The organism is Streptomyces bacillaris (assembly GCF_003268675.1).
Taxonomy (GTDB): Bacteria; Actinomycetota; Actinomycetes; order Streptomycetales; family Streptomycetaceae; genus Streptomyces; species Streptomyces bacillaris.
This window is the reverse complement of record NZ_CP029378.1, coordinates 7,682,165-7,793,925: the sequence shown is the minus strand read 5'-3', so window position 1 is coordinate 7,793,925 and position 111,761 is coordinate 7,682,165. Positions and strand designations below refer to the sequence as shown.

Below are 111,761 nucleotides of genomic sequence, written 5' to 3'. Positions count from 1 at the left end.
GACTGAAGCGACCGTATAACGAACACGACTCGCGAATATTGCGAGGCGTCCGGCGGCTGCCGCGACCACACCGTCAAGGCCCTCGCCACCGTGCTGGTTGACCTCACCACCTGCGCCACCACCCCCGAGAGCGCCGCACCCTCACCGACCGCGCCAGGTGGGGCTCCGTCGCCCGCAAACCCCGACCCGCATGCCATAACTACCGCGCCGCGCCCGCCTCTTCGAGGTGCGCGGCGCGGCCTGCCTCCCGGGGCTTGCACCATGGGCACCTCACGCACCGCCGAGCCCACCGGGGTCGCGGCGTCCACGGTCGCCACCACCCCCAGCAGCACTCGGCCTGCCAGCTCCGCCCGCGGCCGGGCACCGTTCTTGCTCTGGCTCCCGGCCCCGCCTCGGGCGGTGACCGTATGCCGCTGGTCGCCCAGGCGGCTGTCACCCTCCGTGCTCCCGGCCCCGGGCCGGACGCTCCCGTACGCGTGGGGAGGGTCTCGGTCCTGCCGTGCGGGGGTCTCGACACCGAGGCGGCCCGCACCTGGGCGACTGTGTCCTCGACAGGCTCGATACCCACCTGAGGATCGCGCTCGCCTGCTGACTGCGCCACCACGCCCATATCGCCCCCGCCGCGAACGAACTTCACGTCCACCGCACCACGCTGACCCTGTGGCTGGCCCAGGCCGCCGACCAGCTCGGGGGCCTGCACCTCGACGACGCCACCACCCGTGCCGAACTCCACCTCGCCCTGGAGGCCACCGCCCCCGACGGCGGCGACGACCCCGCACGGCTCCCCCGACGCGGCGGACGCACCTACCGGCAGCCATAGCCAGCCGACCGTACGGGCCTGGGTGGTGACCAGCTGGTCGTGGCACAGCCGCAGGCCCGCACCGATCGTGATCGGTGCGGGCCTGCCGGGTTCAGCGTGCGGGGGCGAAGCCCCAGCCGGGGTCCGGCTCTTGACGGTATGCGGGAAACGCTGCTGTAGGTGTCATGGGCCGGAGCGTACGCCCGCCGAACCACCGCGAACAGCCCCGGACCACGGCTCGGATACTCGATCGGGTACGCGAGCCCGACGCCCTGCGCCTGCGGCCCTTGCTGGAACGCCCAGACCCGTGCGTCGACTCAGGGCTTGGTCGCGACATAGTAGATGTTGAACGGGTCGCCCTCCACGGTCTTGATGTCGATGCTCTCGAAGCCGGCGTCCCGGAGCATCCCCTCCGCCGTCTCCTGGCCCCAGGCCGTACCCAGGCCCGCACCGCCGGTACTGAGCGAGGTCGTCATGCAGTAGAAGACGGAGAACGTGTAAAGCGCGGGACCGAAGGGGTGCCCGATGTTCTCCTCCAGCCTGCTGGAGGCGGCGAAGTCGCCCATGAGGAAGGTGCCGCCCGGGCGCAGGGCCTTCGCAATCGCCGTCAGGGTCTCGGCCGGCCGCGCCAGGTCGTGGATCACATCGAACGCGGTGATGACGTCATACTCCCCGGTGATCTGGGTCGAATCAGCGAGCATGTAGCGGAGGTTGTCCAGCCCGGCGCGGGCCGCCTCGGCGCGTGCGGTCTCGATGGCGGGTTCCGACTGGTCCAGGCCGTTGAAGCGGCTGGCGGGAAACGCCCGCGCCAGGACGAGCGGAGCGTGCCCTTGCCCGGTGCCCACGTCCAGGACGTCGATGCCTTCCCGTAGCCGCTCCGTGATCCCCGGCACCAGCGGCACGATCGTGTCCACGAGCGCCAGGTCGTACACCCGGGCGCTCTCCTCGGCCTGGAGCCTCTGGAAACGGGGATAGGCCGAGTACGGCACGCCGCCGCCCTCGCGGAAGCAGCGCACCACCTGTTGCTCAACCTCACCCATGAGCCCGATGTACTGCATCATCCCCGCCAGGTTGTCGGGGCCGGCCGCGGTCGTGAGGCAGGCGGCGTGTTCCGGAGGCAGGACGTACGTGTGCCGCTCCGGGTCGTACCCCACGAATCCGCCGACGACCATGCCGCCCAGCCACTCGCGCACGTACCTCTCGTTCAGGGCCGCCGCCTCGGCGATCTCGGCGCTGGTCGACGGCGGGAGGGCGGCCAGCGTGTCGAAAAGGCCGCACTGGTGACCGGCGCTGGTCAGCAGTGCGAGTGCGCTCTTGTTCAGGACGTCGAGGACTTCACCCGCGAACGCCTCCTGCTTAGCGGTGTCCAGAGGCGGATGCGGTGTTGCGGGAGTGGACATGGCCATTCCTTCCACCAAGTGTCAATGCGCGCACCGAGAGCGATACCTATTGTCATAATACGTCTGGAAAGTGGAATCGATCCTGGCGGCCCGATCGCTACCAGTCAGGCCGTATGCGCTCACCTCGCCCTGGAGGCCACCGCCCCGGACGGTGGCGACGATCCCGCCCGGCTCCCCCGGCGCGGCGGGCGTACCTACCGGCAGCCTTAACCCCCGGGGCCCGACCGTACGGGCCTGGGTGGGGACCAGCTGGTCGTAGGCGAGGACGGTCCGGCCCTCGGTGACCTTGCGGAGCCGGGGAAGCACCTTCGCGAACGGGCGGGCGTCGGTGACCATCTCGTCGGTGATGCCGTGCACCCAGCGGGCCCCGTCGCTGATCGGAGCATCCGGGTTGACCAGGGTGCCCATCAGCTTCCTGCCGGTGGCCGCGTCGATGACGGCGATCTCGACGGTGCGCCCGTCCAGGGCGGTGGTCTCGGTGTCGAGGATCACCGCCCGGCCGGGCTCCAGCAGTGCCCGCGCCTCCCGGGTGATCTCGCCCCAGGCCGGGCACAGGGTGATCTCCGAGGCGTAGGCGCCAGCCTCAGCGTCGTCGGCCAGTTCCCGGCGCACGGTGGCCACGCTGGGCAGGTCCTCGATCCGCTCCCAGTCCAGCTCCCAGCAGCCGGAGTACGGCGAACTCCAGGCCCAGACGGTCACGCCGTGCCGGTCGGCCAGGGACTGAGCGAAACCACGGACGGCCGCCGCGCGGGTCGGGGCGAGACGGGCGTACTCGCGCAGCGGGGACGGTGCCCCCTTGGGCAGGCCCCGTACGGACTCCCAGTCGACGCCGGGCAGCTCCAGCAGCGCGCGGACGTCACCGAGCCGGTACAGCGCGACGGTGACCGTACGGTAGCGGCCGACCTCCTTCTCGTACGTCTCCGCCGGGCGGATCCACCCGGCGGCCTCCACGTACTTCCAGTCGCTCGCCCGGATCTCCAGCACGCCCGTGGCCGCGGACTGCGCGGTGACGTGCTGCTCGCCGTCGGCCTCCTGCGCCATCGCGTCCAGGTCGGTGACCAGGTACCGGCCGCCGCGCCCGGTGGTGATCCGGCCCGCCTCGCCCATGCGCACCAGATCGCTCCAGTGCCAGCCGATCCGGGCGGCGGCCGCGTCCCGGGGCAGGCTCGCCGCCTCCCACGCCACCCGCTCCCCCACGACGGCGCGCACCAGACCGGCATCGAGGTCACGCGCGGCGGCCGTGGAGTACATCGGCCAGCCCTTGTAGTGGTCGACCACCTCCAGGTGCTCCTGGGCGACGAGTTCGGTGACGTCCTCGGCGGTGACCAGCTCGCCGGTGTGCTCGGCAAGCAGGAGGGCGATCCGGGTCGCCCCGAGGGCCTCGGGAACGTACGGCTCCTGCGCCGGGACCACCACGGTGGCCTCAGCCGTCTCGGTCTCGATGGTCGTGTCCGTCACGGCCGGTCTCCTTCTCTACGGGGCGGTGCTCTCGGCAGGTGCGTCGCGTACGCGGTCGATGTCCGCTCTCTCCTCCCTCGCCATCACATGAGAAATCAGCATCTAACGGTCACCACTAGGAGCAAATGGCCTATTATGGAAGCTATTTGACTTATAATAACTGATTTGCTCTGATTAGTTCAGGTTCTTACTGGTCTGTCGGGTCCGAGGCCCCGGCCAGCCACCCAGATCTCCGGATCGGCGGACGCCTCGGTACTGCGACAGCACCCGCGCCCGAGGAAGGAGCGCCCGGCGCCGAGCCCGACCCCATGACGACTGCCGAGGGGCAGGCGGCGGCAGACGAGGAGAGCCAGCTCGGTCTCTTCCCCAACGAGACTCCGGACGCCCCCGCTCCTCACCGCCCGGCTCGCCGGCGCGGAACCAAGAAGACCGAACCCGCAACTGCGCCAGGTACCGAGGGGGCGGAAGCCGGTCGGCTGGGCGTATACGGACACGCCGACCACGGGGAGTGCGAGCGCTGCAGAACCGCCGACACCGACCGGTACACCGTGGTGTGGCATTGGTTCGCCCCCGGCCAGGGCGAGATGGCTGCCGAGTGCGCACCCTGCGTCGAGCTGACCACCGGTCTCTCCCGCACCGAGATCACCCGGCATGCCGATGCCGCCGAAGCCCAGCGTGGCGGCCTTCGTGTCCAGCCCCGCCCCCTCCACCAGGACGAGGACCGCACCACGATCCGCCGCACGGCGGACAACGAGTGGACGACCGTCCACCTGCCGACCGGGATGCGTTTTCGCAGTGCGAGGGAAGCGGAGAGCGGCTACCGCGGGTACGTGACCCCGCGACCTGAACGGTGTCTCCCACGGCGCCACCGGGGTTAGCCCCTGGAGGGCGTCACCCGTGTGGGTGAGTCCTGGGCCGTACGGCTGCGGTGGACCGTCACCCGGCGGCCGAGGGCGCCGGCCCGATACGCCTCCGTCGGGGAAGCGCCTTGGGCGAGCCGGTCGGCCTCGATCCGGTCCGCGTACGGGTGGCGGCCGCGCTCGCCGAACAGGTTCCGCAGCTGCGCCTCGGTGACCTCCTCATCCGGCGCGAGACCGAGCGCGGCCAGGCCCCGGCCCATCCAGCGCCCTACCGGGACACCGGCTTGCTCCTGGGCGGCACGCAACGGCGTACGGGCCGGACGGCGGCCGTCACCGACGACGGTCTCCCGCAGGTAATAGCGGTACATCTGCCCGGCCCGAACGATCCTGATATCGACTGCCATGCAGACCACGCCACACGGCTCTGACCTGCAAGAAAAGGCCGATCAGCCCGGCGTCCCGCCAGGCGGGAGCAACGGCCCGACTTTCTTCTCGGGCGCCCGCCGGACGGGAAGCGGCTTTGGGCCGGACGCGAATGTCATCGCTGTCCGGCAGCAAGCACAGAACGACCCGAACGACACCAGCAAGCACCGCTGAGCATCACCAAGCGCCAAGGACGAGTACCGCCAAGGAAGCACCGCCTACCCAGCCCCCGGCACCCGCCGGGGGCTGGGTCGTGCTGTCCGGAGGAGACACCGTGCCCACCTTCGAGACCTGCCCCCGCTTCACCGCCGACCTCCAGCACCTCACCCCCGCCCAGCGCCGGCGCTTCCACCGCGTCGTCCTGGACGCCTTCGTGCCGGACCTGTGCGCCGGCCGCCGCTTCCGCCCCGGCTTACGGGAAGCCGGCAGGCTCCTCGGTGCCGGCTCGGTGGGCGTGTGACGTGTGCGGCCCCCTGACCTGTTTCGGTCAGGGGGCCGCAGAGGTGTGGTTGGCGGGGGATCAGCTGGGCTGGTCGCCGGTGTAGCGGAAGATCTCACCACCGGCGTTGATGTGCCAGACGGTGCCGTCGGCGCCGGCGGCGATGTCGACGGCAGTGCCGGGAATCTTGATCCAGGGGTTGGTGCCGCTGGCGTCGTTGTTGGTGTACCGGTAGATGCTGCCGGCCGGGTCGATGCCCCACACGTTGGTCCGGGAGCCCACCGCGATCCGCTTCAGGCTGCCGTTGACGTCCGCCCACGGGTCGGAGGGGTCCTGGTCCCCGGTGTACCGGTAGACCCGGTTGCTGCTGTTGACGCCCCAGACGGTGCCGTCCGCCCCGGCGCCGATGTCACTGAGCGAGCCGGGGATCTTGAGCCACGGGTTGGAGTCGTGGTTGGTGTACCGGTAGATGCTGCCGGCGGAGTCGACGCCCCACACGTTGGTCCGGGAGCCCGCGTCGATGCGGACCAGGCTGCCGTTGATGCCCACCCAGTTCGTCGTGCTCTGGTCTCCGGTGTACCGGTAGATCTGGTTGCCGCTGTTGACGCCCCAGACGATGCCGTCCGCCCCGGCGCCGATGTCACTCAAGCCTCCCGGGATGTTGATCCAGGGGTTTCCGTCGTAGTTCGTGTAGTGGTAGATCGCGCTCGCCGCGTTCACACCCCACACCGTCGTCCTGGACCCCGCCGAGATGGCCGAGAGACCTCCCGCGACCTTCACCCAGTCCGCCATGATGCAATCACCCTTCGTTGACAGGCATTTGTCACCATCCTGAGCGAACTGGGCACGCTTAAGGAGGGCGTGACTGCTTGTCCTGATGCAGGACCTGCCGGAAAGAGTCGGTTTCAATTTCTGCCCGCCTTGCAGTCCAGCGGGGGAGGCGCCTCGGTTGCGGAGATTGCGACCGGAAGAGCTGTCACTCCCGTCGGGGATGGACACGAGATGCGGTTCGTGCATTTCGTCGAGATGGCGCCGCCGGACAGTCTTCGGCACCAGCGGGGCGTCACGGCCGCGTTCCCGAGCGCACGTCTTCTCCGGCCTGGAGGTCGTCACTCCGGCCGGGTTACGGCCGGGCTGACGTGCGTGTGGGGTGCGCGGGGGCAGGCCCCTGCCGCGCGAGGGCCGACTGGAGGCCTACCGGCGTGTTCCCACTGGCCCGGCCACGGCGTTGGTGCGGTGTCCGGTGTGCTGCCGTTATCCGGCGAGGCTGAAGGCTCCGCCTCCGGCGATCAGCGAGACGCTGCTGAGGCCGGGCGGTCCCAGCATCCCGCCCGTACGGGTGATAGCCGATCACCGCGCGGCGCACAGAGCGGCCAAGCACGGCTGAGCGTGAAGTGACGCGACCTCACGAAGGTCTGTGAGCTGGGATCATGAGCCCGCATCAGCCCCGATTCGTTGGAAGCTGCGCCGCCTCGGCTCCTTGTGCACCGCCGTGCTCACCGCCGCTGCCCTGACCGCCTGCTCGGCCGAGACGGTGGAGGCCGACGACGCCAAGCCCACCGCCACCACGTCCGGGAGCACCAATCCGTCCGGTGCGCCCGGCGGTGCACCGGAGGAGGCGGGGCTCCCCCTGGTCGAAGTCATCGGGTCGATTCCCGTCGCCGAGGAGCAGCGGACCGGGTACGAGCGGGACAGCTTCAAGCACTGGGTCGATGAGGACGGCGACTCCTGCTCGACCCGGGCGGAAGTCCTGCTCGCTGAGGCGGTCACCGCGCCGGAGCAGGGCGCCCGGTGTTCGCTGAGCGGGGGAAGCTGGCTCTCGTACTACGACGAGGTCGAGGTCACCGACGCGCGGAAGTTGGACATCGACCACATGGTCCCCTTGGCCGAGGCGTGGGACAGCGGCGCTCACGCTTGGACGCCGGAGCGCCGTGAGGCATACGCCAACGACCTCGGCGCGGACAGGAGCCTGGTCGGGTCACCGCGAAAACCAACAGGTCCAAAGCCGACCGGGACCCGGCCCAGTGGATGCCGCCCGCCGAGTCCGCCACGTGCACGTACCTCGTCGACTGGACCGCCACCAAGCTCCGCTGGGCCCTGGCCATGGATGAAGCCGAGAAGACCGCACTCCTCAACCTCGCCGAACCGTGCACCGACTCCGTCGTCCAGTACGAGCCAGCCTCGTAGCTCCTTTCACCGAGGGGGCGAACTTCACCCCCTCGGTGAAAGCGGATTCGTCTCTGGACCGTGCGGGGTGACCGCAGCTTCAGGAGCAGGCACGAAGGAAATCGATGAGCAACACCTCGTCGAGTCGGGCCTGGTGGTGCTCGACATCACCGTGGACGACGACGAGACCGCGCACCGGGTCGTCGTCGCGTCGGGCCAGCACGGGGGAAACTAGTCGGCTGCGGCGACACCCGCGTGCCTGGCCTCCATCGCGGCGATCACCCGTTGCCGGGCCAGCCGTCGGGCCTGCCTGAGCTTCGATTCGGCCAGCAGGAGGGGTGCGAACCAGATCCAGCCCCACACGCTGTAGGAAACGACCCCGCTCAGCACCAGGGCCTTGTTGGTGGCGAAGACCAGCGCAAAAGCCGTGACGTACGCGGCCGCCCGGTGACGGATCACGAGCCGCAGCGGGGCCCGCCACGGACCGGCCAGCAGCTCCAGAGCAGCCGCGACCTCAGCGGCCCGCACGTCTTCCGGGTCGGCTGATACCTGGGCGCCCTGCTCCAGCGCTTCAGCAACATCAGCACTATGGGACGTCAGGGCTGCTCGATCTCTCCTGGCAGCCGCCGTCCTCTCCCGTACGTCCTGCCAGTAGCCTCGCCCTGCCCAGCCGAGCGCGTCCTCCACCCGTGCCGCCTCAGGCGACCCCGCCGGTGCAAGGACCGCGATCCGCTCCTTGAGCCGTTCCACCCGGGCAGCGCGTCCGGGGTACGTCCACGTGTCAGCACGCAGGCACAGTTCCAGGTAGGAGACAAGGAGTCCGAGGTCGTCCGGCCACTGCGCAAGGCCGGCCTCGTAGGCCTTCTCCGCTTCGGCATCGTGGTCGTCCTCGTCCTCCGCCACGTGCGCGAGACCGAGCCACCGGTATAGCACCGGATCGGGCCCGAACTCCTCCAGACCGGACTCCGCCGCCCTCCGAGCTTCACAGAATCCACCCACCGCGAAGAGCTCCTCGCAACGGTCGGCGTATTCGTCACGCGTCATGCATCCCACCCCAGTCAATCAGGAGCTCCACTCTCAGCTGCACAAACGCTCTGGTCAAGGCGACTTCCACAGGGGCCAACGCTTTAGACAGAAGCGCGACGGCGAGGTTCCATGCCTTTCGGCTCAGATCTTCAACAAGGCGGCACGGTACCCCAATGTACTGGGGCCGCGGCCTCGAGAACTTGTTGGCTGTGCGCCGCCTACACCTGCTCCCACCCCGCGGCGTGCCCGGCTCGGCCAAAGCCGGACCCACCCGCTTCGTCGCGGCCCCAGCCCCCGAAGGCACGCGAGGCGAGAGGTTGACCGCAGGAACGCTTCCCCTAGCCGGCCGCTCCCCCAGGCATCGGAACGTGGACCGGTCACCTGCTGTCGGCACCAGGGTGGAGATGCGGGCTCCCCTGCCCCGCGTGAGGATCAGGAGTACGACGTGGCAGCCCGAGCGCCTCAGCTGGGCGGCTCCCTCGCCGAGCAGCGGCGCAGGGTCCTGGAGGTGGAAGAGATGCCGCGACCGTTGTGGGCCGGTGCCATCAGCTTCGGGCTGGTCACGATCCCCGTGAAGATCGTGTCCGCGACCGAGGACCACGACGTCCACTTCCACCGGGTGCATCTCGCGGACATGGGGCGGGTGCGGACGCGGAAGGTCTGCGAGCTCGACGATCAGGTGGTGTCGCAGGACGAGATCGGCAAGGGCTACGAGATCGCGAAGGACCAGACGGTCCCGGTGACGGACGAAGAGCTGGAGCAGATGCCGCTGCCGACGGCGAAAGCGATCGAGATCGCCGCGTTCGTCGACGCCGACACGATCGACCCCGTCCGCATCAGCGACTCCTACTACCTCGCCGCCGACGGACAGGTAGCCGCGAAACCCTACACGCTGCTGCGCAAAGCGCTGGAGCGGTCCTCGAAGGTCGCGGTGGCGAAGTTCGCGTGGCACGGCCGTGAGCGCTTGGGTCTGCTGCGCATCCGCGAGGGTGCGATCGTGCTGCACTCGATGAAGTGGCCCGACGAGGTCCGCAACCCGGACGAGCTGGCCCCGCGCGAGGTCGAGGTAGGCGAGGAGGAGATCGAGCAGGCACTCCAGCTGGCCGAGCGGATGACGATCGAGGACCTGTCCGGGTTCCATGACGAATACCGCGAGGCCCTGGAAGACATCATCGCCGCGAAGGCGGAGGGCCAGCCCCTGCCCGCCCCGGCCGAGGACGAGGGTAGGGAGAAGGGCGAGGTCGTGGACCTGATGGCCGCCCTGAACGCCTCCGTCAAGGCCGCGAAGGAGTCCCGCGGGGAGGATGGCGAGGACGCCACCGTGCACGAGATGCGGCCGTCGAAGAAGTCCCCCAGGAAGAAGACACCGGCGAAGAAGACGGCGAAGAAGACGGCCGCGAAGAAGCGCAGTGCCTCCTGACCCTCCCCGTGCTGCTGGTGCCGTGCTGCCGAGGATCGAGCCGATGCTCGCAACGCCCGGCCCGCTGCCGTCGGCGGGGGTGGAGGACCGGTGGGCGTTCGAGGTGAAGCAGGACGGCCAGCGGGCCATGGTTTACCTGCCGGGCGACGGCACCATCCTCCTGCGCGCTCGTTCAGGTACGGACATCACCGCCGCCTACCCCGAACTCCTCCCCCTCGCCGGGGCACTCGGCGCACGCAGCACCGTGCTGGACGGGGAGATCGTCGCACTCGACGATCAGGGCCGCAGCGACTTCGAACGCCTCCAGCAGCGGATGGGCCTCGCCAGCGCCCCCGCAAAGGCCGCGCGGATGGCGAGCCGGGTGCCCGCCCACCTGATGCTCTTCGACGCCGTGCACCTCGACGGCCGGCTCCTGACCGGGCTGCCGTACGCGGAGCGGCGGGAACTGCTGGAAGGTCTCGGGCTCGCCGGGCCCTCCTGGTCAACACCCGCGGCGATCACCGGGCACGGGACCGAGGCATGGGAGATGGCCAAGGACGCCGGGCTGGAGGGGCTGATCGCGAAGCAACTCACCTCCCGGTACGAGCCCGGGGCACACTCGAAGACCTGGGTGAAGATCAAGGTCCACCGCCTCGCCGATGTCGTGATCGGCGGGTGGGTCCCCGGACGCGGGCGGCTGACCGGCCTGCCCGGGGCCGTTCTGGTCGGCGAACGACGCGACGGATCTCTGCATTACGCGGGCAGCGTCGGCACCGGCTGGAGCCAGGCCGAACGCACCCGCCTCGCCGCCCTCCTCCAGGCCGCGGCCAGCGACATCTGCCCGTTCACGCAGCCGCCCCCGGCGGCCGGTGCCCGGTGGGTACTCCCCCTGCTCACCGGCGAGGTCCGCTACACCTCCCGCACCCGCGCCGGCCGCCTGCGCCACCCCTCCTGGCACCGGCTACGCCCCGACCTCACCCACGACAACCTGGCCTGAAAGCGCGCCGGGCGGGCGGTTGAGGCGGGGTGGAAGCAGCAGGACGCTCTGTGCTCCCGCCTGGCCACCCGGCAAGCGTCCGGCTGGTACATCGCGGCTCGTCGGGCTCAGCTGAACATGTCGAGGTAGTGCTGTGTGTGGACCGGGTGGTAGTCGCTGAAGTCGACGGATGCCGGGTCGCCGCCGGTCTCGGCGGCGACGAGCCGGTCGAGGTAGTAGTCCCAGCCGGGACCCACTCCGCCCGCCATCGCCGGGTCGTCGCCGACGGACTGCGTGAAGGTGAGGGCCGTGGCGCCCTCGTGCTCGGCGAGCGTGAGCGTCATGTGCCAGACGGTTTCCTCACCGGGCACCTGCGAGATGAGGACCAGACGGCGAGGGGCTTGGCACTCCTGGATGGTGAAGACCTCGGCCTGGTGCTCGTCGCCCTCGTAGAGCATCCGGAAGTCGACCGAGCCGGTCGACGGGTCGCCGGTCCATTCGCCGATCCACCGGGCCAGACGGTCCGACTCGGTGACCGCCGCCCAGACGTCCTCGATGCCGGCCCGGAAGGTGCGGTCGAAGGCGATGCTGTCCCGGCCGTCGACGGTCACGCGACGGCCGGTGGGGGTGCTGGTCATGCGGATTCCTCCTGAGGTCTTCCGGTACCGGGAGCGGCGTCTTTGCCGGCCCGGCGGTCGTGGACGGTCCTGCGGACTTCCAGGTCGAGGGCGTCGAAGGCACTCTCGGGGATCGGGGGACGGCGCCCGCTGAGCTCGTCGAGCAGGGCGCGGACCGGGGCGAGACCCGGGCGGGCGAGCGCGTAATGGCGCTCGCGACCGCGGTCCTCGGCCGTGACCAGCCCTGCCTCGGTGAGTAGCCGCAGATGCTTGCTCACCGCGGGCCGACTGATCGGATGCCGTGCCGCAAGGTCCACCACCCGGGCCGGGCCCGAGGCAAGGGCGCGCAGCAGATCACGGCGTACGGGGTCGGCCAGGGCGACGAACGGGTCCATCACTCATTGGTAATCCATAGGTTACCAATAAGCAAGTCCATGCGCGCCACTGTGACTGAGCACGGCAGATGGCGCGGATGGACAACTCCGATGCACAGCTCCGCCCCCCGGCCGGTCAGGTAGCCCATGGAAGCCGTACGGCTTCGAGGTCCCCGTCGTTGAGGAGGGCTTCGATCAGCGCGGTCGGGCCGGCCACCTTGGTGGCCCAGAGGTCGTAGTCCGTGCACAGCACCCAGGACTGGTCCCACGGCCAGAGGTTGGACGGGCTCCAGCCGTCCTCCTCAGGGTGGTCGTACAGCACGTGGGCGTCCGCGAGCGTGCCGGTGCGGATGTGCAGGTTGTCGAAGTCATCGGCTCCATGCAGCAGCGGGCTGTAGTAGGCCAGGCAGGGGGTGTCGGGGCCCTGCGGGCTGCGCTCGGTGAGGATCGTGATCAGGCGATTCCAGGCGGCCCGGTCCATGCCGCCTTCGGACGGGACCTGGATCCCGACCGGCCAGGGGCGCGGCGCGATCGAGGGGAAAGAGCTGTTGCACGGCAGGCGTCCCTCAGGCACGGTCGGGTCACCGATCCGGCGCGCGAGCTCCGTCCATCGCAGTCGGCGCCAATGAGGTCCGGGGTGCTCACCGGGGACCGCGTCCATCACGTCTGCCGGGTCCAGACCTGGGACGATCTCAGGCCCGCCGCCCAGGAGCACGCGCCGCTCGTACTCGACGTAGGACATGCCCGTCGGTCCGAGCTCGTGCTCGTACATGGAGTGAAGCACCCAGACCGCGTCGGGCAGCGCTGGCGGCATGAACCCCGTCAGTCCGTCATCGGAGGTCAGGTCCCGCAACCAGTCGGCTTCCCGGCCCGCGGTGAGGGGCCACTGAGCGGTCGCCAGAGCTGCAGCTGTCTCGTGCATCCGCCCAGAGTCGCACCCGGCGTGAAGGGCCTCCCCGGCGGGGCCCAGACTGCCCGGCACACCCCACTCAGGGTGCTCCCGCGCCAACCATCGCGCTCAGTCGCATCCACCCTGTGGCCGAGATTCACCTGCATCGAACTGTCGGGTGGCCCGGGGGAATCGCACCCCCGGGCTCCCACAGAACCGTGCGTAACGGTCTCCCGTTACACGGCTCTTGTCATCTTGATCACCAGAACGTCGGGGTCCATGCCCACTGGGCAAAGAGCCTCGGGTGTTGGCGGGTGATACGTAGCCAGCACGCGTGGGCGCTTCTGAACGCCCGGAGCCGTCGGTACTTCTTGCGGATCCAGCGCAGCAGGTAGGTGTTGATGCGCTGGAGGAGGGGGTGCAGCAAGGTGCGGTAGTGCGCCCCGTAATACTGCATCCAGCCACGCACGATGGGGTTGATCCACCGGGCGAGCTCGTGAAACGTCATGTGCATCCGCATGTGAAGTCGCCAGGAGCGGACTTCTCTGCTGATCTTCTTCAGGGCGTCCTTGCTGATCCCGGGCAGGAAGCTGGTGAAGTTCACCTGGAGCTTCCTGTTCCGGGCCGAGCGGGCTTGGAACGTGTAGCCGAGGAAGGTGAACGACGTGTGCTCATGAGAGCCGCGCCGTTTACCGTCCTTGCAGTACACGATCCGGGTCTTGTCGGGGTGCAGTCGCAGCCCGACCTCTTCCATCCTGTTTTCCAGAGCCTCGAGGACCTCGTGGGCCTGGTGCTCGGAAACGCAGTGCACAACTGCGTCATCCGCGTACCGTTCGAACTGGATCCCCGGGTAAGTCCGGTTCAGCCAGCGGTCGAAGGCGTAGTGCATGAACAGGTTTGCCAACACGGGTGAGACCGCGGACCCTTGCGGGGTTCCCCGGTCACGCTTCTGCAAGGTGCCGTCGGGCAGTTGAAGCGGGGCGCGGAGCCATCGCTCAACGTATAACTTCACCCATACGGCATCCGTGTGCGCCTCCACAGCCTTGACAACGAGGTCCCATCGGACGCTGTCGAAGAACTTCTGGATGTCGAGATCGATCACCCAGTCGCGCTTCCAGCAGCGCTGCCGGCAGGTCTCGATAGCGTGCAGTGCCGACTTGCGGGGCCGATACCCGTATGAGTCCTCGTGGAATACAGGCTCCACTCGAATTCCCAGGTGCCGAGCCACGACGGTCTGCGCGACCCTGTCCGAGACGGTTGGGATGCCAAGCATCCTTGTGCCGCCATGCTGTTTCGGAATTTCCACGGCGCGTACCGCTGGCGGAAAATACGTCCCCGAGGACATTCGGTTCCAGATCTTGTAAAGGTTCCCCTTGAGATCCTTCTCGAAGTCCTCGATGGACTGATCGTCCACCCCCGGAGCTCCCTGATTCCTCTTGACGTCCCGGTAAGCCTCCAGAACTTCCCACTTCGAGATATCAAACGGCTTGTTTGGTGATTTCAGCTTGTCCATAGGCTCCTCCCGGAGAACGTCCGGTTGACCAATACACATAGCTACAGATGACCCGGCCCCTTCGCTCCACCTCCGTTACAGAGGCTTCAGCACTACTACGGGCCGGTCCGCCAGCCCGCCTCGCTTCGGTACTCAGCACCTCGCGGTTCATCCGCTCAGCGCGCTCCCTCTCGCCCACAAGGGACAGTGTCGAGGCGGGCCTTCCCACGTTCCATGCAAGAGCAGCAGATTAAGCTCGCGCCACCTACGTGCCGGACACCACCTGGCCAGTAAACGGGTTTCCGCCAGACTCATCCCGGGGGACACACGACACCCGCCGGTTTTGATGCCACTTAAAATCGATAACGACACTTCAGCAGTGGTTCACTTGCGTTCGCCTTCTTAATCCCTACCTGACGCCTCACGGACGCCTTTTTCCACATCGCTAACCACGGTCGCGTTACCACTTCCGCAGCATGTGGCGGTTTGGAACCTCCCCCGCAGGGCGATTCCGAAGGGCCTTCCTTCATCTCTTGCACAGCACCGTTTTCGAGAGCTACCTACATAAAGCCCCTTTCAACGTTCGTGGCGCACCGCGTGTTCGAATTAATGTTCGATACAGTCGATGGAGAAGAGTTCGATTAGTAACGCTTTGGGGGTTAGGGGCGGAGGGTGCCATGCGGGAAAGCGTCCCTCACCTGCATGTCTGTAGTGGGTTTTCGGCCCGCTACGGTGCCTCGCACCCCCATGACCTCGTCGCGCGGGCGTCCGAGCGCGGGATCGGTGCGCTGGCGCTGACCGACCGCGACACGGTCGTCGGCACGGTGCGCTTCGCGAAGGCCGCCACAGCCGCCGGGGTGAAGCCGCTGTTCGGCGTCGACCTCGGCATCGCCCCTCATGTGCCCGCGGTCGAGGCCCGCCGGCGTTCCCCGGTGCGGGGCGGTGCGCACGTAGCCGAGGCAACGTTCCGGGCCACGCTCCTCGCCCGGAACGGTGCCGGGTGGGCGCGGCTGTGCCGGATGGTGTCTGCCATGCACGCGGAGGCCTTCGCCGCGGGGGCGCCGCCGGCGGCTTCGTGGGAGGTGCTCGGCCGGTACGGGGGGGAGGGGCTGGTGGTGCTGCTCGGTCCGGCGTCGGAGCCGCTGCGGGCGCTGGCCGGTGGCCGCCCGGACATGGCCGAGCAGCTCCTCGCCCCGTGGCGGCAGGTGGCCGGTGGCGGGCTGGGGCTGGAGATCGTGTGCTGGGGCCTGTCCGGCACGGGCTCGGGGTCGGTCCGTCTGGCCGCGCACACCCTGGCGCTCGCCGACCGGCTCGGTGTCCCGGCCGTGCTGACCAACGCCGTACGGTACGCCGACCGGTCCCAGCACCGGGTCGCGGACGTGCTGGACGCGGCCCGCCTCCTGCGGCCCGTCGACCGGCGGCGGCTCGACTGCGGAGAACGCTGGCTCAAGGGCGGGCCTGCAATGACGGAGATTGCCGAGCGGGTGGCGGCCGCGCACGGGGGCGGCCGGGCGCGTGCCGTGCGGCTGCTCGCCGACACCGTGGCCGTCGCGGAGGCGTGCGAGGTCGATCCTGTTAGGGATCTGGGGCTCGGGGTCCCGCATTTCCCCGAGCCGTCCGTGGTCGGGGCCGAGGCTGGGGCGGGTGGGGCGATGCGGCTGCTGCGGCAGCGGTGCGAGAGCGGCATGGCCGCCCGCGGCCTCGACCGGGACCGCCGTTCGATGGACCAGCTCGACTACGAGCTCGGCGTCATCGGCCGGCTCCACTACGAGCCGTACTTCCTGGCCGTGGCCCAGGTCGTCGCCGACGTACGGGACATGGGCATCCGGGTCGCCGCCCGCGGCTCCGGAGCCGGCTCCATGGTCAACCACAGCCTGTTCGTCGCCACCGCGAACCCGCTGGAGCACAACCTGCTCTTCGAACGGTTCCTGTCCGAGCGACGCGCCTCGCTGCCGGACATCGACATAGACGTGGAGTCCGCGCGCCGACTGGAGGTCTACGACAAGATCATCGACCGGTTCGGGCGGGATCGGGTCGCGGTCACCGGGATGCCCGAGACCTACCGGGCCCGGCACGCCCTGCGGGACACCGGCCTCGCGCTCGGGATCACCCCGGCCACGGTGGACCGGATCGCGAAGTCGTTCCCGCACATCCGGGCGTGCGACATCCGCTCCGCGCTCTCTGAGCTGCCCGAGCTGCGGGAGCTCGCCGCGGAGGCAGGGCGGTACGGGCCGCTGTGGGAGCTCGCCGAGAGCCTGGACGCGCTGCCGCGCGGGATCGCGATGCACCCCTGCGGCGTGATCCTCTCCAACACCAGCCTCCTGGACCGGCTGCCCGTACAGCCCACCCCCGGCGGCGAGTACCCGATGCTCCAGGCCGACAAGGACGACGTCGAGGACCTGGGCCTGCTCAAGCTCGACGTGCTGGGGGTGCGGATGCAGTCGGCGATGGCGCACGCCATCACCGAGATCCGCCGCACCACCGGCCGGGTCATCGACCTCGACAACCCCGACCACGTCCCCCTCGACGACCGATTTGCCTTCGCTCTCATCCAGGCCTCGGACACGGTGGCGATGTTCCAGCTGGAGTCCCCCGGCCAGCAGGACCTCGTCGGCCGGCTCCAGCCACGCGGCCCGCAGGACGTCATCGCCGACATCAGCCTCTTCCGCCCCGGCCCCGTCCAGGGCGGGATGCCCGCCCTCTACATCGCCGCCCGCCACGGCGCCACCCCCACTTACCCGCACCCGGACCTGGAACCGGTCCTGCGCGATACGTACGGGGTGACGATCTGGCACGAGCAGATCATCGACATCCTCGCCGTCATGACCGGCTGCGACCGCGCCCTCGGAGAGGTAGCCCGCCGCGCCCTCAGCGACAAGGAGCGGCTGCCCAGGGTCGAGGCGTGGTTCCGGCAGCAGGCCGGCGCCCGCGGGTACGGCCCCGGCGTCCTGGACGAAGTCTGGTCGATCGTCGCGTCGTTCGGGGCGTACGGGTTCTGCCGGGCCCACGCCGTCGCGTTCGCCGTGCCCGCGCTGCAGTCCGCCTGGCTCAAGGCCCACCACCCCGCCGCTCTGTACGCCGGACTACTGGAGCACGACCCCGGCATGTGGCCGGCCCGCGTCATCGTCGCCGACGCCCGCCGCCACAACGTCCCCGTCCTGCCCGTCGACATCAACGCCTCCCAGCCGCAGTACACGGTCGAGCGGACGGAGAAGGGGTGGGGGGTGCGGATCTCCCTGTCCACGGTCCACGGCATCTCCGAGGAGGAGGTCGCCCGGATCGCCGCAGGCCAGCCCTACACCTCCCTCCAGGACTTCTACGCCCGCGCCCACCCCAAGCTCCCCACCGTCGAGCGCCTCATCAGCATCGGCGCCCTCGACCAGCTCAAGGGCGAAGCAACACGGCGAGACCTGCTGCTCCAGGCGACCGAACTCCACCGCCAGGCCCGCACCCGCCCCGGGCCCGGGCAGCTGCCGCTCACCACCACCCCGCACACGGCCGGGGCGTCCGGGCTGCGGGAGATGACCGCCCGCGAACGCCTCGACGCCGAGCTCGGCGTCCTCAAGATCGACGTCTCCCGGCACCTCATGGAAGACCACCACCGGCTCCTGCGGGAGATCGGCGCCACCGACGCCAAACACCTGCGGGCGATGCACCCCGGGCACCGCGTCCTGGTCGCCGGCGTCCGCGCCTCCACCCAGACCCCGCCCATCGCCTCAGGCAAACGCATCATCTTCGTCACCCTCGAAGACGGCTCCGGCCTCGTCGACCTCGCCTTCTTCGAGGACTCCCACGAACGGTGCGCGCACACTGTCTTCCACCACGGGGTGCTCCTCGTACGCGGCACCGTCGAAGCCCGCGGCCCCCGGCGCACCGTCGTCGGCGAGATGGCCTGGGACCTCGACGAACTCGCCACCGCCCGCGCGACCCATGGACCCCAGGCCGTCCTTGACCTCCTCGGTCAAGCCCCGGCGCCGACGCCCGCCGAGCCCGCGGCGGGGCGAACCATTCCCGACGGCACTGCGGGAGCCCGCCTGCACCCCTGGAGCGACCTCCAGCCCGCCGGAACCCGCTCGGCCGACCTCACCCGCTTCGGGCACAGGAGCCAGGGGAGCGCCGGATGAACACCACCAGGTCGCGGCCGCGCGCGATCCTGCGCCTCCACTTCCACCCCGCCGAACGGAGCGAAGAGCTGTACGGGCAGCTGCTCACGGTCGTCGACGGCATCAGCTCCCGCGTCGAGCCCCTGCCCGCCGACTGGTCCGCGTACGCCGACCTCACCGGCGCCCTCACGTACTGGGGCCGCGACGCCGAGGGCCTGGTCGCCGTACTCCGGCTGCGCCTGCTCGCCCTCCACGGCGTTGCGTGCTCCGCCGGCGCCGGACCCACCCGCTCGATCGCAGCCATAGCCGCCGACACCACCCCGCCGGGGGCAGCCACCGTGGTACGGGACGACCCGTACGAGGTCGCCGCGTTCCTGCGCACGAAGCCGGCCTCCGCCCTGCCCGGCATCGGGCCCAAGACCGCCCGCACCCTGGCCCGCTACGGGATCAACACCGTTGGCGACATCGCCGACACCCAGCTCCCCACCCTCCAGCGCGTCCTCGGGACCACCGCGGCCCGTCTGGCCCACGACCGCGCCCGCGGTATCGACGAGCGCCCCGTCGTCCCCGGTGCCGCGCCCAGGTCGATGAGCGCGAGCCGCCGTTTCGACCGCGACGAGCTCGACCCCGACCAGCATCACCGCGCGGTTCTCGGCCTGGTTCAGGACCTCGGCGGTCGGCTCCGTACAAGCGGGGAGATCGCCCAGGCGCTCACGCTCACCGTCACCTACGCCGACGGCACCCAGACCGCCCGCAGCCGCAGCCTCGCCGAACCCACTGCGCACACCCCCGCGTTGGCGGCCGCCGCCCGCGCCCTCCTCACTGGCTTCGGACTCCAGCGCGCCCGCGTCCGCACCATCGCCCTGCGCGCAGAACGCCTCCGGCCCGCCGAGGACACCGTCCACCAGCTCACCCTCGACGCCCAAGACGACAAGCTCCGCCGCCTCGAAACCGCTCTCGATAAAGCCGCGACCCGCTACGGAACCGGTGTCGCCGGAGCCGCCTCGACATTCCCCCGGGCCGGGTAGGGATCCGGCACGCCGAGCATCCCAAGGCCGGGGCTACAGGTGCGCGTCTGAGCACCCACCGGGCACCCGGGGTAGTGAACGAGCCCAACGGAGGAACGCGCCGGGCCGTACCTGGTCAACTTGAGCATTGATCCGGATCCACGGCAGGCCGACTCATCACCGATTGGCAACCTTTGGGCAGCAACGGAGCAATGCTCGGAACCTGTGGATCGGCTCCGGGAGGAACGCGGAGGGCGTACCTTCCCGAATGATCCTTTGATGGTCTCCGAGTAGGCCCGCGTTGCAGCGCGGGTCGGGAAGGCACGCCCGTGCTCAGCGTAGTGACCGACGACGGCTCCACACAGTCCGGCTCCCTGATCGACGAGATCGTGCGGGAAGGTGCCCGCCGGATGCTGGCCGCCGCCCTGGAGGCGGAAGTCTACCAATACATAGCCGAGTTGGCGGCCGAGACCGACGAGCACGGGCGGCGCTTGGTCGTCCGCAACGGCCACCACCGGCCCCGCACCGTAGTCACCGCGGCCGGCCCGGTCGCGGTCACCGCGCCGCGCGTCAACGACCGTCGCGTCGACGAGGTCACCGGCGAGCGCAAGCGGTTCTCCTCCAAGATCCTGGCTCCTTGGTGCCGCAAGTCGCCGAAGATCTCGGAGGTGCTGCCGCTGCTCTACCTGCACGGGTTGTCGTCCGGGGACTTCGTGCCGGCGCTGGAGCAGTTCCTCGGCGGCACGGCCGGCCTGTCGCCCGCGACCGTGACCCGGCTGACGAAGCAGTGGACTGACGACCACGCCGCCTTCCAAGACCGGGACCTGTCCGACCGCGACTTCGTCTACGTGTGGGCCGACGGCGTGCACCCGAAGGTGCGGCTCGGTCAGGCGCACTCGTGCGTCCTGGTCCTGCTCGGTGTCCGTCTGGACGGCACCAAGGAACTGGTCGCCCTGGCCGAGGGACTGCGGGAGTCCACTGAGTCCTGGGCAGACTTGCTGCGGGACTGCCGCAGGCGCGGAATGCGCGACCCGGAGCTGGTCGTCGGCGATGGCGCCATGGGCCTTTGGCGGGCTCTCGCCGAGGTGTTCCCGGCCGCGAGGCAGCAGAGATGCTGGGTTCACAAATCCCGCAACGTCACCAACTGCCTGCCCAAGTCCACGCAGCCGGGTGCGACGAAGGCGATGCAGGAGATCTACAACGCAGAGGACCGCGCCCACGCGGAGAAGGCAATCGAGGGGTTCGCCCGCACCTACGGCACGAAGTGGCCCAAGGCCATTGCGAAGATCACCGACGACCGGGACGAGCTACTGGCGTTCTATGACTTCCCGGCCGAGCACTGGGTCCACCTGCGGACCACGAATCCCATCGAGTCGACGTTCTCCACGGTCAAGCTGCGGACGAAGGTCACTCGTGGCGCCGGCAGCCCGGCCGCGGCCCTGGCCATGGTGTTCAAGCTCGTCGAGTCCGCGCAGGCCCGCTGGCGCGCGATCACCGGAGCCCATCTGGTCCCGCTCGTTCGAGCCGGAGCCCGCTTCGAGAACGGCCTGCTGGTCGAACGCACCGAGACCCGCGCGGCATGAGGAGAATGTCCAGATGACCGGCTTCGACACCACGTACGGCACGAACTCCTACACGGCCAAGGAGTTGTCAGACCTGATCGCCGACCGACTCGCCGCGACCTTCACCAAACGCGAGAGCGACTACCTCGGCGTCTACTTCCTCGGCACCCTCGCCGACACGACCCGTCTCCAGGTCCAGCCGAACGCCATTCCCGGAGACGATGGGAAAGACGATCTCTACGAGGACGAATACCCCGACGTGTCCGTACTCGTGCTCGTCACCTCGGCGGCCGCCGACGAGGCCCTCAGCGACGAACTCTCGGCGATCGAAGGACTTACCCGACTCCGATCACTTCGAAGCTGAGCAACCGCTGATCCACAGGTATTGACGATTGCTCCCGACTGCCTCCCGTCGAATCCGAGACTGCCTGACCGGATCGGCCCTCTAGGCCGCATGACTCAACCTGTGACCCGAACCTGCATCCGACTGGTCGGGCTTCCGTCTCGGATACCGTGTTCCTCTATGGGGTGCCATAACGGATGTGACGCCCCCCACCGGAGGTAATCAGCGTATGAGTTCAAAGCGCAGCAAGAATCCAGCCCTGCCCGTACTCGACGACGCATTCCGACTCGCGTCGGTCAAGGACGCCGAAGAGTCCACCCGTGACTTGGCCGCACGGCTGGCCACCACCGAGCTGCGCCGCGCTTCCCACCCGGGCCGGGTCACCTGGGAACCCACCGATCAGGCCGAGCCCGTTCCGGTCCCGCCGACTGTGGTCGACGGTGACGGGGACCTGTGGCTGCGGGACCGGGGCACCGGCACCTGGACCATGCCCGAGTTCAACCCGAAGGAGTTCCCGGCCCGCTGTGGCGAGGTTCTAACGTGGAACGAGCTTGCCTGCGAGTTCGGCCCCCTTACCGCACTGGCCGACGACCGCCGCATCGGCCGCGGCCGGCGTCGCTGACCACGCATTCTTCGCGCGGATCGTAGGGCCGAACAGGACTCTGGATCGCCGTCGGGTCCGGTGTTCGCAGCTAGCAGCGAGGCGGCTTGGCTGCCGAGGACAGCGACCACGTAGGTCGTCCCCACCGTGCGCGGACCTCGATCAGTTTGCCCACAGCGTCGTCGATGCGGTTCGCGGCCTCCTCGTTTTGGAGGAACAACCCGAGCCGGTCGGCGAGGAACATCCAGACGGGCGCCACACGGCCGGCCTGGTCGAGGGTGAGGGGGTGTGCCGGATGGAGGCACGCTGCAGACGCGGGTGAGGGGGCGTCGCCGACGAGCACCAAGGCGCGGCACGCAGGCTCACCATGCGGTGGTCAGCTCCTTCGCGGTGGGGCGGTCGGCGGGGTCAGGGGCGACGGCGCGGGCGGTGCCGGTGAGCAGCAGGGACGGTCTGGTCGACGTACGTGTCAGGTGCCCCGTAGACCGACCGCGAGCATCAGTTCGAGGGCCCGGTGCGGCGATGTGAGGTCCGGGAACAGCTCCCGCAGCTGCGACATCCGGTACCGGACCGTCTGGGGATGGACGAACAGCGCCGCCGCCACCTCCTCCCGCCTGCCTTGGTGCAGCAGCCACGCCCGCAGCGTGTCCTCCAGCCGCCGTGCGGTCGCGACCGGCAGCGACCGCAGCGGTGCGAGGGCTCGGGCCCGCAGGTCCGCGAGCGCGTCCATGTCGGCGCTCAGTACCAGCTCGGGCAGGTGCTCCTCGGTGTCGCGGATGCCGGGGTGAAGGGAGCGCGCGCGTGCGGCTCGTGCGTACGAGGCGGACGCGCGAGCCCAGGGCCGCGCCGGGCCGACCACGGCGGTGCGGTCGGTGAGCTGCCGCAGGAGGTGCGACCGGTCGGCATCGGGGACGAGCAGCACACCGGTGGCGTCCGGCAGGTCGTCGAGGACGAGGGTGCTCGGATCGAGCGTGCGGTAGGCAGGCCGGGCCTGCGCGGCGGGCAGGAGGACCGCGGTGAGCGAGACCGGGGTCTGCCACTCGGCCCGTTGCGCAGAGGCCAGCAGCACGTCCGGGCTCACGCTGGCGAGGAGCTCGCGGGCCAGGTGTTCCAGGTGGCGCTCGTGGGCCCGGCCCTGGGCGGCAAGCTCGTCAGCGTGGCCCGCGGCGCTCGCGGCGGAGAGCTCGTCGATGTAGGCGAAGGTCAGCTCGGCGAACTTGGCGACCTCGGCGGCGGGCAGACCTGCGGAGACGGCACCCGCCGCCAGGCATCGCCAGGCCACGCGGGCGCCGACGCGATAGGCGCTGAGCAGGGCGTCCATCGAACGGCCGTCGCGGACCTCGCCGCGGCCCAGCTCGTAGGCTGCGTCACCGCCGTCGCCGCCGGTGGCGTTCCCGCTCGCGAGGTCCAGGTAGTACCCCAGGGCGGTGCGGACGGCTCGGCGGATGGTGGCGCCCATACGGCCCGAGAGGGCATTGGCGTAGGAAGGGACCTCGTCGATGATCGCCTGGACGACCTCGTCCGCGGTGGTCTTCAGCGCGGCCCGAAGCGCGGTGACCGTCGTCTCGTCGAGGGCCAGTTCACTGGCCCTTCGCATGGCATGGCTCACGTTTTGTTTCCTGCGAACAATTCAGCCGATCAAATTCACATCTTTCGGTCAGGACCTTACCCCCTGAGGGGCAGCAAGCTGGAGGCATGACGAGAGCAGCCCTCCGCGGCAGGGCGTGGAAACTGTTGGAGATGGTCACGACGCCGCTGCTGCCGTCGGACTACCTCGACCTGATCAGCCCGCTGCGGGCGGGTGCCGACCTGCGCGGGCGCATCGAGGCCGTGCACCCCGAGACCGATGACGCCGCGACTGTCGTGATCAGGCCCGGACGGGGCTGGCGCGGCCACACGGCTGGCCAGTACGTGCGGATCGGGGTCGACGTCGACGGAGTGCGCCTGTGGCGTGCCTACTCCCTCACCTCGCCGGCGAACCGCGTGGACGGCCGCGTCACGATCACCGTGAAGGCGATCCCGGGCGGCAAGGTCAGCAATCACCTGGTCCGCAGGGCGGGACCGGGCACGCTGATCCAGCTCGACCAGCCGACCGGTGACTTCGTGCTGCCGCGGGCCGAGCCCGCCAAGGTGCTGTTCCTGACGGCTGGCAGCGGCATCACTCCCATCATGGGCATGCTGCGCGACACCGACTTCGACGACGTCGTCATGGTCCACTGCGCGCCGCGGCCGCAGGACGTGATCTTCCGCGGAGAACTGCACGACCTGGTCGCGGCCGGGAAGCTTCGGCTCACCGAGGTGCACACCGACGCGGACGGCATGCTCGACATCGCCCGGTTCGACGAACTCGTGCCCGACTGGGCCGAGCGCGAGACCTGGGCTTGCGGGCCCGCGGGCCTGCTCGACGCCGCCGAAGAGCACTGGACCGAGCACGGCGTACCAGAGCACCTGCACACCGAACGCTTCCGCCCCAGCGTCGTCGTCGCCGGCGACGGCGGCGAGGTCACGTTCAGCGCCACCGGCAAGACCATCGACGCTGACGGCGCCACGCCATTGCTGGACATCGGCGAGGAGGCCGGCGTGCTCATGCCCTCCGGGTGCCGCATGGGCATCTGCTTCGGCTGCGTCACGCCGCTCAAGGCCGGCGCCGTCCGCGACCTGCGCACCGGTGAGATCACCGAGGCCGAGCCGGGCGTCCTCATCCAGACCTGCGTGTCCGCCGCGGCGGGCCCCTGCGACATCGAACGGTAGGAGCACCTTGACCGCCATCGACCCCACCGCCCACCTGACCGCGGACCAGATCGAGGAGCTCGGCCGCGAACTGGACGCGATCCGCGACGAGGTGATCGCCGGCCGCGGCGAGAAGGACGCCGCCTACATCCGCCGGGTCATCTCGGCGCAGCGCAAGCTGGAGCTGGTCAGCAGGGGGGTGCTGCTGTTCTCGATCTTCCCGCCCGCGTGGCTGATCGGCACCGCCGGGCTGTCCGTGGCGAAGATCATGGACAACATGGAGATCGGCCACAACGTCCTGCACGGCCAGTGGGACTGGATGCGGGACCCGAAGATCCACTCCACCACCTGGGAATGGGATCACGTCTCGCCCTCCGATCAGTGGAAGCACTCGCACAACGAGCTGCACCACACGTACACCAACGTGATCGGCAAGGACAACGACCTCGGCTACGGCATCATGCGCGTCGACGAGGACCAGAAGTGGCACCCCTTCCACCTCGGCCAGCCGCTGTGGAACTTCATCAACGCTTGCTTCTTCGAGTACGGCATCGCCGCGTACGACCTGGAGCTCGGCAGGAGCCTGAACAAGCGCCGCCGCAAGAACCCGGAGTTCCGTGCGCGGGCCAAGGCCGTGGGTCGCAAGATCCGCAAGCAGGTGCTGAAGGACTACGTGATCCACCCGCTGCTGTCGGGCCCGTCGTTCCTCCCCACGCTGGCCGCCACGTTCACCGCGAACCTGGTCCGCAACCTCTGGTCCCACTCGGTGATCATGTGCGGGCACTTCCCCGAGGGCGTACAGGTCTTCGAGCGCCGGTCGATCAAGGGCGAGACGCGCGGCCAGTGGTACCTGCGCCAGATGATGGGCTCGGCGAACATCAGCGGCAGTAAGGCCATGCACTTCATGACCGGCAACCTGTCGCACCAGATCGAACACCACCTGTTCCCTGACCTGCCGAGCAACCGGTACGCCGAGGTCGCGGTGAAGGTGCGCGCGCTGTTCGAGAAGTACGAGCTGGAGTACGTCACCGGACCGCTGCCCCGGCAGGTGTTCTCCGCGTGGCGCAAGGTCTTCCGGCTCTCGCTGCCGAACAGGAAGCCCAAGGTCGACACGCCGGACCGCCGCGAGCAGGAGCTCGTCGCGGCCTGACTCCCGGTATTGGTTCAGATCTTTCGTCCGGACCAGCGGCACCGCCGGTCCGGTCCGCTGCGATGGAACAGGTCACCCCGTGTTGCACCCCTCCGGCGGGTCAGCCCGAGCGGTCGTGGCGTCCGGGTCGGCCTGGGCGAGGCGCCCGGCGGACTTGAGGTCGCCGTCGACCGGGGTGCCGGTGCGGGCGAGAACAGCGATGCACGGGCGCGGCGCGGACGGGTACGGGAACGGGGACGGGCAGCAGGGCGACGACGGCCGCGTGGTGGTCGCTGTTCTCGTCCGGGAGGTCAGATGGTCGCACGCCCCGGCGGCTGACACCAAGGGCCTCCTTCGCGCCCCGGTTCCCCTGCCGGAACCGGCGGCCAGGGACGACCCGGCCCGCGCACGAACGGGAACTCGTGAAACGCGCTGTCACCTCACGCGGATGATCAGCGATTTCACGTGTGTACCGGCCGCGGTCGGTGAGGCCGCATCCCGAGCCACGCCATCGGATGACATGGCTCGGCCAGACGAGTGATAGCGGCCGCCGCGGGCCGCTGCCGGACGGGCCGGTGTCCCAAGATCGGTGCCGCCGCCGTCTCAGGCGACATCTACTCTCCGCCGCGTCTGTGCCGTGCGATCGGATCGACCACGGCTGTTCGAGGAGTCCCACCCATGCGTTCACGCGTCATCGCCCTCACGGCCGCCGGGCTGGCGGCCACCGCGGCACTCGCGCAACCCGCCCACGCCGCCCCGCTCGTCGACGGGGTCTACCGGTTCGCGGCTCTCACGGACGGCAAGTGTCTGGTCTGGCCCAAGACACACGCGAGCATCGGCGTGGTGTCGCTGGGCGACTGCGCGGAGACCGCATCCACGTCGGCAAACTGGCACGTGCTGCAACGCCCCGACGGAATGATGGAGATCTCCCCGGCAGGCTCGGACTCGCGCACCTGCATGAGAGTAACGTCGCAGCACACCGTATCGGTCAGCAGCTGCGGTGACAGGTACGCCGAGTGGACCGTCTCCTACGGCTCCGCCGGGCCCGGCAGCGTGGTGTGGGCAGACATCGAGCACACGCCCGGCGACTTCTCCCCCTCATACGGAAAGATCGTGGACGATCCCGGCGTCAACGGCCGGATCGTGGTGAGGCACGCCCCCGTCGAACCGCACTACTGGGCACTCCAGCCGGCCGGATAGCAGTCGTCGGGCCGATCACGGTCTCGGATGCCCCTTGCCGCCTCGTGCCGCAGGCGTGCCCTCCTGGCCCTGGTCGATGCCGGGAGACCCGCTCGGCGAGCGCGGCCGGCCTTTTCTTGCCGTACACCGACGGCGGCCAGAGCCAGGCTCGCTCGCGCACCAGTCCGGCCTCCTTCAGGCGGGCCAGCACGAGGTCGAGAAGACGGTCGGCACGGCCATCCTCGGCGAGACGATCGCGGAAGTCGGCCAGCACACTGTGGTGGAAGCCTGGATCGTCCAGTTCCATGGCCATCGCGTACTTGAAGTCGATGCGGCAGCGGACCGCCTCGTCGGCCTGCCGGTCCGACAGGCCGAGAAGGAACTGCAGTACGCAGACGGTGGCCAGTTGAGCGGGCGAGAAACCCGGCCGTCCGTCCCTGGGATACCAGTCGGCGAAGTCCTCGTCGCGCCACATCCCGTCCAGCCGGTCACGCACCCATATCGCCTTCCGCGCCGCCCGGGTTGCTTGCCCGCGCGATCTGCGCGGTCAGAGGCGGAACGTGCTCACCGGAACGGGGGCGCAGGGACAACGAGCACCTCGACAGCTGCAACGGTCGGCAGAACTACCCGAGCATGCCCGTTGACCATGCTGCCGCACCGGGAAACGCCAAGATCGCCGACAGAGTCAAGCTGAGAGCCGTTCAGCCGGAAGCGCGCGTGTCTGTCCGTCCGCCCGATCCAGTGTGGCTCTGATGACAGCTCAGTTGATGGTGAGGGTGGCGACGCTGTCGATTCGGGAGACCGTTCCCAGGCCGAGGGTGCAGGCGAGGACGTCGGTGGAGGGGGCGACGAGCTGGTAGAGGACGGTGTCTCCGGTGAAGAGGCCGGAGGTGACGGTGCCTGTGACCGTGGTGGTGAGTACGGCGGCGGCGAGGTTGACGGTCCTGGTGCCGGTGACGACGGTGGTGGCGCCGGTGTTCCAGGTGAAGCTGATGGTGGTGGGGGCGGTGTTCAGGAGGGTGAGGCAGGAGTAGGACGGGATGGTCACCTGGCTCACGGTGACGGGTGCCGAGTTGATGGCGGGCACGCTCAGCGAGGTGCAGGTGTTGAGATCCCGGGTGATGGTCACGGTGGTGCTGGCAGGTGTCAGGCTCAGGGGCGGTGAGTAGCTGGAGGAGTCGTTGCTGGGCGTCGTGCACAGGATGTCGCCCACTGCCGCATGGGCCGGTGACCCAGCCGCTACTACCGAGGCCGCGGCCAGCGCCAGCGCGCTGAACAAGCCGATGGCAGAATTTCGCTTCATCGAGGAGCCCCCCTTCCTAGGGACTCGACGGTCCCACGGGCAGGTCATCGCAGCTAGCGGCAATCCGGCCACCGTCTCGGTGGCCCGGAAGGCCCACCGAGACGGGCTTCGGCGCAGGCCGGTATGCAGCGATCTCGGTCAGGTGGTGACGCTTGGTGCCATAGGCGGGGAGGGCGCAGTTGTGGGTGGACGCGCAGGCAACGGCATGCCAGCCGGTAGCCCGGACGGACGCGACGGGACAGTGGCGACGGTGACCGTCGTAGCCTCAAGGGCCTGGGGAGGCATTCGTATCACGCCGCGCCTGATGAGGAACGTCTCCACCCCGCGGCTCGGCTACGCACCGCCCCCGAGGAGGACGGGAGCCTGCGGACGGACTCGGCAGCAAGTCCGCAGTTCGCCTGAACCAGCAGGGCCGAGCTCCTCGAAGCTCGCCCCAGGAGCCCCAGGAACAGCTCCCCAGCTCACCACCCTTGTCCTGAAATGGGGCTGTGCGTGACGAGTGTCTCGCTGTCACGCTGCACAGGTACTCACCCTCCCGTCAGGGCGTGACGTCGTTTCGATGACACCCCTGTGTCCTGCGGTGCGTGGGGAGAGTTCCTGGAAACGACTGAGGGAAATCCATGTCCGTAAGCAGACGTATTCGTGCTCTTCTCGGTGTTGGCGCGCTGACCGCCGCAGCGGTTCTGCTCCCCGTGCAGCCGGCCGGCGCGGCCGAGCAGGTCATCCCCTACCAGGTGGTGTGCGGAGGCAGTCAGACCACGACGTATAACCCTGGGCTCACCAACACACCCCAGTCGCTGACACGGTCGGGGCAGAACATCCACGCACCCTGCCTTGCGACGGTGAGCCCTTTCACCTTCACGGGCTCGACGGGGTTCACCTCCAACACCACTCTGTCCTGCCTCAGCCTGACGGAGGCCAACACCGGAGTCGACCTGATCTCGTGGTCGACAGGAGCCACCAGTACCTTCTCCTACAACCGGACGGTGTCCATCGTTCAGGGCCAGACCGTGGTGACGCTGACCGGCGAGATCACCAGTGGCTGGTTCCAGGGAGCCACCGCGGTGGAGACCATCACGAGTGTGGCCCTGGACCTGGGCGCGTGTGCGACAGCTGAGGGCATCACGTCAACGTACGGGGTCTCGGAGCTGACGATCACCGGCAGTTGACCGTCAGTTCGACAACAGCTCCACAGGCTCACACATGATCCGTCGAGGCTGTCACTCCTTGGGCCCGACTGTGGCCGCGTCGGCGCCACACGATCCGTCGGACCCCGGGCGGGGTGTCGCCGCCTCGGGGGTGCCGGCGGGCCGCTGGCATCCGTCGGCGGATGCCAGCCCGCGGACACGGCCACGGCCGGACCCGAAGCCTCGGACCGCTGCCAGTACCTGTCCCGGCTGATCCGTGGCCAGCCCATGCAGAATGCCCCGTCGACCGCACCGCCTGACATCCGAGTTCACCATGACCAAGCACTACTAGGTGAACGGACAAGTACGTCGGGCCCGTCGCGTTCGTAGCGGCGCTTGTTCGGGCCGGTGGTCCGGTCCAGGTGCGTGAGCCGCGCCAGGCCGAAACGGGCCACGGTTGGTGGACGGTCGAGGGCACCGTGCCCAGCAGGTGGGCGAGGCCGACCAAGCTTCGATGAGACGAAACAAGAAGCCTCGTCGCTGGGAATACCTGGACGCGAGAACCCGCCCCGGGACGTTACCCGGAGCGGGTTCATAGCGGGTGTGTGCTACGCCCAGAGAGCAGCTACTTGTCTGTCGCCCTGCGGACGATCCGTAGGACAGCTCCTGCGGCCATGAGCGCCAGCCCTATCAAGAGGACGGGGAGTCCGGGGCCCGGGAGGACGTACATCAGGGCTCCCGCCGCAGTGGCGACAGCACCGACGGACATCAGCACGACGCCCATGGAGGAATTGTTCACGTGTCTCCCGACTGGTGCTGAGGCGATTCTGCCGACGGCTGCCCGGACATACGCGCCGGGCAGCCTGGGCCGGTCAGTACCCCCAGTAGATCTTCGATGAGTAAACGTAGGTTCTGCGATGCGTCGTCGTCCACCACGAGGTTTCACTGAACCTGAAGTTGGTGGACGTCTTACGGTAGGTGATCCTGTCCTGGTACTGAGTTGTGTAGACCGACACCCATTCAGCCAAAACCTTCTCGCTGCGCCAGGACAACAGGGTGCAGCGGACACCGCGCTGGGTGCGCCGGCGAGGGCGGTGGATGACCGGCTGATCGACGAGCTGGTCTCGCGGGCTCAGGCCGAGGGTCTGCAGCTGACCGGCGAGGGCGGGCTGCTCCAGCAGCTGACGAAGCGGCTGCTGGAGTCCGCCCTGGAAGGCGAGATCACCGATCACCTCGGCTATGACAAGCACGATCCGGCCGGCAGGAACGGCGGTAACTGCCGCAACGGCAACCGCGCGAAGACCGTCCTGACGGACGTCGGACCGGTGGAGATATCCGTGCCCCGCGACCGTGACGGCTCGTTCGAACCGAAGATCGTCAAGAAGCGACAGAAGCGCCTCACCGGCGTGGACGAGATGGTCATCTCCCTGTCCGCGAAGGGCCTGACGACCGGCGAGGTCCAGGCCCACCTCGCGGAGGTCTATGGCGCCGAGGTCTCCCGCCAGACGATCTCCACGATCACCGACAAGGTCCTCGACGGCATGGCCGAATGGCAGAACCGGCCGCTGGACGCCGTCTATCCGGTCGTCTTCATAGACGCAATCCACGTGAAGATCCGCGACGGTGCCGTCGCGAACCGGCCCATCTATGTGGCCCTGGCCGTCAGCACCGAAGGCCGACGCGAGATTCTCGGGCTGTGGGCCGGCGACGGCGGCGAGGGCGCCAAGCACTGGATGCACATCCTCACCGAGATCAAGAACCGTGGCGTGAACGACGTCCTCATGCTCGTCTGCGATGGTCTGAAGGGCCTGCCCGACGCGGTCGAGACCGTCTGGCCCCGCACCACTGGCCAGACCTGCGTGGTCCACCTGCTGCGGAACTCCTTCCGCTATGCGGCCCGCCAGGACTGGGACAAGATCGCCAAACTCCTCAAGCCCGTCTGCACCGCGGCGACTGAAGAGGCTGCCCTGGAGCGGCTCGCCGAGTTCGTCGACGCCTGGGGCCGCAAGTATCCGGCGATCGTGAGGCTCTGGGAGAACGCCTGGGAAGAGTTCACCCCGTTCCTTCGGTTCGACACCGAGATCCGCCGCATCGTCTGCACCACGAACGCGATCGAGTCCGTGAACGCCCGCATCCGACGTGCGGTCAAGGCCCGCGGACACTTCCCCAACGAGACCGCCGCCCTGAAGTGCGTCTACATGGCCATCATGTCCCTCGACCCCACCGGCAAGGGACAAACCCGCTGGACCATGCGCTGGAAGACCGCCCTGAACGCCTTCGACATCACCTTCGACGGCCGCCTCTCCGCAGCACGCCAATAGCCCCAACCACCCCTGTTACACCGTTCGATTGACAGACCCGGTGAGTGGCTCGACTCCGCGAGCCTGAGCTGACCTTCCCGTACGCCTGGGGGCCCGGGCTCGCAGTCCCGCTCCCCCTCACTCGCTCCTGGACAGCAAGCCCCTGGGCCACGGGGCCGGCCGGGGTGTGCACGATGAGGTGGCCGGTGCCGTCCGCGGTCTTGGAGGTGATCTCCCCGGTGATAGCGGTGAGCCGGGGGGCGGGGATCGTGCGGGCCTCCGACTCGGTCTTCTCCAGGAGCCCATCGAACGGCTGGGGTGGGCATGGCGAGCCATTCACGCTTGTACCTACGGTCGGCCATGCACTGGTAGAAGGCTTCCTGCCGGCAGGTACGAAGCCGTGGCCAGGGCATCGCTGTACCCCCCCTCAAGGGCTGCGCGGACGGCAGTGATCGGTGCGTGGCTGGTCGCACTCTGCGCTTCGGCGATGGTCTCGGAGTGTGAGGGGATGGCCAGTCGGACCTCAAGGACGTTCCGTATCCAAGGTATCGCAGCCAATCGGGTTCTCTACCCCGAGAACTCCGCGTGCCGCGTGTGCCGCCGATGGGTCGGCTGGCCAAGGTGGCTTCGCAGGCATACGCCGCTAACTCGAAGGAGAGCGTTCATGATTCGTCGTATCGCGATCACCCTGGCAGCTGTCGCCGCGGCCGGATTCGTCGCCGCGGCCCCGGCTTCCGCAAACGGCTGGGACGGCCCCGCCGGCGGCGGCCACGCGGGCATCGAGGGCGGCTGGGCCATCGGCGAGTACCAGAACCTGGGTGGCCCGTACGGAATCACCACCATCAAGGGACAGGCAGCCTACTTCGACGCGGAGCGCGGCTGGATCGTCCGCTGACTTCGGGAGCCGGGCGCACGCGACCGCGTAGTTCCGGATGAGAGTGAGGGGCCTGTGCCGTCGTGACACGGGCCCCTCGCTCATGCCGTCACCAACAGGTCAGCGCCCCCGGCGTTCAAGGAACACCGGGCGATGCGCGGGGAGTTGCCCGGGCGTCTGTCCTGTCCTGCGCGAGCGCCGAGGTCCCACCGGCCCGGCCCCGGGTGACCGCCCGGTACTCCGTACAGATGGCGGGCACCTCGGTACGACGTGGGCAGAACCGTCCGCCGCGAGACGTCGGACAAGGGTGCCCGTCCCGGCTCGGACCCCACGGTGCAGTTCGTCATCGGCGTTCATCCGGGCGGGTGCGGCTGCGGGGGCGTATGTCCTCTCTCCGATGCGGTTCAGAGCTCCAGGTCGACGGCTAGACCGACGTTCTGGCCCCGCAGCCAGAAGTCGAGGGCCAGGACCAGTTCGGTCCCGGTGCGGTAGCCGGGCTGCGGGTCCTCGGCGGTGGCGGCGGCGAGCGCGGACTCGTCCAGCAGTTCGCGTACCGGGGCGTCCGGGCCCTCGGTAGCACGCTTGAGTGCGGTCCGCAGGCCCTCGAGGTAGCGTCGGTCCCGGCTGGTCGGGTACGGGGCCTTCACCCGGTCGGCGATCTCCGCGGGGAGCAGGTCGCGGGTGGCGGCGCGCAGGAGACTCTTCTCGCGGCCGTCGAACGACTTCATCGCCCACGGGGTGTTGAAGACGTAACTCACCAGCCGGTGGTCGCAGAACGGCACACGGACCTCCAGGCCGACGGCCATGCTGGCCCGGTCCTTGCGGTCCAGCATCCAGGGCAGGAACCGGGTGAGGTGGAGATAGCCGATCTCGCGCATCCGCCGGTCGGTGGCGGACTCCCCGGCCAGGCGCGGGACTTCGGCGAGCGCCTCGTGGTAGCGCTGGGCCCGGTAGCCCGGGAGGTCGATCTTGGCCAGCAGGGCGGGGTCGATCAGGGATTCGCCGGGTCCGCTGCCGGGGCCGGAGATGCCGGTGCCGAACGGTGGCGCCAGCCAGGGGAAGGTGTCGGCGGTGACGGTGTCGGGGTGGTTGAACCAGCGGTAGCCGCCGAACACCTCGTCGGCCGCCTCGCCGGACAGCGCGACCGTGCAGTCCCGCCGGACCTCCTGGAAGAGCAGGTAGAGCGAGGTGTCGCCGTCTCCGAGGTCGAAGGGCAGGTCGCGGGCGCGCATGATGGGCTCCCGGGCCTCCGGGGCAAGGAGCTGTCCGGGGGAAAGGGTGACGGTCCGGTGGTCGGAGCCGACGTGCCGGGCGAGCAGTTCAGCGAAGGGCGCGTCGGGGGTGCCGCGCCAGTCGTCGGCCCGGAAGCCGTCGCCGTGGCCGTCGAAGTCGAGGGCGAAGGACCGGATCGGCGGGGCTCCCTGGGCGGCCCGGTGGCGGGCGGCGAGGGCGGTGATGATGCTGGAGTCCAGTCCGCCGGAGAGCAGCGTGCCCACCGGGACGTCGGCCACCAGCTGCCGGGCGACGATGTCCTCCAGCAGCTCACGGACCCGGCCGATGGTCGTGTCCAGGTCGTCGGTGTGCTCGTGGGACTCCACCGCCCAGTAGCGGCGCAGGGTATGGCCGCCGCGCCCGACGCGCAGGGTATGGCCGGGGCGCAGCTCGTACATGCCCTTGTAGACGGCGTGGCCGGGGGTCTTGGTGAAGCCGAGCAGTTCAGCGAAACCTTCGGTGTCGATCGCGGGCCGTACCGAGGGATGGGCCAGGATCGCCTTGGGCTCGGAGCCGAACAGCACGCCGCCGCCGGGGAGCGGGTGGTAGTAGAGCGGCTTGATGCCCAAGCGGTCGCGGACCAGCAGGAGTTCCTCGGTGCGGGCGTCCCACAGCGCGAAGGCGTACATGCCGTTGAGGTGCTCGGTGAAGTCCTCGCCCCACTCCAGGTAGGCGTGCAGGACGACCTCGGTGTCGCTCCCGGTACGGAAGCCGTGCCCGCGGACCTGCAACTGCCGTCGCAGCTCGCGATAGTTGAAGACCTCGCCGGTGTAGCTGATGGCGACGGCCGGCGTGCCGTTCTCCTCGAAGACCATCGGCTGGCTGCCACCCGCCGGGTCGATGACGGAGAGCCGGCGGTGGCCGAGGGCGACGGTCCGGCCGAGCCAGAGGCCGTGCGCGTCCGGCCCCCGGCAGGCCATGGTCGCGGTCATCGCGTCGGCCACCGGGGCCGTGACGGGGGCTTCCGGGTCGAAGGAGACCCATCCTGCTGTTCCGCACATGTTGATGTGGCCTCTCTCGACGTGGTGGGACGGGGGTCAGCCCTGTGCGGCGGACCGCTTGGCCGGAGGCGGGCTGAAACGCTTGAACGTCCAGGTCGTCCACATCACGACGAGGACGAGCAGGAAACTCGCGGCGGTCGCCCAGGCCATCGCGAGGGACCAGTCGGCCGTGGTGGGCCGGTTGCCCGCCACCGTGAAGAACAGCGCGCCGATCGCCGCGACTCCGGCCGCGCTGGCGAACTGCTGGGTGGTGGTGAGGATGCCGGAGGCCGTCCCGGCGTCCTGCGGAGGGACGTTGATGAGCGCGGCGCCGAACAGGGCGGGCAGCACGACACCGTTGCCCGCGCCGACCAGGCAGAGGCAGAACACCACCCACGGCAGGCCGACCGGGGAGTCCGAAACGGCCAGCGGCACGGCCAGCAGCGCCAGTCCGAGCGCGGTCACCCCTCCGGAGACCACCAGGGCGTTCATGCCCCAGCGTGCCGTCAGCCGGCCGCCGATCATCGAGGTGGCGGTGAACAGCACGCCCATCGGGGAGAACATCAGTCCGGCCTCGAACGGGTCCAGCTTCAGCCCGGACTGCAGGAGCAGCGTCAGGGTGAACATGAAGCTGCCGAAGTAGAGCATGAACGCCGCGCCCGCGATCACCCCGCCGCGGAAGGAGTCGCTGCGGAACAGGGAGAGCACGAGCACCGGATTGCCGCCGCGGGCCTCCAGCGCCCGCTCCCACCGCAGCGTCGCCACCATGACGGGAACGGCCAGGGCCATGCTGACCCAGGTCCAGGCCGGCCAGCCGGAGACATGGCCCATGGTCAGCGGAACCAGCAGCAGGGCGAGCGCGAACGAGACGCCGACCGCGCCGACCGGGTCGAGGCCCGCCCGGATCCGGCTGACGTGTGCGGGGAGCACCCGAAGAGCGGCGAACGCGATGACCAGGCAGAACGGTACGTTGATCAGGAAGATGGTGCGCCAGCCGAGTCCGGCGAAGTCGGCCGAGATCAGCGCGCCGCCGAGCACCTGGCCGGCGATGGACCCCAGGCCGGCGGCGGCGCCGTACCAGGCCATCGCCTTCCCCTTCTTCTCGTTGGGGAAGTACGCGGTGATGACGGCCAGCACGGGCGGCACCATGACCGCCCCGGCGAGTCCCTGGGCCAGGCGGGCGGCGATCAGCTGCCCGGGGGTGACGGCCAGTCCGCACAGCAGCGAGGTGAACCCGAAGGCGAGCGTGCCGATGATGAACAGCAGCCGGTGCCCGTAGCGGTCGCCCAGCCGCCCGGCGGTGATCATCCCTCCCGCGTACGCGAACGCGTAGCCCCCGACGATGAGTTCCAGCGCGGCCGGATCGGCGTTGATGCTGCTCTCCAGGGAGGGAGCGGCCACGTTCACCACGAAAAAGTCGAACTGGGCGAAGAACATCGCCGACAGCAGGACGAGCAGCACCGGCCCGGTGCGCCGCAGGAGGGGAGGAGCGGCCGTGTCCGGCTCGTTCGGGTCGTGAAGCGTGGTCATGGCACTCCTCGGGGCCTGTGTGGCCCGGCGGCTGTGACGGACGGGGAGAAGGGGAATCTGTCGCTCGGGGCGGGGAGGAGGCTTGTGCGGGGGCGGGTGCGTTTACGGGGGTGGGGGGGCGTTCTCGTACGGGAGCGGGGGCCGGGCGTCATCGGCCAGCGCGGTGGGTCAGCAGCGCTTGCGCCTCCCGTGGATCGCACACGTGATCCGTGCGGTGCAGACCCGGCGGCCCGCCTCGTCGGTGATCACGACCTCGTAGCTGGCGGTGCTCGCGCCCAGGTGCAGGGCTGTCGCCACTCCGGTCACGGTGCCCGAGCGGACGGGCAGGTGGTGGGTGGCGTTGATGTCCACCCCGACGGCGATCCGGCCCTCCCCCGCGTGCAGCGCCGCGCCCAGCGAGCCCAGCGACTCGGCCAGGACGGCGGAGGCGCCGCCGTGCAGCATCCGCTGCAACTGGGTGTTGCCGGTGACCGGCATGGTCGCCACCACCCGCCGGGGGGCCGCCTCCAGGAAGGTCAGGCCCATCCGGCCGGCCAGGGTGTCGGAGCCGGCCTCGTTCACCCAGGCGGCAACGACCTCCGGGCCCGCCTCGGGGGCGGGCGGCGCGGCGAAGGTGGTCATGCCAGGGCCTCCGTCGTACCGTGGCCCACCGCCGCCGTGACGGCCACCGCCTTGGGGTCGGCGGGGCGGTACTCCTCCAACGCGGCGTACTTCTCGCGCAGTCGGCGCTTCAGTACCTTGCCGGTCGGGCCGAGCGGAATCGCTTCGGGTGTCGGCGCTATCTCCAGCAGGGCCAGTCGCGGCTGACCGGCCCGGTCCAGGGCGGCGTTGGCCCGCCGCAGCAGGTCCTCGGCCGTGGTCTCCCGGCGCAGCGTCACGATCGCCGCCGGGACGGTCCGGCCGCGGTCCTGGGCCGCGACGACCGAGCAGTCCGCCAGCTCCTCGACGGCGAGCAGGAGTTCCTCCTCCATCAGCGCCGAGTAGCCGTCGCCCGCCTCGGTCCGGATGCGGTCGACCGCCCGGTCCACGTGGAAGAACTCGCCGTCGGCCGAGCGGCGCACCAGGTCGCCGGAGAGCCAGTAGCCCGCGAGCATCGTGCGGTACGTGGTGTCGGAGTCGTTCCAGTAGCCGTGCGCGAGCGCCTCGCTGCGGACCCCGAGCAGGCCCACCTCGTCGGCCGCCGCCTCGGTGCCGTCCTCGCGCAGGACCGCGACCTCGCCGATCGGCACCCGGGTACCCAGATGCCGGGCCCTGGGCGGGGTGTCGGCGGTGAGGACGCGGCGCAGCGCTGCCCAGCCCAGCTCGGAGGAGCCCAGACCGTCGTCGATGATCGAGCCCGGTGTGCGGGTGCCGTCGGGGGCGGTGGTGTGCCCCAGCCGCATCAGCCGGCGCATGTGCGCGTCGTGGCCGCAGTCACCGAGGTTCACCCACACCGCGACGGAGTCGAAGTCGGCCGGCTCCGGCTCGTGGGTGGCCAGGTGCGACAGTGCCTCGTTGAAAGCGAGCACGACGTTCGGCCGGTGGGTGGCGCAGCCGCGTGCGATGCCCGGTCCGGTCGGGTCGGACCAGCCGATGGTGGGCACCCCGGCCAGTAGCGAGTAGAAGGTGAACGCGATGGCGCTGGAGTGCGACTGCGGGGCTCCGGCCAGTACGAGGGTGCCTTCCTGCTCCGGGTGGTTGACCAGCCGGAAGCGGGCCCCGGCGACGCTCTGCCGGTGCGCCCAGACGACCGGCTTGGGGTTGCCGGTGGTGCCGGAGGAGTGACAGATGACGACAGGGTCGTCGTCCCCGTGCCGGTACAGCTGGGAGGGCTTCGGGGCGCGGACGCCGAGGGTGCCCACCTCCTCGTCCAGGGCGGTCCAGCGCAGTTCCGGCAGCTCGCGCTCCTTCCCGGCGAGCAGGGCGAGCCGTTCCCTGTCGGTGAACAGCCCCACCGATCCGGTGCGCCGGACCAGCCCGAGGGCGAGGCCGGGCCGCATCCGCCCGTTGATCAGGACCCCGATCGCACCGATGCGGGCAAGCGCGGTCAGGTGGACCTGGTACGCGAAGGTGTCCTCCAGATAGATCGACACCCGGTCGCGCGGCCCCACTCCCCGGTCCAGGTACCAGGCCGACCAGGCGTCCGCCAGGGCGTCCAGCTCGCGCAGGCTGAACTCCCGTCGAAGGGTGCCGTCCGGTCCCGTCAGCGGCCGGTCGGCGAGCAGCACCGGCAGGTCGGCCGCGGGGTTCGTCTCCGCGGCGATCCGCCAGGCGTTGCCGCCCCCGAGACCGGGGAGCTCCGCGAGCCGGAGACGTGCTTCGGGGGACAGCAGCGGTGTGGACGTGAGCGGCATCGATTCCCCTGGTCTCGGTCGGGCGGGCTTTCTGGTGTCGGCGGCGCGACCCTCCGCGTAACGCGTGCCGGCCGACGCGACGGACCTGTGGGGCGTCGGTCCGCGGCGGCAGCGCGTGCAGAAGTTACAAGTGGCTTCTCCGCCATGGCCATCGCCCGGCGAAAGTGCGTCAGGTCGGCGCGGCCGCGAGGGTGTGGCGCCGGAAATGCCGTATATGCCACGCCCTGAAGCCCCGATGGGCCTGTGGAAGGGCCGAAAGGTGTCTGTACGCGGCTGGATCGGACTTGACGAACTCAGTGCAGGGTCGCTGACGGGCCGATGCACGCCCGGCTACGTTCCTGCCGAATTCCACCGGAGCCGACCGCAAGCCGTGGCTGCCGGCCCTCGTGCAGCCCGACAAGGAGCGCGTCGCGTGTCGTCTGAACGGATATCCGATGCCGTGGAGCGGCTGCGCCACATCGTTGCATCCGTCCTCGAACTGGACCTCGCGGAGGTGACGGCCGAGGCTTCCTTCCAGCACGACCTGAAGATGGATTCGCTGGAGAAGGTCGAGTTCGCGGCCCGGGTCGAGTGGGCCTTCGGTGTTGCGCTGAGCGACGAGGAGGCGAGCGGGATCGACAGCGCTCACGGCGCCGCCGTACTGCTGGACGCCCGGCTCCCGCTTGCCGCTGGGGCGAGTGCCGGGGTCTCGGTTCCGGAAGCCCGGGTCGCGGTTCCGGAGGCCGCACGGTCCACCGTGGGGCCGTCCGCCGGGGTCCGGACCGCGCCGCCCCCGGCCGTTCCCGGGCCGTCCCCGCTGTCCTCGTCACGGCCCGCGCCGCCCTCACCGCGCCCGGCCCAGCGCCCTGCGGTGCCGTACGCGGGGCCCGGCGTCTCCGCGTCGGCCGACCGCCCGGGCAGGGCGCCCGTCTCCACCGGGATCGACCCGGCCGCCGGGATCGACCTGGTGGACAGACTCGTCGGCCGTCATCTCGCGGCCGGTCACGGTGACCGTACCGCCTATCTCGACCCCGGCCTCGGCGCGGTCTCCTACCGGGCGCTGTACGAGGCGGCGCGTGGCTACGCCGGTGCGCTGCTCGCCCACGGTGTCGCACCCGGCGCCCGTGCCCTCGTCGTGGCCGAGGACTCCGTGGCCACCGTCGCCGCCGTCCTCGGCCTGTGGTGGCACGGCTCTGTGCCCGTCCCGGTCAGCCCGATGCTCGGCGAGGCCGGCCTCGCTCCCGTCGCCGCCGACTGCGCGGCCGAGGTCGTCCACCTCGACGCCGCACCGGCCGTCCCGCCCGCAGCGGCGGTGCTGCTCACGGGTGACGCCGTACGCGCCGGCATCCGTACCGGCGGCCCCAACGCGGCGAACCGCCCCGACCTCGCCCGGCCCTCCACCGGACACCGTCCCGGCCGGACCGCCCTGATCCAGTACACCTCCGGCAGCACCGGCCGCCCCAAGGGCCTACGGCACGCCGCCTCCGCGATCACCGCGATGCTGGACGGCTTCGGCGGCCTGCTCGCCCTGGACGCCGACGACATCGTGCTCTCCACCGCCCGGATGTCCTTCGGCTACGGCTTCGGCAGCTCCGTCCTGTGCGCGCTCGACGCCGGGGCCACCACCGCGCTGATCGGCGGCGCCGTCGACCTCCACAGCGTCCGGGCCGCGCTGCGCCGCCACCGTCCCACCGTGCTCTGCTCCGTCCCCCGCCTCTACGCGGCCCTCCTCGGCACCCTCCGCCCGGGGGACGAGGCGGTGGCCGCGCTGCGCCTGTGCCTGACCGCCGGTGAGAACTGCCCGGCCGACCTCAACCAGCGTATCCAGGACGTCTTCGGCGCCCCGGTGATGAACTGCCTCGGTGCCACCGAGGTCATGCACGTCGTCGTCGCCACCCCGCCGGACCGGCCGATGCCCGGGCGCGCCGGGCTGGCGGTGCCCGGCACCACCGCCACCGTCCGCGACGAGCACGGCAGGCCGGTGCCCGACGGCACCGAGGGCCGCCTGCACATCGCGGGACCGACCGTCGCGCTCGGCTACCTCGACCGCCCCGACGACGACCGGACCACCTTCACCGACGGCGGCGCCTACACGGGCGACCTGGTCCGCCGTGAGGCCGACGGCACCCTGACCCATCTGTGCCGGGCCGACGACATCCTCAACCTCGGCGGCTACAAGGTGCCGCCCGCGGAGATCGAGGCGGTGCTCCGTACGGTCCCCGGTCTCCGCGACTGCGCCGTGGTCGGCGGTCTCGACGCCGACGGCCTGGAGTGTGCCGTCGCCTTCGTGGTCCCGGAGACGGGGGCCGACGAGGAAACGATTCGCCGCGCCCTCCGGGCAACGGTCCGCGCCGACCTCGCCCTCTACAAACGCCCGGCCCGGGTCGAGTTCGTCGACGCACTGCCATCCACGGCCACCGGCAAGGTGGCCGCCTACAGATTGCGTGAGCAGGCATCATGACGTGGGACATCACAGGGATGGGGGCGGTCGCCTGCAACGGCACCACCCCGTCGGAGGTCTTCGACGCGCTCTGCGCGGGCCGCGACGGCCGCGGACCGTTGCAGGTCTTCGACCACGAGAAGTACCGCGCCCGGAACGCCTACGAGATCACCGACCGCGCCCTCCCGGGCGTCGACGAACCGGGCCGCGCCACCCGCTGGCTGGTCGACGCGATCGACCAGGCCCTCACCGACGCGGGCCACCCGCGCGATCTCACCGATGTGCCGGTCCTGGTCGGCACCACCCTCCAGGAGCAGCGCAGCGCCGAACTCTGGTGGCGCCACGGCGCCGCCCTCGACCCCGCCGACCTGCACTTCGGCACCGCGCTGCGGGAGGAGTACGGAGCGGCCCGCACCTATACCTTCGCCAACGCCTGTGCGGCCGGTCTGTACGCGCTGGCCATGGCCACCGACCTGATCGAACTCGGTGAGGCGGACACCGTCGTGGTGGCGGGCACCGACGCGATCGGCGAGAGCGCCTTCGGGACCCTGGACCGGGTCCAGAACGACGTGCCCGACGCACTGCGCCCCTTCGACCGCTCCCATCGCGGGATGCTGATGGGCGAGGGCGCCGTCGCCGTGGTACTCACCCGCGCTGCCGCCCCCGGCCGCCCGGTGCACGCCCGGCTGCGCGGCGTCGGCGTCAACTGCGACGCCCAGCACTCCACCGCCCCCGACCCCGAGGGCATCACCCGCGTCCTGCGCGACGCCTACCGGCTGGCCGGGGCCGCCCCCGAGGAGATCGACCTCGTCATGCTGCACGGCAGCGGCACCCCGAAGAACGACTCCACCGAGGCCACCGTGCTCTCCCGGATCTTCCCGCCCGGGAGCGGGCCGCTCATGACCGCGGTCAAGTCGATGACCGGCCACACACTCGGCGGCTCCGGTCTGCTCAGCCTGACGACGGCGGTACTCGCCCTCCAGCGGGGCCAGGTACCGCCCGTGCTCGGCCTCACCGACCCGATCGAGGAGGCGGCGGGGCTGCGGCTGGTCCGTGAACACGCGGCCACCGCACCGGAACTGACGCTGGCCCAGGTCGACGCGTTCGGCTTCGGCGGGATCAACGCCGCCGCGATCCTGGAGGCAGCCCGATGAGCACAGCGCACCCCGCCGCATCCTCGGCTCGCGTGGCGGTCGTCACCGGGGCGGGACTCGCCGTCCCCGGCCTGACCCTGCCCGACGAACTCCTCGGCACCGTCCGCGAGGGCGGCTTCGACCCCGCCACCGGCCTGGTCGGGCGGGACCTGCGGCACAAGGACCGCGCTTCCCGGCTCGCCCTCCGCGCCACCGCCCCCGCCCTGCGGGCCGCCGGTCTGTTCGACGGCGACCGCTACACCGGCTCCGGTGACACCACCGCCGTGGTGGTCAGCACCAACGTCGGCATCCTGGAGAACGTCTGCTCCTTCGCGGACACCATCGCCCGCGACACCGTCCTCGGCCTCAGCCCGCTCGGGCTGCCGCAGACCTCCAGCAACGTCATCGCCGGATCGGTCGCCATGGCCCACGGCCTGCGCGGCCCCAACGTCACCCTGTGCAACGGTCCCACCAGCGGCCTCGACGCCCTCTACTGGGCCCGCGCCCTGATCGTCACGGGGCGGGCCGACACCGCCGTCGTCATCGGCGTGGAGCCGGCCGGCGACATCGTGACCAAGCTGCTCGGCACCCCGGCCCTGGACGGCGCCGTCGCCCTCGTCCTGGAGTCGGCCGACCGCGCCACCGAGCGCGGCGCCGAGATCCGCGCCACCGTGGCCGGCTGCGCCCGGGAGGCGGACCTCGCCGGTGCCGTCGCCCGCGCCGGGGGCCTCACCCCCGACCTGTGGCTGACCGAGGCTGCGGACGACCCGGCCGGGCCGCCCGCAGGCTCCGTCCTGGACCCCGCCGCCGGGCTCGGCGCCGCCTCCGGCGCGCTCGGCGTGCTCCAGGCGGCCGCCGCCGTCGCCCACCTCGACACGCACGGCGGGCACACCGTCCTGGCCACCTGCGGCGGACCCGAGGGCGACGGCGTCGCCGCGGTGTTCCTGACCGGCCCCGATCACACCCCCTGAGAACCCGCCCCCGAAGAAGAGGAGTGCCCCATGACCGCCCGCACCGACCAGGCGTTCGACGCCGAGGAACTGCGTACCGTCGTCGCCGAGGCGCTGGAACTGCCCCTGGACGAGGTCACCGACGACGCCCGGTTCAAGGAGGACCTGGAGGTGGACTCGCTGATCTCGCTGGAGATCGCCGTCCGGGTCGAGGAGCGCTACGGCGTGAAGATCGACGAGTCGCGGCTGGCCGAGATCGGCAGCTTCCGGCTGGTACGGGAGCTGATCGAGGCCGAGCTGAACGGCGCGTCCGCCACGTGACCGGCACCGGAACCACGGGCGGGGATGCCTCGACGCGCCCGGTGGCCCTGGTCACCGGCGGCTCGCGCGGTATCGGGCGCGCCGTCGTCGCCCGCCTCGCCGAGGACGGGTACGACATCGCTTTCTGCTACCGCTCCGACGCGGAGGCCGCCGCGGAGGCGGCCCTGATCGCGGAGAAGGCCGGGGCCCGGGTCCTCCACCGGCCGGTCGATGTGGCCGACGCCGAGCAGGTGAGGGAGTTCGTCTCCGCGGCCGAGGAGGAACTCGGGCCGCTGTCGGCCGTCGTCACCTCGGCCGGGATCACGCGGGACCGTCCGCTCGCCCTGATGGCCGAGGACGAATGGCGTTCGGTCATGGACACCAATCTCCACGGCACGTACAACGTCTGCCGGGCCGCCGTGTACCCGCTGATGCGCCGTCGGCGTGGAGCCGTCGTCACGCTCTCCTCCATCGCCGGCGTGCACGGCAGTGCGGGCCAGACCAACTACGCGGCTTCCAAGGCCGGGATCATCGGCTTCACCCGCTCCCTGGCCAAGGAGTGCGGCCGCTACGGCATCCGCGCCAATGTCGTCGCGCCCGGCCTGATCTCCACCGACATGACAGCCTCCCTCCCCGCCGACGTGGCCGAACGGCACCTCAAGAACATCCCGCTCGCCCGCGCCGGCACGCCGCAGGAGGTCGCCGACCTGGTCTCCTTCCTGGTCTCGGACCGCGCCGCCTACATCACCGGCCAGGTCGTCGAGATCAACGGCGGCCTACCGAGCTGACCGCTACAGGGCCCGGCACCGGACCAGTGCCTGTCCGGCCCTTCCCGTCCCTGTCCTGAGGACGGCCGTGCGGCGTCCGGGTGGGTGCTCCCGCCGTACCGGCCCCGGACCCTCGTACGCTAAGTACTCGGGTCCGGGGCCGGTGCGGCGAGCGTGCGTGCGGATCGGCCCCCGCTCCGATCCGGAGTCACCTGAACCTCATCCGATTCCCGCTTCGGGAACCAACCCGTATCGACGCCACAGCGTCTGACTCCACGACGGACAACCGGCCGGTCATCAGGGAGAGCACGTGGCGCGCAAGGACAGGACGATGGACGCGGCAGCGGAGAAGGACCGCGAAAAGTGGATGGCTCGTTTCCAGGTGCGGCTGGCCATGCAGCCGGGCGTGGACCGGGCGGTCGTGCTCCAGGCGGTCAAGGAGGTCACGGCGCACTGCGCGGAGACGGGAGAGCACCCGCGGACCCACTTCGGTGATCCGGACGCCTACGCCGTCGAGGCCGCGGCGCGGCTGGTGCCGGCCGACCGGGCGGCCCGCGCGAAGCGGCACAACGGCGTGCTGAAGACCGTCGAGTCCGTCGTCAAGAAGATCAGGGACGTCCCCGGTCTGTGACCGGTCGGAGCGTACGGGGCCTGGCACAGCTTCCGGCACAGCTCCGTCCGCCGGGCTGCTCGGCAGCCCGGACGACCGGCCGAGCACCTGAGCCGGGTGACAGCGGCACTGCTCGATCCGTCAGCCCGTATTGCTGGCGCGCCACTCGAGCGCTTGCGGGGTTTCGCTGAACTCCACCAGGTGCTCTCCCGCGAAGCGTTCCAGTGCGGTGCGTACCTCGGCGGGGGTGACGTAGAAGAACTCCTTCCTGCTGTTGACGCGGTTGACGCGCCGGTCCGCGAATTCCTGGTGGAGGCGGGTTTCCAGGCCGACGGCGTCCTTGCTGAAGATCAGGGCGTGGACGTCGAAGCGGAAGGGGACGGCGGCGCCGCTGAGTTCGTAGACGCGGTCGAGGGGTTCGAGGCGGCGGGTCATGCCGATCTTGACGATGCTGTCCCCGAAGGCGCCGATGTTGGAGACGACGTAGACATAGCCGGTGCGGACGTTCGCGGCGCGGGCGTCGACGTCCTGGAGTGCCTGCTGGATCTCGGCGAGTTTGGCTTCCATGTCGCGTACTGCGTCGTGGTCGCCCTGAGCACGCATGCGTTCGATGGCGGCCTCGTAATGGTTGAGTTCCTTGTTCAGCTTGTCCCGTTCGCGGTCGAGTTCGCGCTGGGCGGCCGCCTCCTCGCGTTCGCGGGCCCTGGCCTCGCGCTGGGCTTCTTTCTCCTCGTCCTTCTTCTGCAGGAAGTCGGCGGTCAGCTGCAGTTCGCGGACGCGGGCGTCGTGGTAGGCGTCGGAGATGCGGATGTGCATGGTGGCGCCGAGCTTGGCGATGGTCTCCCGGCTCTTGTAGAGGCGGTCGATCAATGAGGTGAGGCGGTGGGGGCGCATGGTGCGGACGGCGTATTCGGCCTCCGCGTTGTAGGCGCGGAGCATCAGTTTGGAGAAGTCCCGGATCATCTTCCGGCCTTCGCGGGCGGAGCCGTTGACGGTCCAGTCGGTGGCGGCGAGAACCGCCTGGTTGTTGCGCGCGAGGTTCTTGATCTCGGCCTTGAGGGAGTCCAGGCGCGTGCGGTAGGCGACCGCGTCGTGGAGCTGGTGGTGGTAGGCGTAGATGCCTGCCTGCTGCAGGAGAACGGTCTCGTCGGTGATGACGAGCTGCGCACGCAGCGCGGTCAGGCGGCTTTCGGCCTGATAGATCTCACCGCGGTGCCGCTCCGCTTCCCTGCGGGTCTTCTCCGCGTCCTTGGCGACCTGCTTGGCCTCGCTCTTGACGTCTCTGACGGCTTGGCGGGCTTCCTCGACGATCGCCTCGGCCTGTTCCCGGGCCTGTGTCAGCAGCACGGCCGCCTCCTGGCGTGTGCGCCGCACCAGTCCGGCGACCTGGGCGGCGTCCGCGCCGTAGGCCTGGGCGATCCAGGCCCTCAGCTCTTCGAGCTCGCTCGTCCCATCGTGTCGCCGACGGCCGAACCAGCCCCGCTTCCGGCCGGCGGGAGCCGCGGGCGGAGGCGCGTACTGGTGGGGGACGGCAGCGGTCACCGAAGCGGCTTCGGGAGGGTCGGCCAGCCACAACTGCCAGCCCGGCGGAGGCGGTGGCCACGACGGGTCGGGCTGCCAGCCCTCCGAGGGAACCCAGCCCTCGGGCAACAGCCAGTTCGGCGGTGGATTGAACCGGAAACCGCTCGCGCTCACTCGTACGCTCCCCCACCCGGCCACCGTTCGGTGACCCGCCCTCAGCAACTCTCGCGATCATGCCGCGCAGCCTGCCGGGAGGACGGCCGATCACGGAGAACGGCGCAAAAGGCACCCTGGCAGGTCCACTTCGGACGCGTACGGCCCGTCGGCAGGCCCCGGGTGTTGCCGTCCAGTCTGCCAACGTTGCACGAGCACAACTGGCAACACGGTGCCGCCGGACGCCGCTGACCTGGGCGAACGACCGTGCACCGCTTCGCCGCGGCCGTGCGGCCCCGTTGCCACCACCGCGATCACGTAACGCAACGGCCGCGTCACACCTCATGCTGTGTCTCACCCCCCTGGCGGTCTGTCGGGCGGGGATGTCTCCCGGCCCTGCGGGGGCGGGACGGATGGAGAGGGGGAGGCCGTGGAACGGCCCTTACTGCCGCTGAGATCGGCCCTGGTGTTCCTCATGGCGGTGATCAGCGGCATGACGGCGGGGTGCCTGTGCTGGATCGCGGGGGAAGGCGTCGCGCGCGGTGTGCTCGCCGGGCTCGCCGTCGTCGGGCTGTCGGTCCCGTTCTTCGACCGCCTGATCGCCCCCGAAGCCGCCGGGGATCCCCGCGGGGAGGTTCGGGAGCATGGGTGAGCTGCGCCCTCTCGGAGAGGATCTGACGCAGGAGTCGCGGGCGCTCGCCCAGGCGTTGCGGGAGTTGTTCGAGGGTCTGGACGTGTCGGTACGCCGTTACGCGGCCAGGCACCGCCGCGACCCGGGCACGTTCTCCCGGTACCTCAACGGAACCCGTCTGCCTCCCTGGGAGGTGATCATGGGCATCATGACGGACCTCGCCGAGCACCGCGGCACGACCGTCACCCCGGAGGCCATCGAGTTCATCCGCGGCCTCCACGGGTCGGCCTTCGACTCCAGCTCCTCCCCCAAGCACGCGGTGGAGATCATCGAACAGCAGCTGGCCGACGCCGACCACGTCTCACGCCGTTCCAGCGTCCGCGGCGACATCCTGGGCGATGCCCTGCTGGAGCGCCAGAACCGCATCGCCAACCTGGAAGTGCGCCTCAGCCAGATGGAGGCGGCCCTCACCGCCGAGCGTGAGCGCGCCGGTCAGCTGGCGTCGGCTCACCCCGACGTATCGGAGCTGCGGGGGGAGCGCGACGTGCTGCGGCAGGAGGTGACGCGGCTGGGCAACGAGCTCCAGGCCGCCCACGAGCAGCGGGACGCCGCCGAGGCGCGCTGCGACCTGCTGGAGCGGCAGCTCGCCGCCGTCGAGCACCCGGCCGCCCTGCCGGCGGCGCCTCCGCTGCGGATGCCCAAGGTGCTCGTCGTGGACGACCAGCCCGACAACCTGCTGGCCATGACCGCCGTGCTGGAGACGCTGGACCAGGAGCTCGTCACCGTCTCCTCCGGCCGCGACGCCCTCAAGGCGCTGCTCCACCACGACGACTTCGCCGTCATCATCATGGACGTGCAGATGCCGGAGATGGACGGCTACGAGACCGCCGCCCACATCAAGCGCCGGCCACGGAACCGGGATGTGCCGATCATCTTCCTCACCGCGATGGGCGTCGACCCCGAGCACACCGCCCGCGGGTACGCGGCAGGCGCGGTGGACTACATCAGCAAGCCCTTCGACCCCTGGGCCCTGCGCGCCAAGGTCGCGGTCTTCACCGAGATCCACCTCGAACGCCGGATCGGCCCGTCGGAGGGAACCGCCTCCCGGCCGTCGTCGACGTAGGTACGGGTCACCGCTCGGCACGGTCGAGCCACGCGGCGGTGCCCTTACGGACGCCGACCTCGACGGCACCGTAGGAGGTCTCCAACCGGACGTCTCCCCGGGCCACTTCGGAAACGAGGAGAGCGCCGTGCGCCGCCGTGGCGGTGACCGATCCCCCCGGCGCGCGTACTCCCCGTCCGGCGGGGCAGCCGACCTTCATGACTGTTCTGCGCAAAGTCGCCCGGCCCCTGCTGGCCTCGATGTTCGTCAGCGGCGGATTCAACGCGGTGCGTGATCCCCAGCGCCTGGTCCCCGCCGCCGCGCCCGTGACCGATGTCCTCTCCTCGGCCGTCGCGCCGCGGACCTCCCTGCTGCCGGAGGATCCCGAGCGTCTCGTACGCCTCAACGGCGCCGTACAGCTCGGCGCCGGCCTCCTCCTGGCGCTGGGGCGGGCGCCTCGGCTCGCCTCGGCGGCCCTTGCCGCGACCCTCGTCCCGACGACCCTGGCGGCCCACCGGTACTGGACGATAGAGGACCCGGAGGAGCGGGCCGCCCAGCGGATCCATTTCCTCAAGAACGCGTCCCTGTTCGGCGGGCTCCTCATCGCCGCCGCCGACACCCACGGCAAGCCCTCGCTCGCTTACCGCACCCGCCGCGCCGCCGCTCACGCCTCCGACGCCGTCACCCACCAGGCGCATACGGCCGTCGACCGCGTCGGCGGCGCCACAGGTGGCGCGGTGGACAGCGTCGCGGGCGCCGTCGAAGCGGCTCGCAGGCGTCTGCCGTGAGCCCGGACCGTCGGCCGCCATCCCGCCCCTCCCGGCCGGACCGCCTCTGCGCCACCGCCGGTACCGCCCGGTCATGGGGTCACTCGGTCACCTTGGCGATGAAGGCGGACAGGTTCGCCACCGTCCGCCGGATCTTCTCCTCCAGGGTGAGCGACTCGTGCAGCCGCGCGCCGATCCCTGCGTCCTTCTTGCCCCGTACGTAGAGCGAGCAGGCCAGATCGCTGCACATGTAGGCGCCGACCGAGTTGCCCTGCTGGCCGGCCTTCCCGGACCGCGGGGCCACCAGCAGGGAGACGCCTCCGGTGTGGGTGGTCACGCACATCGAGCACATGCTGCGGCGCGTCTGCCAGGAACCCGCGTCCGAGGAACGCAGCTGGACACCGACCGGGCGGCCGTCCCAGGCCGCCACGAGATACGCCCGGCCGGGGGCCTGCGGGTCGCGCCAGCCCAGGAAGTCCAGGTCGTCCCAGGGCCGTTCGGCCAGGTCACGGGGGACGTGCAGACGCTTGGCCTCGCCCTTGGTGCAGTTCACGAACGCGGTACGGATCTCTTGCTCGGTCAGCGGTCTCATAACAGTCACGCTAGTTTGCCTAATAGGGTTAGGCAAACGTATATTTCCTTAGGTAATCATGGGGAAGTATTCGGATGGTGGTGGCATGGCGAAGGCAGGACCGGCCGCGGAGCGCGTGGTGAGGGCGGGGGCCGAGCTGGCGGACGAGATCGGGTTCGAGCAGGTGACCCCCTCCGCGCTGGCCCGGCAGCTGGGCGTCAGGACCGCGAGCCTGTACTCGCACGTCAAGAACGCCCACGACCTCAAGACGAAGATCGCGCTGCTCGCCCTGGAGGAGCTTGCCGACCGGGCCTCCGCCGCCCTCGCGGGACGGGCCGGCAAGGACGCCCTCAGCGCCTTCGCCGACGCCTACCGCGACTACGCCTTCCAGCACCCGGGGCGCTTCGCGGCAGCCCAGTTCCGGCTCGACGCCGACGCGGCCGCCGCCAGTGCCGGCGTACGGCATTCGCAGATGATGCGGGCCATCCTGCGCAGCTACGACCTGACGGAGGCGCAGCAGACACATGCCGTACGGCTGCTGGGCAGCGTCTTCAGCGGTTACGTCGGCCTGGAGGCGGCCGGCGGCTTCAGCCACAGCGCCCCCGCCTCCCAGGAGAGCTGGACCGAGATCCTCGGTGCGCTCGACGCCCTGCTGCGCAACTGGCCCTCTGCCGCCTGACCTCTCCGCCCTCGACCTCTCCGGAGCCCGGGCCTCTCCGAAGCCTCAGCTTCTCCCAAGCCTGGCCTCCGATTCCTGGCCTCCCAACCCTGCCTCCGGCCGGACGAACCCTCGCGAGGAGAACGCGACGATGAACACCCCGCACGAGTGGATCACCACCCCCATCGGCCCCGGCATCCTGCGCGGCGCCCTCGACCTGGAGCGCACCGACCGCGGCGTACTGCCCCACCGGCTGCCCGCCCACGCCCGGGCCCAGATACCCGACGGGCAACTGGCCATGGCCGAGGCGCAGCCCTCCGGGGTCCGGATGGCCTTCCGCAGCCGGGCCACCACCGTCGAGCTGGACGTGATCGCCACCAAACGCGTCTACCCCGGGGCGCCGCGCCGTCCCGACGGTGTGTACGAACTCCTCGTCGACGGCCGGCACGCGGGCCGGGCCAGTGCGCGCGACGGCGACACCCTCACCATCGACCTGGCCTCGGGCGCCTCGCACACCCGCCCGGGGCCCGTGGAAACCCTCCGCTTCGGCGGCCTGCCCGACGCCGAGAAGGGCATCGAGATCTGGTTGCCGCACGACGAGACCACCCAACTGGTCGCCCTGCGCACCGACGCACCCGTCCACACCCAGCAGCCCGGCGGCCGGCCGGTCTGGCTGCACCACGGCAGCTCCATCAGCCACGGCTCCAACGCCGCCACCCCCACCGGCACCTGGCCCGCCCTGGCCGCCGCTCACAGTGGAGCCGAACTGATCAACCTCGGGTTCAGCGGCAGTGCTCTGCTCGACCCCTTCACCGCCCGCACCCTCCGAAACACTCCCGCCGACCTCATCAGCATCAAGATCGGCATCAACCTGGTGAACACCGACCTCATGCGGCTGCGTGCCTTCGGCCCGGCCGTCCACGGCTTCCTCGACACCATCCGCGAAGGCCACCCCACCACGCCCCTGCTGGTCATCTCACCGATCCACTGCCCCATCCACGAACACACCCCCGGCCCCAGCGCCTACGACCTCGGCGCGATGAGCGAGGGACGGCTGCGGTTCACCGCCACCGGGGATCCGGCCGAGACCGCCGCCGGGAAGCTGACCCTCACCGTCATACGGGACGAACTCGCCCGGCTCGTCGACCGGCGGACCGCCACCGACCCCCACCTCCACCACCTCGACGGCCTCGACCTCTACGGCGAGGACGACCACGCCGACCTGCCGCTCCCCGACGACCTCCACCCCGACCCCGCCACCCACCGCCTCATCGCCGAACGCTTCGCCCGGCTCGCCTTCGGCCGCGGCGGCCCCTTCGCCGGCCGGAACCGCTGACTACGACGGCCCGGTCCCCACGGGGCAAGCCGGAGCCCGGCCCGCCACTCCCCCATCAGCCGCCGTCCCGCCCGTCACCGCCCCGCGAACCGACGCTCCGCCAGCAGGAGACCACCACCAGGAAGGGCCACAAAGCCTGAACGAACGTCACCACCCGCTCGGCCACGCCCGGCGCCCCCGCACTCTGCAACTCCGCCAGGAACCACAGCACCGTCACTCCCATCAGCGCACTCGCCCCCAGCGCCACATCCAGCCGCAGCCCCCACGGCACCGGCCCCCTCCCCCCGGGCAGCCGCCAGCGGAGGCCACACCGCCAGCAGCACGAGGCCCAGGGCAGCCACGGCCCCGTGCTCCAGCGCCCCGCCGCTGCTCGGCGCCGGCACCACCGTCAACGCCAGGGCGCACAGTCCGCCGCCGGCCAGAGCCACCCGCCCGGCCGGGGCCGCCTCCCGGAGCGCGTGTGCCGTGACCACGTAACAGGTGCCGAGCACCAGCAACATGCCCGTCATCAGCCAGTAGCTGGTGGCCCCGTAGGCCGCCAGCACGCTCGGGGTCTCCTTCGCGGGGTCGTACTCCGGGCCCTGCCGCTGCTGCGCGATCATCCAGGAACCGACCAGCAGCACCGGGGCACACCCGGAGGAGAGCAGGGCCCACCAAGGAGCAGATCGCATCAAAGCAACATAGATCACTCACGATTGTCTGTCGTCGATCCCTTCGCGGGCGGTCGGCGCGAGCCGGTACGGCCGGCGGTGCGATCTCGTAGTCCTTGGCGCGCACGTGCGTGACGACCGCGCCGATGAAGTACAGGACGACGCCGACGGCCGCGGCGGCTCCGATCACCGGCACACCGAGGCCGACCAGGAGCCCCGGGGCGCCCGCCGCCTTCAGCGAGGCGAGCCACGGGAACCAGGAGTCGGGGACACCGACCTTGCCCATCGAGGCCGTGATGGCCTCGTTGCGCGCGAACGTCAGGACGGCCGAGGCGCCGAGGGCGAGGAGGACGCCTGGAGCCGCATGCGCGGACTCCGCGCCCCCTCACCCCGTACCGGTCAGTCGGCGGACAGGGCCACCGCCCCCACCGGGCAGGCCCGTACGGCCTCCCCCACCAAGGGATGCCCTCCAGCGGTCTCCGCGCGGCCCGGGAGCACCTCGCTGAGGCCGTCGTCGTCCTGCGTGAACACGTCCGGCGCGGTCAGCGCGCACATGCCCGCCCCCACGCAGCGTTCCCTGTCGACCTGGACGCCCATGCCGCTCACCAGGCCACGGGCAGTTCGAGCATGCCCTGGATCGTGTCCCCCGGTTTATGGGGGATCTCCTGCGCGGGTACGGCGAGCCGGAGGCCCGGCAGCCGCTCGAAGAGCGTGCGCATCGCGATGTCGAGTTCCGCGCGGGCCAGGTTCTGCCCCAGGCACTGGTGTACGCCGAAGCCGAAGGCCAGATGGTGACGGGCCGGGCGGTCCCAGTCCAGCGTTTCGGGCTGCGGGAACACGCCGTCGTCGCGGTTGATGAGCGAGGTCGAGAAGACCACGCCTTCGCCCTTGCGGATCGTCACCCCGGCGTCCGGCACCTCGATGTCCTCGGTCGCCAGTCGCTGCAGGCCGTCGGCGATGGAGAGGAACCGCAGCAGTTCCTCGACCGCCACGGCCGTCGTCGTCCCGCCGGCCCGCAGCGCCGCGAGCTGTTCGGGGTGGCGCAGCAGGGTGAAGGTGCCGAGCGAGATCATGTTCGCCGTCGTCTCGTGCCCCGCGATGAGCAGGATCACGGCGAACGAGACCAGTTCCTCGCGGTCGACCGGTCCGCCGGGGTGGTCGCGGTGGATCAGCTCGTCGAGGAGGCCGTCGCCCGGTTCCGTACGCTTGCGGTCGATCAGCGCGCCGAGGTACTCCTCGAGTTCGTCGAGGGCCCTGTCCACGTCGGCCGCGCCGGGGCCGCGCAGGAGCCGCCGCGAGCGCTCCTCGAAGAACTCGTGGTCGGCGTACGGCACTCCGAGCAGGGAGCAGATCACCATCGACGGCACCGGCAGGGCGAACGCGCTCACCAGCTCGGCCGGTGGCCCCTGGCGCTCCATCGCGTCGAGCAGCCGGTCCACGGTCTCCTGGATGCGGGGGCGGAGAGCGTTGATCCGCTTCACGGAGAAGGCCGGGATGAGCATTCTGCGCTGGGTGTTGTGCTCGGGGTCGTCGACGCCGAGCAGGGCCACGCGGCGCCGGTTGGCGTTGGCGAAGCGCGGGGCCGGGGCGGGGAAGTCCGGGTGGGTGCGGTCGGTGGAGAGCCGTGGATCGGCCAGCAGCCGGCGGGCCAGGGCGTGTCCGGTGACCGCCCAGACCGGGCGCCCGTCGAAGAGGGCGACCCTGCTGAGCGGTCGGCCCTCACGCAGCGGCGCGTACCCGGCGGGCGGGTGGTACGGGCAACCGCGGTCCTGCGGGAAGGGTGTCGCGAGGGTCGGGTCGATGGCGGTCGCGGTGGCAGCGGCGGGGGCGGTGGAGTCGAGGGCCTGGCGGGTCGTCGGGTCTGTCGTGGATTCCGTCATGGGGTCGGGTCGCCTCGCAGTGCTCGGTCGTGTGCGCGGAGCCGATCGTTCCGCGCCTCGACACCATTGGATGCCTCAGGCACCTATCTGGTCGACAGGTAGACCGGCCAGCTCAGCAGGGCCGTTGGACTGGCCGGTGTCTTTCGTACACGTTCGAACCGCGTCGCATCCGCTCAGTTCCGGGCGTGCCCATGGTCCGCCGCCGGGCAGGAGACCGGGGCGCCCGCGGCCTGAACCGTGCGCGAACACGGGGCCGGAATCATGCCGTCTCGGCTGCTGCCGCGCACTCCCGTGGTTCGGGGTGGCATCGGGCCCGGCGAGGGGGCGCGCCGCACGGTCGGCCGTTCCGTGCGGGGTGCGTACGCAGGTCCACAGCCACTCCCCTGCCCGCCTCGGGGCGCTCCCGGGACCCGTGCTTGGATACCGCCCATGGACGACCTCACCCGTATGTGGATCAGCACCATCCCGGCCCTCGACCCGCAGAGCCGGGAAGTGATCCTCGACCTCGACCAGGCGTCGGCCGATCCGGCCGAGCGCATGGCCTGCCTGCTGCTGAACCGGGGGCACGAGGGGGAGGACGGGGTCTTCTACCTGCTGCCCGACGATCTGGCCGCACGGTACGAACGCACCGGTGACCGGCTCACCGTCATCGTCTCGGCGCACCGGGACGTCCTCGCTCACGATCTCGCTGCGCACGGGCAGGAGTTGCTCGGCGCCCTGGACAACCTGCCTCTCGTTGCTTCCGACGGTGGCGAGCATGTCGTTCTTCTGCGGCGGGAGATCAGCACCGGCTTCGTGCCCGCCGAGCAGGACGGTGAGCCGCAGCCCGTCCTGCTCGTCGACCACGTCGGCGGGCCGGTCGGTCCGGCCGAACTGTCCCGCCTGTTCGAGAGCGGCGAGGCGAGCATCGCGGTCGTCAACGCCACCTGGAGCCCGCGGGGGGCCGCGCAGCGCACGAGTTCCTGACGCGGTTCCTCCCTGGTGACGGCGCCTCCCGGTCGTCCGCTCCCCCGCGTTGCGACGGGAGCGTGGTCGACACGTACCGTACGCAGGTGAACGAACTGCCCGACGCCATGACCGGACCCGCCGTGGACGAGCGTGAACAGGCCGCCACGATCCGCGTGTTCCTGGCGCTCGCCCCGCCCGACGATGCCAAGGACGAGCTGGAGCGGGCCCTGCGTCCCGCCTATGCGGCCCACCCCCGCCTGCGGTGGAACCGGATCGAGGACTGGCACATCACCCTGGCGTTCCTCGGTGAACTTCCCCTGGCCGCCGTCCCGCCCCTGATGTCCCCGCTCTCCGGGCTGGCTGCGCGACGTCGGCCCCTGCGGCTGGCGCTACGCGGCGGTGGGCACTTCGACGAGCGGGTCCTGTGGAGCGGGATCGACGGGGACCTGGAAGGGCTGCACCGGCTCGCCACCGACGTACGTGAGCTGGTCCGGGCCTGCGGTGTCTCCTTCCCCGAGCGGCCGCTGCGGCCTCATCTGACGCTGGCCCGCTCCCGCCGGGGTGACCGGGGCGGGGCGGTGGAGATCGCCGCGGGGCTCGCCTCGTTCTCGGGCCGGGCCTGGGAGGCCGAGCGGCTGCATCTGGTGGGCAGCAACATCGGCCGGGGTCCGGGGCCGATCCACTATCGAGACATCGAGGCCTGGCGTTTCGGTCACGCGGCCTGACGATCGGTGCCCCGCCTGGCAAGACACCGCGTGTCGCCGCGCGTTGAGCGTGTCCGGGCCGGTACATGTAGGCGAGCACCCGCGAATCGATCATGGTTTTCGCGGGTGCGCACACCGTCGCGGGGTGCGGCCCTCGCCGTCCTTCCGTGCGCGAACCGCCCCCGCCACCACACGCGGTTCACGGCCGCACGCGAGGAGAAGGACATGCGCTACGGAAGCGCGCTGCGCGAGCAGATCCACCTGCCCGGGACCACCCCGCTCGTCGGTATCTACGACATGTACTCGGCGTCGGTCGCCGCCCGGCACTACGACGGGTTCTTCGTCTCCGGTTTCGGTTTCGCCGCCTCCCACTACGGGCTGCCGGACATCGGCTTCATCGCCTGGCCGGACATGGTCGCCTTCGTCGAGCGGCTCCGGCTCGCCTTCTCCTCGCACCATCTGCTGGTCGACATCGACGACGGGTACGTCGACCAGGAGGTGGCGTGCCATGTGGTGCAGCGGCTGGAGCGGACCGGGGCCTCCGCCGTCATCCTGGAGGACCAGCGGCGGCCGCGCCGGTGCGGCCACGCGGACGGCAAGACGGTACTGCCGCTGGAGGAGTACCTCGACAAGCTGAACCTCGTTCTGGAGACCCGGCAGGACCTGGTCGTCGTGGCCCGCACCGACGCCACCGAGGAGGCGGACATCCTGCGCCGGGCCCAGGCCCTCGCGGAGACCGACGCGGATGTGGTGCTGGTCGACGGTGTGCGGGACGTCGAGTGGATCCGCCGTATTCGCAAGGTCATCGACGACAAGCCTCTGCCCTTCAACCAGATGGCGGGCGGCAAGTCGCCACGGCTCTCGCTCTCCGAACTCACCGATCTGGAATGCCAGCTGGCGATCTACAGCACCCCCTGTCTCTTTGCTGCGCATGCCGCCATCGACAGCGCGCTCAGTGAACTGAAGGAGGCCGACGGGCGGTTGCCGGACTTCACGCCCGGCACGTCGATCGGTGTACGGGCGTCGACCGCTCTGCTGGAGCGGAACATCAGCCGGCACCACCTGCCCGGCCCCCGGGCCACCCCCGCCGCCCGGAGCGGTGAAGGCGTCAGCGCCGGTGGGACACCGCCAGCTCGATGAGGTACCGCTTGGTGACCGTGCCGCCGTAACCTCCCTCGATCAGCGCTTCGACGCATCCCAGCAGCCCGTTCCTGGCGGCGTCCGGGAGGGCTCGGTGGCCGGAGAAGGTCCGCAGCAGCTCCAGATAGCCGGAGGTGGTGAAGGTGAGGTCCTGCTCGTAGCGGCGCAGGGCCGTGGGGCCGAACCGGCCGCTGTCCGCGACCTCCCGCAGGTGGTCCGATCCGTCGACGTCGGCCGCCGCCGGGGGTCTCAGCCCGGGTGGGGTCCGTGGGTCGAAGCGCTCGTAGCAGCGCTGGACCTCGACGAAGAACTCCTCGGTGCCGCCCCGCACATGCTGGCCGCGCACCACGGCGAGCGCCCCGCCCGGACGCAGTGCGTCGGCGGCCCTGGCCATCCGTACCGCCGGGTCGATCCAGTGGAAGGCCGTCGCCGAGACCAGCACGTCGTACGGTTCGCCCGGCAGTGGCCAGTCCTCGAAGCGCGCCGTCACCACCTCCGCCTCCGCCGGGCCGAAGCCGGCCCCGGCCAGGTTGCGGCGGGCGATCGCGGCCATGCGGGGGCCCGCGTCGACGGCGGTGACACGGCAGCCTCGTGCGGCCAGCGGCACCGTCGCCCGGCCGGTCCCGCAGCCCACCTCCAGGACGCGACTGCCGGGCCCGGCACCGGCCAGCCGCCCGAGATCCTCGTACAGCTCCGGCGGATATCCGGGCCTGGCCCGGTCGTACAGCTCCGCGTCCTCGTCGAAGGTGCGGGCCAGATGCTCCCGCCGGGGCTCCTCCGGGTGGTCGTCGCGCCGGGGCGGGGGCCCGCCGGTCATGCGGGGTCCTGCCGCGCCGGACGGGCATGGGCCAGGAGGAACTCGGTCGCCCGCGCGATGGCCTCGGCCGATGTGCCGTACGCGGCCTCGGACTCCTCCTCCCGCCGGTCCGCCGCCGTGGCCGTGTACCACCAGGCATCCGCGCCCGGGTCGTGGTGGATGACAGCGGAACCGCCCGCGTAGTCGAGCGGGATGGACTCGTCGGCGGGCCTCTTCACCACCGCGTGCGGCCATTTGAGGCGGGCGGACTGGCGTTTGATGCCGCCCCAGGCCGCGCCCAGCTGCGTGTAGCTCGCCCCGCCGCGCCCGGCCGCGGTGGCCGCGCTCTCGGCCAGCCGGTCGACGGAGCGCCTGGCCTCGTACAGCGAACGCAGCAGCGCCAGTTGCAGGTCGGGGGCGGCCATGAGCGCGGCATCGAAAGGCTCACCGGCGGTGCGGTAGGCGTGGGCACGCGTCGATATCCGCTCGGCCAGGGCGCGGGCCGCGTCGAGCACCTTCCCGTCCATCTCGAACGTGTCGTCGTCGCCGGGCTCGCTCCATGCGGGCTCCACCGGTGCCATGACCACGGACCAGAAGTTCTCGTCGTGGCGGGCCGGGGTGGGGATGACCGTCGCTTCATCCATGCGACAAGCTTAACTGTCATCCATGGGTAATGACAAGAGAAACTGTCAGACTTTCGGAGATTCGGCCGGAGCGTCGGCCGCCTCCCCCAGGGCGGCCGTGAGGCGGCCGAGCGTCTCCTGCAGCGCGAGCACCTCCCCGACCGACAGGCCGGTCGCCGCGAGCACGCCCCGGGGGATCGACAGCGCGCGCTCGCGCAGCCGCACTCCGTCGTCCGTCAGTTCGACGACCACGGAACGCTCGTCCTGGCGGCTGCGCTCGCGCCGGACCAGTCCCGCCGCCTCCAGCCGCTTCAGCAGGGGCGAGAGGGTCCCGGAATCCAGGTGGAGGCGCTCGCCGATCGCCTTGACGGGCCGGGGGTCGTCCTCCCACAGGACCAGCATGACCAGGTACTGGGGGTAGGTGAGGCCGAGATCCTTGAGCGCCTGCCGGTAGAAGCCGCCGAACGCGCGCGACGCGGCATGCAGCGAGAAGCAGACCTGGTGGTCCAGTCGCAGCAGCTCCGCGTCGGGCACGGCGGCGAGGTCGGGCGAGGGGGCAGGGGCAGGAGCGGATGTCGGCGTCATGGGTCCAGCGTACCGCCGACCACACCATTAAGTTGTGCACAACTTAATGGTGTGCAACTATTTCTTCCGTGACCGCGGGCGATCCGTTCGCGGTACCGACGAAGGAGGGTCACCCCATGGACGCGCTGTACACCGCCGCCGCCACCGCCAACGGCCGCGAGGGCCGGGCCGTCAGCTCGGACGGTCAGCTCGATCTGCCGCTCGCCCTGCCCCCGGCCCTCGGCGGCAACGGCAAGGGCACCAACCCCGAGCAGCTCTTCGCGGCCGGGTACGCGGCCTGTTTCGCCAGTGCGATGGCGGCGGTCGCCCGCGAGATGAAGGTCGACACCAAGGACGTCTCCGTGACCTCGGAGGTCTCCATCGGCAAGGACGGCGACGGCTTCGGCCTCGCGGTCGTGATGCGCGTGGAGCTGCCGGACTCCCTCACCGGTGAGGTCGGGCAGCGGCTGGTCGAGGCCACCCACGCCTACTGCCCCTACTCCAAGGCCACCCGGGGAACATCGACGTCGAGCTGGTCATCGAGTAATCGGGCCGCCGCGCTCCAGGCGCGCCAGTACCGCCGTGACCGCGCGGTGCACGGCCTCGCGGGACTCGGCCGTCCGGTCGAGGGTCTCGAAGCCGTGGCGGCCGGCCGGTACGTCGACCACCTCGACGTCGGCCCCGCCGCGTGCGGCCGCGGTCAGGAACTCCTCGACGGTCGCGGCGATCTCGGGCATCTCGCGCCCCGCCCGGACCAGCACGATCGGGAGTCTCCCCGCGTGAGCGATCGCCCGTACCGGCCGGAACCGGGCGTCGGTCACTCCCCAGCTCGGCAGCGGGGCGAGAACGGGGTAGTTGAGGGCCAGGCAGCGCAGCCAGGGCGGGGGCGCGGCCAGCCAGTCGGCGGTGAGCGGGCCGCCGCCGGAGAAGAACCACAGGGCCACCCGGTCGCCGTCCACCCGCGGATCGGCCCGCACCCGTTCCACCGCGTCGGCCACGTCCTCGGCGGCCCGCCCGTAGTCGGTCACGGCGTGCAGGCGGTGGTCGAGTACGGCGCTCACGGCCCCGCGCCCGGCGACGTACCGCGCGTACCCCGTCAGGGTCGGCCAGTCCCGGGGCGTCGGCCGTGCGCCGGCGGGTACGGGGCCGCCGTGGACGAACACCACGGCCGGGTGCGGTCCCGGTCCTTCGGGCAGGTACAGGTCGGTGTTCCCGGTCCGTTCGCGGGGCCGTTCGGGGACGTCGAGGAGGAACGGCCGCAGATGCGGGGGCGGGCCGTCGGTGCCGGGGGCCTTCAGCCGGTGGCCTCCGCCTGCGGCCGCCTCGGTCAGGACACCGGCCAGCTCGGCGGGGCAGGAGAGCATCGGCCAGTGGCCCGTGGGGAGTTCGAAGAAGGTCACCCGGGGGTCGGCCAGGGCCTGGAGGGCGGGTTCGCCCATGTCCACCATCAGCTGGACCAGTTCGATGCCCGGTCCGTTGCCGGTGCACAGCACCCCGGTCACGGGCACGTCCGCCACCGCGCCGGTGAGCCGCAGCGGCTGGAGCAGGGTGCCCAGCGGCTGCGGGGCGGCGAGGGCGGTGAGTCCGTCCAGCGCCGCTTCGGAGAGCCCTGCCGTACTCCCCCACCGGGACCAGCCGTCCCGCGCGGGCGGCGGCAGTTCACCGGCGGTCCGCCCTCCCCCGGCGAGTTCCTCGCGCAGACGCTGATCCGGTACGGCGGCCAGGGCGGGTACGCCGTCCCTCGGCATCCCCGAGTCCAGGTGGACGATCCGGGCGACCACCTCCGCCCGGCGGTCGGCCGCGCCCAGCACCGGGTGGATGCCGTAGTCATGGCCGACCAGCACGACGTCGCCCCTGCCCTGGGCCGCCACCTGGTCAATCACCGCGAGGACGTCCGCGATATGGGTCTCCAGGTCGACGGCCTCCACCGGACCGCCCGTGCCCTTGCCGAGTCCGGTGAGCGCCACCGTACGGACGTCCGCGCCTCCCGCCACCAGATACGCGGCCGTGTCCCGCCATACGTGCGGTCCGGTGAACGCCCCGGCCACCAGGATGAATACGGTCATGGTTCCTCCTCGTCAGGCACTTCCGTGCGCGCACCGGCCCGGCTGGTCCGGCAGCGCTCGCCGGTACCGTAGGAACTCCTCTTGGGGGAGGTTCAAGTGTTCTCGTCGCGCGACGGTCTCTGCACGATCGGTGAGCTGGCCGGGTACGCGGGGGTCAGCGTCAAGACCGTCCGCTTCTACTCGGACGGCGGGCTGCTGCCGGAGGCGTCCCGCAGTGCGGGCGGGCACCGCAGATACGGGCCGGAGGCCGTGGAGCGGCTGGCCCTGATCCGGTCGCTGCGGGGGCTCGGCCTGCCGGTGGCGGAAGTGCGCCGGATCCTCGACGAGCAGGACGCCGGGGGTCCGGGGGATGTGCTGGAGGGTGCCGTCGCCGGGCGGCTGCGGACGCTCGGCGCGGAGCTGAGGGCGCTGCGCTGGCGTGAGGCGGCGCTCATGCTCGTACGGGACTGTCCGCCGGCCGAACGCGCCGCCCGGCTGCGGCTGGTCGGGGCGGTGGCCGAGGCGCCGAGCACCGCCCCGCTGGTCCGGTTCTGGCGTGCCTGGCTGCCCGCGCGGATGCCCGCCCGGTCCGTCGGGGCGTTCCTGGAGGTGGCGGTAACGCAGCCGCCGGAGGACCCCCGGCCCGCGCAGGTGCTCGCCTTCGCCCGGCTGAACGCCTTCGTGTCCCGGTCGTGCGACGGCAGGGGTGGCCCCTGTCAGCCCGGCGCGCACGAGGCGGCGGGGGCGCGCGAGTCGGCCGTGCTGTACGCGGGGCTCGCCACGGCGTACGACCTGGCGGGCGAGGAGCTGCGGCGGGGTGGGGTGCCCCGTCCCGGGGAGGCGCTGGACGGCTTCGTGGACGCGTACGCGAGTACGTACGGCATCCGCGATACTCCGTCGTTCCGCCGCCGGCTCGTCGGGCAGCTCGCGGTCGATCCGCGTATCGACCGGTACTGGGAGCTGACCGCCGAGGTGCTCGGAGCCCCGGACGGGCCTCCGGAGCCGACGCCCGGGTCGGCCCACGACTGGCTCCTGGAAGCGCTCGGCGCGCAGGTGTCGGCCGTGTTCGGGGAAGCCGCCGCGCCCGGGGCGCGCTGAGGTCGGCGTGATGCCAGGTCGGAGGACTCCGCGCCGCGAGGAGGGTCGCGGCGCGGAGGTGGCTCAGGTGTCGGGCGGGCGCCAGTTGGCCGCTAGAACGCGGTCCAGGTGAAGGCGACCTTGTCCCCGGCGTTCAGCTTGAACTGGCAGCCCCCGACCGGGATCGACGTGCCGTTGACGGCGATGTTCCAGTAGGCGACGCCACCGCCGCTGACGTTCTTTATGGTGTCGACCGAGTAGTCGTCGAACGAGGCGTACCAGGTGCCGTCCCAGGTGAAGTGTCTTTTCTTGGCGGCGTCGTCCAGGGCCGCGGTGGGCGTGGGAACGGCGCTCGGGTTCGCGCCGCCGTTGGTGCCGTCGCAGCGGTGCGTGCCGCCGGTGGCGGTGGTGACGTCATGCCCCTTGGTCTTGATCTTTCCCTTGAAGAGGAGCCCGTCCGGCCCCTTCACGGTGACCGTCACCTTCACCGGGGCGTTCGTGGAGGCCGTGGCCTGCGGCTGGGCCACGGCGGGGGCGGAGGCGAGAGCGAGGCCGAGGGCGGCCGTGACGACGAGGGTGCGGCGGGCGGATGTCAGATGCACGGGCGTGCCTTCCGGTACGGGGCGGCCTGCCGTGCCGCGCCGTGGACTGCCGTCCACGGCGCGTCCCGTCCGTGCGTCGCACGGCGTACGCGCAGCGGGGCGCCGCCGCGGGGCTTCGCACTGCAGACCATGACAGGGGAAGCGGTACGCGTCACGCGCCGGGCTGTCCGACTCGCGGCCCGAGCGGCCGCACACGGTTGCAGGTCAGCGCCGGATTCCCACCGGCTTCCCCCAGTCACGCACGCATTCAGTTGTCGCTCCGGATCACCGAAGCCCTCGCATGCTACGGCCAGTTAACCGTGCGCGGCCGGGGAATGCCCCAATACGCCGGTGGGCGGCGACCCTCTTCCCGTGCCCCTGCCCGTCAGCGGAGGGAAGGGGGGCCGAAGCACTCGGGGGCCAGGGTGGCGAGGAGGGAGGTGACCACCAGGTCCGTCGAGGCGGCCATGTCCACGGAGTCGGGTGACAGCAGCCACTGGACCTGGAGGCCGTCCATGACCGCGATGATGGCGTTGGCCGCGTCCCGGGTGGTGCCCGCCCGGTCGGCGGGGAGGTCGCATGCCTCGTGCAGGGCGTCGGCCACGAAGGCCCGCAGGCCGTCATAGCGGTCGCGGAAGTACTCCTGGGCGGGGTGGTCGTCGGTGACGGACTCCGCCGAGAGGACCGCGTACAGCCTCACGATCCCTTCGCGTTCGGCGTTGCGGAGCGCGGTGTTCACCAGGTGACGGAGGAACTCCAGCCCCTGCGGGCGGTCGGGGCCGAGCTGTTCGATGTCGGCCCGGTCGCGGAGTTCGAGGACGCTGGTCAGGAGCAGCGCCTTGGAGCGGAAGTAGTGCAGGACGCCCGCCTGGGTGAGGCCGACACGGTCCGCGATCTCCGCCAGCGAGGCGTTGTTGTAGCCGCGGGCGGCGAAGGTGTCCATGGCGATGGCCAGGATGTCCTGCTGCCGCTGCTGGGCTTCGGGGCTGCGCGGCGTACGGGGCCGCGCGGGACGGCGTGCCGGTCTGCCCACTGACTGGTTGCTCACCGGATCAGCTTAAGCCCGCCCCGGACGGCTCTTCGGGAGCCGTTCGCCTACTACTTACTAACCACTTAGTGGGTGTGGTTTCATGCCGTTGCCCCTCCGCTTCACGTCGTTGCCCCCTCATGCGTACGCGTACCGACCGAAGGAGAGCCGCACATGTCCCACCCCCGTCCCCCACGTCCGAGAGCACGCGCGGCCGTCGCCGCACTCGCCCTGGCCCTCACCGGGCTCGGCGCCGACGCCACCGTCACCACCGCCCGGGCCGCCGACCCGGTCGCACAGGTCTGGGTCACCACCGCCGACGGCGGCAAGAGGCTCGCCGCCGAAGGGAACGTTCCGTTCAACGGCACCCCGCAGGGCGTCGACATCCGTATCGACGCGGGCAGCAAGGGCCAGAGGTTCACCGGTGCGGGCGCCTCCGTGACCGGCGCCTCCGCCCAGCTCGTCCAGGGCCTTCCCCAGGCGCAGCGCACCACGCTGCTGCGGTCGCTCTTCTCCGCGGAGGGGGACGGCATCGGGCTCAACTATCTGCGGCAGCCGCTGGGCAGCACCGACTTCGACGCGAACTCCGACGCGTACACCTACGAGGACACCCGGGGTTCCTTCTCCATCGACCGGGACCGGGCGCGGATCATCCCGGTCCTGAAGCAGGCCACCGCGATCAACCCGGCCATCCGGTTCATGGGCTCCCCGTGGTCTCCCCCGGCCTGGATGAAGACGAACAACTCCCTCAACGGGGGCAGTCTGCGGACCGAGCACCACCAGGCGTACGCCGACTATCTGGTGAAGGCGATCAGGGCATACGGGCAGGAGGGGATCACCCTCACCGACCTCACCGCGCAGAACGAGCCGGAGTTCGCGACCAGTTACCCGTCGATGAGCATGACCGCCGCTCAGCAGGCGGACTTCTTCCGGGTGCTGGACCGTGCGCTCACCGCCGCGAACCTGCCGACCAACCTCCTGGCGTACGACCACAACTGGGACCATCCGAACTATCCGCTGGACGTCTTCGCCCGGACGGGCGGCATCCAGCGCGTCATCGGCGCGGCCTTCCACTGCTACGGCGGAGCCCCGTCGGCGCAGCAGCAGATCGTGAGCGCGGGGAAGCGGGTCTTCTTCACCGAGTGCTCCGGCACCGACAGCGCGAACCCCGCCACGACCTTCGGTGACACCCTCAGGTGGCACGCGGAGAACCTCGTCGTCCAGAACATGCGCAACGGCGGCGAGACGGTCATCAACTGGAACCTGGCCCTGGACCGGAACGGCGGCCCCCACCAAGGGCACTGCGGCAACCGGTGCAACGGCATCGTCGAGATCGCGGACGGGCAGGTGAACCGGAACGCGGAGTTCTACGTCCTGGGGCACGTCACCAAGTTCATCAGGCCCGGCGCGTCCCGGATCGGCTCCACCAGCCAGGGTGCCGGGGGTGTGCAGAACGTGGCGTTCCAGAACCCGGACGGGACCCGTGCGGCCGTCGTCGTCAACACGGCTTCCGGTGCTCAGCGGTTCTCCCTGACGGACAACGGGAGGTCCCTGGCGTACACCCTGCCCGCCGGGGCAGTCGCCACCTTCACCTGGAGCGGGGACGGCGGTACGGGCGAGCCTCCGGCCGGCTCCATCGACCCGGCCGCCTGGTACCGGGTCCAGAACACCAACAGCGGGGCCTGCCTGGATGCCGCCGACTGGGGTACGGGGGACGGCACCGCGCTCCAGCAGTGGGCGTGCGGCACCGGGGCCAACCAGGGCTGGCAGTTCCGGCCGACGAGCGGTGGCCACTACCAGGTGGTGAACCGGCACAACGGCAAGGTCTGGGACGTGGACGGCGGGGCCGGGGCGACCGGCGACGGCACCCGGGTCCATCTGTGGTCCTACGTCGGCTCCACCAACCAGCAGTGGCGGCCGGAGGCCCTGGCCACGAGCGGCCGGTACCGCTTCGTCGCCCGGCACAGCGGCAAGTGCCTCACCGTCGACGACTCCTCCACCGCCGACGGGGCGCGGCTCTCCCAGCAGCCGTGCAGCGGGTCCGCCGCCCAGTCGTTCGCGCTGACCGGCTGACCGTGCCTTCCCCAGGGCCCCGCCGCATCCGGCGGGGCCCGCTCCATGCCCTCTGCTCCATGCCGTCCGCGGACGGCTCAGCCGCGGATCGCCGTCAGCAGCCGGGCGCAGCGCGCGGCCATGTCCGCGGCCGACTCGTCCGGGTGCGAGGTCCACCAGCCGACCAGCGCGCCGACCGTTCCGGTCCACACGTGCTTCAGCGCGTCGGCGTCCAGCGGGTCGTCGTTGCCGTGGCCGCGCAGGAGGTCCGCCGTGCCGGAGGCGGCGAGTTCGTCGATGGTCCGGCGGTGCCGGTGTGCGGCGGTGTGCAGGTCGGTGCCGGGCCTCAGTGTCCGGTCGTACAGCACGAACCAGGCGCCCCGCTGCCCCTCCAGGACGCCGAAGACGGCGCTCAGCACGCGGTACGGGGTTTCCGCCGCGGGCCGCTCCGGTGCCATCGCCTCCTCGATCGCGGTGAAGAGCCGGGGCGCGACGCGTTCCAGGCAGGCGAGGTAGAGCCCGTCCTTGGAGCCGAAGTAGGTGTACAGCATCGGCTTGGTGACCCCGACGCGGCGGGCGATCTCGGCCATCGACGCCGATGCGTGGCCGTGGCGGCCGAACTCGTCCATGGCGGCGGCGAGGATCTGTTCCTCGCGGCGGGCGCGGGGCATGCCCTTGGTCCCGGCGCCGCCGGGCGGGCGGGAACCGTCGGCGGGACGGGCGGCGGTGGCTGGGCCCGAGGCGGCGGATGCGGGGTCGATGCCGGTCGGTGAGGTCTCGGCGAGGGTGGCCAGCTGGTCCAGGAGGCGGCGGACCGCGCGGCCGCTCTGTTCGAGGGCGCGGTCCCTGCGCCCCGCCCCGGCCGGGCGTTCCGCCGGTGGTACGGCCGACAGCCGCAGCCGGGCCCCGACCTCGCGCAGCCGTTCCGGTGGTACGCCGCCGGGGGCGGTCCCGCGGGCCGCCTCGTCGAGGGCGCGGGCGATGCGTTCCCGGTAGGGGGTGGCGGGCGGGTCGGGCAGCAGGAGTTCGAGGGCCGTGAGGAGCAGGATGCCGATGGTCAGGCCGGACAGCCGCTGGCCGAGCGTGTCGGGGGCGTACGGCGGGAAGCAGGCGAGGATGTAGAAGAGCTGGAGGCCTGGTCCGACGCCTGCGGGGCGGGGGCCGCCGACGGCGGCGAACGCCAGCAGGAAGCCGACGACGAGCATGCCGCCCACAGCCGCCCAGGTGTCGACCGCGAGCAGGGTGCCCAGGGTCGCCAGGGCCAGGGCCGGGGGGAGCGCGCGCACCATGACGGAGGCGCGCTGGCGGCCGGAGCCGGGGATGGGCGAGAGCAGGCCGACGGCGATGGGGGCGAAGAGGGCGTACAGCGCCATGACCGGGAGTCCGGCGCCGTACAGCAGCGGGTAGAACCCGGCGCCCGCCGCGACGGCGACCCGGACGGCCCGGCGGACGATGGTCGCCCTCTCCTGCCCGGTGGGGAGCACATCCGCCATTGTCGGCCCGCGCGGGGCCGTCCGCCCGGTGTCAGGACTTGGCGGTGAGGCGGCGGGCCACCGCGTAGCCGTACGGGGCGGGCCAGCGGGGCTCCGCGCCGAGGGCGGCGGCGGCGTGGTGGGCCCAGTGCGGGTCGCGCAGCAGCTGGCGGCCGAGCATGACGGCGTCGGCCTGCCCGGAGGCGACGATCTCCTCGGCCTGGGCGGGCTCCAGGATCAGGCCCACGGCGGAGGTGGGGGTTCCGGTGGCCTGCCGGACCTGTTCGGCGAAGGGCACCTGGTAGCCGGGGCGGGCGGTGATCCGGGCGTCGGGGACAAGGCCGCCGGAGGAGACGTCGAGGAGGTCGACGCCGTGGGCGGTCAGCTCCTTGGCGAGGCGGACGGTGTCGTCGCCGGTCCAGCCCTCGCGCGGGTCCTCGGGGTTCTCGGTCAGCCAGTCGGTGGCGGAGGTGCGGAAGAGGACGGGGAGGTCGTCGGGCCAGACCGCGCGGACGGCGTCGACCACCTGGAGCGGGAAGCGCACCCGGTTCTCCCAGCTGCCGCCGTAGGTGTCGGTGCGGTGGTTGGCGGCCGGGGAGAGGAAGGAGTTGATGAGGTAGCCGTGGGCGCCGTGGATCTCGATGACGCGGAATCCGGCGGCGAGGGCGCGTTCGGCGGTCGCGGCGAAGTCCCCTACCAGCTGCTGGATCTCGTCCCCGGTCAGCTCGTGCGGGACGGGCAGGCCGTCGAAGACGACGGGGCTGGGGGCGACGGCGCCCCAGCCGCCCGCGCTCCCGGGGACGGGGCCGTCGCCGATCCAGGGCCGTTCGGTGGAGGCCTTGCGCCCGGCGTGGGCGATCTGGATGCCGGGGACCGTTCCGTGGGAGGTGATCGCTGCGGCGATGCGGGCGAAGGCATCCTGCTGGCGGTCGTTCCACAGGCCCAGGTCCCAGGGGGTGATCCGGCCGTCCGGGCGTACGCCGGTGGCCTCGGCCATCACGAGGCCCGCGCCCCCGGCGGCGCGGGCGGCCAGATGGGTGAGGTGGAAGTCGGTCGGCGCCCCGGCCTCGGGCCCCTCGGCGGCCGCCGAGTACATGCACATCGGGGACATCCACACGCGGTTGGGGATCTCCAGGGACCGCAGGGTCAGGGGCGTGAACAGGGCACTCACGGGATGTCTCCTCGGGGTCGGGCGCGGGGCCGGGCGCCCTGCCGGCCAGGAGGGGCGGCGGCGCCATGCCCCGTACGAAATCCTCGTAGTACGGTAGTTGTCAAACTACGATGATTGTCGTACTTTCAGGATCCGTCGGACCTCGAGGAGGCTCCATGTCCCCCACCGAACCCGCGGTCACGTCCGGGCGCCCGCTCGCCCATCCGTCCGTGGCGGAGATCGGCCTGGAGGGTGTGCTGCGGGCGCTGGCCGATCCCGTCCGGCTGCGGATCGTCCGGGGGCTGGCGGACGGACACCCGGACATGGCGTGCGTCGCGTTCGACCTCCCGGTGAGCAAGTCGACCACCACCCACCACTTCAAGGTGCTGCGCGAGGCGGGCGTCATCCACCAGCACTACGAGGGGACCTCCCGCCTGAGCCGGCTGCGGGAGGCCGATCTGGAGGCACGATTCCCGGGCCTGCTGGCGGCCGTCCTGGAGGCGGCGCGGCGGACCGCCCCCGGCGCCTGAGCGTGCGGGTGTGCCCCGGGCCCTCGCAGAGCCCGGGGCACACCCGCATCCGTACGCGGGAACCCTGGACAGCGCACCCGCGTACGGCTGCCGGACCGGTCAGATGGTCGCCGTGTCGATCACGAAGCGGTAGCGGACGTCACTGGCGAGAACGCGCTCGTACGCCTCGTTGACCTGGTCCGCGCCGATCACCTCGATCTCGGCGCCGAGGCCGTGCACGGCGCAGAAGTCGAGCATCTCCTGCGTCTCCGCGATGCCGCCGATCGCCGAGCCCGCCAGCGACTTGTTGCCGCCGATCAGCGAGAAGAGGTTGAGCGAGACCGGCTCCTCGGGCGCGCCCACGTTGACGAGGGTGCCGTCCGTGCGCAGCAGGGCGAGGTAGGCGCCGAAGTCCAGCGGGGCGGAGACCGTGGAGAGGATGATGTCGAAGGTTCCGGCCAGTTCCTCGAAGGTCTTCGGGTCGCTGGTCGCGTAGTAGTGGTCGGCGCCCAGCTTGAGCCCGTCGTCCTTCTTCCGCAGGGACTGGGAGAGGACCGTGACCTCGGCGCCGAGGGTGTGCGCGATCTTGACGGCCATGTGGCCGAGACCGCCGAGGCCGATGACGGCGACCTTCTTGCCGGGACCGGCGCCCCAGCGGCGGAGCGGGGAGTACGTGGTGATGCCCGCGCAGAGCAGCGGCGCGGCCTCGTCCAGGGCGATGCCCTCGGGGATGGAGACGACGAAGCTCTCACGGACGACGATGTGCGTCGAGTAGCCCCCGTACGTCGGCTCGCCGCTGCGGTCGAGGGCGTTGTACGTCTGGGTGTTCCCCTCGGCGCAGTGCTGTTCGCGGCCCATGCGGCAGGCGTCGCACTGTCCGCAGGAGTCGACCATGCAGCCGACGCCGACGCGGTCGCCGGCCTGGAAGCGGGTGACGCCGGGGCCGGCCTCGGTGACGATGCCGGCGATCTCGTGGCCGGGCACCATCGGGAAGATGCCCTCGCCCCAGCCGTCGCGGGCCTGGTGGATGTCGGAGTGGCAGATGCCCGCGAACTTGATCTCGATGAGGACGTCGAACTCGCCCACCGGGCGGCGCTCGATCGTGGTGCGCTCCAGCGGGGCCTTGGCACGGGGAGCGGCGTAGGCGGCAACGGTGGTCATGCCGGAGGTTCTCCTCTGGGTGATGCGGTAGGAACGTCATCCAGCATCACGGGACCGGCAGTGTTTACCCAGGTCACCGTCTTGCCTACGTCCGCCGGTCCTACTACTGGCAGGGACAGGCTCCTGTGCGTACGACCAGGAATAATGGGGGCCATGGACGATCAGCCCGGCACCTCCGCCCCCGAGCCGCTCGACCGGCGCGCCGAACTCAGCGAGTTCCTGCGCACCCGGCGGGCCCGGCTCCGGCCGCAGGACGTGGGGCTGCCGGAGTTCGGGCGGGCCCGCCGGGTGCCGGGGCTGCGGCGGGAGGAGCTGGCGCAGCTGGCCGGGGTCTCCGTGGCGTACTACACCCGGCTGGAACAGGGCAACGGGCGCAATGTGTCGGCCGAGGTGCTCGACGCGATCGCCCGGGCGCTGCGGCTCAGCGACGCCGAGCACGCGCATCTGACCCATCTGGCCAAGCCCGGGCAGCACAAGAAGAAGCGCCGTCCGGCCCGGGTGCAGCGGGTGCGGACCGGGCTGCTCTATCTCCTGGAGAGCCTGGAGGGCGTTCCCGCGTACGTGAGCGGGGCGCGCTCCGACATCCTGGCGTGGAACCCGATGGCGGCGGCGGTGTTCGGTGACTGGGGCGCGCTGCCGCCCGAGGAGCGCAACTGGGCGCGGCTCGTGTTCCTCTCCCCCGCCTACCGGGACCTGTTCGTGGAGTGGGACACCAAGGCCTCGGACATGGTCAGCTATCTGCGCATGTACGCGGGGTGCCACCCGGACGATCCGCAGCTCTCCGCGCTGGTGGGTGAACTCTCCGTCAAGAACGACGAGTTCAGGCGGCTGTGGGCCACGCACAACGTCAAGGAGAAGGGCCACGGCGTCAAGCTGCTGCGGCATCCGCTCGTCGGGGACATGGCCCTCTCCTACGAGACCCTGCACCTGCCGGACGACCCGGAACAGTATCTGGTCACCTACCACGCGGAGCCCGGCTCCGAGTCGGCCCAGGCGCTGCGCCTGCTGGCGAGCTGGGGCGCGGACGCGGGGCGGACCGAGGCGGTCGGCCGGGCGGGGCGGGTCGACCTCGGCGGCGGGGCGGGCCGGGACCGGACCTGAACCTCCGCCGCCGCAAGGTCAGATGGGGGCGGCGGCCCCCACCCCGGAGGTGCGGTGGCCGTCCGGGCCCGTGGCGACGGCGTCCGTCGCCACGGCGGTGCCCGAGGGGTCCAGGAGGGGCAGGGTCTCCGGGGTGGCGAGGCGGGGCAGCAGGAGCCGCCAGAAGCCGGTGGGGGTGGGGGCGGAGAGCCATTCGGAGTCGTACCGTCCGAGCACCTCGAACCCGGTGGTCGCGGCCACCGTCGCGGCCGTGGCGTCCGTACGGGAGACGTCCTCGGCGAGGGTGCCGGCGGCGGCCGCCTCGTCCAGCAACTCGCCTACGCAGCGCTGCCATTGGGCGGGCAGGCCCGGTTCGTCGCCCCGTACCCCGTCGCAGCTGAGCCGGAAGCCGGCCCGGGTGACCGGGTCGCGGGCGAGGAGGTCGACCAGGGCGTGGGAGGTGTCGACCAGGGTCTGCAGGGCCGTGTCCGTCCGGCGGCGGATGGAACTGGACACCTCCAGCAAGCCGTGCGAGGCCTCCGCGACCACGGCCTGGGCGACCGCGGCCTTGTTCTCGAAGTGGAAGTGCAGCGCGCCCGTGCTGACCCCCGCGCCGGAACTGATCAGCGCCAGGCGCGCCTGCGCGTACCCGTGCTGCTCGAACACGATCGCGGCGGAGCGGATCAGGGCCTGGCGGGTGCGCGCGGCGCGCACCTGCTTGGTCACCGGAGCCTCCGCCGGGGGGAGAAGCGGATGGGAAGGGGGCCTGGGCCAGGGGCCGCGGGGGCCGGGCACTCTCCGCCGGAGCGGGCAAGCAGCGTCATGGGAATATCAAACCAACTTACCGGTTTGATTTCCAGGGGAACGTGTGCACGGTCGGCCACCGTGCGGGGGCGCGTTCCGCTAGACGCCCAGGTCGACCGCGGTGAAGGACTCCGCGTGATCCGACGCCCAGGTACGGAATGTCCTGGCGGGGCGGCCCGTCAGCTCCTCGACGGTGGGCACCACGGCCGCCTTGGCTCCGGCGCGCTGGCGCTCGGCGCTCTCCAGGAACGCCTCGGCCACGGGGCGCGGATACTTCGCGAGCAGGGCCTCGCGCGCCCGGTCCAGGGGCAGTTCCTCGAAGCGCAGCGGCCGGCCCAGCACCTCGGAGAGGCGGTCCGTCTGCTCGCGCGCGGTGATGGGCTCCGGGCCCGACACCGCGTACGCCCGCCCCTCGTGGCCCGTGCCGGTGAGGGCGGCGACCGCCACCGCAGCGACGTCCCGCGGGTCGACGCACGCGACCGGGGAGTCGCCGTACAGGGCCCGCACCACGCCGTCCGACGCGATGCCCCTGGCCCAGGAGAGCGTGTTGGACATGAAGGTCCTGGGGCGGACGAACGTCCAGGGAACCCCCGATTCCCGTACGGCCTCTTCGTTGCCCCGCTGGAGACGGGTGATGAAGTCGTCCGCGCCGGGCTCCTCCACCGCCATCATCGACAGCTTCACCAGGTGGCGCACGCCCGCCGTCCGCGCGGCCGTCGCGACCCTCAAGTCGTCGGGTTCCGTGGGGCTGTTGGTCACCAGGAACACCGCGTCGATCCCCCGTAGCGCCCGGTCGAGCGCCTCACGGTCCGCGTACTCCCCCGCCACGACCTCCACACCGGGGCCGTGCACCGTCACGCGTTCCGGCCGCCGCGCCAGGATCCGCACCGGGCCCTCGGCCGCCAGCAGTTGTGCGACCTCACCGCCGACCGCCCCGGTCGCCCCTGTCACCAGAATCACGTCACGTACTCCTCATGAACCGTCAGCGGACCGTCGCCGGGCCGCCCGTAACCACCGCGCCGTCCGGACGCGTGCCTCAGATCGTGCCGGACGGGCCCGTCAGCACCGAATCGAAGACCGGCTCGCCGTCCTGACGGCCCGTCACTCGGACTCTGGCCTCGCCCGGTGCGGCGCCCGCCAGGACCTCCGCGGCGATCGTGCACGGGGTGCCGAACTCCGCGTACCGGTAGAAGTGCGTACGCCCCTCGGCAGGGACGAACCTGCCGTCCCCGGCGGCGAGGCACGCCGCCTGACGGGCCGCCTCCAGCAGCAGCATGCCCGGCACATGGTCGTTGGGGCGCTGGAAGAGCGTCGGGTGGCGGGTGTCCACCCGCAGCTCCCAGACCCCTTCGCGCGCACCCCTCGACAGCACCACGTCCTCGACCCGGTCGCGGCCCGCCCGGGCGGCGTCGACCGGCACCGTGCACGGTATCGCCACGCCCGGCTCCGCCGACCCGCCGCGCATCCGCCGGTAGACCCGCGGGCTGGTGAACCTGGTCGCGCCCATCCCCGTCGCGACCAACTGCCCGGCGCGGCGCACCACCCAGTCGACCCGGCCCTGCACCGGCAGCCCGGCACGCCACTTCAGCTCGGAGCAGGCCACCTCGACGTCGATCACGGTGGGCAGGCCGCCCACGACCAGGTGCTCGGGGTGGGTCGCGTAGTCCAGATCCGCCATCAGGAAGTGGTGGCCGACGGGGACTCCGTACCCGGCGTGGAAGGCGAGCATCGCGGCCTGCCGCATCGCCTCCGTCACCAGCAGCGGGTCATGGCGGTCCGCCCCGACCGGGGCGAAGAAGGGGTGGTCGTGCGGCAGCACCGCCTCGACGTGGAACCGGTCCGGTCCCAACCGCACCCAGTTGCGCGGGAACGCGTCCTCCGCCCTGCTCCGGTGGACCAGTTCCATGGGCACCGGATGCGCCGTTCGGGCTTCCGAACCCACGGCTGACGCCGTTACAGGATCGGTCAACACTGCTGCTTCGGGCATAACTCCCCCCAGGGGTTATGTGATGGGCGAGCCGTTCCTGCGGTGCACACGCGCTGATAAGATACAGACTAAGCGGTTTTTTTTCTATCCCCAAGACCCTCACAAACCGCCCGCCCGGCCCACGTCCGGCACAGCCCACGAAGGAGACAGGGATGGCCAAGCAGGACCGGGCGATCCGCACCCGTCAGGCGATCCTGATGGCGGCAGCGGAGACTTTCGAGAAACACGGGTACCGGGCCGCGACCATCACGGAAATACTCAGAATCGCCGGGGTGACGAAAGGCGCGCTCTATTTCCATTTCCCGTCCAAGGAAGAACTCGCGCTCGGGGTGCTGGAGGCGCAGGAGCCCCCGCCGCCCGCCCCCGATCAGCCCCTCAAACTCCAGGAACTGGTGGACATGGGGATGATGTTCAGCCACCGCCTCCACACCAGTCTCCTCACCCGCGCCGGCGTCCGGCTCTCCATGGACCAGCAGGCCCAGGGGCTGGACCGGACCGGCCCGTTCCTCCGCTGGCAGCAGACCACCCACGACCTCCTGGCCCACGCCAAACAGAACGGCGAACTCCTCCCGCACGTCAACCCCATGGAGACCGCCGACCTCTATGTCGCGGCCTTCACCGGCATCCAGGCGGTCTCCCAGACCCTCACCAACTACCGCGATCTGGAACAGCGTTACATCGCACTCCAGCGGCACATCCTCCCCAGTATCGCCATACCCTCCATCCTCACCGCGCTCGATCTCACCCCCCAGCGCACCACCGACCTCGCCCGGCTCGCGCCCGCATACTGACCACCACGCGACCGCCCGGAAGTCAGGCGGTCAGGCGGTCAGGGCGAGTCGGACGCCGAGGCCGATCATCATCGCGGCGACCAGCCCGTCCAGCACCCGCCACGACGACGGGCGGGCCAGCACCCCGCTCAGCAGCCGGGCCCCGAAGCCGAGAGCGGTGAACCAGCACACGCTGGCGAGGACCGCGCCCAGCCCGAAGGTCCAGCGCAGCGGGCCGCGGTCGGCGGCGACGGAGCCCAGCAGGAACACGGTGTCCAGGTAGACGTGCGGGTTGAGCCAGGTCATCGCGAGGCAGGCGAGCACGGCACCCCGCGTCGCCCCGGAGGGCGCGTCCCGCGGCAGGAGGGCGGAGGGGCGGAAGGCCCGGCGCGCGGCCAGGAGGCCGTAACCGATCAGGAACAACCCGCCCAGCAGGGAGACCACCGTCAGGGCGGAGGGCCAGGCCACGACGACGGCCCCGACCCCGGCGACACCCAGGGTGATGAGGACCGCGTCGGACAGCGCGCAGATGGCGACCACCGCGAGAACGGCCTCCCGGCGGACGCCCTGGCGCAGGACCAGGGCGTTCTGGGCGCCGATGGCGACGATGAGGGAGAGGCCGGTACCGAACCCGGCGGCTGCGGTGGTCAGAGCGTTGGTCATGGACCAGACGTTAGGGAGTCCTGATATTCATGTACAGCTAAAGATTCTTACGTATCATTAACTGTCGTGATGTCGGAACTCCCCCTCGATCAGGTGCGGACCCTCCTGGCGGTCGTCGACGAAGGCACCTTCGACGCCGCGGCGAGCGCCCTGCAGGTGACACCGTCGGCGGTCAGCCAGCGGGTGAAGGCCCTGGAGCGGCGCACCGGCCGGGTGCTGCTGATGCGGACGAAGCCGGTACGGCCCACCGAGTCCGGCCAGGTCGTGGTGCGCCTCGCCCGCCAGCTGGCCCGGCTGGAGCAGGACGCGCAGGCGGCCCTCGGGATGTCCGGCCCCGGCGAGCCGACCCGGCTGACGATCGCGGTGAACTCCGACTCGCTGGCCACCTGGTTCCTGCCCGCCCTCGGCCGGGTGCCGGAGGAGCTGGGCATCTGTTACGAGCTGCGCCGGGAGGACCAGGACCACACCGCCGCGCTGCTCCGCGAGGGGCTGGTGATGGCCGCGGTGACCTCGTCCCCGGAGGCGGTGAGCGGGTGTTCGGTGCGGAGTCTGGGGAGGATGCGCTATCTGCCGGTGGCGACGGCGGCCTTCGCGGAGCGGTGGCTCGGGCGGGGGACGACGACCCCGCTGCGCGAGCTGATCGTGGACGCGCCGGTGGTGGACTTCGACCGGCGCGACGACATCCAGGCCTCCTTCACCCGTGCCCTCGGGTGCGGGCGGCGGGCCGCCCGGCGGCGCCACTTCGTCCCCACCTCGGAGGGGTTCGTGGACGCCGTGGCGGCGGGGATGGGCTGGGGCATGCTGCCCGACGTCCACGCCCGCCCGCTGCTGGACTCCGGCCGGCTGGTCGCCCTCGCCCCGGACCGGCACATCGACGTCCCCCTCTACTGGCAGCAGTGGAAGCTGGACTCACCGGCCCTGGCGACCGTGGCCGAGGCCGTGGCGGCGGAGGCCGCGGAGGCACTCGGCGGGGGCGGCAGCTGACCGCAGGGGGCAGGCGGGCAGGCACCGGCCGGGAACGCGCGCAGGGCGGGCAGCGGCCGACCGGGAACGCGCGCAGGGCGGGCAGCGGCCGACCGGGAACGCGGGCGGGGCGGGCCACGCCTTAGGATGGCGGGTCTTCCCCAGGTCAGGCTCCCGGTGCCGGTACGGAGGCGTCCGGGGCCGGCCCCGAGCGACCCGGAGGCGTCTCCTTGCGCGTGCTGCTGGTGGAGGACGACGACGACCTGCGAGCGGTGATCGCCGCCGGGCTGCGCGAGGCCGGGTTCGCCGTGGACGGTGCGGACGACTGGCCGGAGGCGGACGTAATGCTCCATGTCACCGCGTACGACTGTGTGCTCCTGGACCGCATGCTGCCCTCCGGCGACTCCCTCGCACGGCTGGAGGACCGGCGCCGGGCGGGGTGGGCGGTGCCCGTGCTCTGCCTCACCGCGCTGGACGCCCTCGACGAGCGGCTGCACGGGCTGGAGAGCGGGGCGGACGACTACCTCGCCAAGCCCTTCGCGATGCGTGAACTCGTCCTGCGCGTACGGAGTCTGACCCGGCGGGCGGCCGAGCGGCTGCCCTCCTTCCTGAGCTGCGCCGACGTGGTGATGGACCTGGCCCGGCGCGAGGTGCGGCGGGGCGGGGTGCTGCTCTCGCTGAGCCCCAAGGAGTACGCCGTGCTCCAGCAGCTCCTGGTCCACCGGGGCGGCGTCGTCACGCGTACGGCGCTGCTGGAGCACTGCTGGGACGAGATGGCCGACCCGGTCTCCAACGTGGTGGACGCCGTCATCGCCGGGGTGCGGCGCAAGCTGGGCTCCCCGCCCCTCGTACGGACCGTGCGCGGGCAGGGGTTCCTGATGGGCGCCCGATGAGCCGGATGCGAGGCCCCGGACCGGCACGGCGCCGCTCCCCCGCCAGGGACCGGCTGCGCCGGCTCCAGCTGCGCCTGACCGCCGCGTACACGCTGATCACCCTCGCCGGACTGAGCTGCCTGGCCTGGCTGGTGATCCGTACCGACGACCGGTCGCGGGAGGCCGCCGAGTACGACGAGATGCGCCGCCGGGCCTCCGTCGCGGCCTCGCTCGTCTACTACGAGGACGACCGCATCCGGCTCGACGGCCTGGCCGACGACGAGGCGACCGCGGGCACGCCCCAGATTCTGGTGCTGGAGGACCGGCCCGGGGGTGGCCCGGCCGTGGTGTTCCGGGGCAGCGTCCAGCAGTTCGACGTACCGGCCACGGCGCTCGCCCGGGCGGCACGCGCGGCGATGCGCGGGGAGGAGACCGTGCGGCAGGAGGCTCACGACCGTACGGGCGGCCCCGTCCGGCTGCTGGCGGTGCCCTTCTGGCACGACGCGACCGACGAGGTGGCGGGCGCGGCCGTCGCGGTCGGGGACCCGGCGTACGGGGCGGCCGAGCACCGCAGCCTGGTCCTCTCGCTGGTCGTCGGGTGCGCGGCCCTCACCGCCCTGGCCGCGCTCACCGCCCATGTGCTCTCCGGGCGGAGCATGCGGCCCGCCTGGCGGGCGCTGGAGCAGCAGGAGCGGCTGCTCGCCGACGCGGCGCACGAGCTGCGGACGCCGGTGGCGGTGATGCGCGGTTCGGTGGAGCTGGCCGAGCGCGGTTCCAGTGGGGCGGACGCCTATCTGCCGGGGATCCGCCGGGCGGCCGACCGGATGGGCCATGTGGTGGAGAACCTGCTGACCCGGGGCCGGCTGGAGGCCGCCGTGGAAGCGGTACGGGCCGAGCCGCTGCGCCTGGACCAGCTCGTGGAGGAGCTCTGCGCCGAACTGCCGGAGGGCGGGCAGCGGTTGGAGCTGCGGGCGGCGGAGTCGGTGGTCGAGGCCGACGCGGCGCTGGTCCGGGTGGCCGTACGCAACCTGCTCGACAACGCCGTACGGCATGGCCGGACGGGCGGGTCGCTCGACCGCGACGGACGCGACGGTCCTGCGGCCGGGGAGCCCGGCCGGGCCGATCTTCTCGTGACCGTCGACGGGCCCGAGGTGTCGGTGGCCGACCGGGGACCGGGGGTGGAGCCGGGGCGGCTGCCGGAGCTGATCGAGCGCTTCCGTTCACCGGGCGGCGGTACGGGCATCGGGCTCTCGCTGGTGCACCGGGTGGCCCTCGCCCACCGGGGCGCCCTGACCGTCCACGCCCGGCCCGGCGGCGGTGCGGTGTTCGTGCTGCGGCTCGCACCGGCCCGGTCGCCGCGGAGGGCGGGGGCGGGGCGGGCGGACAGGCCGGCCGGAGAGTGACGCTCACGATTCGCTCATGATCGGCCGTCCATGATGCAGGGGCAGGTACGCAGACCACGCCCGGGAGTCCCCATGTCCAAGCATGCCGTCACCCCCTTCCTCCGCCGCGGGTCGACCCTCGCGGCCCTGGCCGGCGGGGTCGCCGTGGCGGCCGGGGCGGGGGTCCTGCTCTCCAGCGCGTTCGCGGCCAAGCCCGCGCCGAAGGTCGTCCTCCCGCAGGCGAACGCCACCTTCGACTACCAGATCGGCGGGGCCTACACCCCGCCCGCCGGGGTCGAGGCGCTCTCGCGGGACCGGGGCGCCAAGCCCGTACGCGGGCTGTACAACGTCTGTTACGTCAACGCCTTCCAGACCCAGCCGGACGCCCTGGACTGGTGGGACAAGCAGCACCCGGACCTGGTCCTGCGCGACAGCGGCGGTGAGCCCGTCAACGACGAGGCGTGGGGCGAGGCGCTGCTCGACACCTCCACGGCCGCCAAGCGCACCCGGCTCGCGAAGATCGTCGGCGGCTGGATCGACGGCTGCGCGCAGTCCGGGTTCCAGGCGGTGGAGCCGGACAACCTGGATTCGTACGAGCGCTCCGGCGGCCGCCTCACCCGGGCGCACAACGCCGCGTTCGCCAAGCTGCTGGCCGCGCGGGCGCATACGGCGGGGCTGGCCATCGGGCAGAAGAACACCACCGACCTGCTGGAGCAGCGCGAGGAGATCGGCTTCGACTTCGCGGTCGCGGAGGAGTGCGGCCGCTACGACGAGTGCGCCGACTACGCCACCGCGTACGGCAACCGGGTCTTCGTCGTCGAGTACACCACGCGCGACTTCGCCAAGGCCTGTTCCGCCGTGGGCGCGAAGGTCTCCGTGGTCCGCCGGGACCTCGACGTGCGGCCGGCGGGGCAGGAGGGGTACGTCTTCGCCACCTGCTGATCCCGGCGGCGCCCGTTACCCGGCCGGTGTGGGTGACCGGCGGGCACTGACCGTGAAGAGGGCGCCGTCGGGGTCCTCGATCATCGATTCGGGCCCGTCGTCCGGGGAGACGGTCGGCGGGGAGACCTCGCCGCCCGCCTTCCGCGCGGCCTCGGTGGCCGCCGTCAGGTCGTCGACCTGGAAGCGGACGTGCCAGCGGGGGCGCAGCCGGGGGTCGGGGGACGCCCCGTCGCCGCCGCCGCGCAGGGTGGCCACGGTGTGGCCGCGGTGGCTGACGACGACGGTGTCCTGCTGGTAGGCGTAGCCGACCTCGCAGCCGTCGGGTTCGAGGGGGTCCCAGCCGAACACCTCGGAGTAGAAGATCGCGGCGTCGAAGGCGTGGCTGGTGCGCAGTTCGAGGGCGGCGGGTGCGCTGCCCCGGCCGATCGACCAGGGCGGGGTCCGCCCCTCCCAGAAGCCGAACCCGGCCCCTTCGCGGTCCGCCGCCAGCGCTCCCCGGCCGGGGCCGACCCGGATCGGGCCGACGGCGATGGTGCCGCCGCGCTCCCGTACACGGGCGGCGGTGGCGTCCACGTCGGCGACGGCGAAGTACGGGGTCCAGGCGGTGACGGTGGGCAGTCCCGGGCCGATCCGGCCGATCCCGGCGACGGGCAGGCCGTCGGCGTGGGCGACGGAGAATCCCTCGCCGAGGGTGCCGGAGCGGTAGGTCCAGCCGAGGACGGCCGCGTAGAAGTCCTGGGCCGCGTGCAGGTCGCGGGTCATGAGACTGACCCAGCAGGGAACGCCGTGCGCAGGAGTGGTCCGCTCTGCCGCCGTCATCGCCGATCCGTCTCCTCGCCGGAACACCATGCCCTACACATACCTACGCTGCCCGGGTCGGCGGCGCCACCCGGGCGGGTACCCCTGGGCGAGACTCCTGAACGTGGCATTCCTGAACGTGACTCTCCTGGGCGGACGCTTCCGGGCCCTGCGGTCTTCACCGTACGGAGACCGCCGCGGGTTCGCCCAGGTGCCGGGCGGCCGTGCGCCAGGCGGTGGTGACGGCCTCGCGGGCGGTGGCGGTCGCCGCCTCGACGCCCGGGGGCAGGTGGACCGGCAGGCCCAGGTGGACGTGGAGCCGGGGGCGGCGGGCCGGGGCGGTGAGGAACCCGGCGAGCTGCTTGGCGGTGGAACCGGAGATCACCCGGCGGGCACCGGCCTGGCCGAGCGGGACGACGGGAGCGCCCGCCGCGTGGGCCAACCGGGCGAGGCCGCTGCGGAAGCTCTCCGGGGGCGCCTCGGCCGCGTCCTTGCGCAGCGGGATCCGCCCCTCCCCGTAGATCAGCACGTGCCGGCCCGCCCCGAGCGCGGCGGCGGCCGTGTCGAGCGCGTCGGCCGCCCGGTGGGTGCCCCGGTGCACGGGGACGTGGCCGCCGCGCTCCAGGAGCCGGCCGAGCACCGGGATGCGCCAGAGGCCGGCGGTGGCCAGGACGACCGGTTCGACGTCGAGCCGCCGCAGCGCCGCGAGGACGACGCCGGGGTCGGCCAGGGAGGTGTGGTTGGCGACGATGATGGAGCCGGGCTCCGGGGCGCTGCCGTGGTCGGACGTGACGGTGAGGCGGCCGAGGCACGGGATGACGGCGGCTGCGACGCTGCTGAGCACGGCTCTCCTGGGATCCGGTCGGTGAGGCGACCTGTGGTCGGTCACCCGGTCGGTCGCCTTCATCGTCGTGGCGGCCGGGAGCCCGGACCTGAGTTCGCGTACTCAGCGGGGGTGGGTAGGTGTGGCGCGGGTGCACGTGCGGTGCGCAGGGGGCTCGGGCCGGACGGCACACTACGGGCATGTCCGACCGAGGAGTTGCCGCCGTATGAGCCCCGTCCCTTCACCCGGTGTCGAGGTCCCCGGCGCCCTGATCGCGTCGTACGGCTCCCCCGGTGACGCCCGGGGCCGCGCCTGGCTGACCGCGCTGCCCCGGCTGGCCGCGGAGTTCCTCGGCCGCTGGGAGCTCCGGCGGGACGGGCCGCCCGGCCACGGCATGGCGGGGCTGGTGCTGCCGGTGGTCCGCGCGGACGGTACGGCGGCGGTGCTCAAGCTCCAGCCGCCCGGCGAGGAGACCTCCGGGGTGGCCGCCGGGCTGCGGGCCTGGGACGGCGAGGGGGCGGTACGGCTGCTGGACATCGATCCGGGGGCGGGCGCGCAGTTGCTGGAGCGGCTGGACGCGGGGCGCCCGCTGTCGGCGGAACCGGACGAGGCCGTCGTGATGGAGGTGCTGGCCGGGCTCATGGCGCGGCTGTCGGCCGTGCTCGCGCCGCCGGGGATGCGGAGGCTCGCCGGCATCGCCGCCGCGATGGTCGAGCAGGCACCCGAGGCGTCGGCGCTGCTGCGCGATCCGGCGGAGCGACGGCTCGTCCGCAGCTGCGCGGCGGCCGTGGCCGAGCTGGCCGGCGAGGCGGGTGACCGGCTGCTCCACTGGGATCTGCACGACGGCAACGTCCTGGCCGGGCAGCGCGAGCCATGGCTCGCCATCGATCCCGAACCGCTGGCCGGTGACCCGGGGTTCGAGCTGTGGCCCGCTCTCGACATCCGCTGGGAGAGCGTGGTGAGGGGCGGGGTGACGGGCCCGGTGCTGCGCCGGTTCGATCTGCTCACCGAGGCGCTGGGCCTGGACCGGGCGCGGGCCACCGGCTGGACGCTGGGCCGGGTGCTCCAGAACGCGCTGTGGGACGTCGAGGACGGGAAGGACGCCCTGGAGCCCGCCCAGGTCGCCCTGGCCACGACGCTGCTGGAGCACCGGTCCGCATGATCCGGTACGCGGCGTGAGCCGGTGCGGGGCATGATCCGGTACGCGGCCGGGGCGGCGCGTCAGCTACCTTGTTGCATATAAATTGCAACTACTCATGCCGCGCAAGGAGGCTCCCGTGGGCTCACCCGTGGTGCTCGGGATCGAGTCGTCGTGCGACGAGACCGGGGCGGGCCTGGTCCGGGACGGGCGACTGCTCGGCCATGCGCTCGCGTCGAGCATGGACGAGCACGCCCGCTTCGGCGGGGTCGTGCCCGAGATCGCCGCGCGGGCCCATGTGCACTCCTTCGGCCCGGTCGTCCGGCAGGCGCTGGACAGTGCCGGGCTGCGCATGTCGGACATCGGGGCGGTCGCCGTCACCACCGGTCCCGGGCTCTCCGGGGCGCTCCAGGTGGGGCTGGCCGGGGCGAAGGGGCTGGCGTACGCGCTGGACGTGCCGCTGTACGGGGTCCATCACCTGGCGGGGCACGTCGCCGCGGACACCCTGGAGCACGGCCCGCTGCCCGACCCGTGCGTGGTGCTGATCGTCTCCGGCGGCCACACCTCACTGCTGCTCGTGCGCGATCTCGCCCGGGACCGGATCGTCCATCTCGGGGACACCGTGGACGACGCGGCCGGTGAGTGCTTCGACAAGGTGGCCCGGGTCTTCGGGCTGCCCTATCCGGGCGGTCCGGCGATCGACCGGGTGGCGCGGGAGGGCGATCGGCGTGCGGTGGCGTTCCCGCGCCCGATGACCGGGGCACGGGACGCCCCGTACGCGTTTTCCTTCTCCGGGCTGAAGACGGCCGCCGCCCGGTGGGCCGAGCAGCGGCGTACGGAGGGCGGCGAGTTGCCGGTGGCCGATGGGGCGGCCTCGCTCCAGGAGGCGGTGGCCGATGTGCTGACCCGCAAGGCGGTGGCGGCCTGCCGGGACCACGAGGTGTCCACGCTGGTCGTGGTGGGCGGGGTGGCCGCCAATTCACGGGTACGGGAGCTGGCCGAGCAGCGGTGCCGGGCGGCCGGGATCACGCTGCGGGTGCCTCCGCTGCGGCTGTGCACGGACAACGGGGCGATGATCGCGGCCGTCGGTGACCTGCTCGTACGGGCGGGGGCCGAGCCCGCCCCGATGGACGTGTCGATCGATCCGTCGGCGCCGCTCGAGTACGCCGCGCTCCACCCGGTGGCGTCGCGGGGCGCGGCCCGGGCCGCCTGAGCCGGGCGGGCCGTGCCCTGCGGTCTGCGTGAGCCCTCGACCGTGGGGCGTCGGCGGACAGTCGATCGGTACGGCCCCGGGCGCCGTGGTGGTGTCCGGGGCCGTTGGCCGTACGGCGTCGGGCGAGTGTCCCCGTACGGGATCGGGCACGAGCTTCCGCACCTGGTGGGCCGTTCTCCGTACGGGATCGGGCCCATGCTCACGTACGGGGTCGGGCACCTTCTCCCGTACGTGGGCCGGTCACGCCTCCCGGACCGCCAGCCACACCGCCGTGTCCTTGGGCAGTCGGCCGTCGGCGTCCAAGGGGTTGCTGGCGAGCAGTACGCGGGTGTGGGCCGGGAGTTCGGCGGGGGTGTCGGCCAGGTTGACCGCGCAGACCAGGGCGGTGCCGCGCGCGAACATCAGGACGTCCCGGTCCTCGCTCAGCCAGCGCAGCTGCCCGGTGTGGAGTTCGGGCAGCGAGCGTCGCAGCCGCAGCGCCTCGCGGTAGAGGGTCAGCATGGAGGCGGGGTCGGTGGCCTGGAGGTCGGCGGCGCGGGACGCCCAGTCGGGCGGGAGCGGCAGCCAGGGCTCCACGGTCGAGCCGAAGCCCGCGTACGGTCCGTCCGCCGCCCAGGGCAGCGGGGTGCGGCAGCCGTCGCGGCCGGGGGCCCGGCCCTGGGAGCGGAAGTACATCGGGTCCTGGATGCGGTCCAGCGGTACGTCGGCCTCCGGCAGGCCCAGCTCCTCGCCCTGGTAGAGGTAGACGGAGCCGGGCAGGGCGAGCGAGAGCAGGGCGGCGGCCCGGGCCCGGCGGGTGCCCAGCTCCGGGTCGCTGGGGACGCCGAACGCCTTGCTCGTGAAGGCGAAGCTGGTGTCCTCACGGCCGTAGCGGGTGACGGTACGGGTGATGTCGTGGTTGCACAGCACCCAGGTGGCGGGGGCGCCGACGGGGGCGTGTTCGGCGAGGGTCTCGTCGATGGACCGGCGCAGCCGCTCGCCGTCCCAGGGGCAGCTGAGGAAGCTGAAGTTGAAGGCGGTGTGCAGTTCGTCGGGGCGGAGGTAGCGGGCGAAGCGCTCGGAGTCGGGGAGCCAGACCTCACCGACGAAGATGCCGCCGAACTCGTCGGCTACCGCCCGCCAGCTCCGGTAGATGTCGTGCAGCTCGTCCCGGTCGACGTACGGGTGCGGGCCCGGGTGTCCGGCGAGATCCGGAAGCGCGGGGTCCTTGGCGACGAGGGCGGCGGAGTCGATGCGGACCCCGGCGACACCGCGTTCGAACCAGAAGCGCAGGACGTCCTCGTGCTCCTGGCGTACGGCGGGGTGGGCCCAGTTGAGGTCGGGCTGTTCGGTGGCGAAGAGGTGGAGGTACCACTCGCCGTCCTCCACCCGGGTCCAGGGCACTCCCCCGAACTCGCTCTCCCAGTCGTTGGGCGGCAGTTCGCCGCTCTCGCCGCGTCCTGGGCGGAAGTGGAAGAGTTCGCGCTCCGGGCTGCCGGGGCCCGCTGCCAGGGCCGCCCGGAACCAGACGTGCTGGTCGGAGACGTGGTTGGGGACGATGTCGATGATGGTGCGGATGCCTGCCTCACGGGCCTCCGCGATGAGCTTCTCGGCCTCCGCGAGGGTGCCGAAGGCCGGGTCGACGACCCGGTAGTCCGCGACGTCGTAACCGCCGTCCGCCATCGGGGAGAGGTACCAGGGCGTGAACCAGAGGGCGTCGACGCCTAGTTCGGCCAGGTAGGGCAGCCGGGACCGTACGCCGGTCAGATCCCCGGTGCCGTCGCCGTCGCCGTCCGCGAAGCTGCGGACGTAGACCTGGTAGATGACGGCCGAGCGCCACCAGTCGTCGGCGGCGAGCTGGCTGCCTTCCATAAGGCGGGTTCCTTTCGGACGGGCGCGGTCGCCGGCGGGGTGTGCCGGTCCGCGCAACGGGGAGGAGCTGGGGGTTCTGGCGCCGCCGCCCCGGATCGGGGCGGGATGGCGGGGGCGGGTCCGGGTGGGCCTTCGGTGCGGGCTCTCGGGGCGGGGCGTCGGAGGTGGGGTGGGGTCGGGTGCGGCCGGTCAGCCCTTGGTGGAGCCCGCGCTGATCCCGGCGATGATGTGCCGCTGGAAGGCCAGGAACATCAGGACCATCGGGATGCTCGCGATGACCATGGCGCCGATCAGCACGGTCAGGGGCACGTTCTGGGAGAGCTGGACCAGGGCGACGCTGATCGGCTGCTTGTCGGTGTCGGAGAAGACCATCAGGGGCCAGAGGAAGTCCTGCCACACGGCGACGAGCGCGAAGATGGAGACGACGCCGAGCACCGGCCGGGACAGGGGCAGCACGATGGACCACAGCGTACGGAGCCGGCCCGCGCCGTCGATCTCGGCGGCTTCCAGGACGTCGCGCGGGATCTGGTCGAAGAACCGTTTGAGCAGATAGAGGTTGAAGGCGTTGGCGACGGCCGGGAGCCAGATGGCCAGCGGGTCGTTGAGCAGGTTGACGTGGATCAGCGGCAGGTCCGCGATGGTCAGGTACTTCGGTACGACGAGGGCCTGGACCGGCACCATCAGGGTGGCCAGGATCCCGCCGAGGATCACCGTGCCGAAGGCGGGCTTCAGTTTGGAGAGAGCGTAGGCGGCGGCCGTGCAGAAGACGATCTGGAGCACCCAGGCGCCGGTCGCCTGGACCACGGTGTTCCACAGGTGGGTGGGCAGCCGCATCAGGTCCCAGGCCTCGGTGTAGCCGGTCACCCGCCACTGCTCGGGGACGAGGGTGGGCGGGGTGCGCACCGCCTCCTCGGGCGGTTTCATCGCGCCCGTGACCATCCAGTAGACGGGGAAGAGGAACGCGAAGGCGAAGAGGACGGTGACGAGGGTGAACACCGCCCAGTAGGTGGCCTTGCCGCGCCACCGGGCGAGTGCGAGCGGAGAGACGAGCGTACGTACGGACCGCTCGGCGGGGGCGTCCACGGGCCGCTGGACCAGGGCGGCGGGGGGCCGCTGTACCGGGGGCGGAGCTGTCTGGGTCATGGTGGCGGGCCCTCCTTGCTCAGTCGGTGCGGGTGAGTCGCAGATACAGGGCGGAGAAGGCGCTGAGCACCAGCAGGAGCAGCACGCTGAGGGCGGATGCGCCGCCGAAGTCGTTGTAGAGGAAGGCGTATTTGTAGATGAGGTAGAGCACGGTGACGGTGGAGTTCTCCGGCCCGCCGCCGGTGATGACGAAGGGTTCGGTGAACACCTGCATCGTCGCGATGATCTGAAGGAGCATCAGCATCAGGATGATGAACCGGGTCTGCGGGACGGTGACGTGCCGGACCCGCTGCCAGAGCGACGCGCCGTCCAGCTCGGCCGCCTCGTACAGCTCGCCGGGGATGCCCTGAAGAGCCGCGAGGTAGATGAGGACGGTGCCGCCCATGTTGGCCCAGGTGGCGACGATGACCAGGGAGAGGAGCGCGGTGTCGGCGCCGTTGGTCCAGTTCGAGGTCGGCAGGTGGAGGAAGCGGAGGACCTCGTTGGCGAGGCCCGCGCCCGGATCGTAGAACCACTTCCACAGCAGGGCGCTGACCACCGGCGGGATCATCACCGGCAGGTAGACGACGACCCGGAAGAACGCCTTGGCGTGGCGGAGTTCGTTGAGGACGAGGGCCATGACGAACGGGATGGCGAAGCCGATGACCAGGGCGAGCACGGTGAAGGTGAGCGTGTTGCGCCAGGCGGCGGCGAACTCGGGGTCCTGGAAGACCCGGGTGAAGTTGGCGGTGCCCACCCACTGCGGGTCGGAGCCGGGCGTGTACTTCTGGAACGCGATGATCACCGACCGGACGGCCGGGTACCAGGAGAAGAGGATGAAGCAGAGGAGGCCGCCGGCCAGGAACGCGTAGGCGGTGGCCTGGTCGGCGATCCTCCGGCGCCACGGGCGGTGGGGCCCGCGGCCCGCCGGGCGGGCGTCCCTTGGGGGAGGCGTCGCACCGGCGGGCCGCGTCACCGCGGGCGGGGCGGGCTGGGACGTGGTCTTCATGGCTCAGCCCCGGGAGAGGATTCCGTCGATCTTGGACTGGGCGTCCTCGAGGAGCTGGTCGATGTCGGCGTCCTTCTTGGTGAGGACGGCGGAGACGGCACCGTCGAGGACGGCGTAGATCTGCTGGCCGTGCTTGGGCTCCAGCTTCATGTCGAGCTGCTGGCCGCCGTCGATGAACGCCTGGTAGTTCTCCACCGGCACATTGGCCGAGGCCTTCTTCAGCTCCTGGTCCTTGGCGTCGGTGGCGCCGGTGAACAGGCGCGGCTCGGGCAGGCCGACCGGCGACCTGTCGGCGGCGGCACGGGCGTAGTTGTTCATGTAGCCCTGGCCGGGGGTGAGGAAGGTCCACTCCAGCCACTTGAGTCCGGCCCTGATCTGGTCGGGGGTGGCCTTCTTGTTGAACATGTAGCCGTCGCCGCCCATAAGGGTGCCCTTGCCGCCGGGCATCGGGGCGAACGCGAGGTCCTCGTACTTCCCTCCGGCCTCCTTCACGATGCGCGGCACGTTGTCGGGGGCGGCGAGGTACATGCCGAGCTTGCCGGAGCCCATCATCTGGAGGGTGTCGTTGATGATGAGAAGCTGCTTGGTGCCCATGGAGTTGTCGCGCCAGCGCATGTCCTTGAGGTTCTGCAGGACCGCCCTGCCCTCGGGGGTGTCGACCGTGGCCTTCTTGCCGTCCTCACTGACGACCGAGCCGCCCTGCGAGTAGATGTGGGCGGTGAAGTGCCAGCCGCCCTGGTTCTGGGCGCTGTACTCCGCGAAGCCGACGGTGCCGTCGCCCAGGGCCGCGATCTTCTTGGCGGCGGCCTGGACCTCGGGCCAGGTGGCCGGGGGCCTGGCCGGGTCGAGGCCGGCCTTCGTGAAGAGCGCCTTGCTGTAGAGCAGTCCCATGGAGTAGTTGGTGCGCGGGATGCCGTAGATCTTGCCGTCGACCGCGTAGGCGTCGCGCAGGGGCTGGGCTATGTCCTTGTACGCCTTGAGGTCCTTGACGTACTCGGTGATGTCGGCGGCCTGGTTGATGGAGACGACGCGTTCGGTGTCGGTGAAGTACGTGTAGAAGACGTCCTCCATCTGACCGCCGGCGAGCTTCGCGTCGAACGTCTTGGGGTCCTGGCACGGGAAGGCGTCGTGCGCGACGACGTCGATGTCCGGGTTCTGCTTCTCGAACGTCCTGACGTCCTCGTCGAACCGCTGGTGGTCGATCTTCGCACTCGGCTGGGGCCAGCAGTTGACGGTGATGCGCGTCTTGCCGTCCGCCGCGCTCCCGCCCTCGGAGTTGCAGGCGGCCAGTCCGGTGACGGCCAGTGCGGTGGCGACGGCGGCAGTGCAGGTACGACGGAGCACGGAACTTCTCATCGGTGGACCCCTCTTGGGCAGGAGTGCGGGAAGCCCACAGCCCCCGGCTGTGCGGCGGAGCACACTCAACCACCGCCGACTAATGTCCGCAAGATGTCGCGCTGGTTTCGTAAATCATTGACAGCGGTGACCCGTGACGAACGACAAGCGACCGACAGGCGCCCGCAAGCCGTGGCAGCCACGAGGGGCCGCGGACGGCTGCGGGCAGCGGGGAGAGCAGGGGATGTACCGGGATCCACCGCGGGCGAGCGGGAGCGGGCCCTTGGTGCGCCGCGCGGAGGCGTCGAGCCCCGGACGGACGGGCCGAGCCTCGCCCTCCGGGGCCTGGAAGTTTCTGGGAGCGCTCTCCGCGGGGACACGCGGGCCGCTCACCGGGGCGGAAACGAACCTTTCGGGGTCCTTTCGATATCGCCCTTCAGGCTCGACCGCCGGGCGGCCGCGGTGACGCCGGTGCCTCGTCGGGCACTCGACCGGACCGCGACCCCACCCACTCACGCCGACGACGGCTGCTCAGTAAGTCATCGCCTTGGATACGCAAGAATACGGCAATAGTTGCATGACGTTTATCGCCTCGTGATGGACATGCCCATCACCGGCGACGGGCCCTAGCGGGCGGCGGACGGCCGTACGCCGCCGAAGTCGACCGCGCGGTCCGCGTCGCGCAGGACCTCCTCGGCCACGCGCCGCACCTCGGCGGGCACGTCTCCCTGCTCCTCCACGAGGCCGGCGTAGATCGGCGCTTCGATGCTGTCTGCGGAACTCATGATCATTTTCCCCGTCGGGTCTGGGTGCGAAAAGCCCCGCCGGTCGGCGGAGCGGGGGCGAGTGTACGTGGTGGGCGGCGGACCCCGCGATTCCCGGTCCGGTGACCGAGACGGCCCCGGACCTGCCGGAACGGCGACAGGGCCGTGTCCCGGCGGCGTCCTGGGGCGGTCCGCTCAGCCTCCGCCGGGGCCCGTACCGAGGTGCTGTACGGGGAATCCGGCGCGGGCGGCCAACGCGGTGAGCTCCTCGGCGCGGGCCGCCGACAGCCCCACCACCGGGTAGCAGTCGGACTCGATGTCGAGGACGGCCAGCGCCGCGCCGACCTCCCGGTAGCGGCGGCCGCAGGCCTGCAGGAAGGCGTCCGTCGGCAGGGACAGCTCCGGCGCGTCGAACAGCGGCCACGGGTCCACGGAGGGCCGCGACCCCAGCCCCTCCAGCTGGGCCCGGATCTCGTGGGCGTCCTCCTTCCAGTCGAACTCGGCGAGCAGCCCGTGGGCGTGGAGCGCGTCGATGAGGGCGATCCAGGCGAGGTTCTCCACCGGCTCGTCGATGCCGCGCTCGTCGAGCCGGTCCTCGAAGGCGCTCACGTAGTCGTGGGGGTGGTCGTGGGCGTGCAGCACCTCCTCGGTCACCGAGGGGTGCGCCGAGGCGAGCAGCGCGGCGATCCCGGCGAGTGCGTCGCGGACGTGGTCGGGGGTGCGGGGCGCGCGGGACTCGTGGAGTGCGGACATGGTGGTGCTCTCTCCTTCTGCGTCCGGCCGCGCGTGCTTCGGGGTGCGGCCGGGGTCGGTGGTCCGGTGTCTGCGGTCGTGCGGGGTGGTGCGGGCGCGGGAAGGGCCCGGACGGGCCCCGGCGCTACCGACGCCGTCGTCCCGCCGTGGGCAGGGGGCGGTGGCCCTCGGTCCACTCGTTCACCCAGCCGCAGCCCGAGCAGGCGTAACGGCCGTCGAGCCCCGCGATCTGGGTGCCGCACCGGGCGCAGCCGATGTACGTGATCTCCGGGTGCTCCGTCCCCGGCTCGGCGCGGGCCGCCGTAGCCTCGGGGCTGGACTGCCGCAGCTCGGGGCGGGGCTGCCGGGGCTCGGCGTGGGGGCGTTGCCCGGGCTTCGGGGCGTTCGGCACCGCACCCATCGTCAGCGCCCCTCTCCGACGGCGTCCAGCAGGACGCGGGCCAGCTCACGGGGGCGGGAGAACATCGGCCAGTGGCCCGTCTCCATCGTGACCAGCTCCCACCGCTCGCCCTCGAGCAGCACGGCCACCTCGCGGCTCGGCTCGTCCCCGTCGAGCAGGCACTTCACGTACGTCGCCGGAAGCCCGTCGAGCGGGGTCGGCAGGACGGCCGGTTCGGTGAGGGTGGCGCCCGGGTGCGGGGTCGCCCCCGCCACCAGCCGGGCGGCCTCCTCGTCGGTGAGCCCCTGACCCGCGCAGTCCGCCGCCGTCAGCGGGGGCCAGAAGCCGTCGTTCGCCGCGATCGCCGCCTCGACCTGCGCCCGGCCCTCCGGCCAGCTCGACACGAACGAGCCGCCGTCGACGGGAACGCTCGCGTCGAGGAGGACCACGCGGGCGAGCCGGTCCCCGATCCGGCCCGCCGCCTGTCCGACCGGAATGCCCGAGTAGCTGTGTCCGACCAGCACGACGTCCCGCAGATCGAGGCGCTCGACATGGCCGACGATGTCGTCGACATGGGTCTGCTGCCCGGCCTTCCCGCCCTGCTTGTCGGCGAGGCCCGACAGCGTCAGTGGGTGGACCCCGTGCCCGGCCGCGCGGAGGTCGGGGAGCACGTCGCTCCACGCCCATGAGCCGAGCCAGGCGCCTGCCACGAGTACGAAGTTCGTCATGGCAGCAACGTAACGCAGGGGTCTGACAATCCCCCGGGTCTCCTGGAGCCGCCGCCGGGAGCGCACCGGCGACCGCACGGACCACCCTTCCGGATGCGCCAACTTCCGATCGACAAGCGGTCATTGTCAGCCGTTTCTGACTGTTTTTCGCTATGGACGGAGGCCGCGGGACCGGGCGAGGCAGGATGGCCTGCGTGATGGGCAACCTCCCTGTCGTGACGACCAGCTTCGTCGGCCGCGACAGCGAACTGGACAGCATCGACCGGGCACTTCGGGATCACCGGCTGGTCACCCTCAGCGGGAGCGGCGGGGTCGGCAAGAGCCGCCTCGCCCTGCAGACCGCCGGGCGGGCGGGCGACCGGTACGCGGACGGCGTGTGGTGGGCCGACCTCTCCCATCTGGACGACGACCAGCTGCTCACCACGACGGTCTGCGACGGTGTGGGGCTGCTGGACCACAGCGCCCGCCGTCCGGTGGCTGCGCTCTGCGAATGGCTCTCCGACCGCCGGCTGCTGCTCGTCCTCGACTGCTGCGAGCGGCTCGTCGACTCCTGTCGGCAGCTCGTCACCGAACTCCTCGCCGCCGCACCGGGGCTGACCGTCCTCGCCACCAGCCGCCAGCCGCTCGGGGCGGAGGGCGAACACGCCGTGGAGGTGCATCCGCTCTCCGCGGGTGAGGACGGCGACGAAGCCGTCCGGCTCTTCCACGACCGGGCCGCCGCCGTCGTCCCGGGGCTGGCGCTCGACTCCCCCGGTGACGCGGCCGCCGTGGCCGAGATCTGCCGTCGGCTCGAAGGGATACCGCTGGCCGTCGAACTGGCCTGCGCCCAGCTCCGCGAGAGCAGCGCCCAGGAGATCACCGGGCGGCTGGCCTCCCGGCTGGACGCGCTGAGCGACGACACGCTCTGGCCGCGCCGCCACCGCGCCCTGCGCACCACGATCGGCTGGAGCCATGAGCTGTGTGCCCCGCTGGAGCGGCTGCTGTGGGCGCGGCTCTCCGTCTTCCGGGGCGTCATCACGACGGCCGACGCCGAGGCGGTCTGCTCGGGCGGCCCCCTCGGCGCCGAGGCGATCGCCCCCGCGCTGGAGAGCCTCGCCGGGCAGTCCGTGCTCCGGCGGACAGGCGACGGCTACCGGATGCTCGACACGCTGCGCGAGTACGGAGCGATGTGGCTGGCCGAGCTGGCGGAGGACGCGCTCTTCACGGACCGGCACGCCCGGCACTTCGCGCAGACGGCCGTGCAGGCGCACGCGGGCTGGCTGGGCCCCCGGCAGGTCGAGTGGTACGGCAAGGTCGCCGCCACCCACGCGGACCTCTGCGCGGCCCTGGAACACCTGCTGGCCGAGGACCCCGAGCGGGCGATGGAGATGGCCGGGTGCGCCGGGCTGTTCTGGAGCTGCTGCGGCCATCTGCACCAGGCCCGGACCTATCTGGAGCGGGTGCTCGCGCTGCCCCTCTCGGCCGGTCCGCACCGCACCCGCGCGCTCTGGGCCCTCGGCATCACGCTGACCCTGCAGGGGGACCACGAGGCGGCCCGCCGGGTCGGCAAGGAGTGCGAGGAGGCGGCCCGGCTCGGCCGGGACGTGGAGGGGGCCCTCTCGGCGGCCCACTCCATGAGCTTCACGTATCTGATGATGGGCCGCCCGCAGACGGCGCACCTGGTCAGCGACCACGCCCTGCGCCGCCACCCCGGGGACCCGGCCGACGCCCCCTCCCAGATGCGCTGCCGGGTGATACGTCTCTTCGCCCTCTCGGCCCTCGGCCGGCTGGACGAGGCGTACGAGGAGGCCACCCGGCTCCAGCGGCTGAGCCTGCGCTTCGGCGAGCACTGGGCGCGGGCCTACGCCGATCACCAACTCGCCCTCATCCACCTGCTCCAGGGCCGCCCCCGCCAGGCCGAGAGCCACGCCCGGGCGATGCTGGCGAGCAAGCACCAGCTCCACGACAGCCTGGGCATCGCCCTCGGCCTCGATCTGCTGGCCGGTGCCATCGCCGCCCAGGGGGACGGGGTCGCGGCGGCCCGTACCTCCGGTACGGGACACACGTACTGGCGGATCATCGGCCACCCCCACCGCGGCACCCCCGAGCTGGGGGCGATCCGGGAGCAGTGGGAGCTGCGGGCCCGGCAGGCGGCCGGAGACACGGCGTACGAACGGGCCTACCGCCGGGCCTCGGCCGACGACGCCGAGCGCGGTCTGGCCCACGCCCTGGAGCGGCAGCTCCCCTCCTGATCGGGCTCCGCCTACGGTCCGGCAGGGCGGGTGGCGGTGATCGGCCGGATGGTCCACCTCGGGGGCAGGTCCCGGCCAACCGCCCGATGCTGGGCTCGCGGCAGCCGGTGGCCAGGGGCGTAAGGACCTCTCGAGGCACGGTCCGCCGCCCCCGACCACACCTCCAGGAGGTACGCCCGTGCCCACACGTCCCCTGCCACACACCCTTTCCCGGCCGCTGGCACGCAGAGCCGTCGTCGCCGCGGTGGCCGCCGCCTCGCTCGCCGGGCTGATGACCGGTCCGGCCCGGGCGGGCGGTGGTGGAGGAGAAGGAGGCGACGGTGGCCCTGTCGACCGGGAGTTGCAGCGCAGGCTCCAGGCGTTCGTGGACACCCCCGGCGGTCCGCCCGGGGCCATCGCCGTACTGACCGCCGGCGGGCACAGCGAGGTGTACCGGGCCGGTACGGCGGAGGTCGGCACCGGGCGGCCGCCGCGGACCACGGACCACATGCGGATCGCCAGCGTGGCGAAGGCCTTCAGCGGCGCGGTCGCGCTCCACCTGGCCGACCGGGGCCGCATCTCGCTGGACGACACCCTGGGCCGGTGGCTGCCCCGGCTCCCCGCGGCCTGGCACCGGGTCACGGTCGCCCAGCTCCTCGACCACACCAGCGGGCTGCCGGACTACACCGAGTCCCCCACGTTCATCGAGGAGTTCGCGGCGGACCCGCGCCGTCGCTTCGACTCGCGCACGCTGCTGCGGTACGTCGCCGGGGAACCGCTGCGGTTCCGGCCGGGTTCGGCGTACCGCTACTCCAACTCGGACAACATCGCCGTCGCCCTGATCGCGGAGGCCGCCACGGGCACCCGGTACGAGCAGTTGCTCGACGAGATCGTGTACCGGCCGCTCGGGCTGCGGGCGACCTCGCTCCCCCAGGGGTACCGGCTGCCCCGGCCGTATCTGCACGGGTACGCCGTGGACCCGCCCAGCCCGCCGAAGGACCTCTCCATCGCGATCAGCGCCTCCGGGGTGTGGGCGTCGGGCGGCATCGTCTCGACCCCCCGGGACCTGGGCGCCTTCATCCGCGCCTGGGCCGGCGGCCGGGGCCTGGGTCCGGCGGTCCGTCACCGGCAGCTGACGTTCGTCGCGGGCAGTTCCGAACCGGCGGGCCCCGGGCGCAACGAGGCCGGGCTCGCCCTCTTCGCGTACCGGACGCGGTGCGGGACCGTGTACGGCCACACCGGCAACTTCCCCGGCTACACCCAGCTCGCGGCGGCCACCGAGGACGGCAGGCGGTCGCTGACCGTCTCGCTCACCTCGCAGGTCAACAGCGTCACGAACCCGCGGCTGCTGGCCACCCTGCGCGGTCTCCAGGAGGACTTCGTCTGCCGGCTGCTGAAGCGGCCGAAACCGCACGGGGCATAGGGGAAACGGGGCATGGGAGAAGGGGTACGCCGGGTGTCCGGCGTACCCCTTCCTCATGTTCTTCATGGAGCGGCGACCCGTCCGGGGACGGGTCAGTCGTTGTCGGTCTCCTCGCGGACGATGGTGTCGTTCTTGGCGTCCACGTCGAACGTGGTCTTCTTCCAGTCGGAGCCGACCACGTCGACCGACCAGATCACACCGTTGCCGTCGTTGTCGTCCAGGCTGACGGAGGTGACGGTCCCCTTCTTCTTCTCCGTGGCGACCTTGGCGGCCTGCTCGGGCGTCTGCGTGGCCTCGGAGAGCCACCGCGCCGTCTGCTGCTTGTCCTGGTCGTCCTGGTCCTCGTCGACGCGGGCGTCGATCACCTTGCCGTCGACCGCGTTGATCCGCACGGTGTGGACGGTGCCGTCCTTCTCGGCCACCTCCGCGACCCAGACGGGGCCCTCGGCCCCCGGACTCGCGGTCGGTGAACCGGTCGCGGTCGGGCTGCCTGTGGGGCTGCCGGTCGGGCTCGCCGCGTCCGTGGGGCTCGGACTGCCGGTGGGGCTGCCGGTCCCGGTCGGGCTGGGGCTCTCGTCCCGGTCGTCGTCGTCGACACCTTCCAGGTCCAGGTCGACGAGCTTGCCGCCGGCCACTTCACCGACCGCGGTCGTCGCGGCGTCGTCGAAGGTGACCTCGGTGGCGTCCAGGACCCTCTTGCGTTCCTGCTGGGCCTCGGTGAGGTCCGCGGTGGCCGACGGGGACGCCGTCGTCTTCTGCGGGAGGACCTTGGCCGCTTCGGTGGCCGCGGACGTCGCACTGTCCGAACTCTGACCACAGGCCGTCAGCAGCAGAGCGGCGGCCGCCACGCAGGCGGCGGCGCCGGTCACTTTGAGGTTGCGGGAGCGTGGGGAATGACGATTTTTTCGTCGGGGGTCAAGTCTCATGTACCGATGCCTAGCCCTTGCCGCTGCCGGTCATGTTGTCGTACCGGTCGGAGTCACCCGATCGACCGGTCGCGCCTCCACCCGTTGGCCGTCGCGAGGCTCCTCACGTCTGCCCGGGCAGCGTGCGCCCGGGTGCGAAACAATGGAGACAGGGCCGACCGCTGTCGTCGTGGCCCCGCCGGGAGGCCGTCATGGAGCACACGGAACGCTACGAACTCATCTTCCAGATGTCCGGCGCCGAGGACGACGTGGTCACGGTCCGGCTGACCGACCGGACCGGGGCGGGCGGATCCCCGGTGTACGAGGACGAGACCGGGATCGTCCGCGCCGAGATCAGCGACCGGGGCGAGGTACGGATGCTCGCCAGCGGCGGCCACCAGGTCCCCGGCACCCCTCTGCTCGCCCGGCCGCTGAGCGAAGGCGTTTCCGGCAGGCGCTGAGCGGCCGGAGACGGCGGAAGGACACGCGGGACGCACCGACAGGACGGTGCGTCCCGCCGACGTATGCGCGGAACCTGCGCCTCCGCGCTCCTCTTCCTGCCCGTCCATGCCCAGGTCTCGCCCGAATGTGTTTACTTTCCCGAACCACGGACGTAACCTGACCACGAAACCACAGACTCGGGCATGGAACGGACACGAAACCACATGTACGCACCGGAGCGTCAGCAGGAGATCCTCCGCCTCGCCCAGGAGAGCGGCCGGGTCGACGTGCTCTCCCTGGCCGAGGAGTTCCAGGTGACCGCCGAGACCGTCCGGCGCGACCTGAAGGCGCTGGACCGGGCGGGACTGCTGCGCCGGGTGCACGGCGGTGCCATCCCGGTGGGGCGGCTCGACTTCGAGCCGGACCTCGCCGAGCGGGACTCCGTGGCCGCCGACGAGAAGGACCGCATCGCGCAGGCGGCGCTCGCGGAGCTGCCCCCGGACGGCAACGTGATCATCGACGCCGGGACGACGACGGCCCGGCTCGCCGCAGCCCTCCCGGTCGACGCCTCCCTCACCGTCGTGACGCACGCGCTGCCGGTGGCCGCCCGCCTGGCCGACCACCCGGGCATCGCCCTGCATCTGGTCGGCGGCCGGGTCCGGCACCGGACGCGGGCGGCGGTGGACGCCTGGGCGCTGGGCGCGTACGCCGAGATCAGCGCCGACGTCGTCTTCCTCGCCACCAACGGCTTCGCACCCGACAGCGGCCTGACCACGCCCGATCTGGCCGAGGCCGCGGTGAAGCGCGCGGTGGTCAGGGCCGCCCGCCGGGTCGTGCTGCTGGCCGACTCCGGCAAGTTCGGGCAGCGGCACTTCGCCCGCTTCGGCGACCTCACCGATGTGGACCTCCTCATCACCGACACGGGCCTCAGCCCCGACGACGCCCGCTCCATCGAGAGCCGGGGCACGGAAGTGGTACGCGCATGATCCTCACCGTCACCCCCAACCCCAGCCTGGACCGCACCTACGAGTTGCCCGGCCTGGTCCGCGGCACCGTCCTGCGGGCCACGGCGGACCGCGTCGACCCGGGCGGCAAGGGCATCAACGTCTCCCGCGCGGTCGCGGCGGCCGGCCACCGCACGGTCGCCGTCGCCCCCATGGGCGGCCCGGAGGGCGACCTGCTGGCCCGGCTGCTCGGGGAGCACGGCATCGAGGCCGCCGGGGTGCCGGTCACCGGCAGCACCCGGATCAACGTCACGCTCGTCGAGCCCGATGCCACCCTCACCAAGATCAACGCGGCCGGTCCCGAGCTGAGCGCCACCGAGGCCGAGGACGTCCTGGAGGCCGTGCGGACCCGCTCCGCCGCCGCCGACTGGATCGCCTGCTGCGGAAGCCTGCCGCGCGGACTGCCGCCGCAGTGGTATGCGGAGCTGGTCGCCCGGAGCCACCGGGCCGGGGCCCGGATCGCGCTGGACACCTCCGGTGCGGCGCTCACCGCCGCGCTGCGGGAGGCACCCGATGTGATCAAGCCCAACGCCCAGGAGCTGGCCGAGGCCGTCGGCCGCCCACTGGCCACGGTGGGCGACGCGCTCAAGGCCGCCGAGGAGCTGCGCGAGCGCGGGGCCGGGGCGGTGCTGGCCAGCCTGGGGGCCGACGGCCAGCTGCTGGTGGAGGCGTCGGGGGCGTACTTCGCGACCGCCCGCGTGGCCACCGTACGCAGCAATGTCGGCGCCGGGGACGCCTCCCTCGCCGGCTTCCTGACGGCGGGCGGGCAGGGTCCGCGCGCGCTCGCATCGGCCGTCGCCCACGGGGCGGCGGCGGTGCAGCTGGCGGGGAGCCTGATGCCCACCCCAGCCGATCTCGATCTGTCGGCGGTCACGTCGAGCGCCGATGTGCCCCTGGACCGCCCGCTGACGGAGCCCGTCCCGTGACCGCCGCGCCCTGGGCACCCCACGGCCCGCCCCACACCCGCCGTCGCCCGACCCCCATGACCGCCACCCCTCCCCCGGGGCCCGCCCCGACGAGCCCGCCGCCCCACGTCCCCCGAGCCGCCGCAGGGCGGTCCCCGAGCAAGGAGCACCGCGATGAGTGAGCTGATCACCGCGGAACTGGTCGACCTCGATCTGTCCGCCGCAACGAAGGACGCCGCCGCGAGGTCGCTCGCCGAGCGGATGGTGGCCGCCCACCGCGTCACCGATCTCGACGGCTTCCTGGCCGATGTCGCCGCCCGCGAGGCCCAGATGCCGACGGGCCTCGACGGCGGGATCGGCATTCCGCACTGCCGGAGCGAGCATGTGAGCGCCCCGACCCTGGCCTTCGGGCGCAGCGCCCGGGGCATCGACTTCGGCGCGGCCGACGGCCCGGCGGACCTGATCTTCCTCATCGCCGCGCCCGCCGGGGCGGACGACGACCATCTGACGATCCTGTCGGGGCTGGCCCGCAGGCTGATGGACCCCGAGTTCACCGCCGCCCTGCGCGCCGGGGACGACCCGGGCACGGTCGCCGCACTGATCCGTGGCGAGGAACCGGCACCGGAGACCGAGGCAGCGCCGGAGGCCGCCGATGTGCCGGAGGGCAAGGCGCCCGAGGCCGGGGCACCGGAGCGGGCCGCCTCCCCCGCGGACGACGGCGACGGCGCGCCCTTCCGTATCGTCGCCGTCACCTCCTGCCCCACCGGCATCGCGCACACCTACATGGCCGCCGAGTCCCTGACGGCGGCGGGCCGTGCCGAAGGGGTCGAGGTGACGGTGGAGACCCAGGGGTCGGCCGGCTTCAGCAAGCTGGACCCGGCCGTCATCGCCGCCGCCGACGCGGTCATCTGGGCGCACGACGTCGAGGTGCGGGAGAAGGCCCGGTTCCGGGGCAAGCCGCTGGTGGACGTCGGGGTCAAGGCGGGCATCAACCGTCCCGCCGAGCTGATCGCCGAGGCCCGTCGCAAGGCGGAGCGCGGGGAGATCTCCGCCGTACCGGAGGGCGGGGACGGGCCGGAGGCCGGTGACGGGGGCGGATCGGGTGCGGACGGCGCTCACTTCGGGGTCCGGCTGCGTACGTATCTCATGTCCGGCGTGAGTTACATGGTGCCGTTCGTCGCGGCGGGCGGGCTGCTGATCGCCCTGTCGTTCGCCATCGGCGGCTACGAGATCGCGGACGCCAAGTCCGTGGCCGACCACTTCGTCTGGGGCCAGGCGGACAGCTGGGCCGCGCTCCTCAACCAGATCGGCTCCGCCGCCTTCGGCTTCCTGGTGCCGGTGCTGGCCGGGTACATCGCGTACGGGATGGCGGACCGGCCCGCGCTGGTGCCCGGCTTCGTCGGCGGAGCGATCGCGCTCACCGTGGAGGCGGGGTTCCTCGGCGGTCTGGTCGCCGGTCTGCTGGCCGGTGCGGTGGTGATGGCCATCCAGCGGGTCCCGGTCCATCCCACCCTGCGCGGGATCATGCCGGTGCTGGTGATTCCGCTGATCGCCTCGGCGGTGGTCGGGTTCCTGATGTTCATCGTGGTCGGCAAGCCGATCGCGGCCCTGCAGGGCGCGCTCACGGACTGGCTGAACGGTCTGTCGGGCTCCAACGCGGTGATCCTGGGTGTCGTCCTCGGGCTGATGATGTGCTTCGACATGGGCGGCCCGCTGAACAAGGTGGCGTACGCGTTCGCGGTCGGCGGTCTGGCCGATCCGACCGACGGCAGCCTCAAGGTGATGGCGGCGGTCATGGCGGCCGGGATGGTCCCGCCGCTGGCGCTGGCCCTCGCCACCACCGTACGGAAGAAGCTGTTCACCAAGACCGAGCGGGAGAACGGCCGGGCGGCCTGGGTGCTGGGTGCCTCGTTCATCACGGAGGGCGCGATTCCGTTCGCCGCCGCCGATCCGCTGCGGGTGATCCCGTCGGTGATGGCGGGCGGCGCGGTCACCGGTGCGCTCTCGATGGCCTTCGGGTGCACGCTGCGCGCTCCGCACGGCGGGATCTTCGTGGTGCCGCTGATCGGTGAACCGTTCCTCTACCTGCTGGCGATCGCCGCGGGCACCCTGGTCGCGACCGCGCTGGTCGTCCTCCTCAAGGGCGCCCGGCGCACGGCGGCGGTCCCGGCCGGGGAGGGTGCGGCGACGGCGCCCGAGGCGCGGGTGAGCGCCACCGCCTGACGGCCTCGCACGCTCTCCCCTGGACGCCGGAACGGGACGGATGACCGCTGGTCATCCGTCCCGTTCCGGCGTTCCGCCTCCGCGCCTGCCGCTAGGTTGAGGGCATGACCGAGAGCTGGAACCCGGCCGATCAGGCCGTCCTGACGCTGCCCTCCGGACGTCTGATACGCGGCCGGGGGCTGCGCAACCCCCTGCCCGGGGGCCTGGAGCCGGAGTTCGCCGTCCATCTGCTGGGGCGTACGCCTCCCCCGGTCCGGTGGGAGTCGCGGTGGCTGCGCTGGCCGGACTTCCGGCTTCCGGCCGACCCGGACGAGGCCGGGGACGTGCTGGAGGAGGTGTGGCGGCGGGCCCCGAACGAGCGGGTCGAGGTCGCCTGCGGGGGCGGGATGGGGCGGACCGGGACGGCGCTGGCCTGCCTCGCGGTGCTGGACGGAGTGCCGGCCGGGGAAGCGGTGGCGTTCGTCCGGAGCGGATACCACCCCCGGGCGGTGGAGACCCCCTGGCAGCGGCGGTACGTCCGCAGGTTCACCGGCCGCCGGGCCGGTTGGCGCCGAGCCGGATAGCCACGGGCCGCCGCTCCCGTCAGTTCGCCGTGGAGGCGGCGGGGACCGACTTGAAGGTGTCGGGGATCGGGAGGGTGGACCAGCGGCCGACCGGCCAGGCGACGACGACGGCGCGGCCGACGACCTCGTCGACCGGGACCATGCCCTTGTTGCGGTCGTCGGTGTTGTAGCGGGAGTCCGACGAGGCCTGCCGGTGGTCGCCCATCACCCAGAGCTTGCCGGGCGGGACGGTCACCTTGAAGGTGCCCTTGGGGTCGTTGCTGCACGGAGTGTTGCCGGGGAACACATAGGGCTCGTCCAGGGCCTTGCCGTTGACCTTCACCGGTCCGTCGCCCGCGCACTCCACGGTGTCGCCGCCGACGCCGATCACCCGCTTGATGAGGTCCTTCTCCTCGGCCGACGGCATCAGGCCGATGAAGCTCAGCGCCTCCTGGAAGGCGTTGGGCGGGTCGACGGCCACGTCGTCCAGCCAGCCGTCCGGGTCGTGGAAGACGATCACCTCGCCCCGTTCCGGCTCGGAGCCGAACCACGGGGTCAGCTTGTCGACGAGGACCCGGTCGCCCTGCTGCAGGGTGTTCTGCATGGAGTCCGACGGGATGGAGAAGGCCTGGACGAGAAAGGTCTTGATGAGCAGGGCCAGGATCAGGGCGATCCCGACGAGGAGCGGAAGCTCCACCCAGAACGGCCGGTGTTTCCGCGTCCTCGTCCGCCGCCCGCCCGCACGCGCCATCTGCCGCTCCTCGCCCCGTGTCCCGCGTACCCGCCCCGGTGGGGAACGGATCTTGTCGGGCCACTCTATGGGGCGCTGCGGGCACGGTGTGTCGCGGCTCCGTGCGCGGGGGCCCGTCAGGCGCTAGGAGGCGGGAGCGGGTGGCGCGGCGGGGGCGGTGCCGTCGGGCGGGACCGTGGCTCCGGCTCCGGCGCGCACGGCCTCGACCACGCTCTGGTGGAACGCCCGGCTCTCCTCCTCGGAGGGGCACGGCACGGGGCTGCCCGCCAGGGTGAACCAGTCCGATGACCCGCTGTACTGCACGGCGACCGACGCCTGGCCGTCGGACCACGTCGTGTGCACCGTGAGGTCGCCGCTCAGGATGCCTGCTTCTTCGGTGCGGACTCCGCCTGTTCCCGCGAAGACACCGCTGGTCGTCCACGATGCCCAGCTCATGACGTGTCGCCTTTCGGACGATGACAAGCCTCTGCGGCGGACTGCTTTCGAGTATGGCACCGCCGTCCGGCAGGTGCACGGGGTGCGGAAGCGGTTGGTCCGCCGCCCTCTACTGGTGACGTTCCCGCAGGCCGCGGACATATGCGGCCTGGCCCGCATGCTGGAGGTCCTCGGCGATGACGCTGATCAGCCGGACGCCCAGGGTGACCGGAGGTGACCAGGCCTCGTCGACGATCCGGTCGAGGCCGCGGCCGTCCAGTCCGCGGACGAAGGCGAGGGTCTGTTCGTGGACGGCGTCGTAGTAGCCGAGGAGGAGGTCGGCGGAGTCCACCTGGACGGCGGCGACCTCGTCGCCGCTGTGGCCGTATCCCGTCGCCGTCTCGTCGAACGGGAGCCCGAAGCGGTCGGCCCAGCCCTTGGTCAGCCAGACCTGGCCGGTGCCCGCGGCGTCCGCGATGTGGTCGTCCTGGACCCGGGTGAGGTGCCAGATCAGCCAGGAGATCGAGTTCGCGTCCCCGTCGGGGCGGGCGTTGAGGTCGTCGGCGCCGAGTCCTCCGGCCGCCCCGTGGACCGCTTCCCTGACCCGCTCGAACGCCTCGGCCAACATGTTCGCACTGTTCATCCCCTCACCTTCGCCCCCTGTCCGACGCGAACCGGGCTCCGACACACACGCACGCCCGCGCAACGGGGTTCCGGGAGTCGACCTCACTCGCGTACGGGATCTTCTCCGGGCCGTCGCGGCGACCCGCGGCCCCTCCTGCTGAGGGGCCGCTGCCGGGGCCGGCGCGGCGGGCGGCCCCGGGCGGACGGTCAGACGAGCAGCCGCAGCAGGTGGGCGCAGGCGGTGGGCTCGTCCGGGTGGCGGGCCAGGATCTCGTCCCGGCCGCGTTCGTACGCGCCGGTCTCCCATCCTCCGCCGGCCGCCCGGCGCACGAAAAGGAAGTCGGGCGGGGTGGGGACGGGCTCGTGGACGCCTTCGATCCGGTAGTAGCCACCGGGGATCCTGGCCTCCACGAGTGCGGCGTGCAGCGCCTGACGGTCCACGGGAGGTTACGCGGCCGGGGTGAGGTAGCCGTTGTCCAGCAGCCACTTCACATTCAGCCGCTCGCCCTCGCCCGGGTTCAGGAAGACGGCGTCGAGCTTGATCTGCTGGCCGCCGCCGGGCTGCTCGAACCACGGGGCGATGCTGCCCTGCCAGACCCAGAAGGGCTTGGCCACCTTGTAGACGCGGTAGTCGCAGGGGGTGGCCGCTTCCCGGGTGTTGAGGTTCTGCGGGGGCAGCGCGCGCTCGGCGTAGGCGTCGCCTGCGGGGGCCAGGTAGCCGCCGTACTCGGAGCCGAAGCGGTCCAGGCGCTGGCCGGTGCGGAGCTTGGCGGGCTCCTTGTCGATCTCGCCGTTGACCTCGGCGAAGCCGTCGTTGGGCGGGTACTTCCAGCTTCCGGTGTCCGCGGGCCCCTCCCAGTACTTCTTGAGAAAGGCCTGCGGGGAGAGGTCGCCGGTGCGCTGGTAGCCCTTGAGGAGGGGGCCGACCGGGGCCAGCCGGTTGTTCGGCAGCCACTTCGGGCCGAGCCGGGCATCGCCCCGGTACTCGCCGGTGCAGGGGGCGTGCCGCTCGGCGGCGGCCACGGTGGCGTCGGGCTGCGGGGCGGCGTTCGCGGCGGGCGCGGTGATCAGTCCGGCGGTGATGCCGAGCGCGGCAAGTACGGTACGGATGCGGTTCATTCGGGAATCCCCTCGAAGCACTGATGATCAATCAGACAGCTGACGAAGGGTAACCGTTCTGCTACCGGGAGCTTCCGCGCCATGCCGTTTTCCGGCCACGTCGCGCGGCCCCTCACCACGGTCCGCCTCGTGACGCGGTCGCGCCCCGGCCGGGTGGAGCACGGGCCCGGCCGGGGCGCGATGGGGACGGCAGAGCCTGCGGCTAGCCGACGTTGACGTCGATGCAGGCGTAGAAGGCGTTCGAGGTGTCGGCGATGTTCCAGACGGCCAGGACCTTCTGCTGACCGGTCTTGTCGCCGAAGTCGACCTGGTGGGTGACGGTCGCGCCGGGCTGCGCGCCGCCGTCGTCGAACTCGGCGATCTTCTCGCCGCCGACGAAGTACTGCCAGGTGCTGGTAGCGTGCCGGGCGGTGAGCCGCCACTCGAACTGCTGCGAGCGGTTCACCGGGGTGACCGCCCAGCCCTTGGAGTCGTCGTCCAGTTCGGCGAAGCCGCTGTTCCCGCCGCTGCAGCTGGTGAGCCCCTTGGGACCCTCGACGCTCTGCGGTTCGTAGCTGATCGAGCCGCAGCTGACCGTGCCGGCGGCGCACTGGGCCTGCCTGCTGGGCGGGTTGGAGATGTAGCCGTGGGCGTTGGCGGAGGTCGCCGGGAGGCTCAGGGCGAGGACCGGGGCGAGAACGGCGCCGACGGCGAGTGCGGTCTTCCTCTTCGTGTGCATGCTTCTCCTTCACTTGAGACCGCACCGCGCGGTGGCGGGCCGTGGGGGACCCGGCTTCGGCGGCGAGGCCTCGCGAGTGTGGGGCCTACGAGGCGCGAAGGGCCGCAAGTCCCTTGCCGGACAGGCCGGATGACCGGTGCCGGAAAGGCCTTGCACTTGGCCTAGACCATACTCTCCGTCGCGTACGCGTCAAGGGAGCAGTTGCGGTGGGGCGAGGGGTACAAGTGGCGGCGGAAGGGGTACGGACCCGGGCGCGGGCCGCGACGAAGGGTCACCGCGCCCGGCGCCGGGACGCCATCAGCCCTGGTCGTCGCCGTAGCGGACGGTGACGCGTTCGAAGCCGAGGGAGCCGAGCAGCCCCTTCAGCATCTCCGCGGTGTTCTTCTCGGCGCGGGCGGTCAGTCCGCTCTCCTTCGCGGCCTCGCCGATGTGCCGGACGGCGAGTTGGTTGACCGCCTGCTCGCTGCTCGGGTTGTCGGAGAAGAAGTCACCGAGCCGGTCGAGGAGTCCGCGCTGCTTCGACACGGCGTAGGAGCGGTCCGGGTCCAGGGCCGGCTTGCCCAGCACCGCGTGCGGCAGCCGGATCTCGGCGGTCGTCCGGTCCTCGTCGATGACCACGCTGTCCTCGGTCACCTTGCCCAGGTCGACGGAGGCGCCGACCGTGCCCGCGCCGACGAACAGGGTGCGGGTGCCGCGTACGGCGTCGGGCAGGAACCTGGCGTCCTTCTCCAGGTCGACGACGACCTGGAAGTTGCCCGAGGCCGCCTCGTACGCGCTCATGTCCTGGATCGACTTCAGGACCGCGGGGCCGGACCGGTCGTGGGTCCGCTCCCCGAAGAGGCCGTCCAGGCTGGGCAGCAGGCTGAGCCGACCACCGGCGAACAGCAGGGCCAGGACGGCCGCGCCGATGCCGACGACCTTCAGCAGGCCCCGCCAGGGACGGCGCGTGGGCTTCTTCCCGCTCTGCGCGGCGGTATCCGTGGGTGCGTCGCTGGACGTCATGGACTGCATGTGACCCGCACCCACTATTTCAACCCATCTACCTCGCCATATCGGCCAGTTCGGGTATGCGGATGCAGACGCCGGGGGGGTGTCTCAGGGGGTGCCGGAGAGCCGCGTGGTGTCGTCGGAGTCCGAGGTCGTGGTGGTGACCGAGGTGGTGATGTTGCCCAGGAGGCCGAGCACCAGGAAGAGCACCACGAGCCACTTCCCGGCGCTGCTCATGACCAGCGGCCGGGTGGCGGAGCGGGGGTGCCCCTGCGGTACGGCGAGGTCGTCGTCCCCGAAGAGCCCCTTGGGGTAGGCCGGGGTGAGCATCATGGTGTAAGCGGAGAACCGCATCCGGTAGCGCAGGGTGGCCGCCGTCGCCTCGAAGAGGGGGCGCGGCATCCGGCCCAGGGCCAGCGTGATCACCCACCAGACGAAGGCCAGGGCCCACCACCCGTACACCGCGAGGCTCTGCACGATCGCCGCCGGGATCATCAGGAAGATGCGGAACAGCACGGCGAGGCGGTTGAGGGCCGTGGGCTGTACCTCGATCTGGACCGGGTAGTCCGGCGGCGGGGTCAGCGCGAAGGGCGGATAGCGGTCGATCAGCAGCATCTGGCTCGCCGACACGCGCATGTCGTAGCCGAGGAACCCGGCCAGGAACCGGAAGACGGGGTCGGGCAGCCGTCCCAGCACCAGGGCGGCGAACCAGCCCACGATCACGGTGAAGAAGGCCGCGATGTGCAGGAAGAACAGCACGATGAAATGAGGGATCAGCAGCAGCAGTCGCAGGAAGACCGTCAGCCGGCGCTGGTGGCCCGGCTCGACGATGTCGAGGACGGGCCTGAACTCGTCGGCGTCGGCCTCCTTGCGGCCCGGGCTCCACCGGCCATCGGCCATGTCGCTCCTCCTCGGCAGGGGGTCCGTACGGCGTCCGCGCGCAGGACATGCCCCCACGCTGCGTCCGCGCGCCGCGGCCCGCAAACGGCCGCGGCCCGAACGGGTGGAGCGGGTGCCGACGCGGTCAGCGCCTGCGGATCCGGTTCAGCAGGGCGCGGCCGGACCCGGGCTGGGTGGCGTCCCCCGCCGGGCGGCCGCTCGCGCCCCTGGCACCGGTTCCGGACTTCGCCGGTGTCCTGGTCCCGGTGCGGGAGGCCGCCTTGGCCGCCTTCGGCTTCGCTGTCCTCGGTTCCGGCGTCTTGGAGTCGGGCGTCTTCGCGTCCCTCTCCTTGGGCCCCGGTGTCTTCGGCTCCGCTGCCCTCGGCTCCGGTACGGGCTTCGGCGCCTCGGCCCGCGAGGGATGCGCGTACACGTGGTAGCGGTGGCTGAGCCGGCGGCCCAGCAGGAAGTAGCCGAGCAGGGCGCCCGCCGTGTTGAGGATGACGTCGTCGATGTCGAAGGCGCGTCCGGTGACCAGGGCTCCCTGGATCAGCTCCACGAGCACCATCAGGGCGGCGGTCAGCAGCGTCATGCTGATCATCCGCAGACGGCGCGGCACGAGGAACGGCAGCAGCAGCCCGAAGGGCACGCCGAGCAGCACGTTTCCGCCCGCCTGCTTGCAGGCGGCGAGGAAGGTGTAGTCCTCGGCGTACTGGCGCAGGGACCGCCCCGGCTGCAGGTTGGAGGTGACGATGTCCTCGGAGGCAGGTGACGGGGTGAGCGTCACCTTGGCCAGCAGGACGGAGAAGGCCACCAGCCCCAGCAGCACCACCGTCAGGACGGTCATTCTCAGTAGTACGCGTGCCCATGTCCCCTGTCGCGCAGGAGTGTTCGTCTCCGCAGTCATGGCGGACTGGTGCCCCCACCGGGGCCGAAGACACCCGGCCGGCCGCCCGGGCCCGGAAAATCGCCCGGCTGTCCGGTGGCGCCTGCGACGATGGGCGTATGAGCGCACGTGAGAAGAAGGACCTGCTGGCCGAGACCGACCGGCTGCGCGAGGAGGGCCGGGCCGGGGAGGCGCGGGAGAAGCTGCTGGCCCTGACGGCCCGGTTCCCCGACGACGCGGAGGTGGCCTACCGCACCGCGTGGGTCCATGACGTCCTGGGCCTGGAGTCCGAGGCGGTGGCGTACTACGAACGCAGCCTCGCGGGGACGGGGCTCGGTGCGGAGGAGCGGCGGGGAGCGCTGCTGGGCCTCGGCAGTACGTACCGGGTGCTGGGGCGGTACGGGCAGGCCGTGGAGACGCTGCGCGGGGGCGTCGAGGAGTTCCCGGACGACGGGGCGCTCCGGACGTTCCTGGCGATGGCGCTGTTCAACACGGGCGAGCACCACGAGGCGATGCGGTTGCTGCTGCGGCTGGTGGCGTCGACCAGCGACGACCCGTATGTCCAGCAGTACCGTCCGGCGATCGAGCACTACGCGAAGGACCTCGACGAGACGATGTGACCGGAGCGTTCCGGGTGGCGGCGGCATCGGGCGGGGCGTCGGAACGGGCGGCGGGGGACGGATTCACGGCGCGCCGCGTCGGTCGTGGAGTGCGGCCCCGGGCCCGTACGTATCGAGAATGCTCGCGTGCACTCCCCTCCCCCGCCCGCGTCCCCTTCACCCGGCTCCCCCGCCTCCGCCGCGCCCCGGGCCGACGGCCTCTCCCGGCGCGGTGAGGGGGTTCTGCTGCTCCTCTCCGCGGCTTCCGGCGCGGCGGACGCGTTCGTCTTCCTCTGTGTGGGCCAGGTCTTCGCGGGCGTGATGACCGGGAATCTGGTGCTGCTGGGGGCCTCGGCGGCCGGGGCGGGCGAGGACGGTGTGGCGTTGCGGGTGGTCACGGCGTTGACGGCGTACGCCTGCGGGGCCGCGTCCGGGGCGCTGATGGCCCGGCTCCCCCTGGCCGTGGTGCTGCTCGCCGAGGCCGTCCTGCTCGGGGCGGCGGCCGTGCTCTGGGGGTTCGCCCTGGTCCCCTCGTACGGTGACCGGCTCGGGCTGCTGGCGCTCGTCTCGCTGGCGATGGGGATCCAGGGGCGCGCCCGGGTGACGCCGACGAACTACTTCACCGGGACCCTCACCTCCCTGGCCGGCCGTGCGGCGGCGCGGGAGCTGGGGCCGGGCGACGGGTGGGTGCTGGGCCGGCTGGGCGCGGTGGTGGCCGGGGCGGGGCTCGCGGCGGTGACGGAGCGGTGGTGGAGTCCCGGGGCCGCGCTGGGTGCGGTGGTTCTGGTGGCCGGGGCGCTGGCCCTCGAAAGCGCGCGGCGCGGAGGGTGGCGGGCGGGGCCGGAAACGGGGAAGCCCCGGCCGGATCGGGGGAATCCAGCCGGGGCGGCTTGAGGGTGGGTGCGACGGGCGGTCGCCTCTCGGCGGAGGGCTCCGATGGGTGTCGGCCTTACGGCTCTCCCCAGGGGTTGTCGGTGAGGCCCGGGGGCGCCGTCCCGCTCACTCCCACGTATAGATGAACGATAAACCATCTTGGACTGTTCCCGGGAACCGGCCCCCGCCCGTGTGACTCATGGCACGGAACCCTTGATGCTGATTCCGCCGGTGGTTCAGGGTGCGGCGGGTCAGCCGCGCGGCGCATCGCCGGTGCCGTGACGGCGGCGGAACCGCTCCACGCGGCCGGCCGTGTCGAGCACCTGACGGCTCCCGGTGTAGAACGGGTGGCTCGCCGACGAGGTCTCCACGTCGATGACGGGGTAGGTGTTGCCGTCCTTCCAGGTCACGCGCTCACCGGAGTCGGCGGTCGAGCGGGTGAGGAAGGCGACGTCCGCGGCGCGGTCACGGAAGACCACGGGGCGGGAGACGGGGTGGATACGGGGCTTCATCGATGCGTTCCTTCCTCGCCGCGGGGCGGGCGGCCGAGGCCCGGAGGGAGCCCGGCGCCACCCCCGTAACGGAGATGGGATTCGTTTTCATTCTGCTGGGACAACGCACCTCACCCCGTCGGCATTCCCGGGCCGGGTCGGCCGGCACTTCCCGGGCCGGATCAGCCGCGCTCGACGGCCTCCGTCACCGCCAGGAAGCGGGTGGCCTCCTTCTCCCCGGCGCGCCAGGACGGTCCGGCGAGCCCGCTCAGCGCGACGAGGCGGAAGATCAGTGCCCGGATCAGCATCTGGCGCCAGCGGGGGTCGTCCGCACCGACGGCCAGGAGGTCCGGCGGCAGGTCGTACCAGAGCAGGCCGTCCACGATCACCACGGCCTCGGCGTAGAGGGGCGGGCGCCAGTAGGGGGTGAAGTCGATGACGGCGGGGTCCCGGCCGGGCGCGAAGAGCACATTGCCGGCCAGATCGCCGTGGACGAGCTGCGCCACCGCCTCCACGGGCCGCCGCCGGGAGAGCAGCAGCGCGAACGGCTCGGCCAGCTCCGCGACGACGTCGGCCTCCCGCTCACCCCAGGCGACCCGGTCGGCCACCGCCCAGGGGTGCGTCCGGCGGTCCAGGAATTCGGGGCGGTGCTCCTCCCGCAGGGCGGCATGGAGAGCGCGGCCCGCCGCGAGGACCCCCGACCACTGCCGCTGGGGGCCGGTCCGGCCGTCCAGGAACTCGGCGGCGGTCCAGCCGTCGACCACGGCGTCGCCGTCGGCCGACCGCAGGGGCCGGGGTACCCGGAACCCGGCACCCCGGGGCAGCCGCTCCAGCACGGACGCGGCCCACTCCGACTCCCCCTCCACCCCCTCCGCGGGCTTCAGGACGGCCCCGCCGACGCGCACGCTGCGCCCCTGACCACCCGTCAGCGGCTCGGGAACGCCCCGCAGGCCGAAGGCGTCGAGAACGGAGTGCGGGGGCAGGGGAACACTCGGCAGTTCAGGCATGCGGGGCATCCTGCCGGGCCGCCCCGCCACCCGCACGCGATTTCCGGTCGGGCGTCTCGACCGGAAATCGCGTGCGGGTGCCTATGCCACGGGGACAGGCCAACCCCCCTTACCCGTACGCCCGTTCGGAGCATCGCCCCTCCCGTACAGCCTGTGGCATATGCCAGAAGCAACTACGTGATGAGTGTTGTCGAATGCCTTACGGGCCGCCGCGGCCTGTGCGAAAGTCGATAGCGGCCGCCCCTGAGACCCGGCCGCGCCGCGCCTGTATCGGAGTACGAGATGCCGTCCCATCTGTTCGCGGACCGCCCCGCACCGCAGCCCCCCGCGCACGAAGCCGTCGACGCGCTGATCCACCGCGCCCGGCAGCTGCGCGGGGATGTGGCGGCCGTGGGACGTGACGCGGCGGCGACCAATGAGGACGACCCCCAGGCCCGCTGGCAGCGTGCCCTGTGCGACCTGGCCGTCCAGCATCTCGACAACCTCGACCAGCATCTGGGTCAGCTCAAGGCCGGTCCCCCCGCCCAGCGTTCCGGCGCACGGCACGCCCCTGCGGAGGACCCGTCGGCCGGCGGTCTCCCGCCGCAGCGGGTGGGCAGCGCCGAATGGAACCTCCTCACCGACGAGGTCAGCTGGTCCGAGGAGCTGTACGAGATCTTCGGCCGGCCGCCCGGTTCACCACCGCTCTCCCTGGACGACCTGCCGTCCGTCCTCCTCCCCGACGACCAGCCGAAGCTCACCGCCATGGTGACGGGCTGTCTCGTCGACGGGCGGCCGATGGACGGGGAGTTCCGCATCGTGCTCCCCGACAACCGGGTGCGCACCCTCCATATGACCGGCGAACCGGTCCTCGACGCCGAGGGCTGCACCGCCGCCATGTGGGCCGTGCTCCGGGACGTCGGGGAGCTGCGTCGCGGCGAGGAGAGCGTCGGCCGGAGCCGGGACGCGGCCCTGCGCGACGAGCACCACGACACCACCCCGTACGACACCACCCCGCACGAAGCAGCCCTGCGCGACGGGCCCACCGGACACATCTCCCCCGAGCACGCGGAGGAGCCGGCGGCCGCGGAGCCTCAGGAGACCGTGGCGCCGCCGTGGCGCGGTTCACTGCGCCTCCCGCCGCCCGGAGACCGCCCCGGCACCCTGGACATCGCCGCCCACCACCTCCCTTCCGCGTCCGGCGGCCTCATCGGCGGCGACTGGTACGACGCGATGGAGCTGCCCGACGGACGGACCCTGCTGACCGTCGGCGATCTGACCGGGCACGCGCTTCCCGCCACCTCGGCCATGCCCCTGGTCCTCGGCGCGCTGCGCGGCATGGCCGTCGCCGGTATCGAGCCGGGTGCCCTGATGGGTCACCTCGACCACCTCCTCGAATCGTCGATGCGGTCCGTCC

General features: G+C 71.7%; 108 protein-coding genes and 5 pseudogenes (1 of these 113 cut by a window edge). 54 read left to right on the top strand and 59 right to left on the bottom strand.

The annotated features are described in order from the left end of the window. The first annotated feature begins 592 nt into the window (after positions 1–592). Entirely contained in the window at positions 593–820 is a 228-nt protein-coding gene (locus DJ476_RS35930) for a helix-turn-helix domain-containing protein (RefSeq protein WP_318294912.1), read from the top strand. A 296-nt stretch (positions 821–1,116) separates the two neighbouring features. On the opposite strand, the gene DJ476_RS33940 is transcribed toward DJ476_RS35930, so the two are convergent. Together DJ476_RS33940 and DJ476_RS35245 are read right to left on the bottom strand one after the other, a co-directional pair. Continuing rightward, the gene (locus DJ476_RS33940; RefSeq protein WP_112492335.1) at positions 1,117–2,199 is read right to left on the bottom strand and encodes a class I SAM-dependent methyltransferase; all 1,083 of its coding nucleotides are present in this window, start codon (positions 2,197–2,199) and stop codon (positions 1,117–1,119) included. 21 nt (positions 2,200–2,220) lie between these two features. Then, complete coding sequence (locus DJ476_RS35245) at positions 2,221–3,657, bottom strand: 3'-5' exonuclease (RefSeq protein ID WP_208853559.1); 1,437 nt, start codon at positions 3,655–3,657, stop codon at positions 2,221–2,223. Positions 3,658–3,965: 308 nt separating this feature from the next. On the opposite strand from DJ476_RS35245, the gene DJ476_RS33930 reads away from it, so the two are divergent. Beyond that, positions 3,966–4,535 (top strand): hypothetical protein, encoded by a 570-nt coding sequence (locus DJ476_RS33930; RefSeq protein ID WP_112492334.1) that lies wholly within the window; start codon positions 3,966–3,968, stop codon positions 4,533–4,535. Here DJ476_RS33930 and DJ476_RS33925 read toward each other — a convergent pair. Beyond that, positions 4,532–4,921 (bottom strand): relaxase domain-containing protein, encoded by a 390-nt coding sequence (locus DJ476_RS33925; RefSeq protein ID WP_318294845.1) that lies wholly within the window; start codon positions 4,919–4,921, stop codon positions 4,532–4,534. The genes DJ476_RS33930 and DJ476_RS33925 overlap by 4 nt on opposite strands. Before the next feature lie 293 nt (positions 4,922–5,214). Between DJ476_RS33925 and DJ476_RS33920 the strand changes: the two genes are divergently transcribed. Then, positions 5,215–5,400: a hypothetical protein gene (locus DJ476_RS33920; protein WP_112492332.1), complete on the top strand. Its 186-nt coding sequence runs from the start codon at positions 5,215–5,217 to the stop codon at positions 5,398–5,400. A 60-nt stretch (positions 5,401–5,460) separates the two neighbouring features. Here the strand turns inward: DJ476_RS33920 and DJ476_RS33915 are convergent, their stop codons facing one another. Then, the gene (locus tag DJ476_RS33915) at positions 5,461–6,171 is read right to left on the bottom strand and encodes a tectonin domain-containing protein (RefSeq protein WP_112492331.1); all 711 of its coding nucleotides are present in this window, start codon (positions 6,169–6,171) and stop codon (positions 5,461–5,463) included. 670 nt (positions 6,172–6,841) lie between these two features. Here DJ476_RS33915 and DJ476_RS33910 point away from each other — a divergent pair. Beyond that, positions 6,842–7,566 (top strand): annotated as a pseudogene (locus DJ476_RS33910) (HNH endonuclease family protein). Between the two features lie 67 nt (positions 7,567–7,633). After that, complete coding sequence (locus tag DJ476_RS34725; protein WP_162638831.1) at positions 7,634–7,780, top strand: DUF6207 family protein; 147 nt, start codon at positions 7,634–7,636, stop codon at positions 7,778–7,780. Here the strand turns inward: DJ476_RS34725 and DJ476_RS33905 are convergent. Next, the gene (locus DJ476_RS33905; RefSeq protein WP_112492330.1) at positions 7,777–8,589 is read right to left on the bottom strand and encodes a hypothetical protein; all 813 of its coding nucleotides are present in this window, start codon (positions 8,587–8,589) and stop codon (positions 7,777–7,779) included. The two genes, DJ476_RS34725 and DJ476_RS33905, sit on opposite strands and share 4 nt — an antisense overlap. A 499-nt stretch (positions 8,590–9,088) precedes the next feature. Between DJ476_RS33905 and ku the strand changes: the two genes are divergently transcribed. Together ku and ligD are read left to right on the top strand one after the other, a co-directional pair. After that, positions 9,089–9,991: a non-homologous end joining protein Ku gene (gene ku, locus DJ476_RS33900; RefSeq protein WP_112492701.1), complete on the top strand. Its 903-nt coding sequence runs from the start codon at positions 9,089–9,091 to the stop codon at positions 9,989–9,991. A 43-nt stretch (positions 9,992–10,034) separates the two neighbouring features. Further along, on the top strand, positions 10,035–10,967 hold the full coding sequence (gene ligD, locus DJ476_RS33895) for a non-homologous end-joining DNA ligase (protein ID WP_112492329.1): 933 nt from the start codon (positions 10,035–10,037) through the stop codon (positions 10,965–10,967). Positions 10,968–11,074: 107 nt separating this feature from the next. Here ligD and DJ476_RS33890 read toward each other — a convergent pair whose 3' ends face one another. The 4 genes from DJ476_RS33890 to ltrA all read right to left on the bottom strand — a co-directional run bounded on the left by DJ476_RS33890 (position 11,075) and on the right by ltrA (position 14,339). After that, positions 11,075–11,584, bottom strand: coding sequence for an SRPBCC family protein (locus DJ476_RS33890; protein ID WP_112492328.1), 510 nt, complete (start codon positions 11,582–11,584; stop codon positions 11,075–11,077). Next, positions 11,581–11,958, bottom strand: coding sequence for an ArsR/SmtB family transcription factor (locus tag DJ476_RS33885; protein WP_112492327.1), 378 nt, complete (start codon positions 11,956–11,958; stop codon positions 11,581–11,583). The genes DJ476_RS33890 and DJ476_RS33885 overlap by 4 nt, the downstream gene beginning before the upstream one ends. A gap of 115 nt (positions 11,959–12,073) precedes the next feature. Continuing rightward, positions 12,074–12,859, bottom strand: a complete 786-nt coding sequence (locus DJ476_RS33880) for a hypothetical protein (RefSeq protein ID WP_112492326.1) — start codon at positions 12,857–12,859, stop codon at positions 12,074–12,076. A gap of 226 nt (positions 12,860–13,085) precedes the next feature. Beyond that, the gene (gene ltrA, locus DJ476_RS33875) at positions 13,086–14,339 is read right to left on the bottom strand and encodes a group II intron reverse transcriptase/maturase (protein ID WP_112492325.1); all 1,254 of its coding nucleotides are present in this window, start codon (positions 14,337–14,339) and stop codon (positions 13,086–13,088) included. A gap of 656 nt (positions 14,340–14,995) precedes the next feature. Here ltrA and DJ476_RS33870 point away from each other — a divergent pair. The 5 genes from DJ476_RS33870 (at position 14,996) to DJ476_RS33850 (ending at position 21,955) form a co-directional block, all read left to right on the top strand. Beyond that, entirely contained in the window at positions 14,996–18,442 is a 3,447-nt protein-coding gene (locus DJ476_RS33870) for a DNA polymerase III subunit alpha (protein WP_112492324.1), read from the top strand. Continuing rightward, positions 18,439–19,449: a DNA polymerase Y family protein gene (locus DJ476_RS33865; RefSeq protein WP_112492323.1), complete on the top strand. Its 1,011-nt coding sequence runs from the start codon at positions 18,439–18,441 to the stop codon at positions 19,447–19,449. The genes DJ476_RS33870 and DJ476_RS33865 overlap by 4 nt, the downstream gene beginning before the upstream one ends. A gap of 308 nt (positions 19,450–19,757) precedes the next feature. Beyond that, positions 19,758–21,011: an IS256 family transposase gene (locus DJ476_RS33860; RefSeq protein WP_112492322.1), complete on the top strand. Its 1,254-nt coding sequence runs from the start codon at positions 19,758–19,760 to the stop codon at positions 21,009–21,011. Between the two features lie 13 nt (positions 21,012–21,024). Further along, positions 21,025–21,354: a hypothetical protein gene (locus DJ476_RS33855; protein WP_112492321.1), complete on the top strand. Its 330-nt coding sequence runs from the start codon at positions 21,025–21,027 to the stop codon at positions 21,352–21,354. A 208-nt stretch (positions 21,355–21,562) separates the two neighbouring features. Then, on the top strand, positions 21,563–21,955 hold the full coding sequence (locus DJ476_RS33850) for a hypothetical protein (RefSeq protein ID WP_112492320.1): 393 nt from the start codon (positions 21,563–21,565) through the stop codon (positions 21,953–21,955). Between the two features lie 448 nt (positions 21,956–22,403). On the opposite strand, the gene DJ476_RS33840 is transcribed toward DJ476_RS33850, so the two are convergent. Further along, a complete protein-coding gene (locus DJ476_RS33840) occupies positions 22,404–23,543 on the bottom strand; it encodes a helix-turn-helix domain-containing protein (RefSeq protein ID WP_112492319.1) in 1,140 nt (379 codons plus the stop codon). A 131-nt stretch (positions 23,544–23,674) separates the two neighbouring features. On the opposite strand from DJ476_RS33840, the gene DJ476_RS33835 reads away from it, so the two are divergent. After that, positions 23,675–24,685, top strand: a complete 1,011-nt coding sequence (locus DJ476_RS33835; protein WP_112492318.1) for a ferredoxin reductase — start codon at positions 23,675–23,677, stop codon at positions 24,683–24,685. Between the two features lie 7 nt (positions 24,686–24,692). Next, on the top strand, positions 24,693–25,814 hold the full coding sequence (locus DJ476_RS33830; protein ID WP_112492317.1) for a fatty acid desaturase family protein: 1,122 nt from the start codon (positions 24,693–24,695) through the stop codon (positions 25,812–25,814). Positions 25,815–25,886: 72 nt separating this feature from the next. Here DJ476_RS33830 and DJ476_RS34720 read toward each other — a convergent pair whose 3' ends face one another. Beyond that, positions 25,887–26,135, bottom strand: a complete 249-nt coding sequence (locus DJ476_RS34720) for a hypothetical protein (protein WP_128837774.1) — start codon at positions 26,133–26,135, stop codon at positions 25,887–25,889. A gap of 336 nt (positions 26,136–26,471) precedes the next feature. On the opposite strand from DJ476_RS34720, the gene DJ476_RS33825 reads away from it, so the two are divergent. After that, a complete protein-coding gene (locus tag DJ476_RS33825) occupies positions 26,472–26,993 on the top strand; it encodes a hypothetical protein (RefSeq protein ID WP_112492316.1) in 522 nt (173 codons plus the stop codon). Here DJ476_RS33825 and DJ476_RS35925 read toward each other — a convergent pair. After that, positions 26,923–27,468 carry a transposase gene (locus DJ476_RS35925; RefSeq protein ID WP_318294844.1) on the bottom strand — a complete coding sequence of 182 codons (546 nt, stop codon included), beginning with the start codon at positions 27,466–27,468 and terminating at the stop codon, positions 26,923–26,925. The two genes, DJ476_RS33825 and DJ476_RS35925, sit on opposite strands and share 71 nt — an antisense overlap. Before the next feature lie 264 nt (positions 27,469–27,732). Beyond that, the gene (locus DJ476_RS33815) at positions 27,733–28,275 is read right to left on the bottom strand and encodes a hypothetical protein (RefSeq protein WP_112492315.1); all 543 of its coding nucleotides are present in this window, start codon (positions 28,273–28,275) and stop codon (positions 27,733–27,735) included. 842 nt (positions 28,276–29,117) lie between these two features. On the opposite strand from DJ476_RS33815, the gene DJ476_RS33810 reads away from it, so the two are divergent. From DJ476_RS33810 to DJ476_RS33800, 3 genes are all read left to right on the top strand, one after another. Next, positions 29,118–29,444 carry a hypothetical protein gene (locus DJ476_RS33810; protein WP_162638829.1) on the top strand — a complete coding sequence of 109 codons (327 nt, stop codon included), beginning with the start codon at positions 29,118–29,120 and terminating at the stop codon, positions 29,442–29,444. A gap of 1,031 nt (positions 29,445–30,475) precedes the next feature. Further along, positions 30,476–31,723 (top strand): IS256 family transposase, encoded by a 1,248-nt coding sequence (locus DJ476_RS33805; protein WP_112492700.1) that lies wholly within the window; start codon positions 30,476–30,478, stop codon positions 31,721–31,723. 643 nt (positions 31,724–32,366) lie between these two features. Next, positions 32,367–32,597, top strand: coding sequence for a hypothetical protein (locus tag DJ476_RS33800; protein ID WP_019766100.1), 231 nt, complete (start codon positions 32,367–32,369; stop codon positions 32,595–32,597). 383 nt (positions 32,598–32,980) lie between these two features. Here the strand turns inward: DJ476_RS33800 and asnB are convergent, their stop codons facing one another. From asnB to DJ476_RS33780, 4 genes are all read right to left on the bottom strand, one after another. Next, positions 32,981–34,849: an asparagine synthase (glutamine-hydrolyzing) gene (gene asnB / locus DJ476_RS33795; protein WP_112492313.1), complete on the bottom strand. Its 1,869-nt coding sequence runs from the start codon at positions 34,847–34,849 to the stop codon at positions 32,981–32,983. A 36-nt stretch (positions 34,850–34,885) separates the two neighbouring features. Continuing rightward, a complete protein-coding gene (locus DJ476_RS33790) occupies positions 34,886–36,358 on the bottom strand; it encodes an MFS transporter (RefSeq protein ID WP_112492312.1) in 1,473 nt (490 codons plus the stop codon). A 168-nt stretch (positions 36,359–36,526) separates the two neighbouring features. Beyond that, positions 36,527–36,979: a hotdog fold thioesterase gene (locus DJ476_RS33785; RefSeq protein WP_112492311.1), complete on the bottom strand. Its 453-nt coding sequence runs from the start codon at positions 36,977–36,979 to the stop codon at positions 36,527–36,529. Further along, positions 36,976–38,691 (bottom strand): class I adenylate-forming enzyme family protein, encoded by a 1,716-nt coding sequence (locus DJ476_RS33780; protein ID WP_112492310.1) that lies wholly within the window; start codon positions 38,689–38,691, stop codon positions 36,976–36,978. Before DJ476_RS33780 ends, DJ476_RS33785 begins: the two co-directional genes overlap by 4 nt. A gap of 412 nt (positions 38,692–39,103) precedes the next feature. On the opposite strand from DJ476_RS33780, the gene DJ476_RS33775 reads away from it, so the two are divergent. The 6 genes from DJ476_RS33775 to DJ476_RS33750 all read left to right on the top strand — a co-directional run bounded on the left by DJ476_RS33775 (position 39,104) and on the right by DJ476_RS33750 (position 44,891). Beyond that, positions 39,104–41,131, top strand: coding sequence for an AMP-binding protein (locus tag DJ476_RS33775; RefSeq protein WP_318294843.1), 2,028 nt, complete (start codon positions 39,104–39,106; stop codon positions 41,129–41,131). Then, positions 41,128–42,264: a beta-ketoacyl synthase N-terminal-like domain-containing protein gene (locus DJ476_RS33770; RefSeq protein ID WP_103417094.1), complete on the top strand. Its 1,137-nt coding sequence runs from the start codon at positions 41,128–41,130 to the stop codon at positions 42,262–42,264. Before DJ476_RS33775 ends, DJ476_RS33770 begins: the two co-directional genes overlap by 4 nt. Beyond that, entirely contained in the window at positions 42,261–43,214 is a 954-nt protein-coding gene (locus tag DJ476_RS33765; protein WP_112492308.1) for a beta-ketoacyl synthase N-terminal-like domain-containing protein, read from the top strand. Before DJ476_RS33770 ends, DJ476_RS33765 begins: the two co-directional genes overlap by 4 nt. A gap of 30 nt (positions 43,215–43,244) precedes the next feature. Next, positions 43,245–43,514, top strand: a complete 270-nt coding sequence (locus DJ476_RS33760; RefSeq protein ID WP_018491040.1) for an acyl carrier protein — start codon at positions 43,245–43,247, stop codon at positions 43,512–43,514. Continuing rightward, complete coding sequence (fabG, locus tag DJ476_RS33755) at positions 43,511–44,281, top strand: 3-oxoacyl-[acyl-carrier-protein] reductase (protein ID WP_112492307.1); 771 nt, start codon at positions 43,511–43,513, stop codon at positions 44,279–44,281. The genes DJ476_RS33760 and fabG overlap by 4 nt, the downstream gene beginning before the upstream one ends. A 289-nt stretch (positions 44,282–44,570) precedes the next feature. Continuing rightward, complete coding sequence (locus tag DJ476_RS33750) at positions 44,571–44,891, top strand: hypothetical protein (RefSeq protein WP_112492306.1); 321 nt, start codon at positions 44,571–44,573, stop codon at positions 44,889–44,891. Between the two features lie 120 nt (positions 44,892–45,011). On the opposite strand, the gene DJ476_RS33745 is transcribed toward DJ476_RS33750, so the two are convergent. Further along, positions 45,012–46,565 carry a DUF4041 domain-containing protein gene (locus DJ476_RS33745; protein WP_112492305.1) on the bottom strand — a complete coding sequence of 518 codons (1,554 nt, stop codon included), beginning with the start codon at positions 46,563–46,565 and terminating at the stop codon, positions 45,012–45,014. 409 nt (positions 46,566–46,974) lie between these two features. Here DJ476_RS33745 and DJ476_RS33740 point away from each other — a divergent pair, with 409 nt between their 5' ends. Together DJ476_RS33740 and DJ476_RS33735 are read left to right on the top strand one after the other, a co-directional pair. Beyond that, the gene (locus DJ476_RS33740; RefSeq protein WP_070202894.1) at positions 46,975–47,196 is read left to right on the top strand and encodes a hypothetical protein; all 222 of its coding nucleotides are present in this window, start codon (positions 46,975–46,977) and stop codon (positions 47,194–47,196) included. Beyond that, positions 47,189–48,298 carry a response regulator gene (locus DJ476_RS33735; RefSeq protein ID WP_112492304.1) on the top strand — a complete coding sequence of 370 codons (1,110 nt, stop codon included), beginning with the start codon at positions 47,189–47,191 and terminating at the stop codon, positions 48,296–48,298. The genes DJ476_RS33740 and DJ476_RS33735 overlap by 8 nt, the downstream gene beginning before the upstream one ends. A gap of 22 nt (positions 48,299–48,320) precedes the next feature. On the opposite strand, the pseudogene DJ476_RS36280 reads toward DJ476_RS33735, so the two are convergent. Then, positions 48,321–48,455: pseudogene (locus DJ476_RS36280) on the bottom strand (DUF4097 family beta strand repeat-containing protein); the annotation flags it as partial. A gap of 40 nt (positions 48,456–48,495) precedes the next feature. Between DJ476_RS36280 and DJ476_RS33725 the strand changes: the two are divergent. Then, entirely contained in the window at positions 48,496–49,065 is a 570-nt protein-coding gene (locus DJ476_RS33725; RefSeq protein WP_103417087.1) for a DoxX family membrane protein, read from the top strand. Between the two features lie 79 nt (positions 49,066–49,144). Here DJ476_RS33725 and DJ476_RS33720 read toward each other — a convergent pair whose 3' ends face one another. Then, the gene (locus DJ476_RS33720) at positions 49,145–49,636 is read right to left on the bottom strand and encodes an FBP domain-containing protein (protein ID WP_070202897.1); all 492 of its coding nucleotides are present in this window, start codon (positions 49,634–49,636) and stop codon (positions 49,145–49,147) included. 85 nt (positions 49,637–49,721) lie between these two features. Between DJ476_RS33720 and DJ476_RS33715 the strand changes: the two genes are divergently transcribed. Together DJ476_RS33715 and DJ476_RS33710 are read left to right on the top strand one after the other, a co-directional pair. Then, a complete protein-coding gene (locus tag DJ476_RS33715) occupies positions 49,722–50,294 on the top strand; it encodes a TetR/AcrR family transcriptional regulator (protein ID WP_112492303.1) in 573 nt (190 codons plus the stop codon). Between the two features lie 130 nt (positions 50,295–50,424). Then, entirely contained in the window at positions 50,425–51,609 is a 1,185-nt protein-coding gene (locus DJ476_RS33710) for an SGNH/GDSL hydrolase family protein (RefSeq protein ID WP_112492302.1), read from the top strand. Between the two features lie 55 nt (positions 51,610–51,664). On the opposite strand, the pseudogene DJ476_RS33705 reads toward DJ476_RS33710, so the two are convergent. The 4 genes and pseudogenes from DJ476_RS33705 to DJ476_RS33690 form a co-directional block, all read right to left on the bottom strand. Beyond that, positions 51,665–52,280, bottom strand: a pseudogene (locus DJ476_RS33705) (DUF998 domain-containing protein). 82 nt (positions 52,281–52,362) lie between these two features. Then, positions 52,363–52,596, bottom strand: a pseudogene (locus tag DJ476_RS33700) (DoxX family protein); the annotation flags it as partial. A 62-nt stretch (positions 52,597–52,658) separates the two neighbouring features. Further along, positions 52,659–52,856, bottom strand: a complete 198-nt coding sequence (locus DJ476_RS33695; protein WP_053562550.1) for a ferredoxin — start codon at positions 52,854–52,856, stop codon at positions 52,659–52,661. A gap of 5 nt (positions 52,857–52,861) precedes the next feature. Beyond that, positions 52,862–54,139: a cytochrome P450 gene (locus tag DJ476_RS33690; RefSeq protein WP_103417084.1), complete on the bottom strand. Its 1,278-nt coding sequence runs from the start codon at positions 54,137–54,139 to the stop codon at positions 52,862–52,864. A 429-nt stretch (positions 54,140–54,568) separates the two neighbouring features. Between DJ476_RS33690 and DJ476_RS33685 the strand changes: the two genes are divergently transcribed. The 3 genes from DJ476_RS33685 (at position 54,569) to DJ476_RS33675 (ending at position 56,931) form a co-directional block, all read left to right on the top strand. Then, positions 54,569–55,105: a hypothetical protein gene (locus tag DJ476_RS33685; RefSeq protein WP_112492301.1), complete on the top strand. Its 537-nt coding sequence runs from the start codon at positions 54,569–54,571 to the stop codon at positions 55,103–55,105. Positions 55,106–55,191: 86 nt separating this feature from the next. After that, the gene (gene thpR / locus DJ476_RS33680; protein WP_112492699.1) at positions 55,192–55,812 is read left to right on the top strand and encodes an RNA 2',3'-cyclic phosphodiesterase; all 621 of its coding nucleotides are present in this window, start codon (positions 55,192–55,194) and stop codon (positions 55,810–55,812) included. 204 nt (positions 55,813–56,016) lie between these two features. Beyond that, complete coding sequence (locus DJ476_RS33675) at positions 56,017–56,931, top strand: isocitrate lyase/PEP mutase family protein (protein WP_112492300.1); 915 nt, start codon at positions 56,017–56,019, stop codon at positions 56,929–56,931. On the opposite strand, the gene DJ476_RS33670 is transcribed toward DJ476_RS33675, so the two are convergent. Genes DJ476_RS33670 through DJ476_RS33660 form a run of 3 tightly spaced genes read right to left on the bottom strand, consistent with a single transcriptional unit; the run spans position 56,900 to position 58,935 of the window. Beyond that, positions 56,900–57,748 carry a class I SAM-dependent methyltransferase gene (locus DJ476_RS33670; protein WP_112492299.1) on the bottom strand — a complete coding sequence of 283 codons (849 nt, stop codon included), beginning with the start codon at positions 57,746–57,748 and terminating at the stop codon, positions 56,900–56,902. The genes DJ476_RS33675 and DJ476_RS33670 overlap by 32 nt on opposite strands. Next, positions 57,745–58,371: a hypothetical protein gene (locus tag DJ476_RS33665; protein ID WP_103417080.1), complete on the bottom strand. Its 627-nt coding sequence runs from the start codon at positions 58,369–58,371 to the stop codon at positions 57,745–57,747. The genes DJ476_RS33670 and DJ476_RS33665 overlap by 4 nt, the downstream gene beginning before the upstream one ends. A 45-nt stretch (positions 58,372–58,416) precedes the next feature. Continuing rightward, positions 58,417–58,935: a MarR family winged helix-turn-helix transcriptional regulator gene (locus DJ476_RS33660; protein WP_112492298.1), complete on the bottom strand. Its 519-nt coding sequence runs from the start codon at positions 58,933–58,935 to the stop codon at positions 58,417–58,419. Between the two features lie 116 nt (positions 58,936–59,051). On the opposite strand from DJ476_RS33660, the pseudogene DJ476_RS35920 reads away from it, so the two are divergent. After that, positions 59,052–59,461: pseudogene (locus DJ476_RS35920) on the top strand (Ohr family peroxiredoxin). Here the strand turns inward: DJ476_RS35920 and DJ476_RS35915 are convergent. After that, positions 59,451–60,980: an alpha/beta fold hydrolase gene (locus DJ476_RS35915; RefSeq protein ID WP_318294842.1), complete on the bottom strand. Its 1,530-nt coding sequence runs from the start codon at positions 60,978–60,980 to the stop codon at positions 59,451–59,453. The pseudogene DJ476_RS35920 and the gene DJ476_RS35915 sit on opposite strands and share 11 nt — an antisense overlap. 96 nt (positions 60,981–61,076) lie before the next feature. Here DJ476_RS35915 and DJ476_RS33650 point away from each other — a divergent pair, with 96 nt between their 5' ends. Beyond that, entirely contained in the window at positions 61,077–62,057 is a 981-nt protein-coding gene (locus DJ476_RS33650) for a MerR family transcriptional regulator (RefSeq protein ID WP_112492296.1), read from the top strand. 92 nt (positions 62,058–62,149) lie between these two features. Here the strand turns inward: DJ476_RS33650 and DJ476_RS33645 are convergent, their stop codons facing one another. Further along, a complete protein-coding gene (locus DJ476_RS33645) occupies positions 62,150–62,638 on the bottom strand; it encodes a DUF4430 domain-containing protein (protein ID WP_103417075.1) in 489 nt (162 codons plus the stop codon). A gap of 364 nt (positions 62,639–63,002) precedes the next feature. Next, positions 63,003–63,560 (bottom strand): TetR/AcrR family transcriptional regulator, encoded by a 558-nt coding sequence (locus DJ476_RS33640; RefSeq protein ID WP_112492295.1) that lies wholly within the window; start codon positions 63,558–63,560, stop codon positions 63,003–63,005. Between the two features lie 258 nt (positions 63,561–63,818). Between DJ476_RS33640 and DJ476_RS33635 the strand changes: the two genes are divergently transcribed. Next, the gene (locus DJ476_RS33635; protein ID WP_112492294.1) at positions 63,819–65,717 is read left to right on the top strand and encodes an RICIN domain-containing protein; all 1,899 of its coding nucleotides are present in this window, start codon (positions 63,819–63,821) and stop codon (positions 65,715–65,717) included. Between the two features lie 77 nt (positions 65,718–65,794). Here DJ476_RS33635 and DJ476_RS36275 read toward each other — a convergent pair whose 3' ends face one another. Together DJ476_RS36275 and DJ476_RS33620 are read right to left on the bottom strand one after the other, a co-directional pair. Next, positions 65,795–66,367, bottom strand: a complete 573-nt coding sequence (locus DJ476_RS36275; RefSeq protein WP_112492698.1) for a TetR/AcrR family transcriptional regulator — start codon at positions 66,365–66,367, stop codon at positions 65,795–65,797. 853 nt (positions 66,368–67,220) lie between these two features. Beyond that, positions 67,221–68,339: an NADH:flavin oxidoreductase/NADH oxidase gene (locus DJ476_RS33620; protein ID WP_112492293.1), complete on the bottom strand. Its 1,119-nt coding sequence runs from the start codon at positions 68,337–68,339 to the stop codon at positions 67,221–67,223. 155 nt (positions 68,340–68,494) lie between these two features. Here DJ476_RS33620 and DJ476_RS33615 point away from each other — a divergent pair, with 155 nt between their 5' ends. After that, a complete protein-coding gene (locus tag DJ476_RS33615) occupies positions 68,495–68,848 on the top strand; it encodes an ArsR/SmtB family transcription factor (RefSeq protein WP_070202918.1) in 354 nt (117 codons plus the stop codon). A 99-nt stretch (positions 68,849–68,947) separates the two neighbouring features. Here DJ476_RS33615 and DJ476_RS33610 read toward each other — a convergent pair whose 3' ends face one another. Continuing rightward, positions 68,948–69,988, bottom strand: coding sequence for an NAD(P)-dependent alcohol dehydrogenase (locus DJ476_RS33610; protein WP_103417068.1), 1,041 nt, complete (start codon positions 69,986–69,988; stop codon positions 68,948–68,950). A 153-nt stretch (positions 69,989–70,141) separates the two neighbouring features. On the opposite strand from DJ476_RS33610, the gene DJ476_RS33605 reads away from it, so the two are divergent. Continuing rightward, entirely contained in the window at positions 70,142–71,089 is a 948-nt protein-coding gene (locus DJ476_RS33605; RefSeq protein ID WP_112492292.1) for a helix-turn-helix domain-containing protein, read from the top strand. Between the two features lie 18 nt (positions 71,090–71,107). On the opposite strand, the gene DJ476_RS33600 is transcribed toward DJ476_RS33605, so the two are convergent. The 3 genes from DJ476_RS33600 to afsA form a co-directional block, all read right to left on the bottom strand. Beyond that, complete coding sequence (locus tag DJ476_RS33600; protein ID WP_103417066.1) at positions 71,108–71,794, bottom strand: ScbR family autoregulator-binding transcription factor; 687 nt, start codon at positions 71,792–71,794, stop codon at positions 71,108–71,110. 177 nt (positions 71,795–71,971) lie between these two features. Then, positions 71,972–72,832, bottom strand: coding sequence for an NmrA family NAD(P)-binding protein (locus DJ476_RS33595; protein ID WP_112492291.1), 861 nt, complete (start codon positions 72,830–72,832; stop codon positions 71,972–71,974). 76 nt (positions 72,833–72,908) lie between these two features. Beyond that, positions 72,909–73,778 carry a 2-oxo-3-(phosphooxy)propyl 3-oxoalkanoate synthase gene (afsA, locus tag DJ476_RS33590; RefSeq protein WP_112492290.1) on the bottom strand — a complete coding sequence of 290 codons (870 nt, stop codon included), beginning with the start codon at positions 73,776–73,778 and terminating at the stop codon, positions 72,909–72,911. A 233-nt stretch (positions 73,779–74,011) separates the two neighbouring features. On the opposite strand from afsA, the gene DJ476_RS33585 reads away from it, so the two are divergent. Beyond that, positions 74,012–74,650, top strand: a complete 639-nt coding sequence (locus DJ476_RS33585; protein ID WP_103417063.1) for a ScbR family autoregulator-binding transcription factor — start codon at positions 74,012–74,014, stop codon at positions 74,648–74,650. 30 nt (positions 74,651–74,680) lie between these two features. Here DJ476_RS33585 and DJ476_RS33580 read toward each other — a convergent pair whose 3' ends face one another. Further along, positions 74,681–75,292: a LysE/ArgO family amino acid transporter gene (locus DJ476_RS33580; RefSeq protein WP_070202925.1), complete on the bottom strand. Its 612-nt coding sequence runs from the start codon at positions 75,290–75,292 to the stop codon at positions 74,681–74,683. A gap of 66 nt (positions 75,293–75,358) precedes the next feature. On the opposite strand from DJ476_RS33580, the gene DJ476_RS33575 reads away from it, so the two are divergent. From DJ476_RS33575 to DJ476_RS33560, 4 genes are all read left to right on the top strand, one after another. Next, positions 75,359–76,276: a LysR family transcriptional regulator ArgP gene (locus tag DJ476_RS33575; protein WP_103417062.1), complete on the top strand. Its 918-nt coding sequence runs from the start codon at positions 75,359–75,361 to the stop codon at positions 76,274–76,276. 209 nt (positions 76,277–76,485) lie between these two features. Further along, positions 76,486–77,148 (top strand): response regulator transcription factor, encoded by a 663-nt coding sequence (locus DJ476_RS33570; protein WP_103417061.1) that lies wholly within the window; start codon positions 76,486–76,488, stop codon positions 77,146–77,148. Further along, the gene (locus DJ476_RS33565; RefSeq protein WP_112492289.1) at positions 77,145–78,530 is read left to right on the top strand and encodes a sensor histidine kinase; all 1,386 of its coding nucleotides are present in this window, start codon (positions 77,145–77,147) and stop codon (positions 78,528–78,530) included. Before DJ476_RS33570 ends, DJ476_RS33565 begins: the two co-directional genes overlap by 4 nt. 72 nt (positions 78,531–78,602) lie before the next feature. After that, positions 78,603–79,451, top strand: a complete 849-nt coding sequence (locus DJ476_RS33560; RefSeq protein ID WP_112492288.1) for an endo alpha-1,4 polygalactosaminidase — start codon at positions 78,603–78,605, stop codon at positions 79,449–79,451. A gap of 15 nt (positions 79,452–79,466) precedes the next feature. On the opposite strand, the gene DJ476_RS33555 is transcribed toward DJ476_RS33560, so the two are convergent. Continuing rightward, entirely contained in the window at positions 79,467–80,270 is an 804-nt protein-coding gene (locus DJ476_RS33555) for a VOC family protein (RefSeq protein ID WP_112492287.1), read from the bottom strand. 157 nt (positions 80,271–80,427) lie between these two features. Next, on the bottom strand, positions 80,428–81,093 hold the full coding sequence (locus DJ476_RS33550) for a lysophospholipid acyltransferase family protein (protein ID WP_103417057.1): 666 nt from the start codon (positions 81,091–81,093) through the stop codon (positions 80,428–80,430). Between the two features lie 205 nt (positions 81,094–81,298). Here DJ476_RS33550 and DJ476_RS33545 point away from each other — a divergent pair, with 205 nt between their 5' ends. Next, positions 81,299–82,234 carry an aminoglycoside phosphotransferase family protein gene (locus DJ476_RS33545; protein WP_103417056.1) on the top strand — a complete coding sequence of 312 codons (936 nt, stop codon included), beginning with the start codon at positions 81,299–81,301 and terminating at the stop codon, positions 82,232–82,234. A gap of 115 nt (positions 82,235–82,349) precedes the next feature. After that, positions 82,350–83,423, top strand: a complete 1,074-nt coding sequence (gene tsaD, locus DJ476_RS33540) for a tRNA (adenosine(37)-N6)-threonylcarbamoyltransferase complex transferase subunit TsaD (protein WP_112492286.1) — start codon at positions 82,350–82,352, stop codon at positions 83,421–83,423. A gap of 240 nt (positions 83,424–83,663) precedes the next feature. Here tsaD and DJ476_RS33535 read toward each other — a convergent pair whose 3' ends face one another. The 8 genes from DJ476_RS33535 to DJ476_RS33505 all read right to left on the bottom strand — a co-directional run bounded on the left by DJ476_RS33535 (position 83,664) and on the right by DJ476_RS33505 (position 91,364). Then, positions 83,664–85,274: a glycoside hydrolase family 13 protein gene (locus tag DJ476_RS33535; protein WP_103417054.1), complete on the bottom strand. Its 1,611-nt coding sequence runs from the start codon at positions 85,272–85,274 to the stop codon at positions 83,664–83,666. A gap of 189 nt (positions 85,275–85,463) precedes the next feature. Continuing rightward, positions 85,464–86,417, bottom strand: coding sequence for a carbohydrate ABC transporter permease (locus DJ476_RS33530; protein WP_208853557.1), 954 nt, complete (start codon positions 86,415–86,417; stop codon positions 85,464–85,466). A gap of 19 nt (positions 86,418–86,436) precedes the next feature. Further along, positions 86,437–87,405 (bottom strand): carbohydrate ABC transporter permease, encoded by a 969-nt coding sequence (locus DJ476_RS33525; protein WP_103417053.1) that lies wholly within the window; start codon positions 87,403–87,405, stop codon positions 86,437–86,439. A gap of 3 nt (positions 87,406–87,408) precedes the next feature. Next, entirely contained in the window at positions 87,409–88,761 is a 1,353-nt protein-coding gene (locus DJ476_RS33520) for an ABC transporter substrate-binding protein (protein ID WP_112492285.1), read from the bottom strand. 605 nt (positions 88,762–89,366) lie between these two features. Then, complete coding sequence (locus DJ476_RS35055) at positions 89,367–89,525, bottom strand: hypothetical protein (RefSeq protein WP_164877862.1); 159 nt, start codon at positions 89,523–89,525, stop codon at positions 89,367–89,369. 174 nt (positions 89,526–89,699) lie between these two features. Next, positions 89,700–90,257: a DUF6630 family protein gene (locus tag DJ476_RS33515; protein ID WP_112492284.1), complete on the bottom strand. Its 558-nt coding sequence runs from the start codon at positions 90,255–90,257 to the stop codon at positions 89,700–89,702. 124 nt (positions 90,258–90,381) lie between these two features. After that, entirely contained in the window at positions 90,382–90,648 is a 267-nt protein-coding gene (locus DJ476_RS33510) for a hypothetical protein (protein ID WP_244210247.1), read from the bottom strand. 11 nt (positions 90,649–90,659) lie between these two features. Further along, on the bottom strand, positions 90,660–91,364 hold the full coding sequence (locus tag DJ476_RS33505; RefSeq protein ID WP_112492283.1) for an alpha/beta fold hydrolase: 705 nt from the start codon (positions 91,362–91,364) through the stop codon (positions 90,660–90,662). Between the two features lie 197 nt (positions 91,365–91,561). Between DJ476_RS33505 and DJ476_RS33500 the strand changes: the two genes are divergently transcribed. Together DJ476_RS33500 and DJ476_RS33495 are read left to right on the top strand one after the other, a co-directional pair. Further along, entirely contained in the window at positions 91,562–93,595 is a 2,034-nt protein-coding gene (locus tag DJ476_RS33500) for an ATP-binding protein (RefSeq protein ID WP_112492696.1), read from the top strand. 178 nt (positions 93,596–93,773) lie between these two features. Next, on the top strand, positions 93,774–94,997 hold the full coding sequence (locus DJ476_RS33495; protein WP_112492282.1) for a serine hydrolase domain-containing protein: 1,224 nt from the start codon (positions 93,774–93,776) through the stop codon (positions 94,995–94,997). 92 nt (positions 94,998–95,089) lie between these two features. Here DJ476_RS33495 and DJ476_RS33490 read toward each other — a convergent pair whose 3' ends face one another. Continuing rightward, a complete protein-coding gene (locus tag DJ476_RS33490; protein WP_112492281.1) occupies positions 95,090–95,923 on the bottom strand; it encodes a PepSY domain-containing protein in 834 nt (277 codons plus the stop codon). 191 nt (positions 95,924–96,114) lie between these two features. Here DJ476_RS33490 and DJ476_RS33485 point away from each other — a divergent pair, with 191 nt between their 5' ends. The 5 genes from DJ476_RS33485 (at position 96,115) to DJ476_RS33465 (ending at position 101,038) form a co-directional block, all read left to right on the top strand. After that, complete coding sequence (locus DJ476_RS33485) at positions 96,115–96,363, top strand: DUF6296 family protein (protein WP_070202940.1); 249 nt, start codon at positions 96,115–96,117, stop codon at positions 96,361–96,363. Positions 96,364–96,567: 204 nt separating this feature from the next. After that, the gene (locus DJ476_RS33480) at positions 96,568–97,329 is read left to right on the top strand and encodes a DeoR/GlpR family DNA-binding transcription regulator (RefSeq protein ID WP_103417046.1); all 762 of its coding nucleotides are present in this window, start codon (positions 96,568–96,570) and stop codon (positions 97,327–97,329) included. Continuing rightward, positions 97,326–98,273 (top strand): 1-phosphofructokinase, encoded by a 948-nt coding sequence (gene pfkB / locus DJ476_RS33475; protein ID WP_112492280.1) that lies wholly within the window; start codon positions 97,326–97,328, stop codon positions 98,271–98,273. Before DJ476_RS33480 ends, pfkB begins: the two co-directional genes overlap by 4 nt. Positions 98,274–98,426: 153 nt before the next feature. Continuing rightward, positions 98,427–100,475 (top strand): PTS fructose transporter subunit IIABC, encoded by a 2,049-nt coding sequence (locus tag DJ476_RS33470; protein WP_112492279.1) that lies wholly within the window; start codon positions 98,427–98,429, stop codon positions 100,473–100,475. A 104-nt stretch (positions 100,476–100,579) separates the two neighbouring features. Then, positions 100,580–101,038 (top strand): protein-tyrosine phosphatase family protein, encoded by a 459-nt coding sequence (locus DJ476_RS33465; protein WP_112492278.1) that lies wholly within the window; start codon positions 100,580–100,582, stop codon positions 101,036–101,038. Positions 101,039–101,057: 19 nt separating this feature from the next. Here the strand turns inward: DJ476_RS33465 and lepB are convergent, their stop codons facing one another. From lepB to DJ476_RS33420, 9 genes are all read right to left on the bottom strand, one after another. After that, complete coding sequence (lepB, locus tag DJ476_RS33460; RefSeq protein WP_112492277.1) at positions 101,058–101,768, bottom strand: signal peptidase I; 711 nt, start codon at positions 101,766–101,768, stop codon at positions 101,058–101,060. 123 nt (positions 101,769–101,891) lie between these two features. Beyond that, the gene (locus DJ476_RS33455; protein ID WP_070202945.1) at positions 101,892–102,203 is read right to left on the bottom strand and encodes a hypothetical protein; all 312 of its coding nucleotides are present in this window, start codon (positions 102,201–102,203) and stop codon (positions 101,892–101,894) included. 109 nt (positions 102,204–102,312) lie between these two features. Continuing rightward, a complete protein-coding gene (locus DJ476_RS33450) occupies positions 102,313–102,825 on the bottom strand; it encodes a mycothiol transferase (protein ID WP_112492276.1) in 513 nt (170 codons plus the stop codon). Positions 102,826–103,013: 188 nt separating this feature from the next. Beyond that, entirely contained in the window at positions 103,014–103,247 is a 234-nt protein-coding gene (locus tag DJ476_RS33445) for a hypothetical protein (RefSeq protein WP_112492275.1), read from the bottom strand. Positions 103,248–103,253: 6 nt separating this feature from the next. Next, positions 103,254–103,925, bottom strand: coding sequence for a TNT domain-containing protein (locus DJ476_RS33440; RefSeq protein WP_070202948.1), 672 nt, complete (start codon positions 103,923–103,925; stop codon positions 103,254–103,256). Between the two features lie 202 nt (positions 103,926–104,127). Further along, positions 104,128–104,643: a lytic polysaccharide monooxygenase auxiliary activity family 9 protein gene (locus DJ476_RS33435; RefSeq protein WP_103417039.1), complete on the bottom strand. Its 516-nt coding sequence runs from the start codon at positions 104,641–104,643 to the stop codon at positions 104,128–104,130. Between the two features lie 297 nt (positions 104,644–104,940). Further along, a complete protein-coding gene (locus DJ476_RS33430; RefSeq protein ID WP_103417117.1) occupies positions 104,941–105,645 on the bottom strand; it encodes a DUF4230 domain-containing protein in 705 nt (234 codons plus the stop codon). A 93-nt stretch (positions 105,646–105,738) separates the two neighbouring features. Continuing rightward, a complete protein-coding gene (locus DJ476_RS33425; protein WP_112492274.1) occupies positions 105,739–106,530 on the bottom strand; it encodes a DUF4389 domain-containing protein in 792 nt (263 codons plus the stop codon). 124 nt (positions 106,531–106,654) lie between these two features. Next, entirely contained in the window at positions 106,655–107,356 is a 702-nt protein-coding gene (locus tag DJ476_RS33420) for a VanZ family protein (protein ID WP_241565473.1), read from the bottom strand. Between the two features lie 158 nt (positions 107,357–107,514). Here DJ476_RS33420 and DJ476_RS33415 point away from each other — a divergent pair, with 158 nt between their 5' ends. Then, positions 107,515–108,015 carry a tetratricopeptide repeat protein gene (locus DJ476_RS33415; protein WP_070202953.1) on the top strand — a complete coding sequence of 167 codons (501 nt, stop codon included), beginning with the start codon at positions 107,515–107,517 and terminating at the stop codon, positions 108,013–108,015. A gap of 225 nt (positions 108,016–108,240) precedes the next feature. Continuing rightward, positions 108,241–108,888, top strand: coding sequence for a DUF1275 family protein (locus DJ476_RS33410; protein ID WP_103417116.1), 648 nt, complete (start codon positions 108,241–108,243; stop codon positions 108,886–108,888). Between the two features lie 230 nt (positions 108,889–109,118). Here DJ476_RS33410 and DJ476_RS33405 read toward each other — a convergent pair whose 3' ends face one another. Both DJ476_RS33405 and DJ476_RS33400 read right to left on the bottom strand, forming a co-directional pair. Then, positions 109,119–109,379 (bottom strand): type B 50S ribosomal protein L31, encoded by a 261-nt coding sequence (locus tag DJ476_RS33405; RefSeq protein WP_103417035.1) that lies wholly within the window; start codon positions 109,377–109,379, stop codon positions 109,119–109,121. A 161-nt stretch (positions 109,380–109,540) separates the two neighbouring features. Continuing rightward, complete coding sequence (locus DJ476_RS33400) at positions 109,541–110,365, bottom strand: aminoglycoside phosphotransferase (RefSeq protein ID WP_112492273.1); 825 nt, start codon at positions 110,363–110,365, stop codon at positions 109,541–109,543. 282 nt (positions 110,366–110,647) lie between these two features. Here DJ476_RS33400 and DJ476_RS33395 point away from each other — a divergent pair, with 282 nt between their 5' ends. Continuing rightward, positions 110,648–111,761, top strand: the 5' portion of a protein-coding gene (locus DJ476_RS33395; protein ID WP_112492272.1) for a SpoIIE family protein phosphatase. 386 nt of this gene lie beyond the right edge of the window; only the first 1,114 of its 1,500 coding nucleotides appear in the window; its start codon is at positions 110,648–110,650; its stop codon lies off the right edge, out of view.

Excerpts from the sequence above, each read along its gene's own strand:
- DJ476_RS33940 (WP_112492335.1), bottom strand. The coding sequence starts at position 2,199 with ATGTCCACTCCCGCAACACCGCATCCGCCTCTGGACACCGCTAAGCAG.
- DJ476_RS33930 (WP_112492334.1), top strand. The coding sequence starts at position 3,966 with ATGACGACTGCCGAGGGGCAGGCGGCGGCAGACGAGGAGAGCCAGCTC.
- DJ476_RS33925 (WP_318294845.1), bottom strand. The coding sequence starts at position 4,921 with ATGGCAGTCGATATCAGGATCGTTCGGGCCGGGCAGATGTACCGCTAT.
- DJ476_RS33915 (WP_112492331.1), bottom strand. The coding sequence starts at position 6,171 with ATGGCGGACTGGGTGAAGGTCGCGGGAGGTCTCTCGGCCATCTCGGCG.
- DJ476_RS33905 (WP_112492330.1), bottom strand. The coding sequence starts at position 8,589 with ATGACGCGTGACGAATACGCCGACCGTTGCGAGGAGCTCTTCGCGGTG.
- ku (WP_112492701.1), top strand. The coding sequence starts at position 9,089 with ATGCCGCGACCGTTGTGGGCCGGTGCCATCAGCTTCGGGCTGGTCACG.
- ligD (WP_112492329.1), top strand. The coding sequence starts at position 10,035 with ATGCTCGCAACGCCCGGCCCGCTGCCGTCGGCGGGGGTGGAGGACCGG.
- DJ476_RS33890 (WP_112492328.1), bottom strand. The coding sequence starts at position 11,584 with ATGACCAGCACCCCCACCGGCCGTCGCGTGACCGTCGACGGCCGGGAC.
- DJ476_RS33885 (WP_112492327.1), bottom strand. The coding sequence starts at position 11,958 with ATGGACCCGTTCGTCGCCCTGGCCGACCCCGTACGCCGTGATCTGCTG.
- DJ476_RS33880 (WP_112492326.1), bottom strand. The coding sequence starts at position 12,859 with ATGCACGAGACAGCTGCAGCTCTGGCGACCGCTCAGTGGCCCCTCACC.
- ltrA (WP_112492325.1), bottom strand. The coding sequence starts at position 14,339 with ATGGACAAGCTGAAATCACCAAACAAGCCGTTTGATATCTCGAAGTGG.
- DJ476_RS33870 (WP_112492324.1), top strand. The coding sequence starts at position 14,996 with ATGCGGGAAAGCGTCCCTCACCTGCATGTCTGTAGTGGGTTTTCGGCC.
- DJ476_RS33865 (WP_112492323.1), top strand. The coding sequence starts at position 18,439 with ATGAACACCACCAGGTCGCGGCCGCGCGCGATCCTGCGCCTCCACTTC.
- DJ476_RS33855 (WP_112492321.1), top strand. The coding sequence starts at position 21,025 with ATGACCGGCTTCGACACCACGTACGGCACGAACTCCTACACGGCCAAG.
- DJ476_RS33850 (WP_112492320.1), top strand. The coding sequence starts at position 21,563 with ATGAGTTCAAAGCGCAGCAAGAATCCAGCCCTGCCCGTACTCGACGAC.
- DJ476_RS33835 (WP_112492318.1), top strand. The coding sequence starts at position 23,675 with ATGGTCACGACGCCGCTGCTGCCGTCGGACTACCTCGACCTGATCAGC.
- DJ476_RS33825 (WP_112492316.1), top strand. The coding sequence starts at position 26,472 with ATGCGTTCACGCGTCATCGCCCTCACGGCCGCCGGGCTGGCGGCCACC.
- DJ476_RS33815 (WP_112492315.1), bottom strand. The coding sequence starts at position 28,275 with ATGAAGCGAAATTCTGCCATCGGCTTGTTCAGCGCGCTGGCGCTGGCC.
- DJ476_RS33800 (WP_019766100.1), top strand. The coding sequence starts at position 32,367 with ATGATTCGTCGTATCGCGATCACCCTGGCAGCTGTCGCCGCGGCCGGA.
- asnB (WP_112492313.1), bottom strand. The coding sequence starts at position 34,849 with ATGTGCGGAACAGCAGGATGGGTCTCCTTCGACCCGGAAGCCCCCGTC.
- DJ476_RS33790 (WP_112492312.1), bottom strand. The coding sequence starts at position 36,358 with ATGACCACGCTTCACGACCCGAACGAGCCGGACACGGCCGCTCCTCCC.
- DJ476_RS33785 (WP_112492311.1), bottom strand. The coding sequence starts at position 36,979 with ATGACCACCTTCGCCGCGCCGCCCGCCCCCGAGGCGGGCCCGGAGGTC.
- DJ476_RS33780 (WP_112492310.1), bottom strand. The coding sequence starts at position 38,691 with ATGCCGCTCACGTCCACACCGCTGCTGTCCCCCGAAGCACGTCTCCGG.
- DJ476_RS33770 (WP_103417094.1), top strand. The coding sequence starts at position 41,128 with ATGACGTGGGACATCACAGGGATGGGGGCGGTCGCCTGCAACGGCACC.
- DJ476_RS33765 (WP_112492308.1), top strand. The coding sequence starts at position 42,261 with ATGAGCACAGCGCACCCCGCCGCATCCTCGGCTCGCGTGGCGGTCGTC.
- DJ476_RS33760 (WP_018491040.1), top strand. The coding sequence starts at position 43,245 with ATGACCGCCCGCACCGACCAGGCGTTCGACGCCGAGGAACTGCGTACC.
- DJ476_RS33735 (WP_112492304.1), top strand. The coding sequence starts at position 47,189 with ATGGGTGAGCTGCGCCCTCTCGGAGAGGATCTGACGCAGGAGTCGCGG.
- DJ476_RS33725 (WP_103417087.1), top strand. The coding sequence starts at position 48,496 with ATGACTGTTCTGCGCAAAGTCGCCCGGCCCCTGCTGGCCTCGATGTTC.
- DJ476_RS33720 (WP_070202897.1), bottom strand. The coding sequence starts at position 49,636 with ATGAGACCGCTGACCGAGCAAGAGATCCGTACCGCGTTCGTGAACTGC.
- DJ476_RS33715 (WP_112492303.1), top strand. The coding sequence starts at position 49,722 with ATGGCGAAGGCAGGACCGGCCGCGGAGCGCGTGGTGAGGGCGGGGGCC.
- DJ476_RS33710 (WP_112492302.1), top strand. The coding sequence starts at position 50,425 with ATGAACACCCCGCACGAGTGGATCACCACCCCCATCGGCCCCGGCATC.
- DJ476_RS33695 (WP_053562550.1), bottom strand. The coding sequence starts at position 52,856 with ATGGGCGTCCAGGTCGACAGGGAACGCTGCGTGGGGGCGGGCATGTGC.
- DJ476_RS33690 (WP_103417084.1), bottom strand. The coding sequence starts at position 54,139 with ATGACGGAATCCACGACAGACCCGACGACCCGCCAGGCCCTCGACTCC.
- DJ476_RS33685 (WP_112492301.1), top strand. The coding sequence starts at position 54,569 with ATGGACGACCTCACCCGTATGTGGATCAGCACCATCCCGGCCCTCGAC.
- DJ476_RS33675 (WP_112492300.1), top strand. The coding sequence starts at position 56,017 with ATGCGCTACGGAAGCGCGCTGCGCGAGCAGATCCACCTGCCCGGGACC.
- DJ476_RS33670 (WP_112492299.1), bottom strand. The coding sequence starts at position 57,748 with ATGACCGGCGGGCCCCCGCCCCGGCGCGACGACCACCCGGAGGAGCCC.
- DJ476_RS33665 (WP_103417080.1), bottom strand. The coding sequence starts at position 58,371 with ATGGATGAAGCGACGGTCATCCCCACCCCGGCCCGCCACGACGAGAAC.
- DJ476_RS33660 (WP_112492298.1), bottom strand. The coding sequence starts at position 58,935 with ATGACGCCGACATCCGCTCCTGCCCCTGCCCCCTCGCCCGACCTCGCC.
- DJ476_RS35915 (WP_318294842.1), bottom strand. The coding sequence starts at position 60,980 with ATGACCGTATTCATCCTGGTGGCCGGGGCGTTCACCGGACCGCACGTA.
- DJ476_RS33640 (WP_112492295.1), bottom strand. The coding sequence starts at position 63,560 with ATGGACACCTTCGCCGCCCGCGGCTACAACAACGCCTCGCTGGCGGAG.
- DJ476_RS33635 (WP_112492294.1), top strand. The coding sequence starts at position 63,819 with ATGTCCCACCCCCGTCCCCCACGTCCGAGAGCACGCGCGGCCGTCGCC.
- DJ476_RS36275 (WP_112492698.1), bottom strand. The coding sequence starts at position 66,367 with ATGCCCCGCGCCCGCCGCGAGGAACAGATCCTCGCCGCCGCCATGGAC.
- DJ476_RS33615 (WP_070202918.1), top strand. The coding sequence starts at position 68,495 with ATGTCCCCCACCGAACCCGCGGTCACGTCCGGGCGCCCGCTCGCCCAT.
- DJ476_RS33610 (WP_103417068.1), bottom strand. The coding sequence starts at position 69,988 with ATGACCACCGTTGCCGCCTACGCCGCTCCCCGTGCCAAGGCCCCGCTG.
- DJ476_RS33605 (WP_112492292.1), top strand. The coding sequence starts at position 70,142 with ATGGACGATCAGCCCGGCACCTCCGCCCCCGAGCCGCTCGACCGGCGC.
- afsA (WP_112492290.1), bottom strand. The coding sequence starts at position 73,778 with ATGGAACTGGTCCACCGGAGCAGGGCGGAGGACGCGTTCCCGCGCAAC.
- DJ476_RS33585 (WP_103417063.1), top strand. The coding sequence starts at position 74,012 with ATGGCCAAGCAGGACCGGGCGATCCGCACCCGTCAGGCGATCCTGATG.
- DJ476_RS33580 (WP_070202925.1), bottom strand. The coding sequence starts at position 75,292 with ATGACCAACGCTCTGACCACCGCAGCCGCCGGGTTCGGTACCGGCCTC.
- DJ476_RS33565 (WP_112492289.1), top strand. The coding sequence starts at position 77,145 with ATGAGCCGGATGCGAGGCCCCGGACCGGCACGGCGCCGCTCCCCCGCC.
- DJ476_RS33560 (WP_112492288.1), top strand. The coding sequence starts at position 78,603 with ATGTCCAAGCATGCCGTCACCCCCTTCCTCCGCCGCGGGTCGACCCTC.
- DJ476_RS33555 (WP_112492287.1), bottom strand. The coding sequence starts at position 80,270 with ATGACGGCGGCAGAGCGGACCACTCCTGCGCACGGCGTTCCCTGCTGG.
- DJ476_RS33545 (WP_103417056.1), top strand. The coding sequence starts at position 81,299 with ATGAGCCCCGTCCCTTCACCCGGTGTCGAGGTCCCCGGCGCCCTGATC.
- DJ476_RS33535 (WP_103417054.1), bottom strand. The coding sequence starts at position 85,274 with ATGGAAGGCAGCCAGCTCGCCGCCGACGACTGGTGGCGCTCGGCCGTC.
- DJ476_RS33530 (WP_208853557.1), bottom strand. The coding sequence starts at position 86,417 with ATGACCCAGACAGCTCCGCCCCCGGTACAGCGGCCCCCCGCCGCCCTG.
- DJ476_RS33525 (WP_103417053.1), bottom strand. The coding sequence starts at position 87,405 with ATGAAGACCACGTCCCAGCCCGCCCCGCCCGCGGTGACGCGGCCCGCC.
- DJ476_RS33520 (WP_112492285.1), bottom strand. The coding sequence starts at position 88,761 with ATGAGAAGTTCCGTGCTCCGTCGTACCTGCACTGCCGCCGTCGCCACC.
- DJ476_RS35055 (WP_164877862.1), bottom strand. The coding sequence starts at position 89,525 with ATGAGTTCCGCAGACAGCATCGAAGCGCCGATCTACGCCGGCCTCGTG.
- DJ476_RS33515 (WP_112492284.1), bottom strand. The coding sequence starts at position 90,257 with ATGTCCGCACTCCACGAGTCCCGCGCGCCCCGCACCCCCGACCACGTC.
- DJ476_RS33505 (WP_112492283.1), bottom strand. The coding sequence starts at position 91,364 with ATGACGAACTTCGTACTCGTGGCAGGCGCCTGGCTCGGCTCATGGGCG.
- DJ476_RS33500 (WP_112492696.1), top strand. The coding sequence starts at position 91,562 with ATGGGCAACCTCCCTGTCGTGACGACCAGCTTCGTCGGCCGCGACAGC.
- DJ476_RS33490 (WP_112492281.1), bottom strand. The coding sequence starts at position 95,923 with ATGAGACTTGACCCCCGACGAAAAAATCGTCATTCCCCACGCTCCCGC.
- DJ476_RS33485 (WP_070202940.1), top strand. The coding sequence starts at position 96,115 with ATGGAGCACACGGAACGCTACGAACTCATCTTCCAGATGTCCGGCGCC.
- DJ476_RS33480 (WP_103417046.1), top strand. The coding sequence starts at position 96,568 with ATGTACGCACCGGAGCGTCAGCAGGAGATCCTCCGCCTCGCCCAGGAG.
- pfkB (WP_112492280.1), top strand. The coding sequence starts at position 97,326 with ATGATCCTCACCGTCACCCCCAACCCCAGCCTGGACCGCACCTACGAG.
- DJ476_RS33470 (WP_112492279.1), top strand. The coding sequence starts at position 98,427 with ATGAGTGAGCTGATCACCGCGGAACTGGTCGACCTCGATCTGTCCGCC.
- DJ476_RS33465 (WP_112492278.1), top strand. The coding sequence starts at position 100,580 with ATGACCGAGAGCTGGAACCCGGCCGATCAGGCCGTCCTGACGCTGCCC.
- lepB (WP_112492277.1), bottom strand. The coding sequence starts at position 101,768 with ATGGCGCGTGCGGGCGGGCGGCGGACGAGGACGCGGAAACACCGGCCG.
- DJ476_RS33455 (WP_070202945.1), bottom strand. The coding sequence starts at position 102,203 with ATGAGCTGGGCATCGTGGACGACCAGCGGTGTCTTCGCGGGAACAGGC.
- DJ476_RS33450 (WP_112492276.1), bottom strand. The coding sequence starts at position 102,825 with ATGAACAGTGCGAACATGTTGGCCGAGGCGTTCGAGCGGGTCAGGGAA.
- DJ476_RS33440 (WP_070202948.1), bottom strand. The coding sequence starts at position 103,925 with ATGAACCGCATCCGTACCGTACTTGCCGCGCTCGGCATCACCGCCGGA.
- DJ476_RS33435 (WP_103417039.1), bottom strand. The coding sequence starts at position 104,643 with ATGCACACGAAGAGGAAGACCGCACTCGCCGTCGGCGCCGTTCTCGCC.
- DJ476_RS33430 (WP_103417117.1), bottom strand. The coding sequence starts at position 105,645 with ATGACGTCCAGCGACGCACCCACGGATACCGCCGCGCAGAGCGGGAAG.
- DJ476_RS33425 (WP_112492274.1), bottom strand. The coding sequence starts at position 106,530 with ATGGCCGATGGCCGGTGGAGCCCGGGCCGCAAGGAGGCCGACGCCGAC.
- DJ476_RS33420 (WP_241565473.1), bottom strand. The coding sequence starts at position 107,356 with ATGACCGTCCTGACGGTGGTGCTGCTGGGGCTGGTGGCCTTCTCCGTC.
- DJ476_RS33415 (WP_070202953.1), top strand. The coding sequence starts at position 107,515 with ATGAGCGCACGTGAGAAGAAGGACCTGCTGGCCGAGACCGACCGGCTG.
- DJ476_RS33405 (WP_103417035.1), bottom strand. The coding sequence starts at position 109,379 with ATGAAGCCCCGTATCCACCCCGTCTCCCGCCCCGTGGTCTTCCGTGAC.
- DJ476_RS33400 (WP_112492273.1), bottom strand. The coding sequence starts at position 110,365 with ATGCCTGAACTGCCGAGTGTTCCCCTGCCCCCGCACTCCGTTCTCGAC.